General features: G+C 73.0%; 104 protein-coding genes, 5 tRNA genes and 1 pseudogene. 78 read left to right on the forward strand and 32 right to left on the reverse strand.

The genetic code is table 11. The features are described from left to right. The 4 genes from AB0398_RS22975 to AB0398_RS22990 all read left to right on the forward strand — a co-directional run. A partial coding sequence (locus AB0398_RS22975; RefSeq protein ID WP_366377640.1) for a vitamin B12 dependent-methionine synthase activation domain-containing protein occupies positions 1–123 on the forward strand: 123 nt, incomplete at its 5' end. A 147-nt stretch (positions 124–270) separates the two neighbouring features. After that, positions 271–969: an HAD family phosphatase gene (locus AB0398_RS22980; protein WP_366377495.1), complete on the forward strand. Its 699-nt coding sequence runs from the start codon at positions 271–273 to the stop codon at positions 967–969. Positions 970–1411: 442 nt separating this feature from the next. After that, entirely contained in the window at positions 1412–3001 is a 1590-nt protein-coding gene (locus AB0398_RS22985) for an ABC transporter substrate-binding protein (protein WP_366377496.1), read from the forward strand. Between the two features lie 65 nt (positions 3002–3066). After that, positions 3067–4650: an ABC transporter substrate-binding protein gene (locus AB0398_RS22990; protein WP_366377497.1), complete on the forward strand. Its 1584-nt coding sequence runs from the start codon at positions 3067–3069 to the stop codon at positions 4648–4650. A 77-nt stretch (positions 4651–4727) separates the two neighbouring features. Here AB0398_RS22990 and AB0398_RS22995 read toward each other — a convergent pair whose 3' ends face one another. Both AB0398_RS22995 and AB0398_RS23000 read right to left on the reverse strand, forming a co-directional pair. Beyond that, positions 4728–5402 (reverse strand): response regulator transcription factor, encoded by a 675-nt coding sequence (locus AB0398_RS22995; RefSeq protein WP_366377498.1) that lies wholly within the window; start codon positions 5400–5402, stop codon positions 4728–4730. Positions 5403–5486: 84 nt separating this feature from the next. Continuing rightward, on the reverse strand, positions 5487–6389 hold the full coding sequence (locus tag AB0398_RS23000) for a PD-(D/E)XK nuclease family protein (RefSeq protein WP_366377499.1): 903 nt from the start codon (positions 6387–6389) through the stop codon (positions 5487–5489). 181 nt (positions 6390–6570) lie between these two features. On the opposite strand from AB0398_RS23000, the gene AB0398_RS23005 reads away from it, so the two are divergent. From AB0398_RS23005 to AB0398_RS23015, 3 genes are all read left to right on the forward strand, one after another. Continuing rightward, complete coding sequence (locus AB0398_RS23005; RefSeq protein WP_366377641.1) at positions 6571–7704, forward strand: site-2 protease family protein; 1134 nt, start codon at positions 6571–6573, stop codon at positions 7702–7704. 48 nt (positions 7705–7752) lie between these two features. Then, entirely contained in the window at positions 7753–8640 is an 888-nt protein-coding gene (locus AB0398_RS23010) for a tRNA (adenine-N1)-methyltransferase (RefSeq protein ID WP_015032448.1), read from the forward strand. 264 nt (positions 8641–8904) lie between these two features. Then, positions 8905–9477 (forward strand): hypothetical protein, encoded by a 573-nt coding sequence (locus AB0398_RS23015; protein ID WP_366377500.1) that lies wholly within the window; start codon positions 8905–8907, stop codon positions 9475–9477. Positions 9478–9481: 4 nt separating this feature from the next. Here the strand turns inward: AB0398_RS23015 and AB0398_RS23020 are convergent, their stop codons facing one another. Next, on the reverse strand, positions 9482–9793 hold the full coding sequence (locus AB0398_RS23020) for a ferredoxin (protein WP_053640233.1): 312 nt from the start codon (positions 9791–9793) through the stop codon (positions 9482–9484). Positions 9794–10033: 240 nt separating this feature from the next. Here AB0398_RS23020 and arc point away from each other — a divergent pair, with 240 nt between their 5' ends. From arc to prcA, 5 genes are all read left to right on the forward strand, one after another. Then, positions 10034–11800: a proteasome ATPase gene (gene arc / locus AB0398_RS23025; protein WP_053640269.1), complete on the forward strand. Its 1767-nt coding sequence runs from the start codon at positions 10034–10036 to the stop codon at positions 11798–11800. 183 nt (positions 11801–11983) lie between these two features. After that, the gene (dop, locus tag AB0398_RS23030; protein ID WP_366377501.1) at positions 11984–13495 is read left to right on the forward strand and encodes a depupylase/deamidase Dop; all 1512 of its coding nucleotides are present in this window, start codon (positions 11984–11986) and stop codon (positions 13493–13495) included. A 160-nt stretch (positions 13496–13655) separates the two neighbouring features. Continuing rightward, positions 13656–13868, forward strand: coding sequence for a ubiquitin-like protein Pup (locus AB0398_RS23035; RefSeq protein WP_030213091.1), 213 nt, complete (start codon positions 13656–13658; stop codon positions 13866–13868). Between the two features lie 160 nt (positions 13869–14028). Next, the gene (gene prcB, locus AB0398_RS23040; RefSeq protein WP_366377502.1) at positions 14029–14868 is read left to right on the forward strand and encodes a proteasome subunit beta; all 840 of its coding nucleotides are present in this window, start codon (positions 14029–14031) and stop codon (positions 14866–14868) included. A 53-nt stretch (positions 14869–14921) separates the two neighbouring features. Next, complete coding sequence (prcA, locus tag AB0398_RS23045; RefSeq protein ID WP_125659034.1) at positions 14922–15674, forward strand: proteasome subunit alpha; 753 nt, start codon at positions 14922–14924, stop codon at positions 15672–15674. Positions 15675–15758: 84 nt separating this feature from the next. Here the strand turns inward: prcA and AB0398_RS23050 are convergent, their stop codons facing one another. Further along, entirely contained in the window at positions 15759–16778 is a 1020-nt protein-coding gene (locus AB0398_RS23050) for a LacI family DNA-binding transcriptional regulator (protein WP_366377642.1), read from the reverse strand. A gap of 124 nt (positions 16779–16902) precedes the next feature. On the opposite strand from AB0398_RS23050, the gene AB0398_RS23055 reads away from it, so the two are divergent. From AB0398_RS23055 to AB0398_RS23110, 12 genes are all read left to right on the forward strand, one after another. Then, positions 16903–18144, forward strand: coding sequence for an MFS transporter (locus tag AB0398_RS23055; protein ID WP_366377503.1), 1242 nt, complete (start codon positions 16903–16905; stop codon positions 18142–18144). Between the two features lie 69 nt (positions 18145–18213). After that, positions 18214–19575: a Pup--protein ligase gene (gene pafA, locus AB0398_RS23060; protein ID WP_366377504.1), complete on the forward strand. Its 1362-nt coding sequence runs from the start codon at positions 18214–18216 to the stop codon at positions 19573–19575. Positions 19576–19770: 195 nt separating this feature from the next. Continuing rightward, a complete protein-coding gene (locus tag AB0398_RS23065; protein ID WP_366377505.1) occupies positions 19771–20754 on the forward strand; it encodes an FKBP-type peptidyl-prolyl cis-trans isomerase in 984 nt (327 codons plus the stop codon). Between the two features lie 68 nt (positions 20755–20822). Further along, positions 20823–21203, forward strand: a complete 381-nt coding sequence (locus tag AB0398_RS23070; protein ID WP_366377506.1) for an FKBP-type peptidyl-prolyl cis-trans isomerase — start codon at positions 20823–20825, stop codon at positions 21201–21203. A gap of 152 nt (positions 21204–21355) precedes the next feature. Beyond that, a complete protein-coding gene (locus AB0398_RS23075; protein ID WP_053640242.1) occupies positions 21356–22312 on the forward strand; it encodes a WYL domain-containing protein in 957 nt (318 codons plus the stop codon). A gap of 15 nt (positions 22313–22327) precedes the next feature. Then, complete coding sequence (locus AB0398_RS23080; protein WP_366377507.1) at positions 22328–23281, forward strand: WYL domain-containing protein; 954 nt, start codon at positions 22328–22330, stop codon at positions 23279–23281. A 202-nt stretch (positions 23282–23483) separates the two neighbouring features. After that, positions 23484–23747, forward strand: coding sequence for a hypothetical protein (locus tag AB0398_RS23085; RefSeq protein ID WP_366377508.1), 264 nt, complete (start codon positions 23484–23486; stop codon positions 23745–23747). A gap of 31 nt (positions 23748–23778) precedes the next feature. Beyond that, the gene (locus tag AB0398_RS23090; RefSeq protein WP_366377509.1) at positions 23779–23976 is read left to right on the forward strand and encodes a hypothetical protein; all 198 of its coding nucleotides are present in this window, start codon (positions 23779–23781) and stop codon (positions 23974–23976) included. Positions 23977–24160: 184 nt separating this feature from the next. Further along, positions 24161–24454, forward strand: coding sequence for a Sec-independent protein translocase subunit TatA (gene tatA / locus AB0398_RS23095; RefSeq protein WP_366377510.1), 294 nt, complete (start codon positions 24161–24163; stop codon positions 24452–24454). A gap of 105 nt (positions 24455–24559) precedes the next feature. Next, positions 24560–25459: a twin-arginine translocase subunit TatC gene (gene tatC, locus AB0398_RS23100; protein ID WP_366377643.1), complete on the forward strand. Its 900-nt coding sequence runs from the start codon at positions 24560–24562 to the stop codon at positions 25457–25459. 161 nt (positions 25460–25620) lie between these two features. Continuing rightward, on the forward strand, positions 25621–28449 hold the full coding sequence (locus tag AB0398_RS23105) for a DEAD/DEAH box helicase (RefSeq protein WP_366377511.1): 2829 nt from the start codon (positions 25621–25623) through the stop codon (positions 28447–28449). 184 nt (positions 28450–28633) lie between these two features. Next, on the forward strand, positions 28634–30082 hold the full coding sequence (locus AB0398_RS23110; RefSeq protein ID WP_366377512.1) for a cytochrome P450: 1449 nt from the start codon (positions 28634–28636) through the stop codon (positions 30080–30082). A 45-nt stretch (positions 30083–30127) separates the two neighbouring features. Here AB0398_RS23110 and AB0398_RS23115 read toward each other — a convergent pair whose 3' ends face one another. After that, entirely contained in the window at positions 30128–31057 is a 930-nt protein-coding gene (locus tag AB0398_RS23115) for an ADP-ribosylglycohydrolase family protein (RefSeq protein ID WP_366377513.1), read from the reverse strand. Continuing rightward, positions 31054–32028 (reverse strand): hypothetical protein, encoded by a 975-nt coding sequence (locus tag AB0398_RS23120; protein WP_366377644.1) that lies wholly within the window; start codon positions 32026–32028, stop codon positions 31054–31056. Before AB0398_RS23120 ends, AB0398_RS23115 begins: the two co-directional genes overlap by 4 nt. A 206-nt stretch (positions 32029–32234) precedes the next feature. Here AB0398_RS23120 and AB0398_RS23125 point away from each other — a divergent pair, with 206 nt between their 5' ends. Next, complete coding sequence (locus AB0398_RS23125; RefSeq protein WP_366377514.1) at positions 32235–32873, forward strand: MerR family transcriptional regulator; 639 nt, start codon at positions 32235–32237, stop codon at positions 32871–32873. A gap of 195 nt (positions 32874–33068) precedes the next feature. Here the strand turns inward: AB0398_RS23125 and AB0398_RS23130 are convergent, their stop codons facing one another. Next, positions 33069–33905 carry a siderophore-interacting protein gene (locus AB0398_RS23130; protein ID WP_366377515.1) on the reverse strand — a complete coding sequence of 279 codons (837 nt, stop codon included), beginning with the start codon at positions 33903–33905 and terminating at the stop codon, positions 33069–33071. 85 nt (positions 33906–33990) lie between these two features. After that, positions 33991–34896 carry a 5'-3' exonuclease gene (locus tag AB0398_RS23135; RefSeq protein ID WP_366377645.1) on the reverse strand — a complete coding sequence of 302 codons (906 nt, stop codon included), beginning with the start codon at positions 34894–34896 and terminating at the stop codon, positions 33991–33993. 274 nt (positions 34897–35170) lie between these two features. On the opposite strand from AB0398_RS23135, the pseudogene AB0398_RS23140 reads away from it, so the two are divergent. The 4 genes and pseudogenes from AB0398_RS23140 to AB0398_RS23155 all read left to right on the forward strand — a co-directional run. Beyond that, positions 35171–36187 (forward strand): annotated as a pseudogene (locus AB0398_RS23140) (glycine betaine/L-proline ABC transporter ATP-binding protein); the annotation flags it as partial. A gap of 274 nt (positions 36188–36461) precedes the next feature. Further along, on the forward strand, positions 36462–38249 hold the full coding sequence (locus tag AB0398_RS23145; RefSeq protein WP_366377516.1) for an ABC transporter permease/substrate binding protein: 1788 nt from the start codon (positions 36462–36464) through the stop codon (positions 38247–38249). A 166-nt stretch (positions 38250–38415) separates the two neighbouring features. Next, the gene (locus tag AB0398_RS23150; protein ID WP_366377517.1) at positions 38416–38967 is read left to right on the forward strand and encodes an XRE family transcriptional regulator; all 552 of its coding nucleotides are present in this window, start codon (positions 38416–38418) and stop codon (positions 38965–38967) included. After that, complete coding sequence (locus AB0398_RS23155) at positions 38964–39716, forward strand: helical backbone metal receptor (RefSeq protein WP_366377518.1); 753 nt, start codon at positions 38964–38966, stop codon at positions 39714–39716. Before AB0398_RS23150 ends, AB0398_RS23155 begins: the two co-directional genes overlap by 4 nt. Here the strand turns inward: AB0398_RS23155 and AB0398_RS23160 are convergent. Continuing rightward, complete coding sequence (locus AB0398_RS23160) at positions 39643–40824, reverse strand: TDT family transporter (protein WP_366377519.1); 1182 nt, start codon at positions 40822–40824, stop codon at positions 39643–39645. The genes AB0398_RS23155 and AB0398_RS23160 overlap by 74 nt on opposite strands. A 319-nt stretch (positions 40825–41143) precedes the next feature. Here AB0398_RS23160 and AB0398_RS23165 point away from each other — a divergent pair, with 319 nt between their 5' ends. Then, on the forward strand, positions 41144–42007 hold the full coding sequence (locus AB0398_RS23165; RefSeq protein WP_366377646.1) for a LysR family transcriptional regulator: 864 nt from the start codon (positions 41144–41146) through the stop codon (positions 42005–42007). Between the two features lie 13 nt (positions 42008–42020). Here the strand turns inward: AB0398_RS23165 and AB0398_RS23170 are convergent, their stop codons facing one another. Both AB0398_RS23170 and AB0398_RS23175 read right to left on the reverse strand, forming a co-directional pair. After that, positions 42021–43649 (reverse strand): amidohydrolase, encoded by a 1629-nt coding sequence (locus AB0398_RS23170; RefSeq protein WP_366377520.1) that lies wholly within the window; start codon positions 43647–43649, stop codon positions 42021–42023. Between the two features lie 259 nt (positions 43650–43908). Further along, entirely contained in the window at positions 43909–44559 is a 651-nt protein-coding gene (locus AB0398_RS23175; RefSeq protein WP_366377521.1) for a TetR family transcriptional regulator, read from the reverse strand. Positions 44560–44628: 69 nt separating this feature from the next. Here AB0398_RS23175 and AB0398_RS23180 point away from each other — a divergent pair, with 69 nt between their 5' ends. Continuing rightward, complete coding sequence (locus AB0398_RS23180) at positions 44629–46083, forward strand: cytosine permease (protein ID WP_366377522.1); 1455 nt, start codon at positions 44629–44631, stop codon at positions 46081–46083. 83 nt (positions 46084–46166) lie between these two features. Here AB0398_RS23180 and AB0398_RS23185 read toward each other — a convergent pair whose 3' ends face one another. The 3 genes from AB0398_RS23185 to AB0398_RS23195 form a co-directional block, all read right to left on the reverse strand. Further along, positions 46167–46862: a gamma-glutamyl-gamma-aminobutyrate hydrolase family protein gene (locus AB0398_RS23185; protein WP_366377523.1), complete on the reverse strand. Its 696-nt coding sequence runs from the start codon at positions 46860–46862 to the stop codon at positions 46167–46169. A gap of 30 nt (positions 46863–46892) precedes the next feature. Beyond that, positions 46893–48356, reverse strand: coding sequence for an ethanolamine permease (gene eat, locus AB0398_RS23190; RefSeq protein ID WP_366377524.1), 1464 nt, complete (start codon positions 48354–48356; stop codon positions 46893–46895). 149 nt (positions 48357–48505) lie between these two features. Continuing rightward, entirely contained in the window at positions 48506–49234 is a 729-nt protein-coding gene (locus tag AB0398_RS23195) for an FCD domain-containing protein (protein WP_366377525.1), read from the reverse strand. 89 nt (positions 49235–49323) lie between these two features. Here AB0398_RS23195 and AB0398_RS23200 point away from each other — a divergent pair, with 89 nt between their 5' ends. Genes AB0398_RS23200 through AB0398_RS23210 form a run of 3 tightly spaced genes read left to right on the forward strand, consistent with a single transcriptional unit; the run spans position 49324 to position 52843 of the window. Beyond that, entirely contained in the window at positions 49324–50688 is a 1365-nt protein-coding gene (locus tag AB0398_RS23200; RefSeq protein ID WP_366377527.1) for a glutamine synthetase family protein, read from the forward strand. Between the two features lie 8 nt (positions 50689–50696). Beyond that, a complete protein-coding gene (locus AB0398_RS23205) occupies positions 50697–52061 on the forward strand; it encodes an aldehyde dehydrogenase family protein (RefSeq protein WP_366377528.1) in 1365 nt (454 codons plus the stop codon). After that, on the forward strand, positions 52058–52843 hold the full coding sequence (locus tag AB0398_RS23210) for a 3-oxoacyl-ACP reductase (RefSeq protein ID WP_366377529.1): 786 nt from the start codon (positions 52058–52060) through the stop codon (positions 52841–52843). Before AB0398_RS23205 ends, AB0398_RS23210 begins: the two co-directional genes overlap by 4 nt. A gap of 85 nt (positions 52844–52928) precedes the next feature. Here the strand turns inward: AB0398_RS23210 and AB0398_RS23215 are convergent, their stop codons facing one another. Next, positions 52929–54131, reverse strand: a complete 1203-nt coding sequence (locus AB0398_RS23215; RefSeq protein ID WP_366377530.1) for an amino acid deaminase/aldolase — start codon at positions 54129–54131, stop codon at positions 52929–52931. A gap of 1062 nt (positions 54132–55193) precedes the next feature. Between AB0398_RS23215 and AB0398_RS23220 the strand changes: the two genes are divergently transcribed. The 3 genes from AB0398_RS23220 to AB0398_RS23230 are packed head-to-tail and all read left to right on the forward strand — an operon-like array spanning position 55194 to position 58102. After that, positions 55194–56132 carry a hypothetical protein gene (locus AB0398_RS23220; RefSeq protein WP_366377531.1) on the forward strand — a complete coding sequence of 313 codons (939 nt, stop codon included), beginning with the start codon at positions 55194–55196 and terminating at the stop codon, positions 56130–56132. After that, a complete protein-coding gene (gene mycP / locus AB0398_RS23225) occupies positions 56129–57310 on the forward strand; it encodes a type VII secretion-associated serine protease mycosin (RefSeq protein ID WP_366377532.1) in 1182 nt (393 codons plus the stop codon). Before AB0398_RS23220 ends, mycP begins: the two co-directional genes overlap by 4 nt. Positions 57311–57355: 45 nt before the next feature. Further along, the gene (locus AB0398_RS23230) at positions 57356–58102 is read left to right on the forward strand and encodes an SseB family protein (RefSeq protein ID WP_366377533.1); all 747 of its coding nucleotides are present in this window, start codon (positions 57356–57358) and stop codon (positions 58100–58102) included. 62 nt (positions 58103–58164) lie between these two features. Here AB0398_RS23230 and AB0398_RS23235 read toward each other — a convergent pair whose 3' ends face one another. Beyond that, positions 58165–58542 (reverse strand): DUF1844 domain-containing protein, encoded by a 378-nt coding sequence (locus tag AB0398_RS23235; RefSeq protein WP_030214668.1) that lies wholly within the window; start codon positions 58540–58542, stop codon positions 58165–58167. 330 nt (positions 58543–58872) lie between these two features. On the opposite strand from AB0398_RS23235, the gene infC reads away from it, so the two are divergent. The 10 genes from infC to AB0398_RS23285 all read left to right on the forward strand — a co-directional run bounded on the left by infC (position 58873) and on the right by AB0398_RS23285 (position 70206). Next, the gene (gene infC, locus AB0398_RS23240; RefSeq protein WP_366377534.1) at positions 58873–59550 is read left to right on the forward strand and encodes a translation initiation factor IF-3; all 678 of its coding nucleotides are present in this window, start codon (positions 58873–58875) and stop codon (positions 59548–59550) included. Between the two features lie 123 nt (positions 59551–59673). Continuing rightward, entirely contained in the window at positions 59674–59868 is a 195-nt protein-coding gene (gene rpmI / locus AB0398_RS23245; protein ID WP_015032399.1) for a 50S ribosomal protein L35, read from the forward strand. 106 nt (positions 59869–59974) lie between these two features. Then, positions 59975–60361, forward strand: a complete 387-nt coding sequence (rplT, locus tag AB0398_RS23250) for a 50S ribosomal protein L20 (protein WP_019884941.1) — start codon at positions 59975–59977, stop codon at positions 60359–60361. Positions 60362–60539: 178 nt separating this feature from the next. After that, on the forward strand, positions 60540–61379 hold the full coding sequence (locus AB0398_RS23255; RefSeq protein WP_366377535.1) for an RNA methyltransferase: 840 nt from the start codon (positions 60540–60542) through the stop codon (positions 61377–61379). 93 nt (positions 61380–61472) lie between these two features. Then, a complete protein-coding gene (locus AB0398_RS23260) occupies positions 61473–62630 on the forward strand; it encodes an ATP-binding protein (protein WP_366377536.1) in 1158 nt (385 codons plus the stop codon). A 157-nt stretch (positions 62631–62787) separates the two neighbouring features. Beyond that, complete coding sequence (gene pheS, locus AB0398_RS23265; protein WP_366377537.1) at positions 62788–63915, forward strand: phenylalanine--tRNA ligase subunit alpha; 1128 nt, start codon at positions 62788–62790, stop codon at positions 63913–63915. After that, on the forward strand, positions 63915–66443 hold the full coding sequence (gene pheT / locus AB0398_RS23270; protein ID WP_366377538.1) for a phenylalanine--tRNA ligase subunit beta: 2529 nt from the start codon (positions 63915–63917) through the stop codon (positions 66441–66443). Before pheS ends, pheT begins: the two co-directional genes overlap by 1 nt. Positions 66444–66774: 331 nt before the next feature. Continuing rightward, a complete protein-coding gene (locus AB0398_RS23275) occupies positions 66775–67842 on the forward strand; it encodes a PP2C family protein-serine/threonine phosphatase (RefSeq protein ID WP_366377539.1) in 1068 nt (355 codons plus the stop codon). 370 nt (positions 67843–68212) lie between these two features. Beyond that, on the forward strand, positions 68213–69553 hold the full coding sequence (locus tag AB0398_RS23280) for a transcriptional regulator (RefSeq protein WP_366377540.1): 1341 nt from the start codon (positions 68213–68215) through the stop codon (positions 69551–69553). A 122-nt stretch (positions 69554–69675) separates the two neighbouring features. Next, complete coding sequence (locus AB0398_RS23285) at positions 69676–70206, forward strand: NUDIX hydrolase (protein ID WP_053649196.1); 531 nt, start codon at positions 69676–69678, stop codon at positions 70204–70206. Positions 70207–70308: 102 nt separating this feature from the next. On the opposite strand, the gene AB0398_RS23290 is transcribed toward AB0398_RS23285, so the two are convergent. Next, a complete protein-coding gene (locus AB0398_RS23290) occupies positions 70309–71169 on the reverse strand; it encodes a 3-hydroxybutyryl-CoA dehydrogenase (protein ID WP_366377541.1) in 861 nt (286 codons plus the stop codon). A gap of 180 nt (positions 71170–71349) precedes the next feature. Between AB0398_RS23290 and AB0398_RS23295 the strand changes: the two genes are divergently transcribed. After that, positions 71350–72630, forward strand: coding sequence for a family 10 glycosylhydrolase (locus AB0398_RS23295; protein ID WP_366377647.1), 1281 nt, complete (start codon positions 71350–71352; stop codon positions 72628–72630). Positions 72631–72637: 7 nt separating this feature from the next. On the opposite strand, the gene AB0398_RS23300 is transcribed toward AB0398_RS23295, so the two are convergent. Together AB0398_RS23300 and AB0398_RS23305 are read right to left on the reverse strand one after the other, a co-directional pair. Then, positions 72638–72841: a DUF1918 domain-containing protein gene (locus AB0398_RS23300; RefSeq protein WP_366377542.1), complete on the reverse strand. Its 204-nt coding sequence runs from the start codon at positions 72839–72841 to the stop codon at positions 72638–72640. A gap of 108 nt (positions 72842–72949) precedes the next feature. Then, positions 72950–74026: a DMT family transporter gene (locus tag AB0398_RS23305; RefSeq protein ID WP_366377543.1), complete on the reverse strand. Its 1077-nt coding sequence runs from the start codon at positions 74024–74026 to the stop codon at positions 72950–72952. Between AB0398_RS23305 and AB0398_RS23310 the strand changes: the two genes are divergently transcribed. From AB0398_RS23310 to AB0398_RS23335, 6 genes are all read left to right on the forward strand, one after another. Then, complete coding sequence (locus AB0398_RS23310; RefSeq protein WP_366377544.1) at positions 74025–75461, forward strand: PLP-dependent aminotransferase family protein; 1437 nt, start codon at positions 74025–74027, stop codon at positions 75459–75461. The two genes, AB0398_RS23305 and AB0398_RS23310, sit on opposite strands and share 2 nt — an antisense overlap. A 102-nt stretch (positions 75462–75563) precedes the next feature. Beyond that, entirely contained in the window at positions 75564–76016 is a 453-nt protein-coding gene (locus tag AB0398_RS23315) for a GNAT family N-acetyltransferase (protein ID WP_366377545.1), read from the forward strand. A gap of 68 nt (positions 76017–76084) precedes the next feature. After that, positions 76085–76660: a histidine phosphatase family protein gene (locus AB0398_RS23320; protein WP_366377546.1), complete on the forward strand. Its 576-nt coding sequence runs from the start codon at positions 76085–76087 to the stop codon at positions 76658–76660. 174 nt (positions 76661–76834) lie between these two features. After that, positions 76835–77995, forward strand: a complete 1161-nt coding sequence (locus AB0398_RS23325) for a methyltransferase (RefSeq protein WP_366377547.1) — start codon at positions 76835–76837, stop codon at positions 77993–77995. A 99-nt stretch (positions 77996–78094) separates the two neighbouring features. After that, positions 78095–79114, forward strand: a complete 1020-nt coding sequence (locus tag AB0398_RS23330) for an NADP-dependent oxidoreductase (protein ID WP_366377548.1) — start codon at positions 78095–78097, stop codon at positions 79112–79114. Between the two features lie 40 nt (positions 79115–79154). Beyond that, entirely contained in the window at positions 79155–79580 is a 426-nt protein-coding gene (locus AB0398_RS23335) for a MerR family transcriptional regulator (protein WP_366377549.1), read from the forward strand. Positions 79581–79776: 196 nt separating this feature from the next. Here AB0398_RS23335 and argG read toward each other — a convergent pair whose 3' ends face one another. Then, positions 79777–81222 carry an argininosuccinate synthase gene (gene argG / locus AB0398_RS23340; RefSeq protein ID WP_366377550.1) on the reverse strand — a complete coding sequence of 482 codons (1446 nt, stop codon included), beginning with the start codon at positions 81220–81222 and terminating at the stop codon, positions 79777–79779. Between the two features lie 188 nt (positions 81223–81410). On the opposite strand from argG, the gene argC reads away from it, so the two are divergent. The 5 genes from argC to AB0398_RS23365 are packed head-to-tail and all read left to right on the forward strand — an operon-like array spanning position 81411 to position 86283. Next, on the forward strand, positions 81411–82439 hold the full coding sequence (gene argC / locus AB0398_RS23345; protein WP_366377551.1) for an N-acetyl-gamma-glutamyl-phosphate reductase: 1029 nt from the start codon (positions 81411–81413) through the stop codon (positions 82437–82439). After that, positions 82436–83602, forward strand: a complete 1167-nt coding sequence (argJ, locus tag AB0398_RS23350) for a bifunctional glutamate N-acetyltransferase/amino-acid acetyltransferase ArgJ (RefSeq protein ID WP_366377552.1) — start codon at positions 82436–82438, stop codon at positions 83600–83602. The genes argC and argJ overlap by 4 nt, the downstream gene beginning before the upstream one ends. Continuing rightward, positions 83599–84510 (forward strand): acetylglutamate kinase, encoded by a 912-nt coding sequence (argB, locus tag AB0398_RS23355; RefSeq protein ID WP_366377553.1) that lies wholly within the window; start codon positions 83599–83601, stop codon positions 84508–84510. The genes argJ and argB overlap by 4 nt, the downstream gene beginning before the upstream one ends. After that, on the forward strand, positions 84510–85745 hold the full coding sequence (locus AB0398_RS23360) for an acetylornithine transaminase (RefSeq protein ID WP_366377554.1): 1236 nt from the start codon (positions 84510–84512) through the stop codon (positions 85743–85745). The genes argB and AB0398_RS23360 overlap by 1 nt, the downstream gene beginning before the upstream one ends. Positions 85746–85752: 7 nt before the next feature. Beyond that, the gene (locus AB0398_RS23365) at positions 85753–86283 is read left to right on the forward strand and encodes an arginine repressor (protein WP_030214728.1); all 531 of its coding nucleotides are present in this window, start codon (positions 85753–85755) and stop codon (positions 86281–86283) included. A 191-nt stretch (positions 86284–86474) separates the two neighbouring features. Here the strand turns inward: AB0398_RS23365 and AB0398_RS23370 are convergent, their stop codons facing one another. Then, positions 86475–87089 carry a pyridoxamine 5'-phosphate oxidase family protein gene (locus tag AB0398_RS23370; RefSeq protein WP_366377555.1) on the reverse strand — a complete coding sequence of 205 codons (615 nt, stop codon included), beginning with the start codon at positions 87087–87089 and terminating at the stop codon, positions 86475–86477. A gap of 86 nt (positions 87090–87175) precedes the next feature. Continuing rightward, entirely contained in the window at positions 87176–88444 is a 1269-nt protein-coding gene (locus tag AB0398_RS23375; RefSeq protein WP_366377556.1) for a hypothetical protein, read from the reverse strand. Between the two features lie 186 nt (positions 88445–88630). Between AB0398_RS23375 and argH the strand changes: the two genes are divergently transcribed. Continuing rightward, on the forward strand, positions 88631–90058 hold the full coding sequence (gene argH / locus AB0398_RS23380; protein WP_366377558.1) for an argininosuccinate lyase: 1428 nt from the start codon (positions 88631–88633) through the stop codon (positions 90056–90058). Positions 90059–90070: 12 nt separating this feature from the next. Here argH and AB0398_RS23385 read toward each other — a convergent pair whose 3' ends face one another. Continuing rightward, the gene (locus tag AB0398_RS23385; protein ID WP_366377559.1) at positions 90071–90580 is read right to left on the reverse strand and encodes an HAD domain-containing protein; all 510 of its coding nucleotides are present in this window, start codon (positions 90578–90580) and stop codon (positions 90071–90073) included. 85 nt (positions 90581–90665) lie between these two features. On the opposite strand from AB0398_RS23385, the gene AB0398_RS23390 reads away from it, so the two are divergent. Continuing rightward, a complete protein-coding gene (locus tag AB0398_RS23390; protein WP_366377561.1) occupies positions 90666–91217 on the forward strand; it encodes a TetR/AcrR family transcriptional regulator in 552 nt (183 codons plus the stop codon). Continuing rightward, positions 91214–92758, forward strand: a complete 1545-nt coding sequence (locus AB0398_RS23395; protein WP_366377562.1) for an MFS transporter — start codon at positions 91214–91216, stop codon at positions 92756–92758. Before AB0398_RS23390 ends, AB0398_RS23395 begins: the two co-directional genes overlap by 4 nt. Positions 92759–92865: 107 nt before the next feature. Here the strand turns inward: AB0398_RS23395 and AB0398_RS23400 are convergent, their stop codons facing one another. Then, positions 92866–93537: a lysophospholipid acyltransferase family protein gene (locus tag AB0398_RS23400; RefSeq protein ID WP_053649160.1), complete on the reverse strand. Its 672-nt coding sequence runs from the start codon at positions 93535–93537 to the stop codon at positions 92866–92868. Between the two features lie 241 nt (positions 93538–93778). Between AB0398_RS23400 and AB0398_RS23405 the strand changes: the two genes are divergently transcribed. The 3 genes from AB0398_RS23405 to AB0398_RS23415 all read left to right on the forward strand — a co-directional run bounded on the left by AB0398_RS23405 (position 93779) and on the right by AB0398_RS23415 (position 96268). Then, on the forward strand, positions 93779–94975 hold the full coding sequence (locus AB0398_RS23405) for a glycerophosphodiester phosphodiesterase (protein WP_366377563.1): 1197 nt from the start codon (positions 93779–93781) through the stop codon (positions 94973–94975). A gap of 135 nt (positions 94976–95110) precedes the next feature. Then, complete coding sequence (locus AB0398_RS23410) at positions 95111–95743, forward strand: sigma-70 family RNA polymerase sigma factor (RefSeq protein ID WP_366377564.1); 633 nt, start codon at positions 95111–95113, stop codon at positions 95741–95743. Between the two features lie 36 nt (positions 95744–95779). Then, positions 95780–96268, forward strand: a complete 489-nt coding sequence (locus AB0398_RS23415; RefSeq protein WP_366377565.1) for a GNAT family N-acetyltransferase — start codon at positions 95780–95782, stop codon at positions 96266–96268. Between the two features lie 33 nt (positions 96269–96301). Here AB0398_RS23415 and AB0398_RS23420 read toward each other — a convergent pair whose 3' ends face one another. After that, the gene (locus tag AB0398_RS23420) at positions 96302–96712 is read right to left on the reverse strand and encodes a hypothetical protein (RefSeq protein WP_366377566.1); all 411 of its coding nucleotides are present in this window, start codon (positions 96710–96712) and stop codon (positions 96302–96304) included. A 2-nt stretch (positions 96713–96714) separates the two neighbouring features. Then, the gene (locus AB0398_RS23425; protein ID WP_366377567.1) at positions 96715–97077 is read right to left on the reverse strand and encodes a hypothetical protein; all 363 of its coding nucleotides are present in this window, start codon (positions 97075–97077) and stop codon (positions 96715–96717) included. 569 nt (positions 97078–97646) lie between these two features. On the opposite strand from AB0398_RS23425, the gene AB0398_RS23430 reads away from it, so the two are divergent. The 8 genes from AB0398_RS23430 to AB0398_RS23465 all read left to right on the forward strand — a co-directional run bounded on the left by AB0398_RS23430 (position 97647) and on the right by AB0398_RS23465 (position 108519). Next, positions 97647–98729, forward strand: coding sequence for an ATP-binding cassette domain-containing protein (locus tag AB0398_RS23430; protein WP_366377568.1), 1083 nt, complete (start codon positions 97647–97649; stop codon positions 98727–98729). Then, entirely contained in the window at positions 98726–99394 is a 669-nt protein-coding gene (locus tag AB0398_RS23435) for a methionine ABC transporter permease (protein WP_366377569.1), read from the forward strand. Before AB0398_RS23430 ends, AB0398_RS23435 begins: the two co-directional genes overlap by 4 nt. Positions 99395–99487: 93 nt before the next feature. Further along, a complete protein-coding gene (locus AB0398_RS23440; protein WP_366377570.1) occupies positions 99488–100345 on the forward strand; it encodes a MetQ/NlpA family ABC transporter substrate-binding protein in 858 nt (285 codons plus the stop codon). 181 nt (positions 100346–100526) lie between these two features. Beyond that, positions 100527–101162 (forward strand): GNAT family N-acetyltransferase, encoded by a 636-nt coding sequence (locus AB0398_RS23445; RefSeq protein ID WP_366377571.1) that lies wholly within the window; start codon positions 100527–100529, stop codon positions 101160–101162. 60 nt (positions 101163–101222) lie between these two features. Beyond that, positions 101223–102467 (forward strand): precorrin-6y C5,15-methyltransferase (decarboxylating) subunit CbiE, encoded by a 1245-nt coding sequence (gene cbiE, locus AB0398_RS23450; protein ID WP_366377572.1) that lies wholly within the window; start codon positions 101223–101225, stop codon positions 102465–102467. Between the two features lie 304 nt (positions 102468–102771). Further along, a complete protein-coding gene (cobT, locus tag AB0398_RS23455; RefSeq protein ID WP_366377573.1) occupies positions 102772–106068 on the forward strand; it encodes a nicotinate-nucleotide--dimethylbenzimidazole phosphoribosyltransferase in 3297 nt (1098 codons plus the stop codon). 305 nt (positions 106069–106373) lie between these two features. Then, positions 106374–107615, forward strand: coding sequence for a uroporphyrinogen-III C-methyltransferase (gene cobA, locus AB0398_RS23460; protein ID WP_366377574.1), 1242 nt, complete (start codon positions 106374–106376; stop codon positions 107613–107615). 85 nt (positions 107616–107700) lie between these two features. After that, entirely contained in the window at positions 107701–108519 is an 819-nt protein-coding gene (locus AB0398_RS23465; RefSeq protein ID WP_366377575.1) for an RNA methyltransferase, read from the forward strand. 18 nt (positions 108520–108537) lie between these two features. On the opposite strand, the gene AB0398_RS23470 is transcribed toward AB0398_RS23465, so the two are convergent. After that, the gene (locus AB0398_RS23470) at positions 108538–109782 is read right to left on the reverse strand and encodes a serine/threonine-protein kinase (protein ID WP_366377576.1); all 1245 of its coding nucleotides are present in this window, start codon (positions 109780–109782) and stop codon (positions 108538–108540) included. Positions 109783–110289: 507 nt separating this feature from the next. On the opposite strand from AB0398_RS23470, the gene AB0398_RS23475 reads away from it, so the two are divergent. From AB0398_RS23475 to AB0398_RS23485, 3 genes are all read left to right on the forward strand, one after another. Continuing rightward, positions 110290–110457, forward strand: coding sequence for a hypothetical protein (locus tag AB0398_RS23475; RefSeq protein WP_365539931.1), 168 nt, complete (start codon positions 110290–110292; stop codon positions 110455–110457). 292 nt (positions 110458–110749) lie between these two features. Beyond that, positions 110750–111760: an aminoglycoside phosphotransferase family protein gene (locus AB0398_RS23480; RefSeq protein WP_366377577.1), complete on the forward strand. Its 1011-nt coding sequence runs from the start codon at positions 110750–110752 to the stop codon at positions 111758–111760. A gap of 67 nt (positions 111761–111827) precedes the next feature. Continuing rightward, positions 111828–112121, forward strand: a complete 294-nt coding sequence (locus tag AB0398_RS23485) for a zf-TFIIB domain-containing protein (RefSeq protein WP_053644148.1) — start codon at positions 111828–111830, stop codon at positions 112119–112121. 102 nt (positions 112122–112223) lie between these two features. On the opposite strand, the gene AB0398_RS23490 is transcribed toward AB0398_RS23485, so the two are convergent. The 5 genes from AB0398_RS23490 to AB0398_RS23510 all read right to left on the reverse strand — a co-directional run bounded on the left by AB0398_RS23490 (position 112224) and on the right by AB0398_RS23510 (position 112701). After that, a tRNA-Val gene (locus AB0398_RS23490) sits at positions 112224–112298 on the reverse strand. Between the two features lie 38 nt (positions 112299–112336). Continuing rightward, positions 112337–112408, reverse strand: a tRNA-Val gene (locus AB0398_RS23495). A 34-nt stretch (positions 112409–112442) separates the two neighbouring features. Next, positions 112443–112514 (reverse strand) — tRNA-Val (locus tag AB0398_RS23500). A 1-nt stretch (position 112515) separates the two neighbouring features. Next, positions 112516–112589 (reverse strand) — tRNA-Cys (locus AB0398_RS23505). A gap of 39 nt (positions 112590–112628) precedes the next feature. Next, positions 112629–112701: transfer RNA gene (locus tag AB0398_RS23510), tRNA-Gly, on the reverse strand. A 244-nt stretch (positions 112702–112945) separates the two neighbouring features. Here AB0398_RS23510 and AB0398_RS23515 point away from each other — a divergent pair. Both AB0398_RS23515 and AB0398_RS23520 read left to right on the forward strand, forming a co-directional pair. Continuing rightward, positions 112946–114013: a chorismate-binding protein gene (locus AB0398_RS23515; protein WP_366377578.1), complete on the forward strand. Its 1068-nt coding sequence runs from the start codon at positions 112946–112948 to the stop codon at positions 114011–114013. Next, positions 114010–114837, forward strand: a complete 828-nt coding sequence (locus AB0398_RS23520; protein ID WP_366377579.1) for an aminodeoxychorismate lyase — start codon at positions 114010–114012, stop codon at positions 114835–114837. Before AB0398_RS23515 ends, AB0398_RS23520 begins: the two co-directional genes overlap by 4 nt. The last annotated feature ends 48 nt before the right edge of the window (positions 114838–114885 follow it).

Raw genomic sequence — 114885 nt, forward strand, 5'->3', positions numbered from 1 at the left:
GACCTCCTCGAGCCCGAACGCATCGGCGTCCACCTCTCCGAGGAATTCCAGCTCCACCCCGAACAGTCCACCGACGCCATCGTCCTCCACCACCCGGAGGCGAAGTACTTCAACGCGCGGTGACCGTGAGCTGACCCAGCGTCGTCGACCGGCGCGTAAAGGGGCGCGTTTCCGGTGATCGGGACGTACACTTGTCCGTCCAGCAGGCCGGTCATCCTCCCGTACGGCGAGGAAGACCGGCCTTCTCGTCCCTTCATGGAGGTGTGCCGGATGACCAGTACGGTTCCCGCGTCCCTGTTCCGTACGAACGGCAGCTCCGCCCTGCAGGCGGTCTTCCTCGACATGGACGGGACCCTCGTCGACACGGAGGGCTTCTGGTGGGACGCGGAGGTCGAGGTCTTCGCCGACCTCGGACACCGGCTCGACGAGGCCTGGCGGGACGTGGTGGTCGGCGGGCCGATGACCCGCAGCGCCGGCTACCTCATCGAGTCCACCGGCGCCGACATCACCCTCCCGGAGCTGACCGTCCTCCTCAACGAGAAGTTCGAGCGGCGCATCGAGCGGGGCGTCCCGCTCATGCCCGGCGCCGAGCGGCTCCTCTCCGAGCTGGCCCGGCACTCCATCCCCACGGCCCTGGTCTCCGCCTCGCACCGCCGGATCATCGACCGGGTCCTCGCCTCGCTCGGCCACGACCGCTTCTCCCTCACCGTCGCGGGCGACGAGGTCGTACGGACCAAGCCGCATCCCGAGCCGTACCTGACGGCCGCCCAGGGGGTCGGGGCCGATCCCACGCTCTGCGCCGTCATCGAGGACACGGCGACCGGTGTCGCGGCGGCGGAGGCGGCGGGCTGCCGGGTCGTCGCCGTGCCCTCCGTGGCCCCGATCGCCCCTTCCCCGGGCCGGGTCGTCGTGCGCTCGCTCGAAGAGGTCGACGTGCCCTTTCTCCGCACATTGATCACGGGAATCTGAGCTTTCACTGAGCTTTCCCGCAGGAAAACGATCAGGCCATTTGCCGAAAAGGCCTCCGCGTGACCTTGGTCACCCAGAGTGCCGAACGGCAGGTGGCCTGTCTTCGTCCCTCGTCCGGAATGCGCGCTTTCGGCGTCCCCATGTGCCCCGATTCGCTCGTGACCGTCCGCATCGTCCGGCGCATGACTATCGAGCCGCACGCATTCATGATCACTGTGCGATTACCCCCACCCCCTGCGGTGGTCGGGCAATAGGGGTACGGCCCACTAATCTTTCGCGAGTACTTCGCCGCATAACCGCGTGCACCGGCGCACACCCAAGTCGCCGTGAACACAGGACCGATCGCAACACCCGGCCCGATCGCTCCCGCCCCGACCGGGCGGCAGGCGGCGGAGTGTCACTGAACGCTGCAACCCAGTGCCGGATGAGGAGATCGTCCCTGATGAACCGCAAGACCCTGGTGCTCCCGGCCGTGGCCGGCCTGCTCGCTCCCCTTCTCGCCGCGTGCGGAGGATCCGAGGGCGACCGGGCCATCGTGGTCGGCACCACGGACCAGTTCATCGCCACCGAGGACGCCCCCGCCCCGCTCGACCCGGCCTACGCCTACGACACCGGCGCCTGGAACGTCCTGCGGCAGACCGTCCAGACCCTGCTGCACGTGCCCCGCGAGGGCGGCGAGCCCGTCCCCGAGGCGGCCGAGAGCTGCGGCTTCTCCGACAAGGCCAGCGAGAGCTACCGCTGCACGCTCCGCTCCGGCCTCACCTTCGCCGACGGCACCCCGATCACCGCCGAGGACGTCAAGTACTCCATCGAGCGCGTCCTGAAGATCAAGTCGGACAACGGAACGGCCGCCCTCCTCTCGAACATCGACACCGTCGAGACCCAGGGCGCCGACGGGATCGTCTTCCACCTCAAGACCCCCGACGCCACCTTCCCGTACAAGCTCTCCACCCCGGTCGCCGGCATCCTCAGCAAGGACAAGTACGCCGCCGACGGGCTCCGCGACGGCTTCGACGTCGACGGCTCGGGCCCGTACACCATGAAGGTCGAGCGCGAGGGCGAGAAGGCCGGCCGCTTCGTCTTCACCAAGAACCCGAAGTACAAGGGCGACATCACCCTGCGCAACGACCGGGTCGAACTGCGCCCCTTCGCCGACTCGACCGAGATGGGCAGGGCCCTGGAGAGCAAGGACATCGACATGATGGCCCGCTCCCTGTCGCAGAAGCAGATCAAGGACCTCGCCGAGACGCCCAAGGAGGGCATCAAGATGGTCGAGGTCCCCGGTCTGGAGATCCGCTACCTCGGCTTCAACACCAAGGCCCCCTCCGTCGAGCAGAAGGCCGTGCGCCAGGCGATGGCCGCCGTCGTCGACCGGGGCGCCCTGGTCAACCTCGTCTACGGCCCCACCGCCCAGCCACTCTACTCGCTGATCCCCTCCAGCATCACCGGCCACGCCACCCCCTTCTTCGACGCGTACGGCGAGCCCGACGCCGATCGGGCCGCCCAGATCCTCAAGAAGGCGGGCATCAAGACCCCGGTCAAGGTGACCCTGAACTACACCACCGACCACTACGGTGCCGAGACCGCCCAGGAGTTCGAGGCGCTCGGCAAGCAGCTCACCGCCAGCGAGCTCTTCGACGTCACCCTCAAGGGCGCCGAGTGGTCCACCTTCCGCACCGCCCAGAAGCGCGGCGACTACGCCGTCTACGGCCTCGGCTGGTTCCCCGACTACCCGGACCCGGACAACTACATCGCGCCCTTCCTGGACAGCGACAACTTCCTCAACACCCCGTACGTGAACAAGGTCGTCCGCGACCAGCTCATCCCGAGCTCGCGCCGCCAGGCCGACCGCAACGCCGCGTCCCCCGTCTACGCGCAGATCCAGAAGATCGTTGCCGAGGACGTCCCCGTCCTGCCCCTGTGGCAGGGCAAGCAGTATGTTGCCGCCCGCAACGACCTCAGCGGAGTCGAGTACGCGCTCAACACCTCCTCCGACCTGCTGCTCTGGGAACTGGGTCGCGGCACCGCCTGACCCCTTCGTTGTCCCGGCCGCGCGCCCGCGCGGCCGGTCATGGCAAGAGATCAAGAGGCACGACTGTGAAGGCACACAACAAGTGGCTGACGGCACCGCTCGCCGCCGGCCTGTCCGCCGCCCTCCTCAGCGGCTGCGGCACCGAACAGGGCGGCGGCTCCGGCGGCTCCGGTGACGGCATACGCGTCGGCATGTCCGACGAGATCCTCGCCACCGACCCGGCGGCCGGCTACGACCCCGGCTCCTGGCTGCTCTTCAACAACGTCTTCCAGTCGCTCCTCGCCTTCCCCAAGGGCGGCCTCGAACCCGAGCCCGAGGCCGCCGACGAGTGCGCCTTCTCCGCCGGCAGCAAGGTCTACACCTGCACCCTGCGGGACGGCCTGACCTTCTCCAACGGCAACAAGCTCACCTCGGAGGACGTCAAGTACTCTTTCGAGCGGGCCATCAAGATCGCCGATCCGAACGGCCCGGCGCCCCTGCTCTCCACCATCGCCGCCATCGAGACCCCCGACGAGAAGACCGTCGTCTTCCGCCTCAAGGTCCCCGACGCCACCTTCCCGAGCAAGATCGCCTCCGGTGCCGGCTCCATCGTCGACCACCGCGAGTACCCCGCCGACGCGCTGCGCACCGACGGCAGGGCGACCGGCTCCGGCCCCTACAAGCTGGACTCCCTCAGCGACACCGAGGCCACCTTCTCCGCCAACTCCGGCTACCACGGCAACGCCAAGCCCAAGAGCGACGCGGTCACTCTCAAGCTCTACCGCGGCGACCGCTCCGCCCTTGCCAAGGCCTTCGCCGACGGCCAGATCGACGTGGCCTACCGAGGCCTCTCCGCCGACGACATCGCCACCCTGGAGACCTCCGACACCACCGGAGACCGGGGCATCGAGGTCGTCCAGGGCAGCAGCGCCGAGGTCCAGCACCTCGTCTTCAACATGAAGGACCCGGTCGTCGGAAAGCTCGGCGTCCGGCAGGCCATCGCCCACCTCGTCGACCGCGAGGCGCTCGTCGAGGACGTCTACAAGTCGACCGCCACCCCGCTCTACTCGATCGTCCCGGCCGGCATCAACGGCCACAACACCGCCTTCTACGACACCTACGGCTCCCCCGACGTGGCCAAGGCGAAGAAGGCCCTGCGCGGGGCGGGCGTCACCGACAAGGTGAAGCTCACCCTCTGGTCCACCCCCAGCCGCTACGGCCCGGCCACCGACCAGGAGCTCAAGGCCATCGCCGGCCAGCTCAACGCCAGCGGCCTCTTCGACGCCGACGTCAAGTCCGTCGCCTTCGAGGAGTACGAGAAGGACATCGCGGCCGGCAAGTACGGCGTCTACGTCAAGGGCTGGGTCCCCGACTACCCCGACGCCGACAACTTCACCGCCCCCTTCTTCGGCGAGGGCAACGTCCTCGGCAACCACTACGAGAACAAGACCGTCACCGGCGACCTCCTCCCGAAGACGGCCGCCGCGGCCGACCGCGCCGGCACCGCCGACGAGTACGTGAAGATCCAGAACATCGTCGCCGAGGAGCTGCCCATGCTCCCGCTCTGGCAGGGCAAGCAGTACGCCGTCGCCCGCACCGGCGTCACCGGTCTCGAATGGACCCTCGACGCCTCGACCGTCTTCCGCTTCTGGGAGCTCCGCAAGAGCTGACGCGGCGACGTGTTCCTCCCCCACGACGAGAGGGGCCCGGCGCACCCGCGCCGGGCCCCTCTGTCGCTCTCCGGCCGCTACTGGTTGCCGCCGGGCCGCACCAGACCGCTCTCGTACGCGTACACCGCCGCCTGCACCCGGTCCCGCAGCCGCAGCTTCGTCAGCACGTGCCCCACGTGGGTCTTCACCGTCGTCTCGCTGACGAACAGGTCCGCCGCGATCTCCGCGTTCGACAGGCCGCGCGCCACCAGCTTCAACACCTCCACCTCGCGGTCGGTCAGGGTGCCGAGCGTGTCCGGAACCTGCTCCTCGCCCGTCGGCAGGTGCGCCGAGTACTTGTCGAGCAGCCGGCGCGTGACCGACGGCGCCAGCATCGCCTCGCCCGCGGCCACCACCCGGATCGCCTGCACCAGCTCGTTCGCCGGGGCGTCCTTCAGGAGGAAGCCGCTCGCACCGGCCCGCAGCGCCTCCACCACGTACTCGTCCAGGTCGAAGGTGGTCAGGACGAGGACCTTCGCCGGACCGTCCCGGCCCGGACCCGTGATCTGCCGGGTCGCCTCCACCCCGTCCATCCGCGGCATCCGGATGTCCATCAGCACCACGTCCGGCTGGAGGGCGCGCACCTGCTCCTGCGCCTGGAGGCCGTCCCCGGCCTCACCCACCACCGCGATGTCCTGCTCCGCCTCCAGAATCATCCGGAAGCCGGTGCGCAGCAGCGGCTGATCGTCGACCAGGAGGACGCGGATCGTCACAGGGGCTCCTTCACGGGGCTGGGCTCACGATGTTCACGGGCCGGACCCGCGGAGCGGGCCGACCTCCCAGGTACGGGCGGACCCCTACGGTGCAGACGGGGCCGGGTCCATTCTGCCCTGCCCGGATTCGCCCGACTCCGGCGGCCGCACCGAGACGATCTCCAGCGGATAGACCGGGGGAGTGCCGCCGAACTCCGGACAGACCGCCTGGTGGTCGCACCAGCCGCACAGCTTCGTCGGTCGCGGCCGCCAGTCGCCCGTCTCCGTCGCCAGCCGGATCGCCTCCCACAGCGCGAGCAGCTTCCGCTCCACCCGCAGCAGGTCCGCCTCCACCGGGTCGTACGTCAGCACCTCCCCGCTGCCCAGGTACACCAACTGGAGCCGCCTCGGGACCACGCCCTTCAGCCGCCGGACCACGAGCGCGTAGAAGGTCATCTGGAACAGCGCGCCGTCCCGGTACTCCGGCCGGGGCGCCTTGCCCGTCTTGTAGTCGACGATCCGCACGTCGCCCGAGGGCGCCACGTCGATCCGGTCGATCACCCCGCGCAGCCGCAGCCCCGAGTCCAGCTCCGTCTCCACGAACAGCTCGCGCTCGGCCGGCTCCAGGCGCGTCGGATCCTCCAGCGTGAACCACCGCTCGACCAGCCGCTCCGCCTCGCCCAGCCAGCCCGCAAGGCGCTCCCCGTCCGGATCCTCCGCGAACAGCTCGCCCAGCTCAGGCTTCGACGCCAGGAGCCGCTCCCACTGCCCCGGCACCATCGCCTTCGCCCGCGGCGCCGTCCGCTCCGCCGCCGGATCGTCGAAGAGCCGCTCCAGGACGGCGTGCACCAGCGTGCCCCGGGTCGCCGCCGGACTCGGCTTCTCCGGCAGCCGGTCGATCACCCGGAACCGGTACAGCAGCGGACACTGCATGAAATCGCTCGCCCGCGAGGGCGACAACGACATGGGCGGCCTCGGCTCCACCGGCACCCGCTCGCTCGTACTCATGACCCCGACCCTACGACCCGCGACCGACAACCGGCCGAATACCATCGACCCGGGACCCCGTCGCACTGCATGATCGAACCGTGACGCACCGACGCGGGTCACACCGGCGCGACGAAAGGAACCCGTGAACCAGGACGAGCCCAAGCCGCAGCGGACCGAGGAGCCCGGCGGAGGCATCCTCATGGGCCGCCCCTTCGGCGTGCCCGTCTACGTCGCCCCCAGCTGGTTCCTGGTCGCCGCCCTCATCACCTGGGTCTTCGGCGACCAGATCGAACGCGTCCTGCCCGAGCTCGGCGCCGCCCGCTACCTCGTCTCGCTCTTCTTCGCGGTGGCCTTCTACGCCTCCGTGCTCGTCCACGAGCTGGCCCACACGATCGCCGCGCTCCGCTTCAAGCTGCCCGTGCGCCGCATCCAGCTCCAGTTCTTCGGCGGCGTCTCCGAGATCGAGAAGGAGAGCGAGACCCCCGGCCGCGAGTTCGTCCTCGCCTTCGTCGGCCCCCTCCTCTCCCTCGTCCTCGCCGGCCTGTTCTACCTCTCCCTGTACGCCGTCGAACCCGGCACCGTCCCCGGCGTCCTCCTCGCCGGCCTGATGATCTCCAACCTGATCGTCGCCGTCTTCAACCTGCTCCCCGGCCTCCCGCTCGACGGCGGCCGGATGCTCCGCGCCGTCATCTGGAAGATCACCGGCAAGCCCATGAGCGGCACCGTCGCCGCCGCCTGGGTCGGCCGCGCCCTCGCCGTCCTCGTCCTCGTCGGCCTGCCCCTGCTGACCCGCACCGGACTCCTCGGCAACTCCACCGAGGACATCAGCGGCTTCGACACCGTCACCGACGCCCTGCTCGCCGCGATCCTCGCCGCGATCATCTGGACCGGCGCCGGCAACAGCCTCCGCATGGCCCGGCTGCGCGAGCACCTGCCCGGGCTCGGCGCCCGCGCCCTCACCCGGCGCGCCATCCCCGTGGAGCCCGTCACCCCGCTCTCCGAGGCCCTCCGCCGGGCCAACGAGTCGGGCGCCCGCGCCCTGGTCGTCGTCGACGCCACCGGCGAGCCCACCGGCATCGTCCGCGAGGCCGCCATCGCCGCCGTGCCCCAGCACCGGCGCCCCTGGGTCGCGGTCAGCACCCTCGCCCAGGACCTCGCCGACGGCATGCGGGTCCCGGCCGAGCTCACCGGACAGCCCCTCCTCGACCACCTCCGCGCCAGCCCGGCCACCGAGTACCTGGTCGTCGAGGAGACCGGCGAGATCTACGGCGTCCTCTCCACCGCGGACGTCGAACGGGCCTTCGTGAAGGCCATGGCCCGCCCCGGTTCCTGACCCCGGTACGCGGCTCTCCGGCCCGGAAGCCCTTGATAAGGTGCTCGTATGTCCGAACCGACCGGTGCCGCCCGCCGACGCGGGCCCTTCAAGGTCGGGGACCAGGTTCAGCTGACCGACCCCAAGGGCCGTCACTACACGTTCACGCTCGAAGAGGGAAAGAACTTCCACACCCACAAGGGTTCTTTCCCGCACGACGAACTGATCGGCGCCCCCGAGGGCAGCGTTGTCCGCACCACCGGAAACGTCGCCTACCTCGCGCTGCGCCCCCTGCTCCCCGACTACGTCCTGTCCATGCCCCGCGGCGCCGCCGTGGTCTACCCCAAGGACGCGGGGCAGATCCTGGCCTTCGCCGACATCTTCCCCGGCGCACGCGTCGTGGAGGCCGGGGTGGGCTCGGGATCGCTGAGCAGCTTCCTCCTGCGCGCCATCGGAGACAGCGGCATGCTGCACTCCTACGAGCGCCGCGAGGACTTCGCCGAGATCGCGAAGGGCAACGTCGAGCGCTACTTCGGCGGCCCCCACCCCGCGTGGCAGCTCACCGTCGGCGACCTCCAGGACAACCTGTCCGACACCGACGTCGACCGCGTCATCCTGGACATGCTCGCCCCCTGGGAGTGCCTGGAGGCCGTCTCCAAGGCCCTCGTCCCCGGCGGCATCCTCTGCTGCTACGTGGCGACGACCACCCAGCTCGCGCGCACCGTGGAGTCCATCCGCGAGTTCGGCTGCTACGCCGAGCCGCAGCCCTGGGAGTCCATGATCCGCAACTGGCACGTCGAAGGCCTCGCCGTCCGCCCGGACCACCGCATGATCGGCCACACCGGCTTCCTCGTCACCGCCCGCCGCCTCGCGGACGGGGTCGAGCCCCCGATGCGCCGCCGCCGCCCTGCCAAGGGCGCCTACGGCGAGGACTACGAGGGCCCCAACAAGGGCTGACGTCCCGACATCCGCGGCACGCCGCCGCCGAGTTCCCGCCCGCGGGAGGAACTCGGCGGCGGCGTCCTCGCGTTCGAGGCGTTCGACTTCTACGGCAAGGCGTTCGGGTTTTCCGGGGGAGGGGTTCGACACTCCGGGGAGACGGCCCGGGGCGCCGGAGAGACGGCCGTCCGCCGCTCACCCCCACGTGTTCCGTCCCCCTGTGACGTGTGGCACGATGCCGGAAACCCCCGCCGCCGCACCACCCCACAGGAGACGTCTCGCGTGCAGCTCCCCGCCGCCCCGGACCTCACCCTCGCGCACACCCACGCCGGGCCGATGCACTGGCTGGCCACCGCCACCGCGACCGCCGCGGTCGTCGCCCTCGCGGGACTCCTCCAGCCCGCTCCCGCCGGAACCACCGCCACCGCCGCCGCCCCGCGCCCGGCGGCCGCCCCCGAGGCCGTGTCGGCCGCCTACCCCCTGGAATGCGCGGGAGGCCCCCACACGGTCGCCAGACGCGTCTCCGGGGACCTCGACGGCGACGGGAACCCCGAGACCGTTGCGGTCGTGCACTGCGAAGCCGGCTCCGGCACCCCGCCGAGCGGCGTCTACGTCCTCACCCGCGGCAAGGGGACGGACGCACCCGCGCGCGTGGTCGCCACGCTCGTCGCACCGGAGCAGCACAAGAACGTCACCGAGCTCGCCGTACGCGACGGGGCGGTGCTCGCCACCCTCCTCGGCTACTCGTCCTTCGACGTGCCCCGCTGCTGCCCGGACGAGAAGGAGCAGGTCAGCTGGCGCTGGCGGGGCGGAGCCTTCGTCCGCGCCGGCCAGGAGGCGGCGCGGAGCGCCTGACCCGTCACTCCGCGTCGGGGCCGTACACCTCGACCTTGTCCGCGACCCGGCGCACGTGGATGCAGTCGCCCGGGCACTCCTTCGCGGAGTCCACCACGTCCTGGAGCAGCGGCAGCGGCACCGGGGTGGTGGCGCCCGTGTCCTGGAGGAGCTCGTCGTCGGCGCTCTTCACATAAGCGAGCCCGTCGATGTCCAGCTCGAAGACCTCGGGAGCGTACTGCGCGCAGATCCCGTCCCCGGTGCACAGGTCCTGGTCGATCCAGACCTCCAGGGCCTCACCGGCGCCCGTCGCCGGGGCCTCGTCCTGCACGGTCATATCTCCTGCCGTTTCTGCTTCGCGCGTTAAGTCGGGCCACCCATGGCGGGTGTTGGCCAATGACGACGATACAACCGCCCGCTTTCAGACGGTGAAGGGTGGGTATTCACCTGGCGAGAGGGGAAGCGCAAGGGTGAAGATCGGACACACCCCGGAGTCTTTTTGATCTAGGGGTTTCAATCACCACCCACGCAGGTAGGGTCAGGAAGCGTCCAGCTCCCCTTGGAGGAGGTGAGGACCGTGGCAGCCCACGACGACGACATCAACCGCGGCATCCGGCCGGGACGAGGGTCTGAAGACCCCGCCGGTCAGGTTGCCTATCTCGAGCAGGAAATCGCCGTCCTGCGCCGCAAGCTCGCCGACTCTCCGCGCCACACGAGGATTCTCGAAGAGCGGATCGTCGAGCTGCAGACCAACCTGGCCGGCGTGTCCGCGCAGAACGAACGTCTGGCGAACACGCTCCGTGAGGCCCGCGACCAGATCGTGGCCCTCAAGGAGGAGGTCGACCGGCTCGCACAGCCGCCGGCCGGCTTCGGTGTCTTCCTGCAGGCCAACGAGGACGGCACGTGCGACATCTTCACAGGCGGCCGCAAGCTCCGGGTGAACGTCAGCCCGAGCATCGAGCTCGAAGAGCTCAGGCGCGGCCAGGAGGTCATGCTCAACGAAGCGCTCAACGTGGTCGAGGCCATGGAGTTCGAGCGCGCCGGCGACATCGTCACCCTCAAGGAGATCCTCGAGGACGGCGAGCGCGCCCTGGTGGTCGGGCACACGGACGAGGAGAGGGTGGTGAGGCTCGCCGAGCCCCTGCTGGACGTCACCATCCGCTCCGGCGACGCCCTGCTGCTCGACCCCAGGTCCGGCTACGTCTACGAGGTGGTCCCCAAGAGCGAGGTCGAAGAGCTCGTCCTCGAAGAGGTCCCGGACGTCGACTACGAGAAGATCGGCGGCCTGGGCAACCAGATCGAGCTGATCCGCGACGCGGTCGAGCTCCCGTACCTCCACCCGGACCTCTTCAAGGAGCACGAGCTGCGGCCGCCGAAGGGCATCCTGCTCTACGGCCCGCCCGGCTGCGGCAAGACGCTGATCGCGAAGGCCGTGGCCAACTCCCTGGCCAAGAAGGTCGCCGAGGTGACCGGTCAGCCCGCGGGGAAGTCCTACTTCCTCAACATCAAGGGCCCCGAGCTCCTCAACAAGTACGTCGGCGAGACCGAGCGGCACATCCGCCTCGTCTTCCAGCGTGCGCGGGAGAAGGCGAGCGAGGGCACCCCCGTCATCGTCTTCTTCGACGAGATGGAATCCCTCTTCCGCACCCGCGGATCCGGTGTCAGCTCGGACGTGGAGAACACCATCGTCCCGCAGCTGCTCGCCGAGATCGACGGCGTGGAGGGCCTGGAGAACGTCATCGTCATCGGCGCCTCCAACCGCGAGGACATGATCGACCCCGCGATCCTGCGGCCCGGCCGGCTCGACGTCAAGATCAAGATCGAGCGTCCGGACGCGGAGGCGGCGAAGGACATCTTCGCCAAGTACCTCACGGGCAACCTGCCGCTGCACGAGGACGACGTCTCCGAGCACGCCGGCTCGAAGGCCGCCGCCGCCCACGGAATGATCCAGTCCGTCGTCGAGCAGATGTACGCGGAATCCGAGGAGAACCGCTTCCTCGAAGTCACGTACGCCAACGGCGACAAGGAAGTCCTCTACTTCAAGGACTTCAACTCCGGCGCGATGATCCAGAACATCGTCGACCGGGCCAAGAAGATGGCCATCAAGGCCTTCCTCGACCACAACCAGAAGGGCATCCGGGTCTCCCACCTCCTCCAGGCCTGCGTGGACGAGTTCAAGGAGAACGAGGACCTGCCCAACACCACCAACCCCGACGACTGGGCCCGTATCTCCGGAAAGAAGGGCGAGCGGATCGTGTTCATCCGCACGCTCGTCACCGGAAAGCAGGGCGCGGACACCGGACGCTCCATCGACACGGTGGCCAATACCGGTCAGTACCTGTAGAACGCCCACCGGCTGCGGATGTCCGGAAACCGGGCATCCGCAGCCGACGCATTCCACCCGGCATTTCCCCCCGGCACCACGGGGAAATACCGCATCTTGTCTCCCCAGCAGCGTGGAGCCGATCTAGGCTCTTCGGTACCGCCGAGTCGCGCACAGTGAGCGCCGCCGGGCAAGGAGGGCCGCATGACCGTACGGCGAGTAATGGGCATCGAGACGGAGTACGGGATCTCCGTCCCGGGACACCCGAACGCCAATGCCATGCTCACCTCGTCCCAGATCGTCAACGCCTACGCGGCGGCGATGCACCGGGCGCGCCGCGCCCGCTGGGACTTCGAGGAGGAGAACCCGCTGCGGGACGCCCGCGGCTTCGACCTCGCCCGCGAGGTGGCCGACTCCAGCCAGCTCACCGACGAGGACATCGGCCTCGCCAACGTGATCCTCACCAACGGGGCCCGTCTCTACGTGGACCACGCCCACCCGGAGTACAGCTCCCCGGAGGTCACCAATCCCCACGACGCCGTCCTCTGGGACAAGGCCGGCGAGCGGATCATGGCGGAGGCCGCCGAGCGCGCCGCCCAGCTCCCCGGGGCCCAGCCGATCCACCTGTACAAGAACAACACCGACAACAAGGGCGCGTCCTACGGCACGCACGAGAACTACCTGATGAAGCGGGAGACCCCCTTCTCGGACATCGTGCGCCACCTCACCCCCTTCTTCGTCTCCCGCCAGGTCGTGACCGGCGCGGGACGGGTCGGCATCGGCCAGGACGGGCGTGAGCACGGCTTCCAGATCAGCCAGCGCGCCGACTACTTCGAGGTCGAGGTGGGCCTGGAGACCACCCTCAAACGGCCCATCATCAACACCCGGGACGAGCCGCACGCCGACGCCGAGCGCTACCGCCGGCTGCACGTCATCATCGGCGACGCGAACCTCTCGGAGATCTCGACCTACCTCAAGCTGGGCACCACCGCGCTGGTCCTGTCGATGATCGAGGACGGCTTCATCACCGTCGACCTCGCCGTCGACCAGCCGGTGCGCACCCTCCACCACGTCTCGCACGACCCCTCCCTCCAGTACCTGGTCACGCTCCGCAGCGGCCGGACGCTCACCGCGGTGCAGCTCCAGATGGAGTACTTCGAACTGGCCAGGAAGTACGTCGACGAGCGGTACGGCACGGACGCGGACGAGCAGACCAAGGACGTCCTGACGCGCTGGGAGGACACCCTCAACCGGCTGGAGAACGACCCCATGAGCCTGGCCGGCGAGCTCGACTGGATCGCCAAGCGGGAGCTCATGGAGGGCTACCGGCGCCGCGACGGCCTGGACTGGGACGCCGCCCGGCTGCACCTGGTGGACCTCCAGTACGCGGACGTGCGCCCCGACAAGGGCCTCTACAACCGTCTGGCGGCCCGCGGGCGCATGAAGCGGCTCCTGGACGAGACCGAGGTGGAGCGGGCCGAGACGGCGCCTCCGGAGGACACCCGGGCCTACTTCCGGGGCCGCTGTCTGGAGCAGTACGCCGACGACGTGGCCGCGGCCTCCTGGGACTCGGTGATCTTCGACCTGCCGGGCCGGGACTCGCTCCAGCGCGTCCCGACCCTGGAGCCCCTCAGGGGCACCAAGGCGCACGTGAAATCGCTCCTGGACCGCTGTCGGACGGCGGAGGAGCTGGTCCGCGTGCTCTCCGGCGACTGAACCGGGAGCCCGGCACAAGCCTGAAATGCCCCGGCGCTGGGAATCATGGAACCAGTGCCCGGGCGTTGTGGAAACCACGAGGCCGAAGTCGGACCCGACCTATAGGGTCTGATCTTGCAAGGACTCAACCGAGCGGGCCGATTCGAGCGGGGTGAGGGATATGGCGACCAAGGACACCGGCGGCGGACAGCAGAAGGCGACGCGCTCCACGGAGGAGGTCGAGGAGACCACCACGGAGGCGAGCTCCGACCTCCAGGAGCGCCAGGAGAAGCTGAGCGAGGACGTGGACTCCGTCCTGGACGAGATCGACGACGTCCTGGAGGAGAACGCCGAGGACTTCGTTCGATCGTTCGTGCAAAAGGGTGGCGAGTAGCCGCTCGCGCACCTGTCGTCCTCCGTCCCCGGAGCCCCGGAGAAAGCCGCGGGTCCGGGGACGGGTGACAGGCCGTGGCACGGGTAAGGTCCGTGCACAGCAAGCAAGATCGGCCCGCGCTCCGCACGGCGGGCCGACTCTCCCACCCGGAAGGAATCGCGTGGAAGCCAACCCTCGTAGCACCGGGCGTCTGCCGGCGGCCTTCCTGACGCCGGGCTCGTCCTCTTTCCTGGACTTCCTGTCCGCGCACTCGCCGGATCTGCTCCCCGGCCACCGGAAGCTTCCGGAGGGCGTCGTCGAGGCCCCCCACGGCACGACCATCGTGGCCGCCACGTTCCCCGGCGGAGTCGTCCTCGCCGGTGACCGCCGCGCCACCATGGGCAACATGATCGCGCAGCGGGACATCGAGAAGGTGTTCCCGGCCGACGAGTACTCCGCGGTCGGCATCGCCGGCACCGCCGGCCTGGCGGTGGAGATGGTCAAGCTGTTCCAGCTGGAGCTGGAGCACTTCGAGAAGGTGGAGGGCGCGACGCTCTCCCTGGAGGGCAAGGCGAACCGCCTGTCCACCATGATCCGCGGCAACCTCGGCATGGCCATGCAGGGCCTCGCCGTCGTGCCGCTCTTCGCGGGATGGGACGAGGGCAAGGAGAAGGGCCGGATCTTCTCCTACGACGTGACCGGCGGTCGCTCCGAGGAGCACGGCTTCGCCGCCACCGGATCGGGTTCGATCTTCGCGCGCGGCTCGATGAAGAAGCTCTACCGCGACGACCTGACCGAGCAGCAGGCCACCACCCTGGTCGTGCAGGCGCTGTACGACGCGGCGGACGACGACTCCGCGACCGGCGGCCCGGACCTGGCCCGCCGGATCTTCCCGATCGTCACCGTCATCACCGAAGAGGGCTTCCGCAGGCTCACCGAGGCCGAGTCCTCCGAGCTCGCCCGGTCGATCACCGAGCGACGGCTCGAGCAGCCCGACGGGCCGCGCGCCGCCCTGCTCTGACCGCTCGGACCACTCGCCGCTCCAGAAGCCCAGAAGAAAGGGACGGACCGCCGGTGTCCACTCCGTTCTACGTCTCACCCCAGCAGGCCATGGCCGACCGGGCCGAGTACGCCCGCAAGGGCATCGCCCGGGGCCGCAGCCTCGTCGTCCTCCAGTACACCGACGGCATCGTCTTCGTCGGCGAGAACCCGTCCCGCGCCCTCCACAAGTTCAGCGAGATCTACGACCGGATCGGCTTCGCGGCCGCCGGCAAGTACAACGAGTACGAGAACCTGCGCATCGGCGGCGTGCGCTACGCCGACCTGCGGGGTTACACCTACGACCGGGACGACGTCACCGCGCGCGGCCTGGCCAACGTCTACGCGCAGACGCTCGGCACCATCTTCTCCAGCGCGGGGGAGAAGCCGTACGAGGTGGAGCTGGTCGTCGCCGAGGTCGGCACCGAGCCGGAGGGCGACCAGATCTACCGGCTGCCCCACGACGGCTCGATCGTCGACGAGCACGGCTCGGTCGCGGTCGGCGGGAACGCGGAGCAGATCAGCTCCTTCCTCGACCAGCGGCACCGGGACGGCATGTCCCTGGCCGAGGCCCTGAAGCTGGCCGTGCAGGCGCTCTCGCGGGACACCAACGGCAGCGAGCGGGACATCCCCGCCGAGCGCCTGGAGGTGGCGGTCCTGGACCGCACGCGCCCGCAGCAGCGCAAGTTCAAGCGGATCGTCGGCCGCCAGCTCTCGCGCCTCCTGGAGGCGGACAACGCGGCGGTGACCAAGACGGACGAGCCCTCCGACGAGGCTCCCGAGGAGTAGGACGGACCGGTCCTAGGAGCCCCGGCGCGCGCGAGCGGCCGGGGCCCCTCGGCGCGTCTTCCTCCAGGGGAGCCCGGAGGGCCTTCAGGAGGCCGGTGCGGGCCCCGAGGAGCCCCGGGGGACCAGGGCGACGGGAAGGGTCTCCGGGCGGGGCGGTTCGCCCGCCAGGACGGCGAGGAGGGCCTCCATGCCCCGCCGGCCGAACTCCTCGGCGGGTAGCCGGACGGTGGTGAGCTCGGGCTCGACCACCGTGGCCAGGGACATGTCGTCGAAGCCGGTGACCGACAGGTCCTCGGGGACGCGCAGCCCGAGCCGGCGCGCGGCCTTGTAGACGCCGGCCGCGAGGATGTCGTCGTCGCAGACCACCGCCGTGGGGCGGGGCCCGGGGGAGGCGAGGGCCCGGTGCGCGGTCTCCCGCGCGTCCGCGACGTTCAGCGGCGACCGCACGGTGCTGACCTCCGTCCCGCGCAGGGCCCGGGCGAGCGCGTCGGCCCGGACGTCGAAGGTCCAGGACGGCGCCCCGGACGCCAGGTGCAGGAAGCGGCGGTGGCCGAGGCCGAGCAGGTGCTCGGTCACCCGGCGCATCCCGTCCGCGACGTCGAGGTTCACATGGGCGGCGGCGCCGGTGCCGGCCGGGTCGCTGTCGAGCATGACGAGCGGGAGGTCCGTGCCCCGGAAGGCCTCCAGGGCGTCGGTCGCCATGGAGGAGGCGATCACGCCGTCGAGGGCGGCCTGCGCCGAGGCGAAGGGGTCCCGGGCCGGCCCCAGGCCGTCGGGGGAGGGGTAGAGGACCACGCCGAAGCCGTGCCGGGCCGCCGCGGCGGCGGCGCCCGTGTAGACGTGGGCGAAGAACTCGTTGGTGAGGGCCGGGACGACGAGCAGGGCCGTCCTGGTGCGGCCGAGCCGGAGGTTGCGGGCGGCCAGGTTGGGCCGGTAGCCGAGGTCCCGGGCGGCCTCCCGCACGGCGCCCGCGGTGCGCTCGGAGACCCGGCCGCGCCACTTGTCGCCGAGCACCAGGGAGACGGTGGCCTGCGAGACGCCCGCGACCCGGGCGACGTCCCGGCTGGTCGGGCGGGTGCCGCCGAGCGGCTCCGGGGTCTGCACACAAGCCTCCGCGTCGGACGGTCCCAGGGAGCGCGGGGTGGACCCGCGCACAGCCGACATGGTACGTATGACGTCGGACGTTATACGTAAAACCCCGGAGGGATCCGGGCGAGGGGAGACCGACATGGCCACCGAGGCACCGGCACGCGGGGGCTATCTCGACATACTCCGGGCGCCGCACGCGGCCCGACTGCTCGCCGGGACCCTCGTGGGGCGCCTGCCCAACGCCGTCGGCCCCGTCGCCCTCACCCTCTTCGTCCGCGACCAGGGCGGCAGCTACACCCTCGCCGGCGGCCTCATCGCCGCGTACGGCGTCGCCACCGCCCTCGGCCAGCCCCTCCTCGGCCGGGCCGTCGACCTCAAGGGACAGCCCCGGGTGCAGCTGCCCGCCGCGGTCCTCTCCGCCCTCGGCGCGGCCCTGCTCGCCCTCACCGGCATCGGCCACCTCGGCCTCGCCTACGCGGCCGTCGTCCTCGCGGGCCTCTTCACCCCGCCCCTGGAGGGCGGACTGCGGGCCCTGTGGCCGAGCGTCCTCGGCCGCGAGGACCGGGTCCACCGCGCGTACGCCCTCGACGCGGTCGCCCAGGAGGTCATGTTCACCGTCGGGCCCCTGCTCCTGACCCTCCTGATCGCCCTGTGGTCGCCCGCCGCCGCGCTCGTCGCCGTCAACGCCCTCGGCGTCCTCGGCGCCCTCGCCGTCGTCCTCTCCGAGCCCTCCCGCACCTGGCGCTCCGCACCCCGCGAGGCCCACTGGCTGGGCGCCCTCCGCTCGCCCGGCCTCCTCGCCCTCCTCGGCTCCTTCTTCTTCGTCGGCCTCGCCCTCGGCTCCATCACCGTCGCCGCCGTCGCCTACGCGGACGACCGGGGCGCGCCCGCCGTCTACGGCTGGCTGATGGCCGCCCTCGGCCTCGGCGCGCTCCTCGGCGGCGTCGCCTACGGCGCCCGGCAGTGGGCCGGAGCCCCCGAACGGCGCCTGCGCGTCCTCGTGCTGCTCCTCGCGGTCTGCTACCTGCCGCTGGTCCTCGTGCCGGGCCCCGCGGCCATGACGGGCCTCTCGGTCCTCTCGGGCGTCTTCCTGGCCCCCGCCCTCGCCTGCGCCTTCCTCGTCGTCGACCGGCACGCGCCGCGCGGCACCGTCACCGAGGCCTTCTCCTGGCTCGTCACCACCTTCGGCGTCGGCTCGGCCCTCGGTTCCGCCGCCGCCGGCCCCGCCGTCGAACTCGCCGGGACGGCGTCCGGCTTCGCCGTCGCCGGAGCGGGCGGCCTCGTCGCCTTCGTCGTCCTCCTCGCCACCACCCGTGTCCTGGCCGCCCCGAAGGCCCCCGACGCCCCCGCCGCCGCGCACGCCGAAAAGAACACGCCCTGATCGGAAAATGATCCGAACGTGAGTGTCCAACCCGGTTTCAGCACAGGCCCTCAGGCGTAATGTTCAGTCATGGACCGCCGCATTTTCGGGCTGGAGAACGAGTACGGCGTCACGTGCACGTTCAGGGGACAGCGCCGACTGTCTCCTGACGAAGTGGCGCGCTACCTCTTCCGCCGTGTCGTGTCATGGGGCCGCAGCAGCAACGTCTTCCTGCGGAACGGCGCCCGCCTGTACCTCGACGTGGGTTCGCATCCGGAATACGCAACACCGGAATGCGACAACGTGACCGAACTGGTCACCCACGACAAGGCCGGCGAGCGCATTCTCGAAGGCCTGCTCGTCGACGCCGAACGCCGCCTGCACGAGGAGGGAATCGCGGGCGACGTCTACCTCTTCAAGAACAACACCGACTCGGCCGGAAACTCCTACGGCTGCCACGAGAACTATCTCGTCGCCCGCCACGGGGAGTTCTCCCGGCTCGCGGACATCCTCATTCCGTTCCTCGTCACCCGCCAGCTCATCTGCGGCGCGGGGAAGGTCCTCCAGACCCCGCGCGGCGCGGTCTACTGCGTCTCCCAGCGCGCCGAGCACATCTGGGAGGGCGTCAGCTCCGCCACCACCCGCTCGCGGCCCATCATCAACACCAGGGACGAGCCGCACGCCGACGCCGAGCGCTACCGCAGGCTCCACGTCATCGTCGGCGACTCGAACATGTCCGAGACGACCATGCTGCTCAAGGTCGGCGCCACCGACCTCGTGCTCCGCATGATCGAGGCCGGCACCGTGATGCGCGACCTGACCCTGGAGAACCCGATCCGGGCCATCCGCGAGGTCAGCCACGACATCACCGGCCAGCGCAAGGTCCGCCTCGCCAGCGGCCGCGAGGCCTCCGCCCTGGAGGTCCAGCGCGAGTACTACGAGAAGGCCGTGGACTTCGTCGACCGCCGCGGCATCCGCAACGGCACCGTCGCCCAGGTCCTGGAGCTGTGGGGCCGCACGCTCGACGCGATCGAGGCCGAGCGGCTGGACCGCATCGAGACCGAGATCGACTGGGTCATGAAGTACAAGCTCATCGAGCGGTACCGGGCCAAGCACAACATGACCATGTCGAACCCGAGGGTCGCGCAGATAGACCTCGCCTACCACGACATCCACCGTCGCCGCGGGCTGTACTACCTGCTGCAGAAGAACGGTCAGGCGGCCCGGATCTGCAACGACCTGAAGATCTTCGAGGGCAAGTCCGTGCCCCCGCAGACCACCCGGGCCCGCCTCCGCGGCGACTTCATCCGCCGCGCCCAGGAGCAGCGGCGGGACTTCACCGTCGACTGGGTCCACCTCAAGCTCAACGACCAGGCGCAGCGCACGGTCCTGTGCAAGGACCCGTTCCGCTCCGTCGACGACCGGGTGGAGAAGCTGATCGCCGGAATGTGACGGGACCACCGCACGGGTGAACGCGGCGTACGCGGGCTGACCTGTACCCCGGCTCCCACCCCGTACGCCGAAGGCCGCGCCCCTTCCGGGGGCGCGGCCCCGGTTCTGCCGGCCGAGTACGGCGGAACCCCTGCGGGACATGGGCCGCACCGTAGAGTGTGGACGTTCCCATGGCCCCGACTCCCAGTTGGACTGATGAACTACAACACGAAGCGACGTATCGCCGCGCTCCTCGCCGTGCCCGTCCTGCTGATCACCGCCGCGTGCGGTTCGGACTCGGAGAAGAGCGGCTCCTCGGACGGCGCGGTGGCCGAGGTCAAGGGGGAGTTCGGCGCCCAGCCCGACGTCGTCGTCCCCAAGGACGCCAAGGCCGCCGACAAGACGGTGGTCGAGACCGTCACGGAGGGCAGCGGGGCGACGGTCAAGAAGGGCGACTTCGTCAGGCTGGACTGGGCCGTCGAGAAGTGGCAGGAGGACAAGCCGCTCGGCGGCACGTGGGCCCAGCAGCAGACGCCCGCCGCCAAGGGAGCGCACCCGCAGTCCGTCGAGCGGCTCGGTCAGCCGAGCCAGCAGCTTCCGGAGAAGGTCCTCAACGCGGTCGAGGGCAAGAAGGCCGGCTCCCGCATCCTCGTCCAGGGGACCGCGGGCGACCTGGTCGGCGAGAACCTGAACCCGCAGTCGGGTCTGAAGGCCACCGACACCCTGGTCTGGGTCGTCGACGTCGCGGGCGCCGCTGCGGTCGATCCCAAGGCCGAGGTCAAGGGCGCCCAGGCGGCGCCCGCGGCCGGAATGCCGGAGGTGAAGGCCCCCTCCCAGGCCGCCGCGACGATCACCATTCCCAAGGGCGAGAAGGCTCCTACGGAGCTCAAGGAGCAGGTGCTCATCAAGGGCAAGGGCGCCAAGGTCGAGGCGGGCCAGGGACTCATCGCCCAGTACACCGGCGTGAAGTGGGAGGACGGCAAGAAGTTCGACTCCTCCTGGGACCACGGCGGCGCCACCGCCTTCCAGATCGGCACCGGATCGGTGGTCCAGGGCTGGGACAAGGGCCTGGTCGGCAAGAACGTCGGCGACCGCGTGCTCCTGGTGATCCCGCCGGCCCTGGGCTACGGAGCCAACCCGAGCAGCGAGCTGGCGAAGAACACGCTGGTCTTCTCCGTCGACATCCTGGGCGTCGCCTGATCCCCGTCCCGATCACCGATCTGTGAGACTGTTCCGGATCGACGCACCACACGAAGGAGCACACAGCAGTGAGCATCGAGAAGCCCGAGGTCGACTTCCCGGGTGGCGAGCCGCCGAAGGACCTGGAGATCAAGGACATCTGGGAAGGTGACGGCGAGGTCGCCGCGGCCGGCGACGCCGTGCAGGTCCACTACGTGGGCGTGGCCTTCTCCACCGGCGAGGAGTTCGACGCCTCCTGGAACCGCGGCACCCCGCTCGGCTTCCAGCTCGGCATCGGCCAGGTCATCGCGGGCTGGGACCAGGGCGTCCAGGGCATGAAGGTCGGCGGCCGCCGCCAGCTGGTCATCCCCGCGCACCTCGCCTACGGCGACCGCGGCGCCGGCAGCGCCATCGCCCCGGGCGAGTCGCTGATCTTCGTCTGCGACCTCGTGGCCGTCGGCAAGCGCTGACCCACCCGTCCGGACGGGCACGGTCCCGACCGGTGAGGCCTTGAGGGCCCCCGCCGTCCACGGCGGGGGCCCTCGGCTTTTGTCCCCGGACCCCGGGACGGTACGGTCGGACGTCCGGGAAGCGGAACAGGCGGAAGAGGTGCAGGGCGTCGATGGCGATTGCCAAGTCCGAGCGGCTGATGAATCTCGCGCTGTGCCTGCTCGGGACGCGCCGCCCGCTCAGCAAGCGCGAACTCCGCGGCTCCATCGAGGCGTACCTCGAAGCGAGCGGCGAGGACGCCTTCAACCGCATGTTCGAGCGCGACAAGGACGACCTCCGCGAGCTCGGCCTCGTCATCGAGACCGTCGAGAACCTGGAGGGCGAGACCGGCTATCTGGCCCGCCGCGACTCCAACCGGCTGCCGCCCATCACCCTGGATGCCGAGGAGGCCGCCGCGCTCGGCCTCGCCGCCAAGGTCTGGCAGCAGGCCCGCCTCGCCGGGGCCGCCAGCGGCGCCCTCCAGAAGCTCCGCGCCGCCGGCATGCCGGAGGCGGAGGACTCGTACGACGTCCAGCCCAGCGCCCTCGAACCGCGCATCCCGGTCCGCGAGGCCGCCTTCGAGCCCCTCATGCTGGCCTGCCGCGACCGGCGGCCCGTCGTCTTCGACTACCGCAAGGCCAACGCCGCCCGGCCCGGGACCCGCCACGTCGAGCCCTGGACCCTGGAGTGCTGGCGCGGCCACTGGTACCTCGCGGGCTGGGACCGCGACCGCGGCGCCGAGCGCGTCTTCCGCCTCTCCCGGATCACCGGCAAGGTCCGCTCCCGGGCCGGCGCCTTCACCGCGCCCGTGCCCGACGTCGTCACCGTCCGGGAGACCGTCGAGAGCTGGGCCGGCGAGACCGCCACCCGCTCCGCCCGCATCCGGCTCCGGGCCGGCGCCGGCTACCCGCTGCGGGCCCGCGCCCAGTCCGTACGGGAGGGCGCCGACGGCTGGGACGAGCTGGAGATCCCGTACGGGCACGGCCTCGACGCCTGGCTCGTCGAGTTCGGCCCCGACGTCGTCGTACTGGAACCGGCCGATCTGCGGGCCGACGTGGTGGACCGGCTGCGCGCCGTGGCCAAGGGCTGAGGGGAAGACGGACGCATGGCTGCCAACGCGATCGACCAGACGAGGCGGATGCTCTCCCTCGTCACCTACCTCCGCGAGCGCCCCGGCGCCCACGTCGCCGACGTGGCGCGCGCCTTCGGCATCACCGAGGACGAGCTGATCTCCGACCTGGACGTGCTGCCCATGTGCGGCACCAGCTTCCGGGGCGGGGACCTCCTCGACATCGACACCGACGGCGACCGGATCTGGTGGCACAACCCCGACGACGTCGCCGCCCCGCTGCGGCTCGCCGCCGACGAGGCGACCGCCCTGCTCGTCGCCGCCCGCGCCGTCGCCACCCTGCCGGGGCTCCGCGAGAGCGACCGGGAGGCCCTGCTCCGCGCCACCGCCAAGCTGGAGGCTGCGGCCGGCGAGGCCGCCGGGGCCAGCTCCCGGCTCTCGGTGACCTTCGAGGCCGAGGGCGGGGTGTTCGCCGAGGTCGACCGGGCGATCTCCGAGCGCCGCCGGCTCTGGGTGCGCTACTACTCACCCGCGCGCGACGAGCTCACCGAGCGCGAGGTCGACCCGATCCGGCTCTTCGCCGTCGGCCACACCTACATGGAGGCGTGGTGCCGCCTCTCCGAGGCGCGCCGCACCTTCCGGCTCGACCGGGTCGCGGAGATCCGCCTCCTCGACGAGCCCGCCGCGCCGCCGGAGCTGGAGCTGCGGGACCTCTCCGAGAACCTGGTCCAGCCCTCCGCCGACGACCCCGAGGTCGTGGTCGAGGTCGGCCCCGGCGGCCGCTGGGTCGCCGAGTACTACCCGCACGACAGGGCCGACGAGCTGCCCGACGGCGGCCTGCGGATCACCCTGCGGACGCCGGACCCCGCCTCGCTGCGCAGGCTCGCGCTCCGGCTGGGCAGCGACGGGCGCATCGTCGCGCCGGCCGAGCTCGCCGACAGCGCCAGGACGGCCGCCGCCGCCGCGCTCGCCGCGTACGAGAGCGAGTGAGACGCGGCGGCGGACGCCGCGCACGGTCCTCCCCGTCGCGGGGCGGCGACGGGACGCCGGGGACGGTGGACCGGGAGTGTGGGGGACGGAGCGCAGGGGACAGGGGACCAGGAGCGCGGGGGACGGGACGCCGGGAACGGGCGACCCGGGACAGCGACGAGTCGCCGGGGGCCGGAGAGACGAACGGTCGGGGTCGAGGGAGATGAGGAAAATGTCCGTGATGCACGGTTTTGCGGCGACGGTGGCCCCGGTGCTCTTCAAGGCTGCCTGCCCCGACTGCCGTTCCCGCTTCGAACTCTCGGCGAACGCCCTGCGCCTCGCCATCGGGGCCAGCCGCCGCACCACCTTCTACTCCTTCACCTGCCCCGAGTGCGGAAGCTCCGTCCGCAAGCCCGCCGGCGAGCGCATCGTCGAACTCCTCACCGGGGGCGGCGTCCGGACGCTGCGCCTCCACACCACCGTCTGACCCCCCGCCGCCCAACGTCTAGGCTCGTCCCATGTTCTGGCCCATGCTCGCCATCGCCCTCGGCTTCCTCGGCATCGCCGTCCTCGGCGTCCTCGCCGTCAAGGTCTTCCTGGAGGTCCAGCGCCTCGGCCGCCAGGTGGCCCGCACCACGGAGCGGATCACCCGGGCCGCCGAAGAGCTCGAGGACGCCGCCACCGACCTCGCCCGAACCGGCGAGACGCTCCGCTGAACCCGTGCCGTACGCTGCGGTGAGCGGCCCCGGCCGGGGCGCGCGGGACGCAATCGGGAGTACGCACGGGCATTGCCCCCCGTTTACTCCTGCGGGTTACGATCGCAGACAGCGCGGTGGCCGGACACCTGTCCGACCCGCCGGTACGCACACCATGTCGCCTCGGTGAAGAAGGTAAACAGCTATGGGTAGGCTCGGCCCCACCGAGATCATCCTCATCCTCGTCGTCATCATCCTGCTGTTCGGCGCCAAGAAGCTCCCGGACATGGCCCGCTCGCTCGGCAAGTCGGCCCGCATCCTCAAGAGCGAGGCCAAGGCGATGAAGTCCGACGACCAGCAGAGCGCGCCCGCCGACCCGCCGCACGCCGGCACCGTCGCGCCCGACCAGCCCGCCGCTCCGCGCACCATCCAGGCCGCTCCCGGCGACGTGACCAGCGCGCGCCCCGTGACCGAGCCCACGGACACCACCAAGCGCTGACCCGGTCCGCCGCGGCCGCCGCACCGGGCGGCGGCCTGCCGCACGAGATGAGGACGTGGGTTGCCCAAGTCTGCCCGCAAACAGGAGAAGGATCCCGAGGGCCGGATGCCCCTCGTGGAGCACCTCCGCGAACTCCGCAACCGACTGGCGAAGGGTCTCCTCGCCGTCGCCGCGGTGACGATCGTCGCCCTCGTGTACAGCGAGGAGCTGATGCAGTTCCTGACGAAGTCCGTGCCCACCTGCGCGCCGGACGTCACCAGCAACGGCGGAAACTGCGCGATCGTCTCCTTCAACACGCTGATGGCCCCGTTCAGCACGACGATCCAGCTGTCGCTGACGACGGGCCTCGTCGTCGCCAGCCCGATCTGGCTGTACCAGCTGTGGGCCTTCGTCGCGCCCGGACTGCACAGGAACGAGAAGAAGTACACGTACGCCTTCGTCGGCGCGGCCGTGCCGCTCTTCGCCGCCGGCGCCTACCTCGCGTACCTCATCCTCCCCATCAGCGTGAAGGTCCTCATCAGCCTCACGCCCGAGGGCTCCGCGAACATCCTCTCGCTCGGTGACGTCCTCGACTTCACCCTGCGCATGGTGCTCGTCTTCGGCCTCGCCTTCGAGCTCCCGCTCGTCCTGGTGATGCTCAACCTCACCGGCGTCCTCACCGGCCGCCGCATGGCCGGCTGGTGGCGCGGCGTGATCATGGGCGTCTTCGTCTTCGGCGCCGTCATCACCCCCACCACCGACCCCATCGGCATGATCGCCCTCGCCGGGCCCATCACCGTCCTGTACTTCGGGGCCGTCGGCTTCTCCCTCCTCAACGACCGGCGGCGCAGGCGCGGCAACCCCGACGCCGAGCTCGACGACGACGAGGCCTCCGTGCTCGACCTCACCCCCGAGACGGTCGGCGCCGTCGAGTCCGTGGGAGCCCCCCGCGCCCTGCCCGAGCAGGCCACCGGGGAGCCCGGCACCGGAGTGCGGCGCCTCAACGGTTACGACGACATCACCTGATCTCGCGGGTTCCCCGGGCACCGCCCGGGGGACCCCCGGAGACCGGCGGCATCGCCTCCTTCGCCGGCCCCGCCGCCCTCGGAGCACCCGCGCCGGCCGAGCCACATCGCGCCATAAAGATCGCGTCACTGTCAGACGTGGCGGGTAGGCTCGACAACAAGATGACAGAGGACCTCACACCAGCCGAGGCGTACGCGGCCGCCCGCGCCCGCAACGCCGAGCGGGCCACCGCGCTGTACCCCTTCCGCGAGATGTACGACTTCGACCTGGACCCCTTCCAGATCGAGGCGTGCAAGGCCCTCGAAGCGGGCAAGGGGGTACTCGTCGCCGCGCCCACGGGCTCCGGCAAGACCATCGTCGGCGAGTTCGCCGTCCACCTCGCCCTCACCCAGGGCCGCAAGTGCTTCTACACGACCCCTATCAAGGCGCTGTCGAACCAGAAGTACGCCGACCTCGTCAAGCGGTACGGAGCCGACAAGGTCGGCCTGCTCACCGGGGACAACAGCGTCAACGGCGACGCCCCGATCGTCGTCATGACCACCGAAGTCCTCCGCAACATGCTCTACGCGGGCTCCCAGGCCCTCTCCGGCCTCGGATACGTCGTCATGGACGAGGTGCACTACCTCTCGGACCGCTTCCGCGGCGCCGTCTGGGAGGAAGTGATCATCCACCTCCCCGAGTCCGTCACCCTCGTCTCACTCTCCGCGACCGTCTCCAACGCCGAGGAGTTCGGCGACTGGCTCGACACCGTCCGCGGCGACACCGAGGTCATCGTCTCCGAGAGCCGCCCCGTGCCGCTCTGGCAGCACGTCCTCGCCGGACGCCGGATGTACGACCTCTTCGAGGAGGAGACCGACCACGGCGGCCGCGGCGCCTCCCGCCGCGAGGTCAACCCCGACCTCCTCCGCCTCGCCCGCACCGAGAACACGCGCACGTACAACCCGCGCGACCGGCGGCGCGGCAAGATGGTCCGCGAGGCCGACCGCGAGCGCGAGCGCCGCCAGCGCTCCCGCATCTGGACCCCCGGCCGGCCCGAGGTCATCGACCGCCTCGACGCCGAGGGGCTCCTGCCCGCCATCACCTTCATCTTCAGCCGCGCGGGCTGCGAGGCCGCCGTCCAGCAGTGCCTCTACGCGGGACTCCGCCTCAACGACGACGAGGGCCGGCAGCGGGTCCGCGAGATCGTCGAGGCACGCACCGCCTCCATCCCCACCGAGGACCTCCACGTCCTCGGCTACTACGAGTGGCTCGAAGCCCTGGAGCGCGGCATCGCCGCCCACCACGCCGGCATGCTCCCCACCTTCAAGGAGGTCGTCGAGGAGCTGTTCGTCCGCGGCCTCGTCAAGGCGGTCTTCGCCACCGAGACCCTCGCCCTCGGCATCAACATGCCCGCCCGGTCCGTCGTGCTCGAAAAGCTGGTCAAGTGGAACGGCGAGCAGCACGCCGACATCACCCCCGGCGAGTACACGCAGCTCACCGGCCGCGCCGGACGCCGCGGCATCGACGTCGAGGGACACGCCGTCGTCCTCTGGCAGCGCGGCCTCGACCCCGGCCACCTCGCCGGACTCGCCGGCACCCGCACGTACCCGCTGCGCTCCAGCTTCAAGCCCTCGTACAACATGGCGGTCAACCTCGTCGACCAGTTCGGCCGGCACCGGTCCCGCGAACTCCTCGAAACCTCGTTCGCGCAGTTCCAGGCCGACCGCTCCGTCGTCGGGATCTCCCGGCAGGTCCAGAAGAACGAAGAGGGCCTGGAGGGCTACCGCGAGGGCATGACCTGCCACCTCGGGGACTTCGAGGAGTACGCGCTGCTCCGCCGCGACCTCAAGGACCGCGAGACGGAGCTGGCCCGGCAGGGCGCCGCCCAGCGCCGCGCCCAGGCGGCGAACTCCCTGGAGAAGCTGAAGCCCGGCGACATCATCCACGTCCCCACCGGCAAGTTCGCCGGCCTCGCCCTCGTCCTCGACCCCGGCATCCCGGCGGGCCGCACCAACGGACACCGCGGCTTCGAGCACCACGACGGGCCCCGCCCGCTCGTCCTCACCGCCGAGCGGCAGGTCAAGAGGCTCGCCTCCATCGACTTCCCCGTCCCGGTCGAGGCGCTGGAGCGCATGAGGATCCCCAAGTCCTTCAACCCGCGCTCCCCGCAGTCCCGCCGCGACCTCGCCTCCGCACTGCGCAGCAAGGCCGGCCACATCAACCCCGAGCGGCACCGCAAGGACCGCGCCGCCGCCGCCGACGACCGCGAGATCGCCCGGCTGCGCACCGCGATCCGCGCACACCCCTGCCACGGCTGCGACGAGCGCGAGGACCACGCCCGCTGGGCCGAGCGTTATCACCGCCTCCAGCGCGACACCCGGCAGCTGGAGCGGCGCATCGAGGGCCGCACCAACACCATCGCCCGCACTTTCGACCGGATCGTCGCGCTCCTCACCGAGCTCGACTACCTGCGCGGCGACGAGGTCACGGACAACGGCAAGCGGCTCGCCCGGCTCTACGGCGAACTCGACCTGCTGGCCAGCGAATGCCTCCGCGACCGGGTCTGGGAGGGTCTCACCCCGCCCGAACTCGCCGCCTGCGTCTCCGCGCTCGTGTACGAGTCCCGCCAGGCCGACGACGCCGTCGCGCCCAAGCTGCCCACCGGCAACGCCAAGGCGGCGCTCGGCGAGATGGTCCGGATCTGGGGACGCCTCGACGCCCTCGAAGAGGAGTTCAAGATCAACCAGGCGGAGGGGGTGGGCCAGCGCGAGCCCGACCTCGGATTCGCCTGGGCCGCCTACCAGTGGGCCTCCGACAAGAGCCTCGACCAGGTGCTCCGCGAGGCGGAGATGCCCGCCGGCGACTTCGTCCGCTGGTGCAAGCAGGTGATCGACGTCCTCGGACAGATCGCCGCCGCCGCGCCCAAGGAGGACAGCACCGTCTCCAAGAACGCCCGCAAGGCCGTCGACTCGCTGCTGCGGGGCGTCGTCGCCTACAGCTCGGTGGGCTGACCTTCCTCACCTCATCGGGTGAGTTCCGGCCGGGGCCCATGGCGATCACGCCATGGGCCCCGGCCTTTGTCGTGTTCTCAACGCCGTTGTCCACAGGCTGTCGTCCACAGGGGTGGCGCGGAGCCCGGACCTTCCGCTTGCATGGACTCACATGCAGGGAAGGGCAGTTGGGGAGGGGAAACGGATGACCACGCACACCGGTCCGGATGCCGGGACGCGCGACGGGGAACGACCGACGGGAACGCCTGCCCGGGGGCCGGCGGCCTTCGTGGAAGGACCACGGGGCGTGCCCCTCCTCGGCAACCTGCCCGCCTTCGGCAAGGACCCCCTCGCCTTCTTCGAACAGCTCCGGGACCGGGGAGACTTCGTCCGCTGGCGCTTCGGCCGCAGCCGCGCCCTCTTCATCGCCCACCCCGACAACATCGGCGAACTCCTCACCGAGGTCGAGCGCACCTTCGACCAGCCCGACCTCGGCATCGCCTTCCGCACCCTCCTCGGCAACGGCGTCGTCGTCGCCAAGGGCGCCGACTGGCGGCGCAAGCGCTCCCTCGTCCAGCCCTCCGTCCGCCCCAAGCAGGTCCGCTCCTACGCGGCGACCATGGCCGAATGCGCCGTCGGGCTCGCCGACCGGTGGACCGACGGACAGCGGATCGACATCAAGAAGGAGATGGCCGCCCTCACCCAGCTCATCGCCGTCCGCACCATCTTCGGCGTCGACACGGCCGCCGACGCCGAGTCCATCGGCCGGGCGATGGACGTCGCGCAGAAGGAGATCGGAGCCGAGTTCAGCGGCATCGGAGCCCTGCTGCCCGACTGGATCCCCACCCCCGGACGCGCCCGCATCAAGCGAGCCACGGCCGTCATCGACGCCGAGGTCTCCCGGATCGTCTCCCGCCACCGCGACGGCGACACCGAACGCCCCGACCTGCTCAGCCGGCTCCTCGCCGCCCGGGACGAGACCGGCGCCCGCCTCTCCGACCGGGAGATACGCGACGAGACGGTCACCCTCTACATCGGCGGCCACGAGACCACCAGCTCCACCCTCGTCTGGGCCTGGCACCTGCTCTCCCGCAACCCCCGGGTCCGGGACGCCCTCACCGAAGAATTCGACCGGGTCCTCGCCGACCACGAACCGGGATACGACGACTACGCCTCCCTCACCTACACCCAGGCCGTCGTCAAGGAGACCCTCCGGCTCTACCCCACCATCTGGCTCATCACCGGCCTCGCGAAGGAGGGCGCCACCATCGGAGGCACACCCGTCCCCGCCGGCACCCGCGTCTGGTCCAGCCAGTGGGCCACCCACCGCGACCCCCGCTGGTACGGCGACCCGGAGGCCTTCCGCCCCGAGCGCTGGCTGACCGGAGAGCAGGAGGGGAGGAAGGGCGACGAACCGGCAGAGGGGGCAGCCGGGGAGATACCCGAGTACGCCTGGTTCCCGTTCGGCGGCGGTCCCCGCGTGTGCCTCGGCACCCGCTTCGCCCTCGTCGAGGCGGTCCTCGTCCTCGCGGTCCTCGCCCGCCGCTTCCACCTGGACGTCACCGCCGACGGGATACGCCCGGTCCCCAGCCTCACCCTCCAGCCGGACCGGGACGTCCTGGCGACGGTCCGCGCCAGGGACTCCAGGGACTGAGGCAGGGCCAGAGACCGGGGCCGAGAACTGGATCGCCGGGTGTCTTCAGTCGGCCGAGGCCAGGGCCCTCGCCAGGTCCCGCAGGTCGTCGGCGCGCAGGACGCGGCCGCCGAAGCCGGGAAGGGGGACGTGGAGGACCGGCAGCCAGCGGGCGGGGACGGCGGCGGAGCCGTACACCGCGCCCGCGAGCGTGCCGGTCACCGCCGCCACCGTGTCGGTGTCGCCGCCCAGGTCGACCGCCGTGGCGAGGGCCTCCTCGAAGGAGCGGGTGGTGCGCAGCGCCCACACCGCCGAGCCGAGGCAGGGCCAGACCGCGCCGTTGAACTCGGTCGCGTGGTCGGGGTGCCAGTCCGGGGCGAGCACCTTCGCCCACCGGTCCCGGTGGGCGGGGTCCACTTCGGCGAGGGCGGCGGGCAGGGCGGCGAGCGGATCCTCGCCGAGGAGGGCGACCCGGACCAGCTCGTGGAGGACCGCCGTGCCCTCCCAGGCCGCGCCGTCGCCGTGCGTCAGGGCGGCGATGCGGCGGGCGGCGTCCATGGTCGCCGCCCGCCCCCGCGCCGCGAAGTACACGGCCGAGGTGGCGGCACGCATCAGCGAACCGTTTCCGGCGGCGTGCGTGTTGACCTGGAAATGGAGGGCGGAGGCGAGGTTCCACGGGTCGCCGCCGAGGAGCACCTGCTCGGTCTGGAGGCCGATGTCCTTGGGGTCGGCCGCCGCCCAGCGGCGGAAGCGGTCGAAGACATCCGGCAGATCGAGGCCGCCCCGTTCGAGGAGGGACTCCCCGAGCAGGACGGCCATCTGCGTGTCGTCCGTGGCCTCACCGGGGTCCCAGCCGCCGCCTCCGCACAGCTCGCCGACGCCGTCCGGGAAGCGCTCCCGGAAGACGCCGGGGAGGCCGAACTCGAAGGGTGCGCCCAGGGCGTCGCCGGCGGCGGAGCCCAGAACGGCGCCGACGGCGCGGTCGGTGATCGTCATCCGGTCAGCTTAGGAAGGGAGTGGGAGGTTGTCGGGAGCGGGGAGTCGGGCGTGGAGGGTGAGGGTGAGGGGGAGGGTTCCCCGGGAGAGGAGGTGCGGAGGGAGAGGACGGTGGCGGCCGCGCCCAGTGCCACGATCGCCCCCGCGCCCGCCAGCGTCACGCCGTCCGGGGCGAACAGGGCCTGGCCCCGCAGCGCCTGCCAGGTCAGCAGGACGAAGACCGCCGCGTAGGCCGTCGAGGCGGTGAGGGCGAGGCGCAGCCGGACCCGTTCGTCGGCGAGGCGGGCGAGGGGGGCGAGACGGGGCGAACGGGAGGAGCGGGCGGCGAGGGCGGCCAGGATGAGCAGGACCAGGGGGAGCAGTTGGAGCGCGTGCATGCCGAAGAAGTGCGCCACGCGCAGGTCGCCGCCGGTGGTGGCCCAGCCGGTCACCGGAAGGGCCGGGCCGCCGTCCGGAACGCCGACGCTGTGCGCGCCGACGACCGTCGGGTTGTCGGTCGCGAGCTGTTCCGGCGTCGGACGCACCATCAGGAAGCCGACGGCGGCGCCCGCCAGGGCGATCAGGGAGGAGAGCCGGACGGCCCAGGCCATGGCGCGGTCGAGGATCCGGGCGCGCAGCAGGAGCAGGGCGATGACCAGGGCACCGAGCCACAGCACGACGACGGTGCCGCCCATGATCTGGAAGACGGTGTTGTCGAACGGGGTCGCCTGGTTGAAGTGGCTCCGGGTGCCCCGTACCACCTGGAGGGTGATGAGGGCCATCTCCACCGCGCTCGCGGCGGCGACCACCGTTCCGGCCCACCAGCCGGCCCGGCGGCCCCGGTGGAGCAACGAGAGCATCCAGGCGAGCGAGAGGGCGTAGGCGACGAACGAGACCGAGAACTTGAACGGCTTGGCCCAGATCGGTGCGCCGACCAGGACCCGGTCGTCGACCACCAGACCGACGGCGGAGACGAGCGCGAGGACGCCCATTGAGACGGCGAACCAGACCAGGGGCCGGTGTAACCGGACGAGCGGGGCGAGCGGGTGGGGCGAGGTGTGTGGGCTCGACGAAGACATACGAATCCCCCCGTGGGAAAGTATAGACAGTGGCACTTGCCGCTATCTGATAGCGCCACTATCTATGATGTGGGCGTCGGTCGGCAAGGCCGAAGAGGGACCGGAAAGGTGAACAGGCAGTGCGCATCGGAGAGTTGAGTCGCAGGACCGGGGTGTCCGTGCCGACGATCAAGTTCTACGTACGGGAGGGACTGCTTCCGGCCGGAGAACTGACGAGCCCGAACCAGGCCTCGTACGGAGAGACGCATGTGCGGCGGCTCCGCCTGATCCGGGCGCTCCTCGATGTGGGCGGCCTGTCGGTGGCGGGGATCCGTGAGGTGATCGTGGCGATCGACGATTCGGAGCGGCCGCTGCACATGGTGCTCGGCGAGGCGGCGAACCGCATGGTGCCGCGGTATGAGCGCGGGGACGAGGACGGGGCCGGGATCGCCGAGGCGAGGAAGAGGGTCGCCGAGCTGATCGAGGCGCGCGGATGGCACACCTACGAGGGGAACCCGGCGGCGGAGGCCCTGGCGACGGCGATCGCCGCGCTCGACGACCTCGGCCACGGCCGGTTCGTCGAGGTCCTGGACGCGTACGCGGACGCGGCGGAACGGGTGGCCCGGGCCGACCTGGAGTACGTGGCGCACCAAGTGGCGCGGGAGGAAGTGGTGGAGAGCGTGGTGGTCGGCACGGTCGTCGGCGACGCCGTCTTCGCCGCCATGCGCCGGATCGCCCATGTGGAGGAGTCGGGACGGGTCTTCGGGGAGACGGCGTGATGGGCTGACGCACTGACGCACTGACGCACTGACGCACTGACGCACTGACGCACTGACGCACTGGCGGGCCGACCGGCGGGCTGGCGGTGTCACGGCCCGGCGGTGTGGTGGCCGGCGGTGCGGTGGTCGGCTGTGCTCACGCGAACGGGGGTGGCCGGGGCGAAACGCCCCGGCCACCCCCGTCGGAGGACCCGCTCAGCTCTCCTGTTCGCGTTCCACCTGGTCGTTCCACTCGCGCTTGATCGCGCGCCACGCCTCGTCCGACTTGCCCAGGCGCCAGTAGCCCGAGATCGACAGGCGCTCGCGCGGCACCTCCCGGTCCAGGCGCAGATGGCGGCGGAGCTCCTTCACGAAGCCCGCCTCGCCGTGGACGAAGGCGTGGACGTCACCCGCCGGGAAGTCCAGCGCCCGGACCGCCTCGACCAGTGCCTCGCCCACCGGGCGGTCGCCCCGGTGGAGCCACGTGATGTCGACGCCCGCCGCAGTCTCCGGCTTCTGCTCCTCCGCCGCGTCCGCGATCTCCACGAAGGCGTGCGCCCGCGCACCGGCGGGCAGCCGCTCCAGGGCCGCCGCGATCGCCGGAAGCGCGCTCTCGTCGCCCGCGAGCAGGTGCCAGTCCGCCGCCTCGTCCGGCGCGTAGCCGCCGCCGGGGCCGAGGAAGCGCACGGTGTCGCCCGCCTCGGCGCGCGCCGCCCACGGGCCCGCCAGGCCCTCGTCGCCGTGGACCACGAAGTCGATGGTCAGCTCGCGCCGCTCCGGGTCCCAGGCCCGTACCGTGTACGTCCGCGTCGTCGGCCACTGCTCCCGGGGGAACTCCTCCCGGATCCGCTCCATGTCGAACGGCTCCGGGTAGGTCACGCCCTCGGGGGCGAAGAGCAGCTTGACGTAGTGGTCGGTGTACTCGCCGACGTCGAAGCCGTCGAGTCCCGAGCCTCCGAGGACGAGCCGCACCATGTGCGGAGTGATCCGCTCCGTGTGCACCACGCGCGCTTCGGTGGCCTTCGGTGACCTGCGGGCCGGCTGCTCTGCCACGACGTGCTCCCCTGACTTCCGCGTACTTAGGTATGCCTAAGCTAGCACTTCGCCGCGCGGACGGTCCTGTTCCGGCCGGGCCGGGTCAGCGTTCCAGGACCGGCAGCAGCCGTCCCACGGCCCCGGTGAGGCCCCACCGCTCCACCAGCGCGTCCAGGGCCGCCGGGTCGCGGGGGCCCGGGGGCAGGGCCGGGTCGAACTCCGGCAGCGGTACGTCGGCGGCGACCCGTACCACCGTCGGCGCCACGTCCAGGTACGCGGCCGCCTCCACGATCCCGCGCCGCTTGGCCGGGGTCAGCTTCGACGCCGGGTCCTCCGCCGCCGCCCGGACGCCCGCCAGGTCCCCGTACTCCGTGATCAGCTGCGCGGCCGTCTTCTCGCCGATGCCCTTCACGCCCGGCAGTCCATCGCTGGCGTCCCCGCGCAGCGCGGCGAAGTCCGCGTACTGGTCGGGGCGCACCCCGTACTTCGTGAGGATCAGCTCGCCGTTCACCAGGTCGCAGTCGCCGACGCCCTTGCGCGGGTACAGCACCCGCACCTCCCGGGCGTCGTCCACCAGCTGGAACAGGTCCCGGTCGCCCGTGACGATGTCCACCGGTCCGGCGGCCCGGCCCGCCAGCGTCCCGATCACGTCGTCCGCCTCGTACCCGGCCGCCCCGACCCGGGCGATGCCGAGCGCCGCCAGGACCTCCTCGATCACCGGCACCTGCGGGGACAGGGTGTCCGGGACCTCCTCCTGGTCCGGGCCCGTCTCCGTCTCCACGGCCACCCGGTGCGCCTTGTACGACGGGATCAGGTCCACCCGCCACTGCGGGCGCCAGTCCTCGTCCCAGCAGGCCACCAGGTCGTCCGGGCGGTGGTCCTGGACGAGCCGGCCGATGAAGTCGAGCAGTCCGCGCACGGCGTTCACCGGAGTGCCGTCGGGGGCCCGCACGGAGTCCGGCACGCCGAAGTACGCGCGGAAGTAGAGGCTGGCGGTGTCGAGGAGCATCAAACGTCGCGTCACCCGGCCGATCCTATGGCGCGGCGCGGTGCGCCGGGGGAGCACCGTAAACGGGTCTTCCGGACCGTTCCCCCGTGACCCGTGTCACCTTTGCGTTTGCGACCTTCGGCCCCGGGCATGCGCGAGCCCGGAGTCAACCCCGGTACGGAAATCCGACGAAAGGATCCCGTGCGCGACGGGGCGCGGGCCGATCCCGCGGGCTCCGCGGTCCGGCCTCGCGGGGGTGGCGGGGCCGTTCTTCGTTGCTACCCGTGAGGTGTATGTGTCCAGGCTCCAGGCCGACCACCTGTACAAGGTGTTCGGCAGACGACCCGACGAAGCCGTCCGCAGGCTGGTGGACGGTGCCGACCGCGACGAGCTGCGCGCCGAGGGGACGACGGCGGCCGTCGTGGACGCCGGATTCGTCGTCGAGCCCGGCCAGATCTTCGTCGTGATGGGCCTGTCCGGTTCCGGGAAGTCGACCCTCCTGCGCATGCTCAACGGACTGCTCGAACCCACCGCGGGCCGGGTCCTCTTCGACGGCGACGACCTCACCGCGCTCTCCCCCCGCGACCTGCGCGCGGTCCGCTCCCGCCGAATCAGCATGGTCTTCCAGCACTTCGCGCTCTTCCCGCACCGGAACGTCCTGGAGAACGCCGCCTACGGCCTGGAGGTCCAGGGCGTGCCCCGCGCCGAGCGCGAGACCCGCGCCGCCGAGGCCCTCGAACTGTGCGGCCTCGCCGGCTGGGAGAAGTCCTGGCCCGACGAGCTCTCCGGCGGCATGCAGCAGCGCGTCGGCCTGGCCCGGGCGCTCGCCACCGACGCGGACCTGCTCCTCATGGACGAGTCGTTCAGCGCGCTCGACCCGCTGATCCGCCGCGACATGCAGGACCAGCTCCTCGTCCTCCAGAAGCAGTTGAAGAAGACCATCGTCTTCATCACCCACGACCTCAACGAGGCCATGCGCCTCGGCGACCGGATCGCCGTCATGCGCGACGGCAGGATCGTCCAGCTCGGCACCGCCGAGGACATCCTCGTCCGCCCCGCCGACGACTACGTGGCCTCCTTCATCCAGGACGTCGACCGCTCCCGGGTGCTCACCGCCTCCGCCGTCATGGCGCCGGGCGCCCCCGCGGCCGACTGCCCCGCCGACTGCGCCTGCCGGCCCGTCGGGCCCGACACCCTCGTCGCGGACCTGTGCGCCGTCGCCGCCGGAGCCCCGCACCCCGTCACCGTGGAGGACGCCGACGGCACCGTCCTCGGCGTCGTGTCCCCGGAGCGCCTCCTCGGTGTGATGGGCGGCCTCGGCACGCACGACGCCGCCGTGAACGACGTCACCACGAAGGGCGTCGAGGACAGGCGCGCGGCCACCAAGGGCCTCGGAGCGAAGAACGCGGACGCGAAGAACACCGACGTGAGGAACGCGGACGCGAAGAACACCGACGTGAAGAGCACCGACGTGAAGAACGCCGACACGGCCGTCATGAAGGACTCCGACCCGGAGAACCCCGGTACGAAGGGCGGCGACGGCGCCGAGAACGTCTCCGCGAAGAGCGGGCGGGAGGTGACCGCCGGTGCCTAGGCTCCCCCTCGGGCAGTGGGTCGACAGCTCCGTCGACTGGCTCCAGTCCCAGTTCTCCTGGCTCTTCGACGCCGTCACCACCGGCGTCACCGGCCTCTACGACGGCATCGACGCCGTCCTGTCCGCACCCCAGCCGCTCCTGTTCGCCGGCCTCCTCGCCGTCGTCGCCTGGTGGCTGCGCGGCTTCGCCGCCGGCCTCCTCGCCTTCGCGGGCTTCGCGCTCGTCGACTCCGTCCAGCTGTGGGACGAGGCCATGGCGACGCTCTCGCTCGTCCTCGTCGCCACCCTGGTCACCCTGGTGATCGCCGTGCCGCTCGGCATCTGGGCGGCCCGTTCGAAGACCGTCAGCGCCGTCATGCGCCCGGTCCTCGACTTCATGCAGACCATGCCGGCGATGGTCTACCTGATCCCCGGCATCATCTTCTTCGGCGTCGGCGTGGTCCCCGGCATCATCGCCACCATCGTCTTCGCGCTGCCCCCGGGCGTCCGGATGACCGAGCTCGGCATCCGCCAGGTCGACGGCGAACTCGTCGAGGCCGCCGAGGCCTTCGGCACCACCCCGCGCAACACCCTGCTGCGCGTGCAGCTCCCGCTCGCCCTGCCCACGATCATGGCGGGCGTCAACCAGGTCATCATGCTGGGTCTGTCCATGGTCGTCATCGCCGGCATGGTCGGCGGCGGCGGGCTCGGCGGCGCCGTCTACCGCGCCATCGGCAACGTCGACATCGGCCTCGGCTTCGAGGCCGGCGTCTCCATCGTCGTCCTCGCCATGTACCTCGACCGGATGACCGGCGCCCTCGGCCGCCAGGTCTCCCCGCTGGGCCGCCGCGCGGCCGCCAAGGCGCGCGCCGCGAGCGCCAAGGGCCCCGGCGCCAAGCTCTGGGCCCACCGGCCGCAGCCCGTCACCGCCCTCGTCGGCGTCGTCGTCCTCGCCCTCGTGGCGGGAGGCACCGGCTTCCTCGGCACCGGCTCCGGGGGCGCGGGCGGCAACGGCAAGAAGGTCAGCATCGGCTACATCCCCTGGGACGAGGGCATCGCCTCCACGTACCTGTGGAAGGAGCTCCTGGAGCGGCGCGGCTACGAGGTCGACGCCAAGCAGCTGGAGGCCGGCGCGCTCTACACCGGCCTGGCCGGCGGCCAGCTCGACTTCCAGACCGACTCCTGGCTCCCCGTCACCCACGCCCAGTACTGGGAGAAGTACAAGAACAAGCTGGAGGACCTCGGCTCCTGGTACGGCCCCACCTCCCTGGAGCTCTCCGTCCCCTCGTACGTGAAGGGCGTCGACTCCCTCGCCGACCTCAAGGGCAAGGCCGGGCAGTTCAAGGGCCGGATCGTCGGCATCGAGCCCAGCGCCGGAATGATGGGCATCCTCAAGGACAAGGTCCTCAAGGAGTACGGCCTGGAGGGCGAGTACGAGGTCGTCGACGGCTCCACCCCCGGCATGCTCGCCGAGCTGAAGCGGGCGTACGAGCGGAAGGAGCCCATCGCCGTGACCCTCTGGTCCCCGCACTGGGCCTACTCCGCCCACGACCTGAAGAAGCTCAAGGACCCCAAGGGGAGCTGGGGCAAGGGTGACGGAGTCCACACCCTCGCCCGCAAGGGCTTCACCGAGGAGAACCCCGAGGTCGGCGCCTGGCTGAAGGACTTCGAGCTGTCCGAGAAGCAGCTCACGGACCTCGAAGCCGTCATCCAGGAGACCGGCAAGGGCAAGGAGCAGGAGGCCGTCCGCACCTGGCTCGACCGGAATCCGGGCCTCGCGGAGAAGCTCACCCCGCAGTAGCCGCCCGACGGGACCGGAACGGTTCCTGTCCGAAAAGGGGTGGTCGCCGAACGTGTTCGGCGACCACCCCTTTTCCGCACGACGCGAAACGCCGCCCCAAAGCTGCGTAAGGTTCAGGTAACCGACCGGTACGAGGATCGCGACGGGCACGAGGGAGGGAGCCGACATGGACGAGAAGGAATCACCCCGCGTGGGCGCGGCCGTCAAGAGGCGCCGCAGAGCGCTCCAGCTCACCCTGGCCGTCGTCGCCTCCCGCAGCGGCCTCTCCGTGCCCTTCCTCAGCCAGGTCGAGAACGACCGGGCCCGCCCCAGCCGCCGTTCCCTCGAACTCGTCGCCGGGGCCCTGGAGACCACGGCCGGCGAACTCCTCGCCGTCGCCGAGGCCTCCCGGACCGTCGACGTCGTACGGTCCGGGGAGACCTCCCCCGACCTGCCCGAGGGCGTCCGCTCCCTGGTCCGGGGCCGCCACCAGCTCCACGCCCTGGAGTTCACCGGCGAGCAGGACGCGGGCCGCGAGTTCCAGCACCGCAACGACGAGCTGCTCTACGTGGCCGACGGCGCCGCCGAGGTCGAGGCCGAGGGCCGCGCCTACCGGCTCGACCGGGGGGACACCCTCTACCTCTCCGGCGGGGTACGGCACCGCTGGCGCGCCACCGAGCCCGGCACCCGGCTCCTGATCGTGGCGGTCGGGGAGCACGTGGAGGCGGAGGAGGAGTGAGGGACGGGGCCGTCCGCACGGGGCCGAGGGTCGTCTCCCTCGTGCCCTCCCTCACCGAGGCCGTCGCCGTCACCCTGCCCGGCGCCCTCGTCGGCGCGACCGACTGGTGCGTGCGCCCCGAGGGTCTCGACGTCCTCCGGATCGGCGGCACCAAGAACCCCGACGTCCCCGCGATCACCGCCCTCCGCCCCGACCTCGTCCTCGCCAACGAGGAGGAGAACCGCGCCCCGGACCTCGACGCCCTGCGCGCCGCCGGGCTCGACGTCCTCGTCACCGAGGTCCGCACTCTCGACCAGGGGCTGCGGGAGCTGGAACGGGTCCTCGCCGCCTGCGGCGCGCCCCGCCGCCCCCGCTGGCTGGCGGAGGCCGGGGAGGCCTGGGCGGCGGTCGAGCCCCTGCGCCCGGAGGCGCCGCTCACCGCCGTCGTGCCGATCTGGCGCCGTCCCTGGATGGTCCTGGGCCGCGACACCTTCGCCGGCGACCTGCTCGCCCGCCTCGGCGTCCGCAACGCGTACGCCGGCCATCCTGAGCGCTATCCCCGCCTTCCGCTCGACGAGCTGCGCGCCACCGCCCCCGACCTGGTCGTCCTGCCCGACGAGCCCTACCGCTTCACGCGCGACGACGGCCCCGAGGCCTTCCCCGGGACCGCCGCCGCCCTCGTCGACGGGCGCATGCTCACCTGGTACGGACCGTCGCTGGCCGAGGCTCCGGAGCGGCTGTCCCGGGCCCTGCGAGCAGCGCGCCGCTGACGAGCCCGCGCGCGGTGTGGAGGGCGGCCACCAGCCAGGCCGCCACGAGGAGCGCGTACAGGCCGACCGCCAGCCACCGGAAGGCGGCCAGACCGGTGTGCTGCGCGAGCCCCTCGGCGCCGGTCACGCAGGTGCCGACGGGGAAGGTGAACGCCCAGAAGGTCATCGCGAAGCCCATGCCCTGGCGCCGTGCCCGCAGCACCATCGCGCCGGCGAGCGCCAGCCACAGCAGCGCGAAGCCCATGACGGGCACCCCGTAGAGGACGGCGAAGGCGGCGAAGCCGTGCGCGTACGGTTCGGGCAGCACGCCCGGGGCCGTGTCGGCGAACTTGTTCGCGGCGGTCGTCGACTGGCCGAGGGGGCCGAGGACCAGGAAGAGGGTGGGGGTGAGCGCGAGCGGCAGCGGACCGCCGGTGACGAGCCGCCCGAAGACCAGGGGCAGCACGACCAGGGTGGCGAGCAGGCTGAGGCCGAACAGGGCGTAGCAGGCGATCAGGAGCGTCTGCCGGGCCTGCCCCGGGGGCAGGTGGGGGACGAGCAGCGGGCCGAGGGCGGCGGAGACCATGGGGGCGACCAGCGGCAGCAGCCACACCGGGGACGCGCCCTCGATCCGGTGGTGCACCACCATCAGGTACGGGACGGCCACGGCCGCCACCAGGCCGATCAGCGTGCCGGCGCCGAACAGGACGGTGTCGAGCGCGACGGCCGCCGGGAGCCCGATCCAGTCCCGGCCCACGACGAGGGCTCCGCCGCCGACCGCGAGCAGCGCCATCGACAGACAGCCGTAGAACGGGGCCACGGCCGGGTCCATGAGGTGGGCGCGGGCCTGGTCGCGGTGGTGGACCCAGTGCAGCGCGCGGGCCGGGAGCAGCACGAGCAGCATCGCGAGCGACAGCGCCCAGACCGCCGCGCAGGCGGTACGGAGACCGGGGACGTGCACCGGGAGGGCGGCGCCCGCGGTGGCGACGATCGCCGTGCCCATCACGGAGGCGTACCAGTTGGGTCCGAGGTGACGGACGGAACGGCCCCGGAGGCCCGGCCGGGCGCCCGGGGTGGTGGCGCGGGGGACCGGAAGGGGGGCCGGGCGGAGGGGTGCGACGCTTGCCATGGCTCCACCGTCGTCCCGTTTCCGGGCCCGGACCAGGGATCATGGGGCTATGACGCCATAAGCTGGGTTTATGGGTAAGGGAACGCGGGACGGTGGTGCCCACGCGGACGACGGTGCGCACGGGGGCGGAGTGCGGGGCGGTACGTCTCGGGGCGGGTCGGCTTCGGGCGGCGGGCCCGCGCCCCGTGGAGGCCCGGTGTCCCGCAGCGGCTCGGCGCCCGGCAGCCGCCCCGCGCCCGTCGGCGGTCCGGCGACGGCCGGTGCCCCCGCCCCCCGCCCCCACCTCTCCCACCGCGTCCCCGATCTCGGCGCGCTCGAACTGCTCCTCGCCGTCGCCCGGCACGGCAGCCTCGGGGCCGCCGCCCGCGAGGTCGGGATCACCCAGCCCGCCGCGAGCAGCCGGATCCGCTCCATGGAACGGCAGCTCGGGATGGCGCTGGTCGACCGTTCGCCGCGCGGCTCCCGGCTCACCGACGCGGGCGCCCTCGTCACGGACTGGGCGCGGCGGATCGTGGAGGCGGCGGAGGCCTTCGACGCCGGGGCGCAGGCCCTGCGCGGACGCCGTGACTCCCGGCTGCGGGTGGCCGCGTCCATGACGATCGCCGAGTACCTGCTGCCGGGCTGGCTGATCGCCCTGCGCGCCGAACGCCCCGACACCGCCGTGTCGCTCCAGGCCGGGAACTCGGCGGCCGTCGCGGAACGCCTCTTCGCGGGCGACGCGGACGTCGGCTTCGTGGAGGGCCTCGCCGTGCCGGACGGCCTCGACGGCGTGGTCGTCGCGCACGACCGCCTCGCGATCGTCGCCGCCCCCTCGCACCCGTGGGCCTGCCGCCGCGCCCCGCTGGACCCGGCGGAGCTGGCCGCGACCCCGCTGGTGTTGCGGGAGCGCGGCTCGGGCACCCGGCAGGTCCTCGACGCGGCGCTCTCCGCCCACGGCGGCCTCGCGCGACCGCTCCTCGAACTCGCCTCCACGACGGCGGTGAAGGCCGCCGCCGTCAGCGGTGCGGGCCCGGCGGTCCTCAGCGAGCTCGCGATCACCGAGGAGCTGGCCTCCCGCCGGCTGGTCGCCGTCCCCGTCGAAGGGGTGGTGCTCCGCCGGGACCTGCGGGCCGTCTGGCCCGCCGGCCACCGCCCCACGGGCCCGGCCCGCGACCTGCTCTCCCTGACCCGCGACCGGCCGTAGGTCCGGGCGGTTCCTAGACGCCCGCCGCGCGGTGGGTGATCCGCCCGTCCAGGACCGTCAGCAGGACCGGCAGGTCCGGCAGCTCCGTCGCGGCCGTGGTCAGCGGGTCGCCGCCGAAGACGGCCAGGTCGGCGCGGTGGCCGAGGGCGATCCGGCCCGCCTCGTGCTCCTCGCCCGCCGCGTACGCCGGAGCCGTCGTCAGGCCCCGCAGCGCCTCCAGCGGCGTCAGCGCCTGCTCGGGCCCGTGCGGCGCCCGGTCGAGGTCGCGGCTCGGGCGCCGGTGCCGGGCCCCGGCCATCACGCCGAGCGGCGGGAACGGCGCGATCGGCCAGTCCGAGCCGAGGACCACGGTGGCCCCGGACTCCAGCAGGTCCCGGCAGCGCCACGCGCGCGAGGCGCGCTCCTCGCCGAGCCGGCGCGACCAGTTGTCGGTGTGGTCGGCGCGGGTGAAGTCGCAGCAGTGGGTGGGCTGCATGGAGGCGAGGACGCCCAGCTCGGCGAAGCGGCGCAGGGTGTCGTCGGGGACGGTCTCGATGTGCTCGACCCGGTGCCGCACCTCGCCGCCGCCCGAGGCGCGCGCCTTCTCGACGGAGTCGAGGACGTGCCGGACGGCCGCGTCCCCGATGGCGTGCGTCGCGGTGGGCACGCCCGCCCGGTGCAGTTCGCCGACGATCCGGGTGTACGCCTCGGGGTCCGGCCAGAACGCGTGCGTGGACTCGCCGTGGCAGTCGGGCCGCTCCAGCCACGCGGTGCCGTTGTCGATGGTCCCGTCCATGAACAGCTTCACGCCGGCGACCCGCCACAGCGCCCCGCCGGTGCCCTGCCGCCCGATCAGGTCCCGCACGCCGTCGGCGTCGGTGCCGGGCTGGCACCAGGGCGCGACCCGCAGCCGCAGCGGCAGCTCACCGGCCGCGTCGAGCTCCCCGTACAGGGCGAGGCTGTCGCCGTTGGCGTCCATGGCGTGGCCGCCGGTCAGGCCCGTGGCGGCCATGGCGCGCAGCGCGGCCGCGAGCCGCTCCCGGCTCTCCTCGCGCGTCGGCCTCGGGGCGACCCGCTCGACCAGTTCGCAGGCGGCGTCCTCCTGGAGGAGGCCGGTGGGGCGCCCGTCGGCGTCGCAGACGACCTCGGCGGAGGCCTGGTCGAAGGTGCGGGGGCCGTCGACCCCGGCGAGTTCGAGGGCCCGGCGGCTGGCGAGGGCCGAGTGGGCGTCGAAGAGCAGGAGGAAGGCGGGCACCCCGTCGAGGACGGAGTCGAAGGGGGCGGTGCCGACGGGCCGGTCGCCGAAGACGTTCGGGTCGAGGCCCCAGCCGAACAGCCATGCCCCGCGTTCCAGGGTCCGCACCTCGCGGGCGAGCGCCTCGCGGAGGTCGTCGAGGTCGGCGCAGTACGACAGGTCGAGGCCGTGCGTCAGCTCGGCGCCGGTGACGGGGTGCACGTGCCCGTCGACGAGCCCGGGGGTGACCACGGCCCCCTTGAGGTCGACCACGGTGGTCGCCGGACCGGCGAGCGCCCGGATCTCGCGGTCGTCGCCCAGGGCCGCGATCCGGCCGTCGTCGGAGACGGCGAGCGCGGTCTCCGGCAGGAACGCCCCCGTGCCGGGGTCGAGCAGACGGGCGGAGAGCAGGACGAGACGGGTGCGCACGGTGGCTCCAGGGGGTGCGGGACGGTTCTTCGGCGGTACGAATGCGGATACGGGGGAGAGGTGTGGGCGGCGAGTGGCGGGTGTCGGGTCACGTGCGCGGGCGAGGGACCGTCCGAGTCGGCCCGCAAGCATCAGTCCCTACGGGTCGGCCCACACGGAGCCCGTACGGGTCGGCCCGCAAGAAGCAGCCTGTACCGGCCGGGCCCGCCCGAAGGGGCGACCTGCCGCATAGGCCACCCGCACGGCCCGCCCGCACGGATCAGCTCGGCGCCGCCGGCAGCGGCGTCCCCGTCAGCGCCCCGGCCGCCAGGCCGAGTTCGCGTTCCGCCGTGGTGAGGGCCATGCGGGTCACCGCCTCCGGCCGGTTCCCCCGGTCGGTGTTGGCGTGGGCGCCGAGGCCGTCGAGGACGACCAGGATCTGGATGGCTGTCGTGCGCGGGTCGTCCGTGCGGAACTCGCCCCGCTCGACGCCCTCGCGGATGAGCCCTTCGAGGCGGTCGTCGGAGGCGCGCTCCTGCTCGGCGACCCGGTCGCGCAGGACGGGCCGGTAGCGGCTGAGGTGCCGGGCGTTGATCCACAGGCGGCTGATGTCGTCGTACGCCTCTCCGGCCGAGAGGGCGAAGTAGCGCGCGAGGTACTGCACGGGGGTGCCGTGCGGCCGTTCGGCGGGCAGCAGGGAGTCGAGCTCGCCGGTGGAGGCCACGGCGAACGCCTCGGCCACCAGCTCCTCCGCCGAGGGGAAGTAGTGGCTGATCAGCCCCGGTCGTACGGCCAGTTCCTCGGCGATCCGCCGCAGCGTGACGCACTCCAGGCCCTCGGTCAGGGCGACCCGGGCCGCGGTCTCCACGATCTCCGCACGCCGGGCTTCCGGAGTTTTCCGAACGCGCTTGCGCTCAACGCTTGACGACATACCGGGGATGCTATTGAGTGTGCGACCAATAAGCAACCAGGTGGGCACCACACGCTTCCGGAGGGCCGCATGGCTTCCACGATCCCCGACCAGAACCCGGCCTCCGGGGCCGCTCAGGTCACCCCTCCGGCCGCCGACCGGCCCGGCCGCATCGAGGCCCACGGCATCGACCGCATCCCCGACGAGGAGCGCCACGGGCACCCCCGCGAGCTGTTCTCCGTGTGGGCCGCGGCGAACGTCAACTACCTGAGCCTGGTCATCGGCGGCGCCCTGATCCTGATGGGCCTGACCCTCTGGCAGGCCCTCGGCGTGATCGTCGTCGGCAACCTCTTCTGGGTGCTCACCGGACTGCTCGCCACCTCGGGCCCGGCCGCCGGCGCGCCCAGTGAGGTGATCACCCGGGCCGTGTACGGCGTCCTCGGCAACCGCGTGAACAACGCGGTCGGCGGCTGGCTGGTCTCCGTCTGCTACTTCGCCCTCAACCTGGCCGCCGCGGCCACCGCCGCCTTCGCGTTCGTGGAGAGGACCGGCCTCGCCGTCACCGTCCCCGTCGAGGTGGCCGTCATCGTGGCGATCGCCGCCCTCACGCTGGTCATCAGCGTCTACGGGCACGGCCTGATCGTCCGGCTGTACCTGCCGATCACGCTCGCCCTCGCCGCGGCCTTCGCCGTCGTCGCGTTCGCCGTCCTGCTCCACGCCGACCTCGGGTACGCCCCCGCCGCGCGCCTCTCCGGCGTCGAGCTGTGGTCCCTGCTCCTCGCGGGCACCACGATGATCGCCTCGGGCCCGCTCTCGTACACCACGAGCGCCGACTTCTCCCGCTACCTGCCCCGCACCGCCCCGAAGCGGGCGATCGTCGGCTGGACCGCGCTGGGCGCCTTCCTGCCCAGCGTCGTCGTCTCCTCGCTCGGCGCCCTCGCGGCCACCGCCGTCGACATGACCGACCCGCAGACCGCGCTCCAGGAGATCCTGCCCGGCTGGTTCGTGCCGGTCTTCCTGCTCGCCCTGGTCCTCGGCACCGTCGCCATCAACGCCCTGACCGCCTACAGCGCCGGACTCGCCCTCCAGGCCGTCGGCCTGCGCGTCCGCCGCTCCGTCAGCGTCCTCCTCGACGGCGCGGTGGCCGTCGCCCTGACCCTGTACGGCGTGCTCGTCTCCGACTTCCTGGACACCGTCAGCAACGCCCTCCAGGTGATCACGGTCCTGGTCGGCCCCCTGATGGCCCTCTACGCCACCGACGTCCTGCTGCGCCGCTGCCGCTACGACGGCGTCGCGCTCTCCGACGAGACCCCCGGCAGCCCCTTCTGGTACACCGCCGGCGTCAACCTGGCCGGAGCGCTCGCCCTCGTCGCCGGTGTCACCGCCGCGTCCCTCTGCGTCGACACCCTCTACACCGGGCCGGTGGCCTCGGCCCTCGGCGGCGTCGACCTCTCCCTGCCCGTCGGCATGGGCGTCTCCGCCGCCCTCTACGCCCTCCTGATGCGGGGCGACCGCACGCTGCTCGCCGCCCGCGCGGCCGGCTGAACCGGCCCTTCCGCCGGACCCGGGCCGCCGCCTGACCGAGCCCTTCTCCGAGCCCCGGACCGCTGCCTTGCCGGGCCCTTCCCTCAGACCCGGACCGCGGCCGCTGCCGCCGCCTCGATCAGTCCCCGCATCACGCGCCGGTCCTCGCCCATCTCCGGGTGCCACTGCACCCCGAGGGCCCAGACCGGATCGGCCAGCTCCACCGCCTCCACCGTGCCGTCCTCCGCGCGGGCCGAGACCGCGAGTCCCGCGCCCAGCCGGTCCACGGCCTGGTGGTGGTAGGCCGGGACCTCGGCCGTCTCCGGCACCAGGGAGGCGTAGCGGGTGCCCGGCACCGGCTCGACCTTGTGCCGGCCGATCACCCCGACCGCCTCCACGTGCCCGTCCAGGTGCTGGACCAGCGTCCCCCCGAGGGCCACGTTCAGGAGCTGCATCCCCCGGCAGATGCCCAGGAGCGGGGTGCCGGAGGTGAGGGCCGCGTCGATCAGGGCCAGCTCCCAGGAGTCCCGCTCCCTGGCCGGGGGACCGGTGCGGGGGTCGGGCTCGGCCCCGTACCGCACGGGCTCGACGTCCGCCCCGCCCGCGACGACGAGCCCGTCGAGCCGGGCCACGACCGCCGCCGCGACGGCCGGCCGGTCCGGCGGGAGCATCACCGCGATGCCCCCGCTCTCCCGCACCAGCCGGGGGTACGGGGCGGGCAGCAGCGCCGCCTCCATGTCCCACACCCCCCAGCGGGCCCGGTCCAGATAGGTGGTCACGCCGATGAGCGGCTCGGACACGAGGATTCCTCCAGAGAGATCGGGACGGCGTCAGCCGCGTTCGAGTTCGGCCTCGGCCGCGGCGAGCGCCGCGAACTCCTCCTCGGGCGCCTTGGCGACCAGGTGGTGCCGACTGTAGAACGCGAAGTAGGCGAGGGCGATCACGTACACCCCGAGCGCCATGAACGCCGCCGTCCGGTCGACCAGGAAGGTCGCCACCAGGGCCGACAGGGCCAGGACGAAGGCCGTCGACGAGGTCGCGATCCCGCCGGGCGTGCGGTACGGCCGGTGCAGGTGCGGCTCGCGGCGGCGCAGCACGATGTGCGAGAGCGCCATCAGGGCGTACGAGATGGTGGCGCCGAAGACCGCGATGTTCAGCATCCGCGCCCCGTTCCCGGTCCCGGCCGCGAGGGCGAAGCCGATCGCGCCCGGGATGAGGAGCCCCAGGTAGGGCGACTTGCGGCGGCTGGTCAGGGAGAGGAAGCGGGGCAGGTAGCCCGCCCGGGAGAGGGCGAAGAGCTGGCGCGAGCCGGCGTAGATGAGGGAGAAGAAGGAGGCGACCAGACCCGCCAGGCCCGCGTAGTTCACGAACCGGCTGAGCGCCGTCGGCTCCCCGTCGCCCTGGAGCGCCACGACCAGCGGGTTCCCCGCCTCCTGGACGGCGGCCGCGCCGCGCGCCCCGGTGGCGGCGAAGAAGGTCATGACGGCGAGCAGCACCAGGACGCCGAGCGAGATCGCCAGCGCCTTCGGCATCGAGCGGACCGGGTCCTTCGCCTCCTCGGCGGCCAGCGGCACCCCCTCGACCCCGAGGAAGAACCACATGCCGAAGGGGAACGCGGCCCAGATCCCGAGCAGTCCGAACGGCAGCCAGGAGTTCGAGCCGAAGGCCTCGCCGTCCACCGGGATGTCGTTCAGGCCGTCCACGTGGAAGTCGGTGAACGCGCCGGCCGCGAAGACGACCAGGGCCGCGACCGCGATCGCCGTCACGACCAGGCTGAACCGCAGCGCCTCGCCCACGCCCCACAGGTGGATCCCGATGAAGAGCGCGAAGCAGACCAGGTAGACCGGCCAGCCGGACTCCAGGCCGAAGAGCCCCAGGGACTCGACGTAGTCGCCGATGAAGATGGAGATCGCGGCGGGGGCGAGGATGTACTCGATGAGGATCGCGGTGCCGGTGAGGAAGCCGCCCCAGGTGCCGAGCGCCCGGCGGGCGAAGCCGTAGCCGCCGCCCGCCGTGGGCAGGATGGCGGAGAGCTCGGCGAGCGCGAAGACCAGACAGGCGTACATCGCGCCCATCAGGACGGTGGCGACGGCGAGCCCGCCGAAGCCGCCCTTCGACAGGCCGATGTTCCAGCCGGAGAAGTCCCCGGAGACGACGTAGGCGACGCCGAGGCCGGTGAGCAGCAGCCAGCCGGCGCTGCCGCGGCGCAGCGCGCGCCGCTTCAGGTAGTCGTCCTCCGGCGGGGCTCCGGGCGTCTTCCCGGACGTGCTCCCGGTCGTGTCTTCGAGCGTCATGGCAGCGTCAGCTCCCCGCAACGGGCCCAATGGATTGAGGCCATACCTTTGCGCCGCCCCGACGGGAACGCAACCCCCGTGCGTTACTTTCGGGTTACGGGGCCGGGTTGCCGGGCCGGGTCACGGGTCCCCGGCCCTCGCGGGCCCGTTCACGTCAGGAAGCCCCGCAGCAGCGCCGCCGTGCCCGCGCAGTGCTCCCGCATCACCTCGCGCGCCGCGTCCGCGTCCCCGTCGAGGACCGCCTCCACGAGCGCGGTGTGCTGGTGCTGGGAGTGCTCCAGGTTCCGCACGAGCAGCGGGATGCAGTCGAGCAGGTCGTTCACCGTCGCCCGGACCGCCGCGTACCGAGCCGTCAGACTCGGCGACCCGGACAGCTCCGCAAGGGTGAGGTGGAGCAGGGTGTCCTGGCGCCGGTAGTCGCCGAGCGGGGCGTCGTGGGTCGCCGCGAGGGCGGACCGCAGCCGCCCGGCGCCCGCCGCGTCCAGGCCGTGGGCCGCGCACAGGCCCGCGGCCCCCACCTCCAGGACCTCCCGGAAGCGCAGGGTGTCCTCCACGTCGACCGAGGCGATCCGGCGGCGCAGCTCGTCCTCGTCGCCCGTCCGGACCCGGGGCAGCACGAACGTCCCGCCGTACCGGCCGCGCCGGCTCTCCACGAGCCCCTGCTCCTGGAGGACCTTCAGGACCTCGCGCAGGGTCACCCGGCTGATTCCCATCCGGTCGGCCAGCTCCCGCTCGGCGGGCAGCCGCTCCCCGTCCGGCACCAGGCCGAGCCGCACCACCTGGAGAATCTGCTCCAGGGCCTCCTCGAACCCATTGCCCGCCCGCACCGGCCGCAGCACGGGCGTCAGCCGGTCCGCCGATTCACTCGTACTGGCCACGTTCTCGTTTCCTTTCCGCCGGCACTTCCCAAGCAATGGTTTTCCGCAATACCTTATGGCTCCCGGCAGGCCGAAGGAGGAGCAATCCCGTGGCAGACCGCACACCCCCGCTCCGCGTCGAGGAGCTGCGCGCCCTCGTCGCGAGCGGAGAGATCGACACCGTAGTCCTCGCCTTCCCCGACATGCAGGGGAGGCTCCAGGGCAAGCGGTTCGCCGCGCGGTTCTTCCTGGACGACGTCCTCGGACACGGCACCGAGGGCTGCAACTACCTGCTGGCCGTCGACACCGAGATGAACACCGTCGACGGCTACGAGATGTCCTCCTGGGACCGCGGCTACGGCGACTTCGCCATGCACCCCGACCTCACCACCCTGCGGCGCCTCCCCTGGAACGAGGCCACCGCCATGGTGACGGCCGACCTCGCCTGGGCCGACGGCAGCCCCGTCACCGCCGCGCCCCGCCAGATCCTCCGCCGCCAGCTCGAACGCCTCGCGGAACACGGGCTCACCGCCCACGTCGGCACCGAGCTGGAGTTCATCGTCTTCAAGGACAGCTACGAGCAGGCCTGGGACGCGAACTACCGCGGCCTCACCCCCGTCAACCAGTACAACGTCGACTACTCCGTCCTCGGCACCGGACGCGTCGAACCCCTCCTGCGCCGCATCCGCAACGAGATGACCGCCGCCGGACTCACCGTCGAGTCCGCCAAGGGCGAGTGCAACCCCGGCCAGCACGAGATCGCCTTCAAGTACGACGAGGCCCTCGTCACCTGCGACCGGCACGCCGTCTACAAGACGGGCGCCAAGGAGATCGCCGCGCAGGAGGGCTACTCGCTCACCTTCATGGCGAAGTACAACGAACGCGAGGGCAACTCCTGCCACATCCACCTCTCCCTCCAGAACGCCGCCGGGGAGAACGTGATGGCCGGGGGCGACGAGCACGGCATGTCGGAGACCATGCGGCACTTCCTCGCCGGACAGCTCGCCGCCCTCCGCGGCTTCTCCCTCCTCTACGCCCCCAACATCAACTCCTACAAGCGGTTCCAGCCCGGCTCCTTCGCGCCCACCGCCGTCGCCTGGGGCCACGACAACCGCACCTGCTCCCTCCGGGTCGTCGGCCACGGACGCTCCACCCGCTTCGAGAACCGCCTCCCCGGCGGCGACGTCAACCCCTACCTCGCCGTCGCCGGCCTGGTCGCCGCGGGGCTCCACGGCATCGAGCAGCGCCTCGAACTGCCCGAGCCCTGTACGGGGAACGCCTACGCCGCCGACTACGCCCACGTCCCCACCACCCTGCGCGAGGCCGCCGAACTCTGGGAGACCAGCGAGATCGCCAAGGCCGCCTTCGGCCCCGAGGTCGTCTCCCACTACCGCAACATGGCCCGCGTCGAACTCGACGCCTTCGACGCCGCGGTGACCGACTGGGAACTGCGCCGCTCCTTCGAACGCTTGTGAGGAAAGAGTTGCTCCAGGTACTGAACCCGGCGACCGGGGAAGAGGTCGCCACCGTCCCGGCCGCCACCCCCGCCGACGTCGACGCCGCCGTCGCCCGGGCCGCCGCCGCCCAGCGCGGCTGGGCCGCCGCCGCGCCCGCCGACCGCGCCCGGCTGCTGCGCCGCTTCGCCGCCGCCGTCGACGAACACGTCGAGGAACTGGCCCGGTTGGAGGTCACCGAGGCGGGCCACACCATCGGCAACGCCCGCTGGGAGGCCGGCAACGTCCGCGACCTGCTCGAATTCTCCGCCGGGGGAGTGGAACGCCTCAACGGGCGCCAGATCCCGGTGGCCGGCGGCCTCGACGTCACGATCCTCGAACCCCTCGGGGTCGTCGGCGTCATCGCGCCCTGGAACTTCCCCATGCCGATCGCCGCCTGGGCCACCGCGCCCGCCCTCGCCGCCGGCAACGCCGTCGTCCTCAAGCCGGCCGAGACCACCCCGCTCACCGCGCTCCGTCTGGCCGAACTCGCCCTGGAGGCGGGCCTGCCCGAAGGGCTCTTCCAGGTCCTCCCCGGCACCGGCCCGGTCGCCGGGAACGCCCTCGTCGAACACCCCGGCGTCGCCAAGATCGTCTTCACCGGCTCCACCCGGGTCGGCAAGGCCGTCATGGCCAAGTGCGCCGACCGGGTGAAGCGGGTCACCCTCGAACTCGGCGGCAAGAGCCCCAACATCGTCTTCGCCGACGCCGACCTCGAAGCGGCCGCCGCCGCCGCCCCGATGTCCTTCCTCGACAACAGCGGCCAGGACTGCTGCGCCCGCACCCGCATCCTCGTCCAGCGGAGCGCGTACGACCGCTTCCTGGAACTGCTCGCCCCCGCGATCGAGGAGATCGTCGTCGGCGACCCCGCCGACGAGCGCACCCAGATGGGCCCGCTGATCTCCCGCGCCCAGCTCGACCGCGTCCGCTCCTACGTCACCGACGACCTCGAAGGCATCCGGGGCAAGGCGCCCGAGGGCCCCGGCTTCTGGTTCCCGCCGACCGTCCTCACCGGCCTGCCCGAGGACGCCCCCTGCGCCGTCGACGAGGTCTTCGGACCCGTCGCCGTCGTCCTCCCCTTCGAGGACGAGGCCGACGCGGTCCGCCTCGCCAACGCCACCGAGTACGGCCTGTCCGGCTCGATCTGGACCCGGGACGTCGGCCGCGCCCTGCGCGTCTCCCGCGCCGTCCGCGCCGGCAACCTCTCCGTCAACTCCCACTCCAGCGTCCGCTACTGGACCCCGTTCGGCGGCTACCAGCAGTCCGGCCTCGGCCGCGAACTCGGCCCCGACGCCCTGACCGCCTTCACCGAAACCAAGAACGTCTTCATCAGCACGGAGGCCCGAACCGCATGACCACCGAAGAGATCATCTGCCGCAGGCTCGTCGGCCGCACCGCCGTCATCACCGGCGCCGGCAGCGGCATCGGCCTTGCCACCGCCCGCCGCCTCGCCTCCGAGGGCGCGAACGTCGTCTGCGGCGACATCGACGAGACCGCAGGCAAGGCCGCCGCCGAGGAGGTCGGCGGCACCTTCGTACGGGTCGACGTCACCGACCCCGAGCAGGTGGAGGCGCTGTTCAGGACGGCCTTCGACACGTACGGCTCCGTGGACATCGCCTTCAACAACGCCGGCATCTCGCCGCCCGACGACGACTCCATCCTGGAGACCGGCCTGGAGGCCTGGAAGCGCGTCCAGGACGTCAACCTCACCTCCGTCTACCTCTGCTGCAAGGCCGCCCTGCCCTACATGCGCCGCCAGGGCCGGGGCTCCATCATCAACACCGCCTCCTTCGTCGCGATCATGGGCGCCGCCACCAGCCAGATCTCCTACACCGCGTCCAAGGGCGGCGTGCTCGCCATGTCCCGCGAGCTGGGCGTCCAGTTCGCCCGCGAGGGCATCCGCGTCAACGCGCTCTGCCCGGGACCCGTCAACACCCCGCTCCTCCAGGAGCTGTTCGCCAAGGACCCCGAGCGGGCCGCGCGCCGCCTCGTCCACATCCCCGTCGGCCGCTTCGCCGAAGCCGACGAGATCGCCGCCGCCGTCGCCTTCCTCGCCAGCGACGACTCCTCCTTCGTCAACGCCACCGACTTCCTCGTGGACGGCGGCATCGCGGGCGCGTACGTGACCCCGCTGTAGGCCCCGCCCACGCGAACGGCCGGGCGTCCCGTGACGCCCGGCCGTTCCCGCATCGGTCCCGGAGGTTCTGTCGGTCCCGGAGGTCCTAGAGGAAGGTGCGGCCCTCGCCCCGGTACGTCGGCACGGTCGCCGTGATCCGGTCGCCCTCCACCAGGTGCAGGTTCTCGAACCGCTCGCACATCTCGCCGGCCTTCGCGTGCCGGAACCACACCTTGTCGCCGATCCGCAGGTCGTCGGCCGGCGAGCCGAGCAGCGGGGTCTGCACCTCGCCCGCCCCCTCCTGCGGGTCGTACCGCAGCCCCTCCGGCAGGTACGGCACGGGCAGCCGGTCCGGGCCCGCCGCCCCGGAGGCCGGGTAGCCGCCGCCGAGCACGGTCACCACGCCCACGCCCGGCCGCCGGACCACCGGGTGCGCGAAGAGCGCGGCGGGCCGGCCGCTGAAGGACGTGTAGTGGTCGAAGAGGCGCGGCACGAAGAACCCCGAACCGGCGGCGATCTCCGTCACCGCGTCCTCGGCGGCCGTGTGCTGCACGCTGCCGGTGCCGCCGCCGTTCACGAACTCCAGGTCCGGCGCCACCGCCCGCACGGCCCGCACCACGGCCGCCCTGCGCTCCGCCAGCTCCCTGCGGGCGGCGGACTGCATCAGCCGGATCGCCCGCGACCGCAGCGGCCGGCCCGCGACCGCGTCCCCGACCCCCGCGACGTGCCCCTCGTACGCCATGATCCCGACCAGCCGGAACCCCGGCCGCCGCACCACCGAGCGGGCCAGCTCCGCCAGCTCGGCGGGTTCGCGCAGCGGGGAGCGGCGGGCGCCGATCCGGATCCGGCCGCTGAGCAGGCTGAGCGCCGTGTCCAGCTCCAGGCAGACCCGGACCTCCTCCGTCCCGCCCGCGCGGGAGGCGTCGATCAGGTCGAGCTGCGCCACGTCGTCCACCATCACCGTCACGGCGGCGGCCAGCTTCGGGTCCCGCGCCAGCTCTCCGAACCCGGAACGGTCCGCCGACGGGTACGCGAGCAGGACGTCCTCGAACCCGGCACGGGCCAGCCACAGCGACTCTTCGAGCGTGAACGACATGATCCCGGCGAAGCCCTCCCGGGCGAGCGCCCGCTCCAGGAGCGCCCGGCACCGCACGGACTTGCTCGCCACGCGTATGGGCTTCCCCCCGGCCCGGCGCACGAGGTCCGCCGCGTTGGCGTCGAAGGCTTCGAGGTCGACGATCGCCACGGGCGCGTCGAGGTGAGCGGTGGCCCGGTCGTAACGGGCGCGGTCGCCGGCACGGGGAGTCATGGCCCGAGCTTGCCAGACGGGTTTACGGGTGGGTAGCCCCTGAGTTCCCGCGGGGCGGGGAACAGCCCGTAGAGTGACGGGCATTGTCGACACGAGCGGGGGACGGGGATGACCAGCGAGCACCGCCCCACGTCCTCCCGCATCACCGAACTCCTCCTCCCGCCCCACCGGACGCCTCCGAAGACGACCGAGCCCGGCCGCCCGGAGCCTCAGAGCCCGGCCGAGCCTGCCCGCCCGGAGCCCCCGAGCACGGCCGCACCCGGCCGCGCGGAGCCTCTGAACACGGCCGCGTCCGCCCATCCGGCGCCTCCGAATACCGGCGCTTCCGGTCGTCTGGCGCCTCCGAATACCGGCGCTTCCGGTCGTCCGGCGCCTTCGAGCACAGCCGCGTCCACCCGCCCGGCACCTCCGAGCACGGCCGCGCCCGCCCATCCGGCGCCCCCGAACACCGGCGCTTCCGGTCGTCCGGCACCCCCGAACACCGCCGCTTCCGGCCACCCCGTGCCGTCGGCCCCCGCCGCCGCGACCCGTCCGGCGCCGCCGGATCCGGCCGGGACCACCGTGACCCGCCCCGTGACGTACGACACGACCGGGGCCGCTGTGAACCGCCCCGTGACATACGACACGGCCGGAAACCCCGCCGCAGCCCGCTCGGCGACGCCGGACGGACCGGCCGGGGCCCCCGAGGCCCGTCCGGGAACGCCCACAGCCGCTCCCGCCGCCCCCCGCCGACCGGCGCCCGTCGACACCGACCCGCCCGCCGTCGAGACGACGGCCCGCCTCCGTCCGATCCGCCCCACGGACCGCATGCCCCTGCCGGGCCCCCGGGCCGTCCCGCCCCGCCCGTCGTCGGCGCCTTCCGCGTCCGTACGGTCCACCCGCCCGGCGCCCGGGCAGCCCGCCCCGCCCCGGCCCGCCGAGCGGCCCGGCCCGTCGTCCGCGTTCCCGGCCCCGGCACGTCCGGCATCCGCCCCGGCACGTCCGACGTCCGCCCCGGCACGTCCGGCCCCCGGACCGGTCGCGCCCCACCGGCCCGCGACGTCCCGGCCCTCGCCGGGGCCGGTGCTTCCGGGGGCGGGGGCGCCCACCCCGGCCCGCCCGACCGCCCCCACCGCCTTCGCGCCCCCGTCGGCGCCGCCGGCACCGGCACCGTCGCCGTACGGCCGTACCCCCGGTCGCCCCACCGGCTACGCCCTGCCGCCCGAGGCGCCCGTCGAGACCACCACCCGGCTGCGGCCCGTCCGGGAGCGGCGGAGCGCCGGGCGGACGGCCGCGGTCGCCGCCTGTGCCGTGCTCGGCCTCGGGCTCATCGGCGGCGCCCTCGCCGGGGTCTGGCTGGCGGCCTCCGAGCCGGGCAGGCCCGCCGAACCCGTCGAATACGCCGAGGCCGGGGACCTCTGGCACAACGCTCCCGTCGACACCCTCTTCCCCCGCACCCTCGCGGGCCCCGGCGCGGGCCCCGGCGCCGCCGCCCGCACCTGGACCCGGATCGTCGTCGCCCCGGACGCCGCCTGCTCGCCCGCCGTCCTCGCCAAGGGCCTGCTCGCCACTGTCGAGCCGCTCGGCTGCGAACGCGTCCTGCGCGCCACGTACACCGACGCCACCGCCAGCAGCGTGATCACCGTGGGCCTCGTCTTCACCCGCGCCGACGCCACCGCGCAGCGCACCCTCGGCCAGGGCCTCACCGCCCGCCTCGGCCAGGACGTCCCCCCGGCCCTCTCCGGCCCCTCCACCGTCGCCGCCCGCTTCGGCGACCGGCAGCGCGCGAGCTGGTGGACCAGCGCTCCCGCCGACCTCCCCGTCGTCGTCACCGCCGTCTCCGGCTTCGCCGACGGCCGGACCGTCGACGCCCCCCAGCCCGCCGACCGGGCCATGGCCAAGGGCCGTACCGACGCCGTCGCCCAGTCCGGCCTCGGCCACGAGGCCAGGGGCATCACCGAGCGCCTGGAACGCCTGCTGCGCACGACCGCTGTCACGGCGGCCCAGGAGAAGACCCGGTGAACCGATCCGTCCGCCGGCGCGCACGCGGCGGCGCGGCCGTCCTGCTCGCCGCCGCCTTCTCCGTCCTGCCCGCCACCACCGCGCCCGCGCACGCCGACACCATCCGGGCCCGCCAGTGGGGCCTCGAAGCCCTCCACACCGCCGACGCCTGGCGCACCACCAAGGGCGAGGGCGTCACCGTCGCCGTCCTCGACACCGGCGTCGACGCCGACCACCCCGACCTCGAAGGCTCCGTCCTGCCCGGACACGACCTCATCGGCTTCGGCGCCGAACGGGGCGACCGCGCCTGGGCCCGGCACGGCACCGCCATGGCCGGGATCATCGCCGGACACGGCCACGGACCCGACGGCCGGGACGGCGTCCTCGGCATCGCCCCCGAGGCCGGGATCCTGCCCGTACGGGTCATCCTGGAGTCCTCCGACAAGGCCCGCGACAAGGCCCGCAAGAGCCGCGGCACCGCCCTCGCCCAGGGCATCCGCTGGGCCGCCGACCACGGCGCCGACGTCATCAACCTCTCCCTCGGCGACGACTCCGAGTCCGCCCACCCCGACGCGGGCGAGGACGCCGCCGTCCAGTACGCCCTGTCCAAGGGGGTCGCCGTCGTCGCCTCCGCCGGGAACGGCGGCGAGAAGGGCGACCACGTCTCGTACCCCGCCGCCTACCCCGGCGTCATCGCCGTCACGGCCGTCGACCGCTACGGGACCCGCGCCTCCTTCTCCACCCGCCGCTGGTACGCCACCGTCAGCGCCCCCGGCGTCGACATCGTCATCGCCGACCCCGACCGGCGCTACTACGAGGGCTGGGGCACCAGCGCCGCCGCCGCGTTCGTCTCGGGAGCCGTCGCCCTCGTCCGGGCCGCCCACCCCGACCTCACCCCGGCCCAGATCAAGACCCTCCTCATCGACACCGCGCGCAGCCGGCCGAAGGAGGGCCGCAGCGATGCCAAGGGGTACGGGACGGTCGACCCGGCCGCGGCGATCGAGGCGGGCGCCCGTCTGAAGGGCGGCGACCCGAAGAACACCGCCGCCGGCTACCGGGGCAGCCACTTCGGCCCCGGCCCCACCGCCCCCGCCGAGGAGCCCCGCCCCTTCGGCCTGCTCGCCCCGCTCCTCGGCGGCCTCGGCGCCCTGCTGCTCCTCACCGCCGTGGTGCTGCGGCGCGCCCACCGCTCCGGCTGACACCCGGCGGGCCGGACCCGCGGGCCCGGGGACTAGGCTCGGGGCGTGGCGCTCAAGAACATCCCGGACCCCGGTTTCTCCGACGACGACGGCACCGCCGACCCGCGGCTCACCGCGGCCCTCGCGGCCTGGGCGGAGGACAGAGCCGCCCACGGCCCCGTCCTCGAAGCGCTGCGGGAGGCCCGGCTGCTCGTCCCCGTGGTCGCCGTCCTCGGCGAGGTCGAGACCGACGAGAACGGCCTGCGCCGCGAGAAGACCAGCGACATGGCGGTCCCGACCCTCACGGCCGGTGACCGGCGGGCCCTGCCCGCCTTCACCTCGACCGCCTCGCTCGCCCTCTGGGACCCCGAGGCCCGGCCCGTGGCCGTCCCGCTGCACCAGGCGCTCCAGGCCGTCGCGCACGAGAAGGCGGACACGCTCCTCCTCGACCTCGCGGGCCCCGTGCCGTACCAGGTCACCGGGCCGGCCCTGCTCGCCCTCGCCGAGGGCCGCGCCAGTGCCGACCCGCTCGACGACCCCGCCGTGCGGGAGGCGGTCCGGGCCGCCGTCGCCGCCGAGCCCGCCGTGCTCCGGGCCCACCTGGGCCCCGGCGCCGCCGACGGGACCCTCGCCCTGGTCCTCGCCGGGGACGCCTCCCCGGCGGAGGCCGCCCGGAGCGTGGCGCGCGCCCTGGCCGCCGACGAGACACTGAGGGCCCGCCTGGTGCGGGGCCTCGACCTGGCACTCCTGCCTGCCTCGGCCACGCCTCCGGGCGAGCCCTTCTACGTGAAGAACGTCCAGAAGAACGTCTAGCCGTACACCGGCCCCGTGGCTGTTCTCTTCCGGGGACGACCCCCGTACCCCCGTGGCGGGTCCTAGCCGTACACCGGCCCCGTGTACTTCTCGCCCGGACCTTGGCCCGGCTCGTCCGGGATCAGGGAGGCCTCGCGGAAGGCGAGCTGGAGGGACTTCAGGCCGTCCCGCAGGGGCGCGGCGTGGAAGGAGGAGACCTCCGTCGCGCCGGCGTCGAGCAGGCCCGCGAGCGCGTGCACCAGCTTGCGGGCCTCGTCGAGGTCCTTGTGCTTGTCGCCCTCCTCGGTGAGGCCGAGCTTCACCGCGGCGGCGCTCATCAGGTTGACGGCGACGGTCACGATAACCTCGACCGCCGGGACCTCGGCGATGTCGCGGGTCATGGCCTCGAAGTCGGGGGTGTCGGAGGAGTCGGGGGACTCGTTCTGGGGCGTCTCGCTCATGCCCCACACGATATGCCGGTCTCCGGTTAGCGGAGACCGGCGGGTCCTGCTAACCTTGTGTAACGACCGGCTGGACACGTGTGTGCCCAGCCCACAAGTGGAGGCTCCGTACTCCCACCTGACCGCCCTCACGGGTGGCAGGTCACCGGTCAGGTGGCCCCCATCGTTCCGTACGGACGATGGAGCCGCCCGATGTGCGCCCCGCGGTTGACCGCGGCGGTGCTCCGGTATTTCCATGGAGCCCCGCCTGTGTCCCGTCCGGGGCATTTTTGATGTACCGGCTCGGTTGGTCTCATAAACAGACGTTGCGCGTCCGTCCGCCAGGCGGTCGTGTGGTGCTACCGAGGAGGATCCATCAGCGCCGAGCCCCGCATCAACGACAGGATTCGCGTTCCCGAGGTGCGACTTGTCGGACCCAGCGGCGAGCAGGTCGGGATTGTTCCGCTTGCCAAGGCCCTGGAGCTCGCACAGGAGTACGACCTCGACCTGGTCGAGGTCGCGGCGAACGCCCGTCCGCCCGTGTGCAAGCTCATGGACTACGGGAAGTTCAAGTACGAGTCGGCCATGAAGGCCCGTGAGGCGCGCAAGAACCAGGCGCACACGGTCATCAAGGAGATGAAGCTCCGGCCGAAGATCGACCCGCACGACTACGACACCAAGAAGGGTCACGTCGTTCGGTTCCTCAAGCAGGGCGACAAGGTCAAGATCACGATCATGTTCCGTGGTCGTGAGCAGTCCCGCCCCGAGCTCGGCTTCCGGCTGCTGCAGCGGCTGGCGTCGGACGTCGAGGAGCTTGGCTTCATCGAGTCCAACCCCAAGCAGGACGGCCGGAACATGATCATGGTTCTCGGTCCGCACAAGAAGAAGACCGAGGCCATGGCCGAGGCGCGTGAGGCCCAGGCCGCACGCAAGGCCGAGCGCCAGGGCGTCACCGCCGAGGAGACGTCCGAGGCTCCGGCACCCGAGGCCCCGGTCGCCGAGGCTCCGGCCGAGACCCCCGAGGCGTGACCCGAGGGGCTGCCACCCAGGCGGCCCCGGGCCCCGCCCGGACCCACCGAACAAAGAATTGACGCTCCCGGACGTCCGGTGTCCGCACCGGGGGGAGCGCCACTGACGAGGAGATACGGCGCGATGCCGAAGAACAAGACGCACTCCGGTGCCAAGAAGCGCTTCAAGGTCACCGGCTCCGGCAAGATCCTGCGCGAGCGCGCCGGCAAGCGCCACCTGCTCGAGCACAAGTCGTCCAAGCTGACCCGTCGCCTCACCGGCAACGCGGAGATGGCCCCGGGCGACGCGGCCAAGATCAAGAAGATGCTGGGCATCTGATCTGATCATCCGCCCTCGGCGACGAGGGCCACCGGCCAGGTCCGGGACCCATTCGTTTTTCGGGTCGTGTGAGTCCAACCACGACCCCGCTACAAGGAGTTAACAAGTGGCACGCGTCAAGCGGGCAGTCAACGCCCACAAGAAGCGCCGGGCGATCCTCGAGCAGGCCTCCGGCTACCGCGGTCAGCGTTCGCGCCTGTACCGCAAGGCCAAGGAGCAGGTCACCCACTCGCTGGTCTACAACTACAACGACCGCAAGAAGCGCAAGGGCGACTTCCGTCAGCTGTGGATCCAGCGCATCAACGCCGCTGCCCGCCTGAACGGCATGACGTACAACCGCCTCATCCAGGGTCTGAAGGCCGCCAACATCGAGGTGGACCGCAAGATCCTCGCCGAGCTGGCCGTCAACGACGCCAACGCGTTCGCCGCGCTGGTCGAGGTCGCGCAGAAGGCCCTCCCGGCCGACGTCAACGCCCCGAAGGCCGCCGCCTGATCTTCCAGGCCGCAGTACCTCCGCCCGGACCCGCAGACGCTCACGCGCCTGCGGGTCCGGGTGCGTCGGCCCCCTGAACCACCCGGCCCGCGCCGCACCCGCACCCCGTGCCGCACCGGAGCGCGACCGCACCCGGCCCCCGCAGCCCCCGGCCCCGAAGAGAGAACCGCCGCACGCCATGGTCACCCCCGAGCTGATCTCCCCGCGTTCCCCGCGCGTCGTCGCCGCCCGGCGGCTCGCCAAGCGCAACTTCCGGGGCAAGGACCGCCTCTTCATCGCCGAGGGCCCCCAGGCCGTCCGCGAGGCCGTCGAGCACCGGGGACCCGACGGGGAGCCCACCCTCGTCGAGCTCTTCACCACCGTCGAGGCCGCCGAGCGCTACGCCGCCATCGTCGACGCGGCCCGCGCCGCCGGGGCCCGCGTCCACCACGCCCCCGACGCCGTCCTCGCCGAGGTCTCCCAGACCGTCACCCCGCAGGGGCTCGTCGGCGTCTGCCGGTTCCTCGACTCGCCGTTCGAGGAGATCGTCGCGGCCCGCCCCAAGCTGGTCGCCGTCCTCGCCCACGTGCGCGACCCCGGGAACGCCGGCACCGTGCTGCGCTGCGCCGACGCGGCCGGCGCCGACGCCGTCGTCCTCACCGACGCCTCCGTCGACCTCTACAACCCCAAGTCCGTGCGCGCCTCCGTCGGTTCGCTCTTCCACCTGCCGGTGGCCGTCGGCGTCCCCGTCGAGCAGGCCGTCGCCGGACTCAAGGCCGCGGGCGTGCGGATCCTCGCCGCCGACGGGGCCGGGCGGGACGACCTCGACGACGAGCTGGACTCCGGCACCATGGGCGGGCCCACCGCCTGGATCTTCGGCAACGAGGCCTGGGGGCTGCCCGAGGAGACCCGGGCCCTCGCCGACGCCGTCGTCCGCGTCCCGATCCACGGCAAGGCCGAGAGCCTCAACCTCGCCACCGCCGCCGCGGTCTGCCTGTACGCCTCCGCGCGCGCCCAGCGCCCCCGGCCCTCCGCCTGAGAGAACCCGGAAGGGGCCGTTCCGCCCCGCCCGCCCAGTAGAGTGGCGCACTCGGGTGGCCCACTGCGCTACACGGAGGGGTGGGGTACGGGGATGACGGCCGGCACGGACAGTCCCGCACAGGCACGGAGCGACGGCCCGCGCGCCCCGGAACGGGCCGAGCCCGCGGGCACCGCGGCCCGTACCGACGCCGGCTTCGCCGGCCTGCTGCCCGACGACCTGCCCGACGGGCTCGTCGTCGCCGACGGGACCGGCCGCGTCGTCTGCTTCAACGCCGCCGCCGCCCGCATCACCGCCGTCCCCGCCGACCGGGCCCTCGGCCTCCCCCTCGACCTGGCGCTGCCCCTGGAGGACCTCAAGGGCCGCCGCTGGTGGCCGCTGACCGACCCGTACGGCGGACTCGCCACCCGCAGCGGGCAGCCCGAGCGCAACCTGCTGCTCCCCGGCGGCCGGGAGGTCCTCGTCTCCGCCCGCTACGTCCGCGAGCACCCCATGGGCCCCGTCAGCCGGGTCGTCGTCTCCCTGCGCGGCACCGAGGCCCGCCGCCGCACCGAGCGCAGCCACGCCGAGCTCATCGCCACCGTCGCCCACGAGCTCCGCTCCCCGCTCACCTCCGTCAAGGGCTTCACCGCCACCCTCCTCCACAAGTGGGAGCGGTTCACCGACGAGCAGAAGCGGCTGATGCTGGAGACCGTCGACGCCGACGCCGGCCGCATCAAGCGGCTCATCGCCGAACTCCTCGACATCTCCCGGATCGACTCCGGCCGCCTGGAGGTCCGCCGCCAGCCCGTCGACATCGCGGCGGCCGTCGGCCGGCACGTCCACGCCCACACCACCGGCGGCCAGTCCCCGGACCGCTTCTTCGTACGGATCAGGCCGCAGCTGCCCCCGCTCTGGGCCGATCCCGACAAGATCGACCAGATCCTCGGCAACCTCCTCGAAAACGCGGTGCGCCACGGCGAGGGAACCGTCACCATCGAGGTGGCACCCACCACGGGGGGCGACGACGGAGAAGAGGGGACGGAGGTCACCGTGAGCGACGAGGGACCCGGCATCCCCGAGGAGTCCATGAACCGCGTCTTCACCCGCTTCTGGCGGGGCAGCAAGCGCGGCGGCACCGGACTCGGCCTCTACATCGTCAAGGGCGTCGTCGAGGCCCACGGCGGAACCATCACCGTCGGACGCGGCCCCCGCGGCGGGGCCGAGTTCCGATTTATCCTGCCCGTCGGCACCCCGGCCCACCTCCTCTGACGTCTCGCCCCGCGAGACCGGAGACGATCAGGAGCCGTCCGGCCCGCCCACGGGCTCATTCGCGTCCCCCCACCCCGTTAGACTCGACCTTTGGCACGTTTGCGCCCTTGACGTCGAGCGGGGCCGCCCAGCCAAGCCAACGGAAGCACGGGAAGAGATGTCCGCACCCAATAAGTCGTACGACCCGGTTGAGGTCGAGGCACTGAAACCGGAAGAGATCGAGCGCATGCGGGACGAGGCGCTCGCCGCCTTCGCCGCCGCGGGCGACCTCGACGCGCTCGCGCACGCGAAGACCGCCCACACCGGTGGCACCTCGCCGCTGGCGCTCGCCAACCGGGAGATCGGCGCCCTGCCCCCGCAGGCCAAGGCCGCCGCGGGCAAGCTCGTGGGCCAGGCCCGCGGCGTCGTCTCCAAGGCCCTCGCCGCCCGCCAGGGCGAGCTGGAGGCCGAGCGCGACGCCCGCGTCCTCGTCGAGGAGGCCGTCGACGTCACCCTGCCGTACGACCGCGTCCCGGCCGGCGCCCGCCACCCGCTGACCACCCTCATGGAGCGCGTCTCCGACGTCTTCGTCTCCATGGGGTACGAGATCGCGGAGGGTCCCGAGGTCGAGGCGGAGTGGTTCAACTTCGACGCCCTCAACTTCGTCCCGGACCATCCGGCGCGCCAGATGCAGGACACCTTCTTCGTCGAGGGGCCGGAAGGCACCACCGGCGACGAGTCCGGCGTCGTCCTGCGCACCCACACCTCCCCGGTGCAGGCCCGCACGCTCATCGACCGGGAGCCCCCGGTCTACGTCGTGTGCCCCGGCCGCGTCTACCGCACCGACGAGCTCGACGCCACGCACACCCCGGTCTTCCACCAGATCGAGCTGCTCGCCGTCGACGAGGGCCTCACCATGGCCGACCTCAAGGGCACCCTCGACCACATGGTCCAGGCGCTCTTCGGCCCGGACATGAAGACCCGGCTGCGCCCGAACTTCTTCCCGTTCACTGAGCCGTCCGCCGAGATGGACATGCTCTGCTACGTCTGCCGCGGCGAGTCCGTCGGCAACCCGGACCGCCCCTGCCGCACCTGCGGCAGCGAGGGCTGGATCGAGCTCGGCGGCTGCGGCATGGTCAACCCGAAGGTGCTCGTCGCCTGCGGCGTGGACCCCGAGAAGTACAGCGGATTCGCCTTCGGGTTCGGCATCGAGCGGATGCTGATGTTCCGCCACAACGTCGAAGACATGCGAGACATGGTCGAGGGTGACGTCCGGTTCACCCGGCCGTTCGGGATGGAGATCTGATGCGGGTCCCGCTTTCTTGGCTGCGGGAGTACGTCGACCTGCCGGCGACGGAGACCGGCCGAGACGTCCAGGCCAAACTCGTTTCGGCAGGCCTGGAGGTCGAGACCGTCGAGCGGCTCGGCGTCGGCCTGACCGGCCCGCTGGTGGTCGGCAGGGTCCTCACCATCGAGGAGCTGACGGAGTTCAAGAAGCCCATCCGCTTCTGCACCGTCGACGTCGGCCGGGCCAACGGCACCGGCGAGCCCCAGGAGATCATCTGCGGCGCCCGGAACTTCGCCGAGGGCGACAAGGTCGTCGTGGCCCTGCCCGGCGCCGTCCTCCCCGGCGACTTCCGGATCGCCGAGCGCAAGACGTACGGCCGCGTCTCCCGGGGCATGATCTGCTCCGGCGACGAGCTCGGCATGGGCGACGACGGCTCGCACGGCATCATCGTGCTGCCGCCGGAGCACGAGATCGGCACCGACGCCACGGTCCTCCTGGAGCTGTTCGACGAGGTCCTCGACATCGCCGTCACCCCGGACCGCGGCTACTGCCTCTCGATGCGCGGCGTCGCCCGTGAGACGGCCACCGCCTACGGCCTGCCGCTGCGCGACCCGGCGCTGCTCGACGTGCCCGCGCCGAACTCGTACGGCCACCCGGTCCAGATCACCGACCCGATCGGCTGCGACCGCTTCACCGCGCGCACCGTCGTCGGCCTGGCCCCCGAGGCCCGCTCCCCGATCTGGCTCCAGCGCCGCCTCCAGAAGGCCGGCATGCGCCCGATCTCGCTGGCCGTCGACGTCACCAACTACGTGATGCTGGAGCTCGGCCAGCCGCTCCACGCCTACGACCGCACCCGGCTCGACGGACCCATCGGGGTCCGCCGCGCCGAGGCCGGCGAGAAGATCACCACCCTCGACGGCACCGTGCGCGTCCTGGACGCCGCGGACCTGGTCATCACCGACAACCGCGGCCCGATCGGCATCGCGGGCGTCATGGGCGGCGCCAACACGGAGATCGCCGACCCGGTCACCGACCCGGAGACCGGCGTCGTCACCGGCACCTCCGAGGTCGTCATCGAGGCCGCGCACTTCGACGCGATCTCGATCGCCCGCACGGCCCGCCGCCACAAGCTGTCCTCCGAGGCGTCCAAGCGCTTCGAGCGCGGCGTCGACCCGCAGGCCGCCGCCGCCGCCGCGCAGCGCACCGTCGACCTGCTCGTGCTGCTCGCGGGCGGCACGGCCGAGGCCGGCGTCACCGAGGTCGTCGCCCCGTCCGCGCCCCGGACGATCGTCGTCCCGGCGGACCACCCGGACAAGGTCGCGGGCGTCGCCTACGGCCGCGAGACCGTCGTCCGCCGCCTCCAGGAGGTCGGCTGCGACGTCTACGGCCAGGACGAGCTGATCGTCACCGTCCCCTCGTGGCGGCCCGACCTCAACGAGCCGAACGACCTGGCCGAAGAGGTCATCCGCCTGGAGGGCTACGAGAACCTGCCCTCCACGCTGCCCAGGCCCCCGGCCGGCCGCGGGCTCACCGAGCGCCAGCGCGTCCACCGCCGCGTGGGCCGCGCCCTGGCCGGCGCCGGCTACGTCGAGGCGCTGAACTACCCGTTCCTCGGCGAGCAGGTCTTCGACCAGCTCGGCCTGGACGCGGACGACGTCTCCCGCCGCGTCGTGAAGCTGGTCAACCCGCTCTCCGACGAGGAGCCCGCGCTCCGTACGACGCTGCTCCCGGGCCTGCTCGGTGCGCTGCGCCGCAACGACAGCCGCGGCAGCCACGACCTGGCGCTCTTCGAGACCGGCCTGGTCTTCCTGGCCGGCGAGCGTCCGGGCGTCGCCGTCCGCCTCGGCGTCGACCGGCGCCCCACGGACGAGGAGATCGCCGAGGTCAACGCGGCCCTGCCCGCGCAGCCCCGGCACGCCGCCGTCGTCCTCGCCGGCGCGCGCGAGCAGGCCGGCTGGTGGGGCAAGGCCCGTCCGTCCGACTGGGCGGACGCGGTCGAGGCCGCCCGCGCGGTCGCCCGCGAGGCCGGTGCCGAACTGATCGTGCGCCAGGGCCAGTACGGCCCGTGGCACCCGGGCCGCTGCGCCGAGCTGCTCGTCGTCGTCGACGGCGAGGAGCGCACGGCGGGCTACGCGGGCGAGCTGCACCCGCGCGTCGTGAAGGCCTTCGGCCTGCCGGCCCGGACCAGCGCGATGGAGCTCGACCTCGACCTGGTCGAGGCGGCGTCCGAGGGCCCCCTCAGGGCCCCCCGGATCTCCTCCTTCCCGGTCGCCACCCAGGACGTCGCCCTGGTCGTCGCCGACGGCGTCCCGGCCGCCGCGGTCGAGGCCGCCCTGCGCGAGGGCGCGGGCGAACTCCTGGAGTCCATCCGGCTGTTCGACGTCTACACCGGCGACCAGCTCGGCGAGGGCACCAAGTCCCTGGCGTACGCCCTGAAGTTCCGCGCCCAGGACCGCACCCTGACGGTCGACGAGGCCTCCGCGGCCCGCGACGCGGCCGTCGCCCTGGCCACCGAGCGCACCGGCGCCGTCCTGCGCGGCGCCTGACCGCACGGCGGCACCCGGCGGTACCAGGAGGGCCGCCCCGGAGACCTTCTCCGGGGCGGCCCTCCGCCGTTTTCCGGAGCCGTGGACATCCGCTTTGTAAGAGCAGCGCTCTGTTCCCGAAGTGCGCACACCTTCACGAGCCTCGCGCGTCCGTGCCGATGGCGCGCCCCTGGCGCAGCGCGGCGCGCCGGGGGTGCTCACTCCTTCGGGTGAGATCGTCGGGGGGTGTTCCGCCGGGGCCGGTGCGGTCGGGAGAATCGACGCGGCCGCAGGGGCGGACCTGCGTGCCGCGGCGCCTTCGGGTGCCGTCGGGGCTCGGGAAGGGCCGTGCATGATCCGTACGAGGTCGTTGGACTCCGATGGCTCCCGGCTCCGCCGGCTGGCCCCGCTCGCTCTTCCCGCCGCCTGGGGCGCGGTGGCCGTGGCGTGGCGGTTCGCCTGTCCGCCGGCCAGGGAGCCGGGGCTGCCGCTACGGATCGTCACCAGCGCCGTCTTCCTCTCCGTCGGCATCGGTCTCGTCCTCGGCGTCCGGCGCGGGCTCATACGGGAGCTGGCCCGGGCGCGGGCCGTCGCGGCCGCCACCCAGCGGGTGCTGCTGCGACCGCCGCCGTGCCGTCTCGAAGGGCTGACCCTGGCCGCCGGGCAGCTCTCCGCCTCCCGGGGCGCGTCCGTCGGCGGTGACCTGTACGAGGCGGTGGCCACCCCCCACGGGGTGCGGATCGTCGTCGGGGACGTCCGGGGCCACGGGCTCGCCGCGCTCGGCGCGGTGGTCGCGGTGCTCGGCAGCTTCCGCGAGGCTGCCCACGACGAGCCCGAACTCGCCGGAGTGCTGAGGCGGTTGGAGCGGGCGCTCGAACGGCATCTGCGGGAGCGGGCCCGGGACGAGCACCCGGCGCGGGCCGGGACCGACCCCGAACACCCCGCGGCGGAGGAGTTCGTGACCCTGCTGCTCCTGGAGATCGGGCCCGACGGGCGGCTCTCCGCGTTCAACTGCGGCCACCCCGGCCCGTACCGCCTCGGCCGGAAGGCGCGGCGCCTTCCCGTGGGGGACCCGCTGCCCCCGCTCGGGGTGCTGCCGCTGCCCGCCGGCCTCGCGCCGTACACGGCGGCCCGGCTGCTGCCCGGCGAGACCCTCGTCCTGCACACCGACGGTGCGGAGGAGGCCCGGGACCACCGGGGCCGGTTCTTCGCGCTCGACGCCGCCCTCACCGGGCCGCCCGGCGAGGCGCCCGCGGCGCTCGTCCGCCGGGTCCACGCGGAGCTGCTGCACCACACGGGCGGCCGGCTCGCCGACGACGTCGCGCTCCTCGTCGTGCGGAACGACCGTGCCAGGGTGCCGGCGCAGCCCGCCGAACCCGGGCTGCGCCGCCCCCGGCCCGCCCCCTCCTCCCACTGTTGAGAGGAGGGGCCGGTGCCGGCGCCGCCCGCCCCGCCACGGAGTGTCGGGCAGATCAGCGGGGCGGGCGACGCGGACCGGGCGGCCGCACTGTACGAGGGGGAGCCGGCGGCCCGGTCGTCGCCTTGCGGCGAGAAGCACAGTCAACCGGGGCCGGGACGGGCGCGGCAGAGCACGCGGGCCGCGAGAACGGGTGCTTCGTTCACACCCCGTGCGAAATCCTCGCGGGAGACCTCCGCCGGAGACCTCCACGCTCCTCCGCGCGTACACCTCGTGCACGCGATTCCCCTCGTACGGGGCCACTCCGCGCCACTTCGCCCCATACGAAATCGGCCACCGCTACGCTGAGTTCACCGAGCGGACCGGAGCGGCCATGCAGCCCAACACCTTGCTCGACGCCCTGCTCGACGAAGCGGGCGTCTCGCACGCCGGCCTCGCCACCCGGGTGAACCGGGCCGGCCGGGCCAGGGGACTCACCCTGCGCTACGAACACACCGCCGTGGCCCGCTGGTTGAAGGGCCAGCGGCCGCGCGGTCAGGTGCCCGACCTGATCTGCGAGGTGCTCGCCGCCCGGCTGCACCGGCAGGTGACCCTGGACGACATCGGCCTCGGAGTGCCGGGCGGCCCGCCCCCGGCGTCCGGTTCGCCGCTCTCCGGCTTCGTCGAGCGGGCCGCCGCCCTCTGGCGCTCCGACGAGCAGCAGCGGGCGCACGTCGTCACCGCCCCCGCCCTGACCGGCACCCCCGCGGTGATCCCCGTGTGGGAGTGGGAGAACCCGCCGGAGGACACGGACGTCTCCCGCACCGGCCAGACCGCGGTCTCGGCCGCCGACATCGCCGTCCTGGTCGCCGCCCGGTCCCACTACGAGCAGATGTACCGCAAGGCCGGGGGCATCGCGACCCGGGCCCGGATCGTCGGCTTCCTCACCGCCGGGACGGCGCCGCTGCTCCGGGGCACGTACGGCGACGCCCTCGGGCGGCGGCTGCACCGCGCCGCCGGCGGCCTGGTGGCGGTGGCCGGGATCTGCGCCTACGACGCCGACGCGCACGGCCTGGCCCAGCGCTACTTCCACCAGGCGCTGCGGCTCGCGAAGGCGAGCGGGGACCGGGGGCTCGGCGCGTACGTGATCGCGCTCCTGGTCAACCAGTCGCTGTTCACGGGGGAGCACCGGCAGGCGGTGGCGTTCGCGGAGGCGGCGCTGCGGGCGGCCGGACCCCACATCACCCCGGCGCTCGCCGCCGACCTGACGGCGATGCAGGCGAAGGCGTACGCGCACCTGGGCGACCGCGCGACCGCGCTCGCCTGCATCCGGCGGGCCGAGGCGGCGGCGGAGCGGATCAGTCCGGGCGCGGAGCCGGCCGAGACGGGCTACGTGCAGCCGGGGCTCGTCAACGTGCAGATCGCGGAGGCCCTGCTCGGTCTGGGCGACCTCCCGGCGGCCCACGAGCACGCCTCGGCGGCGGTCGGGGCGCCCTCGCACGACCGGGGGCGGGTGCACCGGCTCGCCATGCTGTGCCAGGTCCAGCTCCGGCGGGGGGAGGCCGACGGGGCGGCGCACACGGCCGTGGAGATGACGGAGCTGGCGCGCGGGATGGACTCGCGACGGCTGCGGGACCGGCTGCGGGAGGTGCGGGAGCGCCTGCTCGCGAGCGGCGCGGAGGACGCGCGGGAGGCGGCGGACCTCATCGACGGGGCGCTGCGCGTTCCCCTCTGACCTGTTCTGGTCTTTCCTGATCCCCTTCGGTCCTGTCCGATCTTCTCTGATCCCCTTCGGCCTGCATAGTGCTGCGATATTGCCACCGAACAAGCACCGATCAGTCGGAAGGTGGCAAGAACGTGCAGTGGACGAAACTGAGCGAACGCTCTGTCTATGAGAACCGTTGGTTCCGAGTGAACCTCGCGGACGTCGAACTCCCGGACGGCCGCCACCTGGACCACTATCTGATCCGGCTCCGTCCGGTCGCCGTCGCGACCGCCGTCAACGAGGCCGACGAAGTCCTGATGCTCTGGCGCCACCGCTTCATCACCGACAGCTGGGGCTGGGAACTGGCCGCCGGCGTGGTCGAGGACGGCGAGGACGTCGAGTCCGCCGCCGCCCGCGAGATGGAGGAGGAGACCGGCTGGCGGCCGGGGCCGCTGCGCCACCTCCTCACCGTCGAGCCGTCCAACGGCCTCACCGACGCCCGCCACCACCTCTACTGGGCGGAGCGGGCCACCTACACCGGGCCGCCCGAGGACGCCTTCGAGTCCTCACGGCGGGCCTGGATCCCGCTGAAGCAGATCCCCGACATGATCGCCCGGGGCGAGGTCCCGGCCGCCAACATGGCCGCCGGGCTGCTGATGCTCCACCACCTGCGCCTCGGCTGAGCCGGGGGCGGCCGGGAGGCCGGGGAAAGGCCGGACGGCCCGTACCTGTGCGGGAGTACGGGCCGTCCGGGTGGTGCGGAGAGTGGTCTGTGAGGGCGGGTGTCAGGGGTACGGGTAGAAGCCCGAGCCCGTCTTCCGGCCGAGCCGGCCCGCGTCCACCATGCGCTGGAGCAGCGGGGGAGCGGCGTACAGCGGCTCCTTGAACTCCGCGTACATCGAGTCGGCGATCGAGGCGATCGTGTCCAGGCCGATCAGGTCGGACAGCTTCAGCGGGCCCATCGGGTGGGCGCAGCCGAACTCCATGCCGTTGTCGATGTCCTCGCGGCTCGCGATGCCCGACTCGAACATCCGGATCGCGGAGAGCAGGTACGGCACGAGCAGCGCGTTCACCACGAAGCCGGAGCGGTCCTGGGCGCGGATCGCGTGCTTGCCGAGCGTCTTCTCGGCGAAGGCCTGGGCCCGGCTGATCGTGCCCTCGGAGGTGGTGAGGGCCGGGATCAGCTCGACGAGCTTCTGCACCGGGGCCGGGTTGAAGAAGTGGATGCCGATGACCTGGTCGGGGCGGGAGGTCGCCACGGCCAGCTTCACCAGCGGGATGGAGGAGGTGTTCGAGGCCAGGATGGCGTCCGGCCGGGTCATCACCTGGTCGAGGATCTGGAAGATCTCGGTCTTGACCTGCTCGTTCTCCACCACGGCCTCGATGACGAGGTCGCGGTCGGCGAACTCGCCGAGGTCGGTGGTGAAGCTGAGGCGCGCGAGCGTCGAGTCCCGCTCCTCCTCGCTGATCTTGCCGCGCTCGGCGGCCTTCGCCAGCGAGTTGTAGAGCCGGGTGCGGCCGATCTCCAGCGCCTCGCCGGTGGTCTCGGCGACCCTCACGTCGAGGCCGCTCCGGGCACACACCTCCGCGATGCCCGCGCCCATCTGGCCGCAGCCCACCACTCCGACGCGCTCAATGTCGGCCATGGAGTCCGTCACCTCGTGCCTTTCGCTCTTCTGCCGGCGGCGGGCCCGTGCGTTTCCGGTGCGTCCGCCTCGATCCCACGACGTTACCGCTCATTAACCGATGATCGATCGCCCGGGGCGTGGGCATGCTCTCCCGGTGAGTGTGACGTATCCGACAGAGGAGGGGTACAAGTGCGGCCTATCGGGAGAAGAGGGTTCGTCGCCGGAGCCACCGGAGCGGTGCTCGCCGTGACGGGAACGACAGGGGCGACGGCGGACGAGGCGGCTCGCGGGGGTACGGAGGCGGGTGCGGCGCCCGAGGTCAGGAGCCAGGCACGGGGGAGGCCGTACCGCCGCAGGGAGTTCCGCGGCATGTGGATGGCGACGGTGAGCAACATCGACTGGCCCTCCGCACCCGGCCTGACCGCCGAGCAGCAGCGCTCCGAGCTCCTCGTCCACCTCGACACGGCGGCCGAGCGGCGCCTCAACGCCGTGGTCCTCCAGGTCCGGCCGACCGCCGACGCCCTGTGGCCCTCGCCGTACGAGCCGTGGGCCGAGTGCCTCACCGGCACCCAGGGCCGCGACCCCGGCTGGGACCCGCTGGGCACGGCCGTCGCCGAGGCCCACGCGCGGGACCTCCAGCTGCACGCCTGGTTCAACCCGTACCGGGTGGCGAACCACACCGATCCGGCCCGGCTCGCCGCCTCCCACCCGGCGCGGCGGCACCCGGAGTGGGTGCTGCCCTACGGCGGGAAGCTGTACTACGACCCCGGCCTTCCCGAGGTCCGGCGCTTCGTCCAGGACGCCATGCTGGACGCGGTGCGCCGCTATGACGTCGACGCCGTGCACTGGGACGACTACTTCTACCCGTACCCCGTCGCCGGGCAGGACTTCGCCGACGACGGGACGTACGCGCGCCACGGCGGCGGCTTCCCCGACAAGGCGTCCTGGCGGCGGCACAACACCGACCTGCTGGTCTCCGAGATGTCCGCCCGGATCAAGGAGGCCAAGCCGGACGTGGCCTTCGGCGTGAGCCCCTTCGGGGTCTGGCGGAACGCCGCCACCGACCCGGAGGGCTCGAACACCACCGCGGGCGTCCAGACCTACGACGACCTGTACGCCGACACCCGGAAGTGGGTGCGGGAGGGCTGGCTCGACCACGTCGTGCCGCAGCTCTACTGGCACATCGGCCTGGCCGCGGCGGACTACGCCGAGCTGCTGCCCTGGTGGGACGAGACGGTACGGGGCACCGGCGTCGGCCTCTACGTCGGCGAGGCGCTCCACAAGGCGGGCGACCCCGCCCAGCCGGCCGCCTGGCAGGACCCGGGGGAACTCTCGCGCCATCTGGAACTGGCCAAGGGGTACGCCGGGGTCGGCGGCCACTGCTTCTTCTCGGCGAAGGAGGTCGCGCGGGACCGGATCGGGGCGATGGCCGCCGTGGTGGCCGACCACTACCCGACCAGGGTCCGCCCGCCGGGGTGACGGCCCCTCAGCCGGTCCCCGCCTCCGGATGGTGACGCACGACGGTGTCGGGGCCGGGCGACATCAGGGCCTCGTGTCCGTCGTCGTCGAACTTCACGCGGTACGGGGGAGTGCCGTTCTCCCCCAGTACCTGAAGGACCTCGGCCGTGCGGTCGTGATGGCCGACGGTCCGTCCGTGCACCAGCAGTGTGTCGCCCACGCTCGCCTGCATCGGGGTGACCTCCTCGCGATCCGGCCCGTGCCGGTTCTTCGCTCTTCGGAGCCTCTGCTTGTCATTGTGACCCTTTTCGCGCGCTTCCGTCGTGCCGGAGCTTCCCGGTCACGACTTCGACCGCTGGGTGACCGCGATGCAGACCAGCACCGCGACCGCCGCGGCGGGGGCGGCCGGCGACAGGGTCTCGCCGAGCAGGGTGACCGACCAGACGAGGGTGAGGAGCGGCTGGGCGAGCTGGAGCTGGCTGGCCTTCGGGATGCCGATCGCGGCCATGCCCCGGTACCAGACGTACAGGCCGAAGAAGGTCGAGCCGAGGGCGACCCACAGCAGGCCGACGACGCCGTGGGCGGTGAGGCGGACCGGCTCCAGGGACAGGGCGACGGCCGAGGCGGCCAGCATCAGCGGCAGGCAGAGGATCAGGGCCCAGCCGATCACCTGCCAGCCCGGCATCAGCCCGGCGAGCCGGCCGCCCTCGGTGTAGCCGGCCGCGCACACGAGCAGCGCCCCGAAGAGGTACAGGTCGCCGGTGGAGAGCGACCCGCCGCTCTCCCCGAGCGTGAAGCCGAGCACCACCACGGCGCCGGAGACGGCCGCGATCCAGAAGGTGCGGGAGGGGCGCCGGCCCGTCCGCAGGGCCGCGAAGGCCGCCGTGGTGAGCGGCAGGAGGCCCACCACCACGGCGGCGTGGGAGGTGGTGGAGGTCTGCAGGGCCAGGCTGGTCAGGAGCGGGAAGCCGACGACGACCCCGCCGCCGACCACCGCGAGCCCCGCCCAGTGGCGCCGCTCCGGCAGCGGCACCCGGCCGACGAGCAGGAAGACCCCGGCGACGAGCGCGGCGAGGGTGGACCGCACGGCCACGAGCGACCAGGGGCCGAAGCTCTCCAGGCCCCAGACCGTCGACGGGAAGGTGAGCGAGAACGCGACGACGCCGAGCCCGGCGAGCAGGGTGCCGCGGGCCCGGGGATCGGAGACGGGGGTCCGGGCCGGGGTGGCGGTCCCGGCCGGGGAACCGGACGCGGAGGCGTCGCGAGTGGTCGTACGCCCGGCGCCGGCGTCGGATTCTGCGCCGGAGGGGGCGGCCGTACGCCCGGTGCCGACGCCGACGGTACGGGCGCCCGGGGTGGTCTCCGGGGCGGTGACCGCTATCGCGGTGGGGGTAGTAGCGCTATCCTGTGTCCTCATGTACGAGCGTAGCAGTGTCACGGAGTTGGCGAACATCCTGCGAGTGGAGCTCGACCGCTACTCTCCCGGTGGAAAGCTGCCGTCGAGCCGAGCGCTCGTAGAGCGCCACCGCGTCTCCCCGGTCACCGTCACCCGCGCCCTCGCCCGGCTCGCCGCCGAGGGGCTCGTCGTCACCCGCCCCGGCGCCGGAGCCTTCCGCGCGGAGCCCCGCACCGCCGACCCGGTCACCGGGGACACCTCCTGGCAGGAGGTCGCCCTCAGCGCCGACACCGCCACCGAACTCGTGCCCCGGGCCGTCGACGCCTCCGGCGTCCTCGTCACCCTCTCCGCCCCGCCGCCCGGCGTGATCGAGTTCAACGGCGGCTACCTCCACCCCTCCCTCCAGCCCGAACGGGCCCTCGCCGCCGCCCTCGCCCGGGCCGGCCGCCGCCCCGGCGCCTGGGGCCGGCCGCCCGTCGACGGCCTGCCCGAACTGCGCGAGTGGTTCGCCCGGGAGATCGGCGGCGGCGTCACCGCGGCCGAGGTCCTCGTCACCGCCGGCGGCCAGTCCGCGATCACCACCGCCCTGCGCGCCCTCGCCCCGCCCGGCACACCCGTCCTCGTCGAGTCGCCCACCTACCCGGGCATGCTCGCGGTCGCCCGCGCCGCCGGACTGCGCCCCGTGCCCGTCCCCGCCGACGCCGGGGGAGTCCGCCCCGAACTCCTCGAAGCCGCCTTCCGCGCCACCGGCGCCCGCGTCCTCGTCTGCCAGCCGCTCTTCCAGAACCCGACGGGGGCCGTCCTCGGACCGGACCGGCGCCGGGAGGTCGTCCGGATCGCCCGCGCCGCGGGGGCCTTCGTCGTCGAGGACGACTTCGCCCGCCTCCTCGTCCACGAGGACGCCCCGCCGCTCCCCGAACCCCTCGCCGCCCAGGACCCGGACGGCGTCGTCGTCCACGTCCGCTCCCTCACCAAGCCCACCTCGCCCAGCCTCCGGGTCGGCGCCCTCGCCGCCCACGGCCCCGTCCTGGAACGGCTGCGCGCCATCCAGGTCGTCGACAGCTTCTTCGTCCCCCGGCCCCTCCAGGAGGCCGCGCTCGAACTCGTCGGCTCCCCGGCCTGGCCCCGCCACCTCCGCGCCGTCTCCCAGGAGCTCAGGAGCCGCCGGGACGCCATGACCGGCGCCCTCGCCCGCCACCTCCCCGAACTCGCCCTGCCCCACGTGCCCCACGGCGGCTACCACCTCTGGCTGCGCCTCCCCGACGCACTGCCCGAGGCCTCCCTCCACGCCACCGCCCTGCGCACCGGGGTCGCCGCGGCCCCCGGCCGCCCCTACTTCTGCGCCGAACCGCCCGCCGGCCACATCCGGCTGAGTTTCGCGGGTGTCGCGGGCCCCACGGAGATCGCGGAGGGCGTGCGCCGGCTGCGGACGGCGGTGGACGAGCTCACCGGCTGACCCCGGGACCGGGCCGCCCGGGCGCTCCGCCCGGTCCCGGCCCCGCAAGGGCTCCCGGCAAATCCGCCTGACAAGAACCCGTACTCCTGGAAGCCTGCGCCCATGACCGACAGCAGCCTCCCGAAGGAACCCGTCATGCACGGGGCGTACGAGATCTCGTCCGACCCCGCACGGATCGACGCCGCCCGCGTCCACCACTGGATCTCCACCGACTCCTACTGGGCCCGGGGCCGACCTCGGGAGAAGCAGGACCGGGCCATCGCAGGCTCGCTCAACCTCGGCGCCTACCACCGCGAGACCGGCGAGATGGGCGCCTACGCGCGCGTCGTCACCGACTACGCCACCTTCGCCTGGCTCTGCGACGTCTACGTCGACCGCCCGGCCCGGGGCACCGGCCTCGGCACCGCGCTCGTCACCGCCGTCCGGGACCTCCTGGAGCCGCACGGGCTGAGCCGCATCATGCTCGCCACCGCCGACGCGCACGGCGTGTACGAGAAGGTGGGTTTCGCGCCACTGCAAAATCCGGACAAGTGGATGGCTCTCGGGCGGCAGTGAGGCGGACCCCCTCCGCCCCTCGAAACGACCCCTTGACCAGCGGCGCCACCGGCCTCACGATCGCGGCCATGAGTCTTCGTGTGACGCTCGTCACGGCGGGACGCAGCTCCTCCCTCCTCGCCGAACGATTCGACGACGACCGGCCGCTCGACGAGGCCGGCTGGTACGAGGTGCAGCAGGCCGCGCCCGCGCTCATCCCGCTCGGCGCGGCCGAACTGCGCTACTGCTCCCCGACCCCGCGCAGCCGCGCCACCGGCACCGCCCTCGGCTACGCGCCCCTCGCCCAGCCCGCGCTGCGCGACTGCGACATGGGCCGCTGGCGCGGTCTGACCCTCGCCGAGGTCGCCGCCCTCGACCCGGTCGCCGTCGACGCCTGGCTCACCGACGCCCGCACCGCCCCGCACGGCGGCGAACCGCTCCTCGCCTTCATCACCCGGATAGGGAACTGGCTCGACACCCGCCCCGCCGAGGACGGCGCCATCGTCGCCGTCGCCGAGCCCTCGGTCGTACGGGCCGCCCTCGTGTACGCCCTGAAGGCGCCGCCCGCCACGTACTGGAACGTCGACGTCCGCCCCCTCTCCACCGTCACCCTCACCGGCCGCCCCGGCCTCTGGCACCTCCGGCTCGGCGCGGCCCTGCGCTGACGGGGCCGCGCGCGCCACCGGAACGGGGCGGCGCGGTCCCGTGACCGGGGCGGGGGCGGCCCTGCGACCGGCACGGGGGATGGCCCGGCCCCGCGACCGTGACGGAGGGTGGTCCGGTCCCGGGACCGCGACCGTGACGGCCCGGCCCCCGCGACCGGCTAGCCTGAACCCACGATGAACCGTTTGAGCACGTCATGGGGCGCCTTCGAGCTGACCCGCCACCCCGAGGACCCGCGCGACCCGCTGCGCGCCTGGGACGCGTCCGACGAGTACCTCCTGGGGCACCTGGCCGAGACCGGCACCGACCTCTCCGGCACCGTCGCCGTCCTCGGCGACCGCTGGGGAGCCCTCGTCACCGCCCTCCAGGCCGCGAGCCCCGGCGCACTCGTCCAGATCACCGACTCGTACCTCGGCGGGCGGGCGACCCGGACCAACCTCGCGCGCGCCGGCGCCGCCCCGGACGCCGTCCGGCTGCTCACCACCCAGGACCCGCCGCCCGAGCGGATCGACGTGCTCCTCGTCCGCGTCCCCAAGAGCCTCGCGCTCCTGGAGGACCAGCTGCACCGCCTCGCGCCCGCCGTCCACGAGGGCACCGTGATCGTCGGCACCGGCATGGTCAAGGAGATCCACACCTCCACGCTGAAGCTCTTCGAGCGGATCCTCGGCCCCACCCGCACCTCCCTCGCGGTGAAGAAGGCCCGGCTGATCCACACCACCCCCGACCCCGCCGCCGCACCGGGCCCGAACCCCTGGCCGCACCGGTACGCCCTCCCCGCCGACGCCCCCGCGCCCGGCCTCCCCGGCCGGACCGTCACCAACCACGCCGGCGTCTTCTGCGCCGACCGCCTCGACATCGGCACCCGCTTCCTCCTCGCCCACCTGCCCCGCGGCCTCGGCCGGGCCCGCGTCGCGGACCTCGGCTGCGGCAACGGCGTGGTGGGCCTCGCGGTCGCCCTCGCCGAACCCGAGGCGGAGCTGGTCTTCACCGACGAGTCGTACCAGGCCGTCGCCTCGGCCGAGGAGAACTTCCGCGCCCACGCGGGCGACGGGCGCACGGCCGGGTTCCTCGTCGGCGACGGACTCGCGGACCTGGCCCCCGGCTCGGTGGACCTGGTGCTCAACAACCCGCCGTTCCACAGCCACCAGGCCACCACCGACCGCACCGCCCGCCGCATGTTCGCCGACGCCCGGCGCGCCCTACGCCCCGGCGGCGAACTCCGGGTCGTCGGCAACCGGCACCTCGGCTACCACGTCACCCTCCGCCGGATCTTCGGCAACAGCGAACTGGTCGCGAGCGACCCGAAGTTCGTGGTCCTGCGCGCGGTCCGCTCCTAGGGCCTCCCGAGGAGGTGCACGGCGGGCGGACTTGCCCCTGACGCGCGGGTCAGGGTTTACGGTCCCGCCGACCCGCCCGCCCTCCTCCTGGAGCACGCCATGGCCACCCACCGCGAGATCCGGCTGCGCACCCGCCCCGCCCACGGCCTCCCGACCCCCGACCACCTCGAACTCGTCACGACCGCGCTCCCCGTGCCCGCGCCCGGCGAACTCCTCGTCAGGAACCGCTGGTTCGCGGTCCAGGCCGCGCTGCGGACCCTCATCTCCGGCCGGATCGAGGGCGCGCCCCTCCCGTCCGTCGAGCCCGGCGACACGCTGTTCGGCGCGACCGTCGGCGAGGTCGTCTCCGCCCCGCCCGGCGGCGGCCCGCGCCCCGGCGAGCTCGTCCTCCACTGGCAGGGCTGGCGCGAGTACGCCGCCGTCCCCGCCACCGCCTGCACGCCCCTCGGAGACGCGCTGCCCGATCCGGTCGCCCACCTCTCCCAGGGCAGGACCGCGTACGCCGCCCTCACCCGGGGCGCGGAGGTGCGCCCCGGTGACACGGTCCTGGTGACCGGCGGGGCGGGCGCCGTCGGCACGATGGCCGGGCAGATCGCCCGGCTCCTCGGCGCGGGCCGGGTCGTCGGCACCACCGGCTCACCGGCCAAGGCCGAGCGGCTCGTCGCCGAACTCGGCTACGACGCCGCCGTCGTACGGGACGCCGCCACGCCCTTCGCCGCGCAGCTCGCCGAGGCGGCGCCCGACGGCGTCGACGTGGTCTTCGACAACGTCGGCGGCGAGCAGCTGCGCGCGGCCGTCGACGCGGCCCGCCCCGGCGCACGCGCCGTCCTCGTCGGCGCCCTCTCCGGCCAGCTCGACCCCGCCGGAACCGGCGCCACCGCGCGCGTGGAGCTCGATTCGTACGCGCTCGTCCTCAAGCGGATCTCGTTGCGCGGCTTCAGCCCGCTCGACCACCCGGAGACGGACGCGGAATGGCGGGAGCGCTTCGGCGGCTGGCTCCGCGCCGGGGAGATCACCTTCCCGCACGTCAGGCCGGTGGGCATGGAACGGGCCGCCGAGGCATTGCACGAGGTGTTGACGGGGCGGCATCTCGGCGCGGTCGTGGTCGAGTTGCCCTGACGGAGGTGGCCGACCGGGGCCACGGCGGAGGACGGTCGACATGCGGATCGGCGACGCGGCGGCAGCGGCGGGGACCACGCCCAGGGCCCTGCGCCTGTACGAGCAGCGGGGCCTCCTGCCGCCTCCCGTCCGCACCCCGGCCGGCCAGCGGGAGTACGGGCCGGACGATGTCGCACGCGTGCGCGTGGTGCGCGAACTCCTCGCCCTCGGCCTGACGATCGAGGACGTCCGCGCCTGTGTGGACCGCCTCTCCCTCCTCGACGTGGAGGCGATCCGCTCCCGGCGGGTGCCGGAGGGGGTCTGCGCGCGGACCTCCCCGGTCGTGGACCGCCGGATCGCGGCCCTCGACGAGGAGATCGCCCGGCTGACCCGGATGCGCGACGAACTGGCCTCCCGCGCGGCCGGGCCGCGGGCCGGCCGGACCCCGGCGGAAACGACAGCCCCGCCCGGCGGAGCGACGGCCTGACCCGCCGTACCGCCCGCGTCGAGCCCCGAAGGCCCGCGAAAGGACCGCCCGCCCCGAGTCCACGAGGAGGCGCGCGAAAAGGCCGCCCCACGCCGCCCCCGGCTCCGGGCCGCTCGCCGAAAAGGCCGGCCCGGCACCCGAGGGTGCCGAACCGGCCTTCTCACCGCTGACGAGCCGTCGCCCGACGGCCCGCGCGTCAGTCCGTGCCGAACTCCATCGCGGCCCGGTCGAGCAGCTCGTCCTCGTCCGAGGACTCGCCGCGCGAGGCGATGGCCTCGGCCCCGCCCTCCGGCATGCTGCCGATCAGCCCGGTCGCGGCGGCCTGCGCGGCGCCGATGGCCGGACCGCCGCTGCCGATCAGACCGAGGCCCGCGTACTGCTCCAGCTTGGCGCGGGAGTCGGCGATGTCGAGGTTCCGCATGGTGAGCTGGCCGATCCGGTCCGCCGGGCCGAAGGCCGAGTCCTCGGTGCGCTCCATGGACAGCTTGTCCGGGTGGTAGCTGAACGCCGGGCCCGTGGTGTCGAGGATCGAGTAGTCCTCGCCACGCCGCAGCCGCAGCGTCACCTCGCCGGTGACGGCCGCGCCGACCCAGCGCTGGAGCGACTCGCGGACCATCAGGGCCTGCGGGTCGAGCCACCGGCCCTCATACATGAGCCGGCCGAGGCGACGGCCCTCGTTGTGGTACTGGGCGAGGGTGTCCTCGTTGTGGATCGCGTTGACCAGGCGCTCGTAGGCGGCGTGCAGCAGGGCCATGCCGGGGGCCTCGTAGATGCCCCGGCTCTTGGCCTCGATGATCCGGTTCTCGATCTGGTCCGACATGCCCATGCCGTGGCGGCCGCCGATGGCGTTGGCCTCCATCACCAGGTCGACGGGGGAGGCGAACTCCTTGCCGTCGATGGTGACCGGGCGGCCCTGGTCGAAGCCGATCGTCACGTCCTCGGCGGCGATCTCGACCGACGGGTCCCAGAACCGGACGCCCATGATCGGCTCCACGGTCTCCACGCCCGTGTCCAGGTGCTCCAGGGTCTTGGCCTCGTGGGTGGCGCCCCAGATGTTGGCGTCGGTGGAGTACGCCTTCTCCGTGCTGTCGCGGTAGGGGAGGTCGTGGGCGAGGAGCCACTCCGACATCTCCTTGCGGCCGCCGAGCTCGGTCACGAAGTCGGTGTCCAGCCACGGCTTGTAGATCCGCAGGTGGGGGTTGGCGAGCAGGCCGTAGCGGTAGAACCGCTCGATGTCGTTGCCCTTGAAGGTCGAGCCGTCGCCCCAGATCTGGACGTCGTCCTCCAGCATCGCCCGGACCAGGAGGGTGCCGGTGACGGCGCGGCCCAGGGGAGTGGTGTTGAAGTAGGCGCGGCCGCCCGAGCGGATGTGGAACGCGCCGCAGGTGAGCGCGGCGAGCCCCTCCTCGACCAGCGCCGCCCGGCAGTCGACCAGGCGCGCGATCTCGGCACCGTAGGTCTTCGCGCGACCGGGCACCGAGGCGATGTCGGGCTCGTCGTACTGGCCGATGTCGGCGGTGTAGGTGCAGGGGATGGCGCCCTTGTCGCGCATCCATGCGACCGCGACGGAGGTGTCGAGGCCGCCGGAGAAGGCGATGCCGACGCGCTCGCCGGCGGGCAGGGAGGTGAGGACCTTGGACATGGGAAGAGTATGCATCATCGCGCATGGTCATGCAAAGAGGGTCGGGAAGGTCCGCGAGAAGGGGCCTTCGGTAGCGAGCCTCCAAGGGGTCCTCGCCGCGATCCATGGCCTGCACCCGCCTCTCCAGCGGCTCGTTGCATAAAACTGCGGTCTTGCGTATAGTCATGCCATCCATGAGGAGGGTTTCGATGACGGTACGAGTAGCAGTGGCGGGTGCGAGCGGATACGCGGGCGGAGAGCTCCTGCGTCTGCTCCTGGCGCACCCCCACGTCGAGATCGGGGCCCTGACCGGCCACTCCAACGCCGGTCAGCGACTCGGGGCCCTCCAGCCCCACCTGCTCCCGCTCGCCGACCGCGTCCTCGTGCCCACCGCCGCCGAGGAGCTCGCCGGGCACGACGTCGTCTTCCTCGCGCTGCCGCACGGCCAGTCCGCCGCCGTCGCCGAGCAGCTCGGACCGGACGTCCTCGTCGTCGACATGGGTGCCGACTTCCGGCTGGAGGACCCGGTTGACTGGGAGACGTACTACGGCTCCCCGCACGCCGGGACCTGGCCCTACGGCCTCCCCGAACTGCCGGGCGCCCGTGCCGCCCTCGAAGGGTCCAGGCGCGTCGCGGTGCCCGGCTGCTACCCCACCGCCGTCTCGCTCGCCCTCTTCCCGGCGTACGCGGACGGCCTTGCCGAGCCCGAGGCCGTGATCGTCGCCGCCTCCGGCACCTCCGGCGCCGGCAAGGCCGCCAAGCCGCACCTGCTCGGCAGCGAGGTCATGGGCAGCATGTCCCCGTACGGGGTCGGCGGCGGCCACCGCCACACCCCCGAGATGATTCAGAACCTCAGCGGACCGGCGGGGGAGCGGGTCATCGTCTCCTTCACTCCCACCCTGGCCCCGATGCCCCGCGGCATCCTCGCCACCTGCACGGCCGCCGCGAAGCCGGGCGTCACCGCCGAGGCCGTACGGGCCGCGTACGAGAAGGCCTTCGCGGACGAGCCGTTCGTCCACCTGCTCCCCGAGGGGCAGTGGCCGGCGACCGCGTCCGTCTACGGCTCCAACGCCGTTCAGGTACAGGTCGCGTACGATCCGGGCGCGAACCGGATCATCGCGATCAGCGCCATCGACAACCTGACCAAGGGCACCGCCGGCGGCGCGGTGCAGAGCATGAACATCGCCCTCGGACTGCCCGAGGACACCGGACTTTCCACGATTGGAGTCGCTCCGTGAGCGTCACCGCAGCGAAGGGATTCACGGCGGCGGGCATCGCCGCCGGGATCAAGCAGAACGGCAACCCGGACCTGGCCCTCGTGGTCAACACCGGGCCCCGCCGCGCCGCCGCGGGAGTCTTCACCTCCAACCGCGTCAAGGCCGCCCCCGTCGTCTGGTCCCAGCAGGTCCTCGCCGACGGCGAACTGACCGCCGTCGTCCTCAACTCCGGCGGTGCCAACGCCTGCACCGGCCCCCAGGGCTTCCAGGACACCCACGCCACCGCCGAGAAGGTCGCGGAGGTCCTCTCCGGAAACGGCCAGGAGGTCGGCGCCGGCGAGGTCGCCGTCGCCTCCACCGGCCTCATCGGCATCCTGCTCCCCATGGACAAGCTGCTCCCCGGCGTCGAGAAGGCCGCGGCCGAACTCTCCGAGCACGGCGGCGAGAAGGCCGCCATCGCCATCAAGACCACCGACACCGTCCACAAGACCGCCGTGGTGACCACGGACGGCTGGACGGTCGGCGGCATGGCCAAGGGCGCCGGCATGCTCGCCCCCGGCCTCGCCACCATGCTCGTCGTCCTCACCACCGACGCCGACGTGGACGCCAAGGGCCTCGACGACGCCCTCCGGGGCGCCACCCGCGTCACCTTCGACCGGGTCGACTCCGACGGCTGCATGTCCACCAACGACACCGTCCTGCTCCTCGCCTCCGGCGCCTCCGGCCTCACCCCGGCCCAGGAGGAGTTCACCGGGGCCGTACGGGCCGTCTGCGACGACCTCGCCCGCCAGCTCATCGGCGACGCCGAGGGCGCCAGCAAGGACATCCGCATCGAGGTGGTCAACGCCGCGACCGAGGACGACGCCGTCGAGGTCGGCCGCTCCATCGCCCGCAACAACCTCCTCAAGTGCGCCATCCACGGCGAGGACCCCAACTGGGGCCGGGTGCTCTCCGCCATCGGCACCACGTCGGCCGCCTTCGAGCCCGACGAGCTCAACGTCGCCATCAACGGCGTCTGGGTCTGCCGGAACGGCTCCGTCGGCGAGGACCGCGACCTCGTCGACATGCGCTACCGGGAGGTCACGATCACCGCCGACCTCGCCGCCGGCACCGAGTCCGTCGTCATCTGGGCGAACGACCTCACCGCCGACTACGTCCACGAGAACAGCGCGTACTCGTCGTGACCGGCGCCACGCGGAAGCACACCGCGCTCCCCAAGGCCCAGATCCTCATCGAGGCGCTGCCCTGGCTCACCCGCCACCACGGCAAGACCGTCGTCATCAAGTTCGGCGGCAACGCCATGGTCGACGAGGACCTCAAGGCGGCCTTCGCCCAGGACGTCGTCTTCCTGCGCCACGCCGGCCTCAAGCCGGTCGTGGTGCACGGCGGCGGCCCCCAGATCAACGCCGCCCTCGACCGGCACGGCCTGGTGAGCGAGTTCAAGGCCGGCCTCCGGGTGACCACCCCCGAGGCGATGGACGTCGTACGGATGGTGCTCGCCGGGCAGGTCCAGCGCGAGCTGGTCGGGCTGCTCAACCAGCACGGCCCGTTCGCCGTCGGCATGACCGGCGAGGACGCCCGCACCATCACCGCCACGCAGCACCGGCCGTTCATCGAGGGCGAGCAGGTCGACATCGGCCGGGTCGGCGAGATCACCGCCATCGAGACCGGCGCCATCGAAGCACTCCTGGACGACGGCCGGATCCCGGTCATCTCCTCCATCGCACGCTCCCAGGACGACGGACATGTCTACAACGTCAATGCTGATACGGCGGCTGCGGCACTCGCTGCGGCGCTGGGTGCCGAGACCCTGATGGTCCTGACCGACGTCGAGGGCCTCTACGAGGACTGGCCGAACAGCGACGAGGTCATCAGCAGGCTCACCGCGAACCAGCTGGAGAAGCTGCTGCCCGAGCTCTCCAGCGGCATGGTCCCCAAGATGGAGGGCTGCCTGCACGCCGTGCGGAACGGGGTCACCACGGCCCGCGTGATCGACGGCCGGGTTCCGCACTCGATCCTCCTGGAGATCTTCACCGACGAAGGCATCGGCACGATGGTCGTACCCGACGACCGGAACGGACTGGGGGACTGATGAGCGCCAACGACAGCACCGACATCGACGACAACGCCGGCACCGGCAACGCGGAGCTGACCCGCCGGTGGCAGGGCTCGCTCATGAACAACTACGGCACGCCCCGGCTGCCCCTCGTCCGCGGCGAGGGCGCCAGGGTCTGGGACGCCGACGGCAAGGAGTACCTGGACTTCGTCGGCGGCATCGCCGTCAACGCCCTCGGCCACGCCCACCCGGCGGTCGTCGAGGCCGTCTCCCGGCAGGTCGGGACCCTCGGCCACGTCTCCAACCTCTTCGTCGCCGAGCCCCCCGTCGCCCTCGCCGAGCGGCTCCTCGGGCTCTTCGGCCGGCCCGGCAGGGTCTTCTTCTGCAACTCGGGCGCCGAGGCCGTCGAGGGCGCCTTCAAGATCGGCCGGCTCACCGGCCGCCCCCACATGGTGGCCACCCACGGCGGTTTCCACGGCCGGACCATGGGCTCCCTGGCCCTCACCGGCCAGCCCGCCAAGCAGACCCCCTTCCTGCCGCTGCCCGGCGACGTCACCCACGTGCCGTACGGCGACGCCGAGGCGCTGCGGGCAGCGGTCACCGAGGACACCGCCCTGGTGATCATCGAGCCGATCCAGGGCGAGAACGGCGTCGTCGTCCCGCCGCCCGGCTATCTGAAGGCCGCCCGGGAGATCACCCGCGCCACCGGCACCCTGCTCGTCCTCGACGAGGTCCAGACCGGCATCGGCCGCTGCGGCCACTGGTTCGCGGCCCAGGCGGAAGGCGTCGAGGCGGACGTCGTCACCCTCGCCAAGGGCCTCGGCGGCGGCCTCCCGATCGGCGCGACCGTCGCCTTCGGCCCGGCCGCCGACCTCTTCGGCCCCGGCCACCACGGCACCACCTTCGGCGGCAACCCGGTCGCCTGCGCCGCCGGACTCGCCGTCCTGGACACCCTCGCCGCCGACGCGGCCCTCGACCACGTGAAGGCGGTCGGCGAGCGCCTGCGGCAGGGAATCGAGGCCCTGGGCCACCCGCTGGTCTCCCACGTCCGTGGCGCGGGCCTCCTGCTGGGTATCGTGCTCACGGAGTCCCTCGCGCCCCAGGTGCAGCAGGCGGCTCAGGACGCCGGCCTCCTGGTGAACGCGCCCGCCCCCGATGTCGTACGGATCATGCCTTCGCTGCTCCTCACCGACGCCGAGGCGGACGCCTTCGTCCGGGCGCTGCCTGGAGTCCTCGACGTGGTGAACGGGCAAGGACGAAGCGGAGAATGAGACGACGATGACCGACGCGCAGGAGAACGAGCACGGAGGGCCGTCCGTTCCGCAGACCCGCACCGCACGCCACCGCAGGATCGTCGACATCCTCAACCGGCAGCCGGTGCGCTCGCAGAGCCAGCTCGCCAAGCTCCTGGCGGACGACGGGCTGAGCGTCACGCAGGCGACGCTCTCCCGCGACCTCGACGAGCTGGGCGCGGTGAAGATCCGCAACACCGGCGGAGAGCTGATCTACGCGGTCCCCAGCGAGGGCGGCTTCCGCACCCCGCAGGCCCCGCTCGGCGAGTCCGCCAAGGAGGAGCGCATGCGGCGCCTCTCCGGCGAACTGCTGATCTCCGCCGAGGCCTCCGCCAACCTGGTGGTCCTGCGGACCCCGCCGGGCGCCGCCCAGTTCCTCGCGTCGGCCATCGACCAGGCCGAACTGCACGCCATCCTCGGCACGATCGCGGGCGACGACACCCTCCTCCTGATCAGCCGCGACCCGGTGGGCGGCCAGGCCCTGGCCGACCACCTGCTGAAGCTGGCCCAGAAGTAGCCCCCGGCCCCAGTAGCCCGTGATCGCCGTCGGACCGCCCCGCGCTCCGACGGCGATGTACGGCTGACGCGCGGGGACCGGCCCGGCCGGGACCACCGGCCCGGAGCCGCAACCGGCCGCCGCCCCGGGCCCGTTCACGCGCGGGCGCGGACCCGGCCCGCATCCACCGCCCGCCGTGAGGTCCCGTACGGTCACCCGGCCGTGCCGGTGGACGCCGGCAGCGGCGGCAGCGGCAGCGGAAGCGCGGGCAGCCCGTCCAGGCTGCTCGCGATGTGCTCCTTGCCCTCGCAGTACGTGGCGAACTCCTCGTCCGTCTTCCGGTTGAAGTACTCGGCGTGCAGCGTCCGGTCCTCCCGGTACTCCATCAGCGGGACGGCGAACCCGCAGGAGTCGCTGATCCGCCGCGCCCGCACCACGACGATCGCCCGGGCGCTGCCCTGCCCCTCCACGGCCCCGGCCGGGAACCGCGCGAACAGCTCGCTCCAGCGCGGGTCGTCACGGAGCACCACCTCGCCGGTCCCGTGCACCCGGACCACCGTCGGCGGCCCCGAGAACGCGGTCCACATCAGGGTGATCCGCCCGTTGCCGGGCTCCCGCAGGTGCGCCAGCGTCTCGGCGGTGCTGCCGCCGAAGTCCACGTAGGCGAGGGTCAGTTCGTCGAGCACCACGAGGGTGCCGTGCCGCCCCTTGGGGGAGAGGTTGACGTGCCCGTCACCGGCCAGGGGAGCGGTCGCGGTGAAGAAGACCGGCTGCCGCTCGATGAAGGTGCGCAGGCGTCCGTCGATACGTTCGTATGTCTTTCCCATGTCCCGCATTCTGATCGGCGCCCCCTCCCGGAGCGATGCCTTGGCGACTCCCTTGCGAAAGAAGGCGCTCATGCCCCCGTCCGGCGTCATGCCCCCGCCCGGCGCGCCCGGGCGCGCAGCCTCGGGTCCGGGTCGTCGGCGAGCACCCGGGCCGCCTCCCGGAACGCGGCGCCACCGGTCTCGGCGAGCAGCCGCAGCGCGCCCTTCCTCACGTGCGGGGCGGGACCGGCGGTCGCGCGCCGGAGGAGCGCGTCGGCCGGAAGCCGGTCGGCCCACGGCAGCAGCGCCGTCACGGTCTCCCGCACGACCCGCGCCGAACCGTCGTCCAGCAGGGGTACGAGGGGCTCGACCCGTACGGCGTCGAGCCGGCGCAGTCCCGCCACGGCGCTCGCCCGTACGCGGGGCCGCCCGTGTCCCGTGAGCGTCCACAGGGCCGGGACGTCCACGGCCCGGTCGCCGCACTCGGCGAGCCCGAGCGGCGCGTCGTCGGGCACCCCGTCCCCGGTGGCGCAGGCCGCCCGGTAGAGCGGCAGCGGCTCCGTGCCCGTCTGCCGCAGCACCCAGCGGGCGCAGGCGCGCACCAACGCCGAGCGGTCGTACAGGAAGGGCTCGGCCTCGGCGGCCCGCCCGGTCCGGCGCAGCCCCGTGACCCCGGCGGCCCGCACCCGGCCCTGCCGGGAGCGCAGGAGCGGATCGAGGAGGGCCCCGTCGGCAGCGTCCCGGACCGTCGCGAGCACGGCGTTCGCGCAGAGGTCCTGGACGACCGGGTCGGGGTCGGCGGCGGCGGTCTCCGCGAGCCGGGCGGGGGAGAGGAGCCCGCGCTCGACGCCGATCCGGTGGGCCAGGCGCCGGACCCGGCGGTCGCCGTGCCCGAGCAGCGCGACGACCCGGCCTTCGGGCCCCTCCCGCAGGGTCCCGGTCAACAGCGTCCGCGCGGCGTCCCCGCGCAGGCGCCCGCCGATCAGCCGGGCGACCGCCAGGAGGTCGCCGAACGCCTCGGCCGGTAGTCCCGGCAGCTCCGCGCGCAGCACGGACCGCGCCCGCTCCCGTACGGGCCCGGCCCAGTCGGCGCACCGGACGACGACCAGGGGGAGGAGCTCGGGGAAGCCGCGCACGGCGAAGAGGGCGGCTCCCCGCGCCCGCCCGTCCGGACCGCACAGGGCGACGGCCGTCTCGACGGCGGTGGGCCGCCGGTCCGGGTCACCGGGGAACCAGGTGTGGACGGGCGGGACGGAGCGGCCCCACCGCAGCTCGGCCCGGACGTTCTCGTCGAAGTCGGTCCACGCGCCCGGGTCGGACCCCGTGAGGGCGCGGGCGAGCTGGTCGGCGAGGTCGTCGAAAGCGCTGGTCGGCATGGGCGGAGCCTAGATCCGCGGGACCGAGGGGCGCCGCCGAATATCGGGCCGGGGGCGCATCCGCCGCCGCGCGTTGACAAAACATACGGAGGATTGCATAGTTATGCCATCGTCTTCTCCTGTCCTGCCACGAGGCCCGGGGCCGGGAAGGCGGCGGTACACCCACCCTCCCGAGGAGCAGCAGCTGTGAGCAGCAACAACGGTGACGTACGGCTCTGGGGCGGACGGTTCGCCGACGGTCCCGCCGAGGCCCTGGCGAAGCTGTCCGCGTCGGTCCACTTCGACTGGCGCCTCGCCCCGTACGACATCGCCGGTTCCCGCGCCCACGCGCGCGTGCTGCACACCGCGGGCCTGCTCACCCAGGACGAGCTGACCCGGATGCTGGCCGGGCTCGACCGCCTCGAGGCGGACGTCGCCGACGGCTCCTTCGTCGGCACGATCGCCGACGAGGACGTCCACACCGCCCTGGAGCGGGGCCTCCTGGAGCGCCTCGGCCCGGACCTCGGCGGCAAGCTGCGCGCCGGCAGGTCCCGGAACGACCAGGTCGCCACCCTCTTCCGGATGTACCTGCGCGACCACGCCCGGCTCATCGGCGGTCTGCTCGCCGAACTCCAGGACGCCCTCGTCGGCCTCGCCGAGGCGCACGCGGACGTCGCCATGCCCGGCCGCACGCACCTCCAGCACGCCCAGCCGGTCCTCTTCGCCCACCACGTCCTGGCCCACGTCCAGTCCCTCTCCCGGGACGCCGAGCGGCTGCGCCAGTGGGACACCCGGACGGCGGTCTCCCCGTACGGCTCCGGCGCCCTCGCCGGCTCCTCCCTCGGCCTCGACCCGGAGGCGGTCGCGAAGGACCTCGGCTTCGAGCGGGGCAGCGCGGGCAACTCGATCGACGGCACGGCCTCCCGCGACTTCGTCGCCGAGTTCGCCTTCATCACCGCGATGATCGGGGTGAACCTCTCCCGGATCGCGGAGGAGGTCATCATCTGGAACACGAAGGAGTTCTCCTTCGTGACCCTCCACGACGCCTTCTCCACCGGCTCGTCGATCATGCCGCAGAAGAAGAACCCCGACATCGCCGAGCTCGCCCGGGGCAAGTCCGGCCGCCTCATCGGCAACCTCTCCGGCCTGATGGCCACCCTCAAGGCGCTTCCGCTCGCCTACAACCGGGACCTCCAGGAGGACAAGGAGCCGGTCTTCGACTCCTGCGACCAGCTGGAGCTCCTGCTGCCCGCCTTCACCGGCATGATGGCCACCCTCACCGTCCACCGGGAGCGGATGGAGGCCCTCGCCCCGGCCGGCTTCTCGCTGGCCACGGACATCGCGGAGTGGCTGGTCAGGCAGGGCGTGCCGTTCCGGGTGGCGCACGAGGTGGCCGGCGAGTGCGTGAAGGTCGCCGAGTCCGAGGACAAGGAGCTGGACGAGCTGACGGACGAGCAGTTCGCCAAGATCTCCGAGCACCTCACCCCCGAGGTCCGCACGGTCCTCGACGTCCCCGGCGCCCTCGCCTCCCGCAACGGCCGCGGCGGCACCGCCCCCTCCGCCGTCGCCGTCCAGCTCGTCGAGGTCAAGGCGGACCTGGTGATCCAGCACGCCTGGGCCACCGCGAAGCAGTAGCACGCCAGGGGATCACAGCGCCGCCGCCCACTCCGCGAGCGCGTCGAAGTCCGGCCGGATCAGCCCGATCCGCTCGTCGACGCGCAGGAGCAGGGCGGCGGCGAGGTGGTTCCGCTCCACGTACTCGTGGTCGTAGGCCGTGATGTCGTCGTCGACCCACGCGAACGGCCGCCCCGCCGCGTACTCCAGGATGTACTGCGTCTTCCAGAAGGTCCCGCGAGGGGCCTTTCCGTGCATCTGCGGCCAGTCGACGAACGGCAGCTCGGGCAGCCCCAGCGGAGGCCCTATCCACTCGTTGGCCTCGCCCTTCCAGGTCGTCGCCCACACCAGCTCGTACGCCTCCGCGAGCGCGAGCAGCTCGCCCCCGTGGTCCGGATTGAGCCATACCCGCAGGGGCTTCGCCCCCGTCCAGCCCGTGGGGCTCATCCGATGGGTCCCGTATCCCTCGGGGCGCCGCTCGGGCCGGGCCGCGTACGGGTTCAGCGGCCCGTCCACGTCGATGAGCAGCAGTGGTTTCGTCATGTCCGCAGCATTCCGTTCCCGCCTCCAGTGAGGCGTCGATTTATTGAATGAGACACTGATGTCTCATTCGGTGTATGCTCGTCTCATGTCAGTCGACCGCACCCAGGTGCTCCGCGCCGCCGCCGCCCTGCTCACCCGCAAGGCGACCGCCACCATGGACGAGGTCGCCCGGGCCGCCGGGATCGGCCGGGCGACGCTGCACCGGCACTTCGCCGGGCGCGACGCCCTGGTGCGGGCGCTCGAAGGGCTCGGGCTCCAGGAGCTGGAGGCGGCCCTCGACGCCGCCCGGATCGACGAGGGACCCGAGGACGAGGCCGTACGCCGGCTCGTCGCCGCGGTCGAACCCGTCGGTCCCCTGCTCTCGTTCCTCGTCACCGAGAACCAGCTCTTCGAGGGCGACCAGCAGAACGAGGGCTGGGCCCGCATCGACGCCCGGGTCTCCGCGCTCTTCCGGCGCGGACAGGAGAACGGCGTCTTCCGGATCGACCTGACCCCCGCCTGGCTCACCGAGGCCTTCTACGGGCTCGTCGGTTCCGGCGCCTGGGCCGTGCAGGACGGCCGGGTCGCCGCCAAGGACTTCCAGTACATGATCGTCGAGCTGCTGCTCGGCGGAGCGCGCAGGAGCGTGGAGAAGTGACCACCAGCACCTTCAGGACCACGAACCCCACCGAGGGCGTGCGCCGCCCCGGCCGCTGGCTCGCCCTCTCCGTCCTCGTCCTGGCCGTCCTGCTCGTGGCGGTCGACGCCACGGTGCTCGGCCTCGCCACCCCCTTCCTCTCCGAGGACCTCGAACCCACCGGCACCCAGCTGCTCTGGATCGGCGACGTCTACTCCTTCGTCATCGCCGGACTCCTGGTCTCCATGGGCAGCCTCGGCGACCGCATCGGCCGCAAGAAGCTGCTGCTGATCGGCGCCACCGCCTTCGGCGCCGTCTCCGTGCTCAACGCCTACGCGACCAGCCCCGAGACGATGATCATCGCCCGCGCGCTCCTCGGCGTCGCCGGCGCGACCCTGATGCCGTCCACCCTGGCCCTCATCCGCAACCTCTTCCACGACCCGCGCGAGCGCAGCCTCGCCATCGGCATCTGGGGCGCCATGGCCTCGGCCGGCGCGGCCGTCGGACCGGTCGTCGGCGGCTTCCTCCTGGAGCACTTCTGGTGGGGCTCGGTCTTCCTCATCAACCTGCCCGTCATGGCCGTCCTCGTCCTCGTCGGCATCAAGCTGATCCCCGAGTCGAAGAACCCGAACCCGGGCCCCTGGGACCTGCCCAGCGTCGCCCTCTCCCTGGTCGGCATGATCGGCGTCGTCTACGCGATCAAGGAACTGGCCTCGCACGGCCCCTCCCTCGACGCGGGCCTCGCCGCCCTCGCCGGCGCCGGCGCGCTCACCTGGTTCGTCCGCAGGCAGCTCACCCTGCCCGCGCCCCTCCTCGACATGCGCCTCTTCCGCCACCGCGGCTTCTCCGGCGCCGTCCTCGCGGACCTGCTGACCATCCTCGGCCTCTCCGGCCTGGTGTTCTTCCTGTCCCAGTTCTTCCAGCTGGTCCAGGGCCGCCAGCCCCTGGAGGCCGGGCTCGCCGAACTGCCCGCCGCGATCGGCGCGGTCACCGCCGGCCTGATCGCGGGCGTCGCGGCCCGCCGCTTCTCCGTGCGGTCCGTGGTGACCGCCGGCCTCGCGGCGGTCGGACTCTCCCTCGCCGTCCTGACCACCCTCGACCAGCACACCGGCTACCCGCTGCTCGGCGCCGCCCTGCTCGTCGTCGGCGTCGGCGCGGGCTTCGCCTTCACCGTCACCGCCGACGTCATCCTCTCCAGCGTCCCCAAGGAGCAGGCCGGCTCCGCGTCCGCCGTCTCCGAGACCGCGTACGAACTGGGCGCCGCGCTCGGCATCGCCGTCCTCGGCTCCATCGTGACCGGGGTCTACCGGGGCTTCACCGTCCCGGCCGGCGTCCCCGCGGACGTCGCGTCGGCCGCCCACGAGTCCCTCGGCGGCGCCGTCGAGGCCTCCGCGTCCCTCGCCCCGCAGACGGCGACGGCCCTGGTGTCGGCCGGCCAGGAGGCCTTCGTCGACGGCCTGCGGATCGCGGCCGGCGTCGGCGCGGCGGTCCTCCTCGCGACGGCGGTCGCGGCCTGGTTCCTGCTCAAGGGCCAGAAGCTGGCCGACGGCATCGAGCACTGACGCGCGGCTCCGCAGCCTGGCGCGTCCCCGGACCCGCCCCGCACACGGAAGCGCCCCCGTACGGAAAGGACCGTACGGGGGCGCCCCCATGAGCTCAAGAAGAAGACCTACGCGGCCTTCGCCTTGGTGGCGTACATGTCCACGTACTCCTGCCCGGAGAGCCGCATCACCTCGGCCATCACCGAGTCCGTCACCGCCCGCAGGACGTAGCGGTCGCGGTCCATCCCCTCGTACCGCGAGAACTCCATCGCCTCGCCGAAGCGGACCGTCACCCGGCCCGGGCGCGGGAAGCCCGCCCCGCCCGGCTGGATCTTGTCGGTGCCGATCATCGCGAACGGCACCACCGGCGCGCCCGTCATCAGGGTCAGCCGCGCGATGCCCGTACGGCCCCGGTACAGCCGGCCGTCGGGGGAGCGGGTGCCCTCCGGGTAGATCGAGAAGACCTTGCCCTCCTCCAGGATCCGGCGGCCCGTCATCAGCGCCGCCACACCGCCCCGGCCGCCGTCCCGGTCCACCGGGATCATGCCGACGCTGGTGAAGAACCAGGCCATCGCCCGGCCCTTGAGGCCCTTCCCCGTCACGTACTCGTCCTTGCCGATGAAGTAGACCGGACGGTCCAGGCAGATCGGCATGATCATCGAGTCGATGAAGGTCAGGTGGTTCCCCGCGAGGATCACGGGACCCGTCCCCGGAATGTTCTCGGCGCCCTCCACGCGGGGGCGGAACATCAGGCGCATGACCGGCCCGAGCACTGCCTTGATGATCGCGAGACGGGACAACGGTTCCTCCGGTGGGAAGCGGGTCGGGCGAAGGCGGCCGCACCGACGGTGCACCCGGCGACGATACTCGCGGGTCACCACCGCGCGCACATCGGGTTCACCGAGTGGATACGCAGTGTTGACGTGTGTTTCCGCCATGTTCTGCGCAGGTCTGCCGCCCGTAGGGGCTTCGTGCCTAGCGTCGGGGTCACCGCCGCCAGGTGCGGGACATCACACCACGGTCCACTCAGGAGGATCCCTCATGACCCAGGGCGAACGCCGGACCCCGGCACGGAGAACGGTTCTCGGCGCGGCGGGCGCCACCGTCCTCGGCGCCTCCGCGGCCCTCACCGCCGGCACCGCGCAGGCCGCCGACGCGGCCCCGCGGACCACGTCGGCCGCCGGGGCGGGCGGCGCGCACGGCCGGGGCCGCGGCTACCGCTCCCTGCCCGTCCCCACCGTCATCGGCCACCGCGGCGCGAGCGGCTACCGCCCCGAACACACCCTCGGTTCCTACCGGCTGGCTCTCGACCTCGGCGCCCACGTGATCGAGCAGGACCTCGTCCCCACCCGGGACGGACACCTGGTCTGCCGCCACGAGAACGACATCACCGGCACCACCGACGTCGCCGACCACCCCGAGTTCGCGTCCCGGAGGACCACCAAGACCGTCGACGGCACCGCGCTCACCGGCTGGTTCACCGAGGACTTCACGCTCGCCGAGCTCAAGACCCTGCGCGCCAAGGAGCGCATCCCGGCCAACCGCCAGGAGAACACCCTCTACGACGGCCGCTGGACGGTCCCCACCTTCGAGGAGGTGCTGCGCTGGGCCGACGAGGAGGGCCGCCGCCGGGGCCGCGAGGTCTGGCTGTACGTCGAGACCAAGCACCCCAGCTACTTCCGCTCCCTCGGCCTCGGCCTGGAGGAGCGGCTCGCGAAGCTGCTGCGCCGGTACGGACGCCACCGCGCGCACTCCCCGGTCATCCTCCAGTCCTTCGAGCCGAGCAGCATCCAGCGCCTGGCGAAGCTGGTCGACGCCCCCGGCGTGGTCCTCCTCTCCGGCGCGGGCAGCCGCCCCTGGGACTTCACCGAGGCCGGGGACCCGCGCACGGTCGCGGACCTGATCACCCCCCAGGGCCTGCGGTGGATCGCCTCGTACGCCGAGGGCATCGGCCCCACGCTCGACCTGGTCGTCCCCCGGGACGCGGGCGGGCGACTCGGCACCCCGACCACCCTGGTCCGCGACGCGCACGCGGCCGGGCTCGTCGTCCACCCGTACACACACCGCAACGAGAACGCCTTCCTGCCCGCGGAGTTCCGCCGTGGCACCGACCCGAACGCCTACGGCGACTCCTTCGGCGCCCTGAGGAAGTACCTGGAGACGGGCATCGACGGCATCTTCTCCGACAACCCGGACACCGCCCTGCTCGCCGCCGCGGACCTCACCGCCCACCGCTGACACCCCCGCGGGCCCGGACCCCCCCCGGGCCCGCGCACACCCCTGCCCGGCCTCCCGGGCCCGGTACGACCCCCTCCCGGGTGGTTTACGCCCCGTACCGCAACCACGGGCGCATGCCCCGACATCGTGCGGGGCATGACCACCCCCGACACCCTCGCCCCACCGGCACCCGTATCCGCGCCCGCGCCCGCACCCGCACCCGTAGCCGTATCCGCACCTCCCGCCCCCTTCACCGACGCGTCGGCCCGCCTCCTCGGTGAGCTCGCCCCGCTCCTCGCCGCCGAGTCGGACGCCGAGGCCCCGGCCGCCGGCGTCGACCCCGGCGACCTGGAACAGGCCGTCTGGCTCCGCCTCCTGGAACGCCTCCGGGAGACCGGCGCCCCCGAGCGGCCCGCCGAATGGCTGCGCCGGGCCGTACGGGCCGAGGCCCGCCGCGCCCGCAGGACCGGCGACCGGGAGCGCCCCTACCGGGACGAGCCCGTCCACGAGCCGGGCGGCGCCGAGCCCCACGGCTCCCCGGAGCACTCCCTGATGGCCGCCGAGGGCCGCCGCGCCCTGCGCGCCGCCGTCACCCGCACCCCCGGCCGCTGCCCCGGCGTCCTCACCGCGATGCTCGACCCGGATGACCTCACCTACCGCGAAATCGCAGGAGAGTTGGGTATCTCACAGGGGAGTCTGGGGCCGATGCGTTCCCGTTGCCTGGGATGCCTGCGCAGAATGCTGGCTGCGGAGGTTCCCGTCCCCGGCCGTCGGGGAAGGGTGTGTTGAACCGATGATCGACAGATGAGCGGGAGGCGTGCACACATGGGCCTGAGTGTGACCATCTCAGCGGCGGACGCGCGGGACGCGGAGCACATCCTGAAGCTGCAGTACCTCTGCTACCAGAGCGAGGCGGAGATCTACGGGGACTGGTCCATCGAACCGCTCACCCAGTCGCTCGACGCCCTGCGCGCCGAACTGGAGGAGGGGCACGGGCTCGTGGCCCGCCTCGGCGACGAGGTCGTCGCCTCCGTACGGGCCCGCGTCGACGAGGACGGCACCGTACGGATCGCCAAGCTCATCGTCCATCCCCGGATGCGGCGGCACGGCCTCGGCGGCCGGCTCCTCGACGCCATAGAGCGCCACTTCGCCGCCGCGCCCGAGGCCGCTCCGCCCGTCAAGCGCTTCCAGCTCTTCACCGGCCACCGCAGCGAGGTCAACCTGCGCCTCTACCGCAGCAAGGGGTACGCGCAGGTCTCCACCCGGGAACTCGGCCCCCGGCTCACCCTGGTGACCCTGGAGAAGGCCGCGTAGGGCCCGCCCGGCGCCGATCGAGACCCCAGGCGGCTAGGCGGCGGCCTTGGCCCTCCGCAGCCACCAGATCCCGGTCAGCGGCAGCAGCACCGGGATGAAGACGTAGCCGTAGCCGAAGTCCGACCAGACCGTCGCGTCCGGGAAGGCGGACGGCTCGACCAGCGTCCAGGCCCCCACGACCAGCACGCCCGTGAGCTCGGCGGCGCAGCACACCAGCGCCGCCCTGCGGGCCTTCTCCCCGCCCCGCACCAGCGTGTACGTGATGAAGACGTAGACGACGGCCGCCACCGCCGACAGGGAGTACGCGAGCGGCGCCCGGTCGAACTCGGTGGCGATCTGGTAGATCGAGCGGGAGACCGCGCCGACCGACATCACGCCGTACAGCCAGACGAGGAGCATGCCCGGCCCCTTGACCAGACGGGTCGTTCCCTCGGTCGCGGTCATGGTCAGCCCACCGTCCAGATGTCGTAGAGACGCACTTCGAGCACCGCCAGGACGACCGCGCCGGCCGCCACCGTCGCCGAACCCCACCGGCTGCGCTCCGCGAGCGACATGAATCCGGCGATCGGCACCGCGCACAGCGCGCCGAGCAGATAGGCGACGAAGATCGTCGCGCCCTCCTCGGCCTTCTCGCCGCGCGTCAGCTGCACGATGCCGACGATCAGCTGGGCCAGGACCAGGAAGGTCACCACGGCCATGCCGATGAAGTGCCAGTCCTTGGTCGGCTGGTCGCGGAAGGCGGCGAAGCCGCACCAGGCGGCGAGGGCGAGCGCGGCCGCGGAGACCGCGACCGTCAGGGCGTCGAGCATGCGCCCGAGGGTATTACGGTCCGAATGACCCGATGCGCTCGGCCCTCCCCATCACCTCCCGCTGGCCCCGCCCCCCATCGCCCCGGCGTGGCCTTGGCCACAGAAGGCCACCCGGCCGCTCCTGCCCGCCCCCACCCACCGCCCCATCCCTCCAGGCCGCACAAGGGAAGAGAAGCGGAACCGGCGCCTCCAGGCTGTCCGAATACCGTCTCAAAGGTGTCCGCTATTCGGACACGCCCCTTTCGTTCGCGACCGTGCGTGCTTTACTTGCAGACATGACCACGACGAGCAGCCGCACCCTTGCGACCGAGGCGATCACGACGCCCGGTGCTCGTTGTATGTGTCGAATGTGCGCCATCTGAGGGCTCCCGCCGATTTTCGCGCCCCGAAGCGAGACCGACGGCCGCACCGGTTCTCCCCGCCCGACGGCGGCGGACCGTGCCTGCCCCGCGCACCCGCCGACGCCCGGCCATCCGCCGGACCGGCCCCCGTGCGCCTGACTGTCCGATGACGAATGCCCCGTGCGTGACGGACCCCGCGTCGCGCACTCGACAGTGACGGAAACCCCTGTGATCACCACTTCGGGCCTGACCAAGGTCTACGAGTCGCGCGGCCGGCAGGTCACCGCTCTGGACGGCGTCGACCTCCACGTCCGCGAGGGCGAGGTGTTCGGCGTGATCGGCCAGAGCGGCGCCGGCAAGTCCTCCCTCATCCGCTGCGTCAACCTCCTGGAGCGCCCCACCTCCGGCACGGTGACCGTCGACGGCGTCGACCTCACCGCCCTCGCCGGCAGGAGCCGCCGCGCGGGCAAGGACCTGCGCCGGGCGCGCAGCAGCATCGGCATGGTCTTCCAGCACTTCAACCTGCTGTCCTCCCGCACGGTCAAGGACAACATCGAGCTCCCCCTGGAGATCCTTGGCATATCCGGCGCCGAGCGCTCCCGCCGCGCCCTGGAACTCCTCGACCTCGTCGGCCTCGCCGACAAGGCCAAGGCCTACCCCGCCCAGCTCTCCGGCGGCCAGAAGCAGCGCGTCGGCATCGCCCGCGCCCTCGCCGGCAAGCCCAAGGTCCTCCTCTCCGACGAGGCCACCAGCGCCCTCGACCCGGAGACCACCCGCTCCATCCTCCAGCTCCTGCGCGACCTCAACCAGCAGCTCGGCCTCACCGTCCTGCTGATCACGCACGAGATGGACGTCGTCAAGACCATCTGCGACTCCGCCGCCCTCATGCAGCACGGGCGCGTCGTCGAGTCCGGCACCGTCGGCGAACTGCTCGCCACCCCCGGCTCCCAGCTCGCGGCCGAGCTCTTCCCCGTCGGCGGCGCCCCCACCGGCCCCGACCGCACGGTCGTCGACGTCACCTTCCACGGCGAGGCCGCGACCCGGCCGGTCATCTCCCAGCTCTCCCGCACGTACAACATCGACATCTCGATCCTCGGGGCGGCGATGGACACCGTCGGCGGCAGGCAGATCGGCCGGATGCGGATCGAACTGCCCGGACGGTACGAGGAGAACGTCGTCCCGGTCGGCTTCCTGCGCGAGCAGGGCCTCCAGGTCGAGGTCGTGGAAGAAGTCGAGACCACCGAAGAAACGGTTGTCCAGGAATCGGTGTCCGACGCGGCGACCGTACTGGTGAAGGAAGGTGCCAAGTGACCTGGTCCGAGATGCAGCCCCTGCTGGAGCAGGGCACCGTCGACACCCTCTACATGGTCCTGTGGGCCACCGTCGTCACCGTCCTCGGCGGCCTGCCGCTCGGCATCCTCCTCGTCCTCACGGACAAGGGCGGACTGCTCCAGAACCGGCCGGTGAACAAGGTCGTCGGCGCGATCGTGAACGTGGGCCGCTCGCTGCCCTTCATCATCCTGCTGATCGCCCTGATCCCCTTCACCACCTTCGTCGTCGGCACCTTCATCGGCCCGACCGCGATGATCGTGCCGCTCGCCATCGGCGCCATCCCCTTCTTCGCCCGCCTCGTCGAGACCGCGATCCGCGAGGTCGACCACGGCCTCGTCGAAGCCGTCCAGGCCATGGGCGGCGGCATCCCCACCATCGTCCGCAAGGTCCTGCTCCCGCAGGCCCTGCCCTCCCTGGTCTCGGGCGTCACCACCACCGTGATCGTGCTCATCGGCTACTCCGCGATGGCCGGCGCGGTCGGCGGCGAAGGCCTCGGCTCCAAGGCCGTCACCTACGGCTACCAGCGCTTCGACACCACCTTCATGCTCGTCACGGTGGTCGTCCTGGTCGCCGTCGTGACCGTCGTCCAGCTCATCGGCGACGGAGTCGTCCGACTCCTCGCCCGCCGGGGCCGCACGGCCTGAGCCGTCCCGTCCCGCCCCCGACTTCGTCCTGCGAAGAACAGTCCGGACTTGTTGTCCAGACGACTACCACTCCACCCGAAAGAGGCACTCTTCGTGCGCAAGAACATCAAGCTCACCGCCGGCGTCGCCGCCACCGCAGCCCTCGCCCTCGGCCTGAGCGCCTGCGGCACCTCCTCCGACCCGTCCTCCTCCAAGGACTCGGCTGGCGCCGCCGACAAGCCCCTCGTCGTCGCCGCGTCCCCGACGCCGCACGCCGACATCCTCAACTACGTCAAGGACAACCTGGCCGAGAAGGCCGGCCTGAAGCTGGAGGTGAAGGAGTTCACGGACTACGTCCTGCCGAACACCGCCACCCAGTCCGGCCAGGTCGACGCCAACTTCTTCCAGCACAAGCCGTACCTCGACGACTTCAACCAGAAGAACAAGACCACCGTCGTCCCCGTGGTCAACGTCCACCTGGAGCCGCTCGGCCTCTACTCCAAGAAGCTCAAGTCGCTGAAGGACATCAAGCCCGGCCAGACCGTCGCCGTCCCCAACGACACCACCAACGGCGGCCGCGCGCTCCAGCTCCTCGCCGAGAACGGCCTGATCGCCCTCAAGGACGGCGTCGGCACCAACGCCAAGCTCTCCGACATCACCGACAAGAAGGGCCTGGAGTTCAAGGAGCTGGAGGCCGCCACCGTGCCCCGCGCCCTGAACGACGTCGACGCCGCCGTCATCAACGGCAACTACGCCCTGGAGGCGAAGCTGGAGCCGGCGAAGGACGCCATCGCCCTGGAGAAGGCCGAGGGCAACCCGTACGCCAACTTCCTCGCCGTGAAGGCGGGCAACGAGAAGGACGCCCGCGTGCAGAAGCTCGCCGAGCTCCTCAACTCGCCCGAGGTGAAGAAGTACATCGAGGACACCTACAAGGGCTCGGTCATCCCGGCCTTCGGCGCCCCCAAGGAATAACCGCTGTCCGAGGGGCCGTCAGAACGGTTCCCCCGTACAGTCCTTGAGCGGAAGGCCCCCGCACCCCGTCCGGTGCGCGGGGCCTTCCGTCGTACCCGACCCGGCCATGCGCACCGGCGGCGGCATGCTGCATGCTGTGCGTTCACGGTCGATTCGGACGGTCCACGGCATGGAGCTGCGCATGACTACCACCTTTCCGGACATCTCCATCAACACGGACCGGTTGGTGCTGCGCGCGTTCGAGGAGGCGGACGCCCCCGCGCTCGCCGAGATGATGAACGACGAACTCGTCGGCGCCTGGACCGCCGTGCCCCAGCCCTACACCGAGGCCGCCGCCCACCGCTGGATCACCGAGCACGCCCCCGCCGAACGCGCCGCCGGCCGCGGACTCGACCTCGCCGTCACCGAGTTCCTCACCCAGCGCCTCGTCGGCGTCGTCCAGCTGAGCGACACGGACTGGCGCGTCCGCTCCACCGAACTCTCGTACATCGTCGCCCCCTGGGCCCGCGGCGAGGGCTACGCCTCCGAGGCCGCGCTCGCCACCGCCCGGTGGCTCTTCAACGACCGGAAGTTCGAACGCCTGGAACTGCGCACCCCGGCCGACAACACCGCCTCCCAGCAGGTCGCCCAGAAGATCGGCTGCATCAGCGAGGGCGTCCTGCGCAACGCCTGCATAGCCCGCACCCGCACCGAGGACGGCGGCTGGACGGACCTGCGCACCGACTTCATCGTCTGGGGCCTCCTCCCCGAGGACCTCGACGACGTCGCCGACCAGATGGCCGAGGCCGGATACTCCTCGTACACCGACTGGAGCTGACGACCGGGTACGCTCGGCACGCCCCCGACCTGCGACAACACCACAGGGAGACAGACGACGATGGCCGACCGCGTCACGGTGATCGGCTGGGACGGATCGCCCCTTTCCCCGGCGGCCCTGTCCGCGCTCTCCGCCGCCACCCTGGTGGCCGGAGCCGGCCACCACCTGGACCGGCCCGAGGTGCCGGCCGCCGCCGAACGCATCCGCCTCGGCAGTGTCGACCTCGCCGCCCGCCGCATCGCCGGCCACCGCGGCACCGCCGTCGTGCTCGCCGACGGCGACCCCGGCTTCTTCGGCGTCGTCCGCACCCTGCGCGCCCCCGAGCACGGCCTGGAGGTCGAGGTCGTCCCCGCCGTCTCCTCCGTCGCCGCCGCCTTCGCCCGGGCCGGCATGCCCTGGGAGGACGCCCGGATCGTCGTCGCCCAGCAGCGCACCCTGCGCCGCGCCGTCAACGTCTGCCGCGCCCACCCCAAGGTCGCCGTCCTCACCTCGCCGGGCGCGGGCCCCGCGGAACTCGCCCTCCTCCTCGACGGGGTCCACCGCACCTTCGTCGTCTGCGAGGAGCTGGGCACCGACCGCGAACGGGTCTCCGTCCTCACCTCCGACAAGGCCGCCGACCACGTCTGGCGCGACCCGAACGTCGTCCTCGTCATCGGCGGGGGAGGCGGCACCCCGGCCGCCCCCTGGCTGGCGGGCCAGGACCCGTCCGTCCGCCCCGTCCGCGGCTGGGGCCTCCCCACCGAGGAGTACGACTCCGAGGGGCACGGCACCGCAACCGATCAGGTCCGCCCGAAAGCGGGCGAGGACCCCGCCCTCCGAGCCGCCCAACTCGCCCGTCTCGGGCCCCGCACCGGCGACCTCGTCTGGGACATCGGCTGCGGGGGCGGCGCCTTCTCCGTCGAGGCGGCCCGCTTCGGCGCCGCCGTCATCGCCGTCGACCTCGACCCGGCCGCCCGCGCCCGCACCGAGGCCGCCGCCCGCCGCCACGGCGTCCCCCTCCAGACCGTCCAGGGCCGCGCCCCGCACGTCCTGGAGAGCCTGCCCGAACCCGACGTCGTGCGGATCGCGGCCGGCGGCGTCACCGTCGTCACCGCCTGCGCCGACCGGCGCCCGGAGCGCATCGTCGCCCACGCCTCCACCCGCGACGAGGCCGAGGCGATCGCCGCCGCCCTCACCGCCGCCGGCGGCTACGCCGTCGAGAGCCTCCTCCTCCAGACCGTCGGACTCGACCCGGACACCTGGTCGGAACGCGATCGTTCGGCCGTCTTCCTGCTCTCCGGACGCAGGATCGAACGCTCCCCCTGATCCGCCCGCCCCGCCGGTCGGGGTAGGCTGGCCGATTGTTGTACCGCATCCGGACGTTCGTCACTTCATGTGCCGATGTCCTGAAATGGTCGCCCCTCGGGGCAGGCCGGTGTGGTACGCGACCAGGGGGGACCGCGCGACGTGGCGCAGTCCACAGCGCACCGTGGCGAATCTTCCTGCCACGGCGGCCGAGGACCGGGACAATGTGCAGGTGTCCGCGCGCTTCGTGCCGCGCGGCGCGCGCGCTCGTTGTTGTCGACGGGCGCAGGTCCGAAGGAGCACAAGCGATGGGCGAGGGGTACGCATGACGGACACCGGCCAGGTCCCGGGCGAGGGGCTGCCGGAGAACGCAGGCATGGTGGAGCAGCCGGGCATCCCCGCACCGGCCGCGTACACCTTCCTGGACCCCTCCGAGCACACCGCCGAGGACGACGACCTGCTTCTGATGCCGGGCGCCCAGGGCGCCTGGAGCGAGCACCCGCCGGGCGTCGTGCCCGCGCCGCCGGTCGCCGTGCCCCCGCCGGTCCCCGTGCTCCCGCACCAGGAGGCCCCGGCCCCGCTGGGCGACCCGCTGACGGACCCCCTGCCCGACCCGCTCACGGACCCGCTCCCCGAGCACGCCGCCCTCGGCGACGTCCTGACCGCCCCGCAGGACCGGACCCCGCCGCAGGGCGTACCGCTCGACCCGTACACCGGCACCCCGGCGCACGGCGTCCCCGCCGCCGGCACTCCCGCGCACGGCGTCCCGGCCGCCCCGCACGAGCCGGTCCTCACGGACCACGGCTACGAGCCCGGCATCCTCGACACCGGCGCGCACGAGGCCGTCGGCCACGACTCGGGCTCCGTCGACCTCGGCGGCGTCCCCCTGCCCCCGCCGGCCGTGGCGCAGACCCCGCCGCCCGCCCGCCGCCCGCTGCACATGGGCCCGCCCGTGCCCGAGGGCACCGGCGGAGTCGTGCGCTCGCTGGCCGACCGGGGCCCGGCCACCGCGCCCGCCCCGGCCCCGCAGCCCGCTCCGGAGCCCCTCGTGGCCACCGGCCCCGTCCCCGTGCCGGTCCGCACCCCGGGCCCGCCGGCCACGGGCCCCGAGTACTTCGACATCGCGCAGGAGCAGCAGCTCGCGCCGCAGGGCGCCGAGCCGTGGACCGCGCAGGAGCCGGTGGTGCGGCCCCCCGCAGAAACGGTCGTCCCGCACCCGGACCACTCCGGTCAGTTCGTCCAGGTCGAGGGCACCGTCCCGACCGCCCCGCACCTGGCCCCGACGCCGACCCCGGAGCAGCCCCCGGCCCCGGAGCAGCCCCCGGCCGCGGAACCGGCCCCCGAGCCCGAGGCGCCCGCTGCCGCGGCGGAGCCCGCGCCCGAGGCCGCCCCGGAGATCTGGGAGGAGCCGGCCGGCCCCGAGGCGGTCGTCGTGCCCGCGCCGCGCGAGCCCGAGCCGGAGCCCGTCGTGGCCGCCGCCCCCGCCCCCGTACCGGACGAGCCCGAGGAGCCCGCCGCCGAGCCCGAGGCCCCGGTGGAGCAGGCACCCGGGGAGCCGGTGGCGGAGACCGCCCCCGAGCAGCCGCAGGAGCAGGAGACCCCGGAACCCGTACTCCAGGAGCAGCCGGAGCCCGCGCCGGCGGCGGAAACCGTCCCCACGGCGGAGCCGATCCAGATCCAGGTCCAGGAGCCGACCCCGACCGAGGAGCCGACCCCGGCCCAGGAGCAGGCATCCACTCCGGAACCGGCACCTGCTCCGGAACCGGCACCTGCTCCGGAACCGACACTTGCTCCGGAGCCGACCCCCGCCCCGGAGCCCGCTCCCACCGAAGGTGAAGAGCTCGCTCCCACCCCGGAACCGGTCCAGGAGGTCACTCCGGCCTTGGCTCCGGCTCCGGCCCCCGGCTACGACGACGCCGAGCGCGAGGCCGTCCTCCGCGTCATGCGCGAGCGCCGCGACATCCGCAACGGCTTCCGCTCCGACCCGATCCCGCACGAGGTGCTGCTCCGCGTCCTGGAGGCCGCCCACACGGCCCCCAGCGTCGGCCACTCCCAGCCCTGGGACTTTGTCGTCATCCGCTCCGCCGAGACCCGGCAGACGATGCACGAGCTGGCCCAGCGGCAGCGCGAGGCGTACGCCAGGTCGCTGCCGAAGGCCCGTGCGAAGCAGTTCAAGGAACTGAAGATCGAGGCCATCCTCGACACCCCGGTCAACATCGTGGTGACCGCCGACCCCACCCGGGGCGGCCGCCACACCCTCGGCCGCTACACGCAGCCGCAGATGGCCCCGTACTCCTCCGCGCTCGCGGTCGAGAACCTCTGGCTCGCGGCCCGCGCCGAGGGCCTCGGCGTCGGCTGGGTCAGCTTCTTCGACGAGCGCGAGATGGTCCGCACCCTCGGCCTCCCCGAGCACCTCGAAGTGGTCGCGTACCTCTGCGTGGGCTACGTGGACGAGTTCCCCGAGGAGCCCGAGCTGATGCAGGCGGGCTGGTCCAAGCGCCGCCCGCTGGCCTGGGTCGTCCACGAGGAGACGTACGGCCGCCGCGCCCTGCCCGGCGAGGAGCCGCACGACCTCCTCCAGGAGACCGTCGCGAACATCCGCCCGCTGGACGCCAAGGCGCTCGGCGAGGCCTGGGAGCGCCAGAAGCGCATGACCAAGCCCGCCGGGGCCCTGGGCATGCTGGAGATCATCTCCGCCCAGCTCGCCGGCCTCTCCCGGATGTGCCCGCCGCCGATCCCGGAGCCCGCGGCCGTCGCGATCTTCGCGGGCGACCACGGCGTCCACGCCCAGGGCGTCACGCCCTGGCCGCAGGAGGTCACCGGCCAGATGGTGGCCAACTTCCTCGGCGGGGGAGCGGTCTGCAACGCGTTCGCCAACCAGGTCGGCGCCGAGGTCTGCGTCATCGACGTCGGCGTGGCCTCCGAGCTCCCGGCCACCCCGGGCCTCCTGCCCCGCAAGGTCCGCCCCGGCACCGCCGACTTCACCACGGGCCCCGCGATGACCCGCGAAGAGGTCCTGGCGGCGATCGAGGTGGGCATCGAAACGGCCCGCGACCTCGTGGCGGCCGGCAACAAGGCCCTGCTCACGGGCGAGATGGGCATCGCCAACACCACGGCCTCCGCCGCCCTGATCTCGGTCTTCACCGACGTGGACCCGGCCGAGGTCACGGGCCGGGGCACCGGCATCAACGACGAGACCCACGCCCGCAAGGTGGACGTGGTCCGCCGCGCCCTCGCCCTGCACACCCCGGACCCGGAGGACCCGATCGGCGCCCTCGCGGCGGTCGGCGGCCTGGAGCACGCGGCCCTCGTGGGCCTGATCCTGGGCGCGGCCTCGCTGCGCACCCCGGTGATCCTCGACGGCGTCTCCACCGGAGCGGCGGCCCTGGTGGCCCGGGCGATCGCGCCCGAGTCGCTCGCGGCCTGCATCGCGGGTCACCGCAGCGCCGAGCCGGGCCACGTGGCGGCCCTGAACAAGCTGGGCCTGCGCCCCCTGGTCGACCTCGACCTCCGCCTCGGCGAGGGCACGGGCGCCCTGCTCGCCCTCCCGCTGGTGCAGAGCGCGGCCCGCGCGATGCACGAGGTGGCCACGTTCGACTCGGCGGGAGTCACCGAGAAGTAGCACCACCGGCGCGGCCCCCACCCACTCACGCGAGTGGGGGCCGCGCAGGAACAGGGTTCGGGACGTCAAGCGTGATGTGTGGCGCGACCGGTGGGTGAGCCGTTCCAGAACGGCGGGCGCCGTAAATCACGCAGTCCCGAACCCTGTTCCGGAGCGGCCCCCGCGTCACGCTCCACGGCGGGGAGATCCGTCACAGGGTGACACCCCGGGGCCACCGATATCGTGGGACCCGAAACCGCGCCCCACCAGCCGCTCCACCGCCGCAGCGGCCCCGCACATGCAACGCCCCGAGGAGCCGCTCACCCATGGCCGAGAACACCGAGAAGGCGACCCCCGACGCCCACCCCGCCTACCCGGTGGGCCTCCGCCTCGCCGGCCGCCGCGTGGTCGTCCTGGGCGGCGGCCAGGTCGCCCAGCGCCGCCTGCCGGCCCTGATCGCCGCGGGCGCGGACGTCACCCTGATCTCCCCCTCCGCGACCCCGTCCGTGGACGTGATGGCGGAGACGGGCGAGATCACCTGGATCAAGCGCCGGTACGAGGACGGCGACCTCGCCGACGCCTGGTACGTCCTGGTCGCCACGACCGACCCCGCCACGAACGAGGCCGCCTCCGCCGAGGCCGAGCGGACCCGGACCTGGTGCGTGCGCTCGGACGACGCCGAGGCGGCCACCGCCTGGACCCCGGCCACCGGCCGCGGCGACGGAGTCACCGTGGCGGTGCTCACCGGCCACGACCCGCGCCGTTCGGCCGCCGTGCGGGACGCGATCGTGGAGGGCCTGCGGGACGGCTCGATCGCGGCGCCCCAGCACCGCGCCCGCACCCCGTTCGTCGCCCTGGTCGGCGGCGGCCCCGGCGACCCGGACCTGATCACGGTGCGCGGCCGCCGCCTGCTCGCGGAGGCGGACGTGGTGATCGCGGACCGTCTCGGCCCCCGCGACCTCCTGGACGAACTGCCCCCGCACGTCGAGGTGATCGACGCGGCGAAGATCCCGTACGGCCGGTTCATGGCCCAGGAGGCCATCAACAACGCGCTGATCGAGCACGCGAAGGCGGGGAAGTCGGTGGTCCGCCTGAAGGGCGGCGACCCGTTCGTCTTCGGCCGGGGCATGGAGGAGGCGCAGGCGCTGGCCGCCGAGGGCATCGCCTGCACGGTGGTCCCCGGCATCTCCAGCTCGATCTCGGTGCCGGGCGCGGCCGGCATCCCGGTCACGCACCGGGGGGTGGCCCACGAGTTCACGGTGGTCAGCGGACACGTGGCCCCCGACGACCCGCGCTCCCTGGTCGACTGGGCCTCGCTCGCCAAGCTGACGGGCACCCTGGTGATCCTCATGGGCGTCGACAAGATCGGAAAGATCGCGGAGGCCCTGATCGCCCACGGAAAGGCCCCGGAGACCCCCCTGGCCCTGGTCCAGGAGGGCACGACGGCGGCCCAGCGCCGGGTGGACGCGACGCTCGCGACGGTCGCGGAGACGGTCAGGACGCAGGAGGTGCGCCCGCCGGCGGTGATCGTCATAGGCGACGTGGTGACAGAGGGCCCGACGAAGTAAAAACCCACCCCGCCCCACACCCACCCCACCCCACACCCACCCCACCCCACATCCACCCCGCACCCGGACAAGGCAGCATCCCCCAGTGGCCGAACTCATCACGATCGACGCTCCCGACGACCCCCGCCTGCACGACTACACGGGCCTGACCGACGTGGAGCTCCGCCGCAGACGGGAGCCGGCCGAGGGCCTGTTCATCGCGGAGGGCGAGAAGGTCATCCGGAGGGCGGGTCAGGCGGGGTACGCGATGCGGTCGATGCTGCTCTCGGCCAAGTGGGTCGACACCATGCGGGACGTCATCGACGCGTCCGAGGCGCCGGTGTACGTGATCGACCCGGACCTCGCGGAGCGGGTCACCGGCTACCACGTGCACCGGGGCGCCCTCGCGTCGATGCAGCGCAAGCCGCTCCCGGAGGCGGCCGAGCTGCTGGCGGACGCCCGCCGGGTGGTGATCATGGAGTCGGTGAACGACCACACCAACATCGGCGCCATCTTCCGCAGCGCCGCCGCCCTCGGCATGGACGCGGTCCTGCTCTCCCCGGACTGCGCGGACCCGCTCTACCGGCGCTCCGTGAAGGTGTCCATGGGCGCGGTCTTCTCCGTCCCGTACGCCCGCCTGGAGGGCTGGCCGGGGGGCCTGGAGACCGTACGGAAGGCGGGCTTCGAACTGCTCGCGCTCACCCCGGCGGAGCGGGCGGTCTCCATCGACGAGGCAGCCCCGCACAAGCGGGACCGCGTGGCGCTGATGCTGGGCGCGGAGGGCGAGGGGCTGTCGCAGAAGGCGCTGCGGGCCGCCGACGAGTGGGTCCGCATCCCGATGGCCCACGGCGTGGACTCGCTCAACGTGGGAGCGGCGGCGGCCGTCGCGTTCTACGCGGTGGCGACGGGCCGCCCGGAGTCCTGACCCGAGGACCGGGGCGGCTCAGCCCTGGAGGGCCTGCGCGGCGGCGATGCCGAGGGCGACGACCAGGGTGACGACCACGAAGACGAAGAGCCGCTGCCGCAGCAGCCGGGGGTTGGCGGGGCGGCGACCCGTCGAGGTGGAGCGGACGCCGGGCCTGGTGCCGGAACGGGACTGCGGGGACCGCGAGCCCCCGGTGCGCGGCCCGGCGGCGGAGGAACGCGAGGACACGCCCCGCCCCTGACCCCGCTCGCGCTCCCCACCGCGCTCCCGGTGCTCCCGCTGCTCCCGGTGCTCTCGCTCGGAGCCGCGCTCGCCGGTCCGCTCCGGACCACGCCCGCGCGTGTCCCGTTCGGTGTACTCGGTGTACCGCTCCGTCGGCCGGACGGTGTTCCGCTCCTCGGACCGCTCCCGCTGCACGGGCGGCCGGGAGGCGGGCAGCCCCTGCGCCTCGCGCGCCGCGATCTCCTTGAGCCGCATCGAGAGCTGGAGCGTGCTGGGCCGGTCCTCGGGGTCCTTCGCGAGGCAGGCCCGGACGAGGGGAGCCAGCGCGTCGGGCACGCCGTGCAGCTGCGGCTCCTCGTGCACGACCCGGTAGAGCATGACCTCGGAACTGCCGTGCCCGAAGGGGGAGTCGGCCATCGCCGCGTACGCCAGGGTGGCGCCGAGCGAGAAGACGTCGGTGGCGGGGGTGACGGCGGCGCCGCGCACCTGCTCGGGGGCGAGGAAGCCGGGCGAGCCGACGGCGGTGCCCACGTGGGTGAGGGTGCTGGCGCCGGTGGCCCAGGCGATGCCGAAGTCGATGATCCGGGGGCCCTTGGGGGAGAGCAGGATGTTCGACGGCTTGAGGTCCCGGTGCACGACGCCGGCCTCGTGGACGGCGACCAGGCCCTCCGAGAGCGCCGCCCCGATCGCGGCCACGTCGGCGGCGCGCAGCGCGCCCTCCTCGGCGACCCGGTCGTGCAGGGAGGGACCGGGCACGTACTGGGTGGCGAACCAGGGGCGGTCAGCCTCCAGGTCGGCGGCGACGAGCCGGGCCGTGCAGCCGCCGCGGATCCGCCGGGCCGCCGACACCTCGCGGGCGAACCGCGACCGGAACTCCTGGTCCTCGGCGAGGTCGGGCCGGATGACCTTCAGGGCGACCCGCTGGCCGCGCCGGTCGGACCCCAGGTACACGACGCCCATCCCGCCGGCCCCCAGCCTGCGGTGGAGCCGGAACGACCCGACGATCCGCGGATCCTCGCGCCGGAGCCGCATCATCGCCATGTCCGTCCCCTCGTCCGTTCGACGTGGCACAGCTTACGTAGTGGCGCCCGCACGCGCTCATAGGCCGCGCCCTCGCACCGGGATCGATTGTCAGTGCTGTGGAGGACCCCCGGAGGCCGGTGACAAACCTCCCGCCCCCAACCCCCTTCCTCCTGAACCCACTTGACGGCCCCTGTGCGACCCGCACCCACCCCCGCCGGGAAGCCCCACCACCCCACGGAACCGGACGCCCCCGCGACGATCAAGGAAGTGAGCGATGTCACGCCCCTTGCCCCGCACGCCCTCCCCGGCGCAACCCCTGGGGGAAGACCCCGGGTTGTGCGCCCCCGTCTCCACCCAGGGGAGTACGCCGTGCGGGCGGCCGTCATCCTCCGGGAGGCCCGCAAGTCGGTACGCGGGCATGACGTCCCGGCGCCCCCCGCTTCCTAAGGTTGTTGTCACGCGGCGGGTGCAGCACTCGTCCCCCGAGGTTACGCACCCGCCGCGCCACAAGACGGGAGAGGAACCATGGCCTACACGGCACCGAGGACGACCAGCCGGCCTTCGGGCCGCCGTCACCCCTTGGTGGCCACCGCCATGGTCCTTCCTCTCGCGGCCCTGCTCGTGGTCGTCTTCGGCGGCTGGGAAGCGGTGGTCACACAGGCGTCGTCCGTGGGCGTGATGCTGGGGCGCTGAGCGGCGCCCCGGACCCGGGAGAGCGGCCCGGGTCGGGACATCCGACCATCAGCCCCGTGGGGACGGGGGTGCGACGGACGGCAGCGTGGGGCCGGTCGGCTGGGGAGCCGACCGGCCCTCGCGCGTTCCCGCCCGCCTCTGCCGTACGAGCACCCCGCCCCGCCCCGGCACACGAGCGGCCCGGCACCGAATCACCCACCCCGGCACCGAATCCACGCCCCCCCCGCACCGGAACTCCCCGTCCCGGCCCACCCGCGAGCACCCGCAACCCCCCACCCCGTACGCTCCCCGCGTGACCCCCACCCAGCCCCCGTCCATCCAGCCCCCGTCCGCCCCGCCGGCCCCGATCGACGGCCTCGCCGCCCTGGCCCGCGCCGCCGCTCATCCGCCCGGTGCCGAGCGCTGCGGCTGCGCGGACGGCGGGCTCGTCCGGGTGCTCGCGGACCGGGAGGACGGGACCGTCGTACGCCACGGGGCGCTCGTGGTGAAGGCGCACGCCCCCGACACCGACCCCGAGGCGCACCGCGCGCGGATCGCGCTGGCCGCCCGCCCGGACGTGGCCGGCGTCCTCCTGCCGCCCCTCCCGCTGCCGCCGGCCGCTCCGGACGTGCTCGGCGGGCGGCCGGTCACGGTCTGGCCGTACGGTCCGCCCGTCGACCCGGCGGACCCCGACGCCGCTCCGTGGGAGGAGGCGGCGCGGCTCCTCGCCCTGCTCCACCGCACTCCGCTCCCGCCCGGGACCGCGGACGGACTCCCGGCGATGCGGGCCCCGCTCAAGGCGGCCCTCGCCGTGGACCGGATGCGCCGGACGGCGCCGGACCACCCGGCCGCGGCCACCGTCCTCGCCGCCTGGGCGACGATCCCCGCGATCCCCAAGGAACCCACGGCCCCCGCGAACGCCCCCCGCCTGCTTTGCCACGGCGACTTCCACCTGGGCCAACTCGTCCGCCTCGTACAGCCCGCTCCCGCCCCGGAGGGCCCCTCGGCCTGGCGGCTCATCGACGTCGACGACCTCGGCACGGGGGACCCCGCCTGGGACCTGGCCCGTCCGGCCGCCTGGTTCGCCGCCGGCATCCTGCCCCCGGAGGTCTGGTCCCGTTTCCTCGGCGCGTACCAGGAGGCGGGAGGCCCGGCGGTGGGGTCCGATCCATGGGTCCGGCTCGACGTGCCGGCCCGTGCCCTGACGGTGCAGACCGCCGCCCTGGTCCTCGCGAAGTCCTCGGCCGAACGCCGGCCGCTGGACGAGGTGGAGGAGGTGATGATCGACACCTGCGCCCGCATCGCCGGACATCGAACCGGGTAGGCACTTTCGGCGTCCACGTAAGGTGAAGCCACCATTCGAACGGCAATGTCAGGGAGTTGAGCCGAGCATGCAGTGTCCCAAGTGTCATGCGGCCATGCACACGTACAACCGCAACGGCGTCCAGATCGAGCAGTGCAGCGGCTGCCGGGGCATATTCCTGGACTACGGCGAGCTGGAGGCCCTGACCCGCCTGGAGTCCCAGTGGGTCCAGCAGGCCCCGCCGGCGCCGCCTGCCCCGCAGGCCTACCCGGCGCAGCCCGCTCCCGCCGCGCCGGCCTGGGGCGCCCCGCACCACGGCGGCCACCACGGCGGCGGTCACTACCGTCAGCGCGGCTTCGGACGGATGCTCTTCTCCTCCTGAGTCCTCCCGGGAGGTCCCGGGACTTCCCGGACCTCCCGGCCCCGGACCTCCCGGAACGAAGAAGCCCCCGGCCGCTGAGTGCGGCCCGGGGGCTTCTTTCCGTGGTGCGCGATACTGGGATTGAACCAGTGACCTCTTCCGTGTCAGGGAAGCGCTCTCCCGCTGAGCTAATCGCGCGGGCTGTGCACAACCTACCCGAAGGCGGTCGTACTGCGTGCGCGATACTGGGATTGAACCAGTGACCTCTTCCGTGTCAGGGAAGCGCTCTCCCGCTGAGCTAATCGCGCGGGGGATCCGGAGATCCGGGACCCGAAGGTCCAGTGGACGATACTGGGATTGAACCAGTGACCTCTTCCGTGTCAGGGAAGCGCTCTCCCGCTGAGCTAATCGTCCTTGGAGGTGGAGACGGGATTTGAACCCGTGTAGACGGCTTTGCAGGCCGTTGCCTCGCCTCTCGGCCACTCCACCAGGAGTGAATACGGGGGTTCGGGAAGATCCCCCACATCGAGCGGACGACGAGATTCGAACTCGCGACCCTCACCTTGGCAAGGTGATGCTCTACCAACTGAGCCACGTCCGCTTGTCGTTTCCGTTCCGCTTGCGCGTCCCGGCGACGTGTTGAACTCTAGCGGATTCCCGGGCCAGCACAAAAACGCGTTTCCGCAGCGTGCTGACCTGCGGGCCGACCGGGGCGCCGACGACCACCCCCCGGCGGGACCCCCGGAGGGTTCGCGCGGCGTTCACTCGCCGTGTTCCCGGGGTCGCGCGCAGCCCCGGTCGTACGCGGCCCGGTGCCCCCGCTCCGCCCGACCTAGACTCGACGCGTGTACGACCTCGCACCTCTGGCCCGTTTCGGCGGCCTCGTCGCCACCGACCTCCGGGACGTCACCCACGACCCCGAGGCCCTGGACTCCACCGGCTTCTGGGCCGTCTGCGCGGACTTCGAGGGCCGCCTGACCTGCGCCCGCTTCGGGGACGTGCGGCCGGACCCGGTGCCCGCGCCCGTGCCGGGCGCCTGGCACGGCCCCGCCGCCGGTGCCTGGACGTCCTCCCTCGACCGCGCCGCGTACACCGAAGGCGTACGGCGGGTGCGGGAGCACATCGCGCGCGGCGAGGTCTATCAGGCGAACCTCTGCCGGGTGCTGTCCGCGCCGCTGCCGGACCCGGCAGCCGCCGACGTGGACGCCCTCACCGCGCTCCTCGCCCGGGGCAACCCCGCCCCGTACGCAGGAACGATCCGCCTGCCCGCCCACGGCGTGGAGATCGCCACCGCGTCCCCCGAGCTCTACCTGCGCAGGGACGGGGCCCTGGTCTCCTCGGGACCGATCAAGGGCACCGGCCGCACCGCCGCCGACCTCCTGCCCAAGGACCACGCCGAGAACGTGATGATCGTCGACCTGGTCCGCAACGACCTGGGGCGCGTCAGCGAGACCGGCTCCGTCACCGTCCCCGCCCTCTGCGCGGTCGAGGAGCACCCCGGCCTGGTCCACCTCGTCTCCACCGTCGCCGGAGTGCTGCGCGAGGACGCCGGCTGGCCCGGACTGCTCGCCGCCACCTTCCCGCCCGGCTCGGTCACCGGCGCCCCCAAGTCCAGCGCGCTGCGGATCATCGAGGCCCTGGAGACCATGCCCCGGGGCCCCTACTGCGGGGGCGTCGGCTGGGTCGACGCCGACGCGGCCACCGGCGAGCTGGCCGTCGGCATACGCACCTTCTGGATCGACCGCCCCGAGGGCGTGCTGCGCTTCGGCACCGGCGCCGGCATCACCTGGGGCTCCGATCCGGAGCGCGAGTGGGAGGAGACCGAGCTGAAGGCGTCCCGGCTGGTCGCGATAGCGTCGGGCGCCTACGAACCAGGCGCCTCCGAGGCGACAGGAAAGGCCATTTCTCGATGAAACTCTGGGTCAACGGCGGGCTGCACGACGCGGAGACCGCCCGGGTCTCCGTACTGGACCACGGACTGACCGTCGGCGACGGCGTCTTCGAGACGGTCAAGGCGGAGCGCGGGGAGACGTTCGCCCTCACCCTCCACCTGGAGCGCCTCACCCGCTCGGCCCGGGGCCTCGGCCTGCCCGATCCGGACCTCGACGAGGTCCGCCGGGCCTGCGCCGCCGTCCTGGAGGCCAACCCGATGGAGCTCGGCCGGCTCCGCGTCACGTACACCGGCGGCCCCTCCCCGCTCGGCTCGGAGCGCGGCGACGCCGGGACCAGCCTCGTCGTCGCCCTCGGCGAGACCGGTCGCCGCCCCGACACCACCGCCGTGGTCACCGTGCCCTGGACCCGCAACGAGCGCGGCGCCCTCACCGGCCTCAAGACCACCTCGTACGCCGAGAACGTCGTCGCCCTCGCGAAGGCGCGCGAGCAGGGGGCCTCCGAGGCGCTCTTCGCCAACACGGTGGGGCGGCTCTGCGAGGGCACCGGCTCCAACGTCTTCGTCGTGGTCGACGGCCGGATCCTCACCCCGCCCGTCTCCTCCGGCTGCCTCGCGGGCATCACCCGCGCCCTCGCCGTGCGGTGGACCGGCGCGGAGGAGGCCGATCTGCCGCTCGACGTCCTGGAGAGCGCCGACGAGGTCTTCCTGACCTCGACCCTCCGCGACGTGCAGGCCGTGCATTGGGTCGACGGGCGCGAACTGTCGCCCGCGCCCGGACCTGTCACCGCCAAGGCCATGCGGTCCTTCGACGAGCACGCGGCCCGCGACCGGGACCCGCGCCTCTGACAGGGCCGGTCGCGGACCGCGGGGAAACCCGGTGACGGGCGGCCCCGG

The organism is Streptomyces sp. NPDC086147 (assembly GCF_040702165.1).
GTDB lineage: Bacteria > Actinomycetota > Actinomycetes > Streptomycetales > Streptomycetaceae > Streptomyces.

What these genes read in the sequence shown, in the direction of transcription:
- AB0398_RS23470 (WP_366377576.1), bottom strand. Translation starts at nt 109,782, where the DNA reads ATGGCGATGATGCGGCTCCGGCGCGAGGATCCGCGGATCGTCGGGTCG.
- AB0398_RS23110 (WP_366377512.1), top strand. Translation starts at nt 28,634, where the DNA reads ATGACCACGCACACCGGTCCGGATGCCGGGACGCGCGACGGGGAACGA.
- tatC (WP_366377643.1), top strand. Translation starts at nt 24,560, where the DNA reads ATGCCCCTCGTGGAGCACCTCCGCGAACTCCGCAACCGACTGGCGAAG.
- AB0398_RS23370 (WP_366377555.1), bottom strand. Translation starts at nt 87,089, where the DNA reads ATGGGAAAGACATACGAACGTATCGACGGACGCCTGCGCACCTTCATC.
- AB0398_RS23410 (WP_366377564.1), top strand. Translation starts at nt 95,111, where the DNA reads ATGACCACCCCCGACACCCTCGCCCCACCGGCACCCGTATCCGCGCCC.
- AB0398_RS23390 (WP_366377561.1), top strand. Translation starts at nt 90,666, where the DNA reads ATGTCAGTCGACCGCACCCAGGTGCTCCGCGCCGCCGCCGCCCTGCTC.
- pafA (WP_366377504.1), top strand. Translation starts at nt 18,214, where the DNA reads ATGGACCGCCGCATTTTCGGGCTGGAGAACGAGTACGGCGTCACGTGC.
- AB0398_RS23085 (WP_366377508.1), top strand. Translation starts at nt 23,484, where the DNA reads ATGAGGAAAATGTCCGTGATGCACGGTTTTGCGGCGACGGTGGCCCCG.
- AB0398_RS23420 (WP_366377566.1), bottom strand. Translation starts at nt 96,712, where the DNA reads ATGACCGCGACCGAGGGAACGACCCGTCTGGTCAAGGGGCCGGGCATG.
- AB0398_RS23280 (WP_366377540.1), top strand. Translation starts at nt 68,213, where the DNA reads ATGCAGCCCAACACCTTGCTCGACGCCCTGCTCGACGAAGCGGGCGTC.
- AB0398_RS23010 (WP_015032448.1), top strand. Translation starts at nt 7,753, where the DNA reads ATGTCCGAACCGACCGGTGCCGCCCGCCGACGCGGGCCCTTCAAGGTC.
- AB0398_RS23365 (WP_030214728.1), top strand. Translation starts at nt 85,753, where the DNA reads ATGACCGACGCGCAGGAGAACGAGCACGGAGGGCCGTCCGTTCCGCAG.
- AB0398_RS23065 (WP_366377505.1), top strand. Translation starts at nt 19,771, where the DNA reads ATGAACTACAACACGAAGCGACGTATCGCCGCGCTCCTCGCCGTGCCC.
- AB0398_RS23290 (WP_366377541.1), bottom strand. Translation starts at nt 71,169, where the DNA reads ATGGCCGACATTGAGCGCGTCGGAGTGGTGGGCTGCGGCCAGATGGGC.
- AB0398_RS23000 (WP_366377499.1), bottom strand. Translation starts at nt 6,389, where the DNA reads ATGAGTACGAGCGAGCGGGTGCCGGTGGAGCCGAGGCCGCCCATGTCG.
- pheS (WP_366377537.1), top strand. Translation starts at nt 62,788, where the DNA reads ATGTCCGCACCCAATAAGTCGTACGACCCGGTTGAGGTCGAGGCACTG.
- argC (WP_366377551.1), top strand. Translation starts at nt 81,411, where the DNA reads ATGACGGTACGAGTAGCAGTGGCGGGTGCGAGCGGATACGCGGGCGGA.
- AB0398_RS23075 (WP_053640242.1), top strand. Translation starts at nt 21,356, where the DNA reads ATGGCGATTGCCAAGTCCGAGCGGCTGATGAATCTCGCGCTGTGCCTG.
- AB0398_RS23105 (WP_366377511.1), top strand. Translation starts at nt 25,621, where the DNA reads ATGACAGAGGACCTCACACCAGCCGAGGCGTACGCGGCCGCCCGCGCC.
- argG (WP_366377550.1), bottom strand. Translation starts at nt 81,222, where the DNA reads ATGTCCAAGGTCCTCACCTCCCTGCCCGCCGGCGAGCGCGTCGGCATC.
- AB0398_RS22985 (WP_366377496.1), top strand. Translation starts at nt 1,412, where the DNA reads ATGAACCGCAAGACCCTGGTGCTCCCGGCCGTGGCCGGCCTGCTCGCT.
- AB0398_RS23330 (WP_366377548.1), top strand. Translation starts at nt 78,095, where the DNA reads ATGGCCACCCACCGCGAGATCCGGCTGCGCACCCGCCCCGCCCACGGC.
- AB0398_RS23180 (WP_366377522.1), top strand. Translation starts at nt 44,629, where the DNA reads ATGGCTTCCACGATCCCCGACCAGAACCCGGCCTCCGGGGCCGCTCAG.
- eat (WP_366377524.1), bottom strand. Translation starts at nt 48,356, where the DNA reads ATGACGCTCGAAGACACGACCGGGAGCACGTCCGGGAAGACGCCCGGA.
- AB0398_RS23310 (WP_366377544.1), top strand. Translation starts at nt 74,025, where the DNA reads ATGTACGAGCGTAGCAGTGTCACGGAGTTGGCGAACATCCTGCGAGTG.
- AB0398_RS23255 (WP_366377535.1), top strand. Translation starts at nt 60,540, where the DNA reads ATGGTCACCCCCGAGCTGATCTCCCCGCGTTCCCCGCGCGTCGTCGCC.
- AB0398_RS22980 (WP_366377495.1), top strand. Translation starts at nt 271, where the DNA reads ATGACCAGTACGGTTCCCGCGTCCCTGTTCCGTACGAACGGCAGCTCC.
- AB0398_RS23120 (WP_366377644.1), bottom strand. Translation starts at nt 32,028, where the DNA reads ATGGGCGTCCTCGCGCTCGTCTCCGCCGTCGGTCTGGTGGTCGACGAC.
- AB0398_RS23090 (WP_366377509.1), top strand. Translation starts at nt 23,779, where the DNA reads ATGTTCTGGCCCATGCTCGCCATCGCCCTCGGCTTCCTCGGCATCGCC.
- rpmI (WP_015032399.1), top strand. Translation starts at nt 59,674, where the DNA reads ATGCCGAAGAACAAGACGCACTCCGGTGCCAAGAAGCGCTTCAAGGTC.
- AB0398_RS23275 (WP_366377539.1), top strand. Translation starts at nt 66,775, where the DNA reads ATGATCCGTACGAGGTCGTTGGACTCCGATGGCTCCCGGCTCCGCCGG.
- AB0398_RS23150 (WP_366377517.1), top strand. Translation starts at nt 38,416, where the DNA reads ATGGACGAGAAGGAATCACCCCGCGTGGGCGCGGCCGTCAAGAGGCGC.
- AB0398_RS23315 (WP_366377545.1), top strand. Translation starts at nt 75,564, where the DNA reads ATGACCGACAGCAGCCTCCCGAAGGAACCCGTCATGCACGGGGCGTAC.
- AB0398_RS23320 (WP_366377546.1), top strand. Translation starts at nt 76,085, where the DNA reads ATGAGTCTTCGTGTGACGCTCGTCACGGCGGGACGCAGCTCCTCCCTC.
- AB0398_RS23135 (WP_366377645.1), bottom strand. Translation starts at nt 34,896, where the DNA reads ATGCTCCTCGACACCGCCAGCCTCTACTTCCGCGCGTACTTCGGCGTG.
- AB0398_RS23260 (WP_366377536.1), top strand. Translation starts at nt 61,473, where the DNA reads ATGACGGCCGGCACGGACAGTCCCGCACAGGCACGGAGCGACGGCCCG.
- AB0398_RS23080 (WP_366377507.1), top strand. Translation starts at nt 22,328, where the DNA reads ATGGCTGCCAACGCGATCGACCAGACGAGGCGGATGCTCTCCCTCGTC.
- cobT (WP_366377573.1), top strand. Translation starts at nt 102,772, where the DNA reads ATGACGGACACCGGCCAGGTCCCGGGCGAGGGGCTGCCGGAGAACGCA.
- AB0398_RS23235 (WP_030214668.1), bottom strand. Translation starts at nt 58,542, where the DNA reads ATGAGCGAGACGCCCCAGAACGAGTCCCCCGACTCCTCCGACACCCCC.
- AB0398_RS23035 (WP_030213091.1), top strand. Translation starts at nt 13,656, where the DNA reads ATGGCGACCAAGGACACCGGCGGCGGACAGCAGAAGGCGACGCGCTCC.
- AB0398_RS23215 (WP_366377530.1), bottom strand. Translation starts at nt 54,131, where the DNA reads ATGACTCCCCGTGCCGGCGACCGCGCCCGTTACGACCGGGCCACCGCT.
- AB0398_RS23360 (WP_366377554.1), top strand. Translation starts at nt 84,510, where the DNA reads ATGAGCGCCAACGACAGCACCGACATCGACGACAACGCCGGCACCGGC.
- dop (WP_366377501.1), top strand. Translation starts at nt 11,984, where the DNA reads ATGACCGTACGGCGAGTAATGGGCATCGAGACGGAGTACGGGATCTCC.
- AB0398_RS23305 (WP_366377543.1), bottom strand. Translation starts at nt 74,026, where the DNA reads ATGAGGACACAGGATAGCGCTACTACCCCCACCGCGATAGCGGTCACC.
- AB0398_RS23210 (WP_366377529.1), top strand. Translation starts at nt 52,058, where the DNA reads ATGACCACCGAAGAGATCATCTGCCGCAGGCTCGTCGGCCGCACCGCC.
- tatA (WP_366377510.1), top strand. Translation starts at nt 24,161, where the DNA reads ATGGGTAGGCTCGGCCCCACCGAGATCATCCTCATCCTCGTCGTCATC.
- AB0398_RS23160 (WP_366377519.1), bottom strand. Translation starts at nt 40,824, where the DNA reads ATGGCAAGCGTCGCACCCCTCCGCCCGGCCCCCCTTCCGGTCCCCCGC.
- AB0398_RS23385 (WP_366377559.1), bottom strand. Translation starts at nt 90,580, where the DNA reads ATGACGAAACCACTGCTGCTCATCGACGTGGACGGGCCGCTGAACCCG.
- AB0398_RS23405 (WP_366377563.1), top strand. Translation starts at nt 93,779, where the DNA reads ATGACCCAGGGCGAACGCCGGACCCCGGCACGGAGAACGGTTCTCGGC.
- AB0398_RS23325 (WP_366377547.1), top strand. Translation starts at nt 76,835, where the DNA reads ATGAACCGTTTGAGCACGTCATGGGGCGCCTTCGAGCTGACCCGCCAC.
- pheT (WP_366377538.1), top strand. Translation starts at nt 63,915, where the DNA reads ATGCGGGTCCCGCTTTCTTGGCTGCGGGAGTACGTCGACCTGCCGGCG.
- AB0398_RS23115 (WP_366377513.1), bottom strand. Translation starts at nt 31,057, where the DNA reads ATGACGATCACCGACCGCGCCGTCGGCGCCGTTCTGGGCTCCGCCGCC.
- AB0398_RS23520 (WP_366377579.1), top strand. Translation starts at nt 114,010, where the DNA reads ATGAAACTCTGGGTCAACGGCGGGCTGCACGACGCGGAGACCGCCCGG.
- AB0398_RS23020 (WP_053640233.1), bottom strand. Translation starts at nt 9,793, where the DNA reads ATGACCGTGCAGGACGAGGCCCCGGCGACGGGCGCCGGTGAGGCCCTG.
- AB0398_RS23415 (WP_366377565.1), top strand. Translation starts at nt 95,780, where the DNA reads ATGGGCCTGAGTGTGACCATCTCAGCGGCGGACGCGCGGGACGCGGAG.
- AB0398_RS23335 (WP_366377549.1), top strand. Translation starts at nt 79,155, where the DNA reads ATGCGGATCGGCGACGCGGCGGCAGCGGCGGGGACCACGCCCAGGGCC.
- AB0398_RS23375 (WP_366377556.1), bottom strand. Translation starts at nt 88,444, where the DNA reads ATGCCGACCAGCGCTTTCGACGACCTCGCCGACCAGCTCGCCCGCGCC.
- AB0398_RS23425 (WP_366377567.1), bottom strand. Translation starts at nt 97,077, where the DNA reads ATGCTCGACGCCCTGACGGTCGCGGTCTCCGCGGCCGCGCTCGCCCTC.
- AB0398_RS23485 (WP_053644148.1), top strand. Translation starts at nt 111,828, where the DNA reads ATGCAGTGTCCCAAGTGTCATGCGGCCATGCACACGTACAACCGCAAC.
- AB0398_RS23475 (WP_365539931.1), top strand. Translation starts at nt 110,290, where the DNA reads ATGGCCTACACGGCACCGAGGACGACCAGCCGGCCTTCGGGCCGCCGT.
- AB0398_RS23005 (WP_366377641.1), top strand. Translation starts at nt 6,571, where the DNA reads ATGGGCCGCCCCTTCGGCGTGCCCGTCTACGTCGCCCCCAGCTGGTTC.
- AB0398_RS23175 (WP_366377521.1), bottom strand. Translation starts at nt 44,559, where the DNA reads ATGTCGTCAAGCGTTGAGCGCAAGCGCGTTCGGAAAACTCCGGAAGCC.
- cobA (WP_366377574.1), top strand. Translation starts at nt 106,374, where the DNA reads ATGGCCGAGAACACCGAGAAGGCGACCCCCGACGCCCACCCCGCCTAC.
- AB0398_RS23055 (WP_366377503.1), top strand. Translation starts at nt 16,903, where the DNA reads ATGGCCACCGAGGCACCGGCACGCGGGGGCTATCTCGACATACTCCGG.
- AB0398_RS23445 (WP_366377571.1), top strand. Translation starts at nt 100,527, where the DNA reads ATGACTACCACCTTTCCGGACATCTCCATCAACACGGACCGGTTGGTG.
- cbiE (WP_366377572.1), top strand. Translation starts at nt 101,223, where the DNA reads ATGGCCGACCGCGTCACGGTGATCGGCTGGGACGGATCGCCCCTTTCC.
- AB0398_RS23300 (WP_366377542.1), bottom strand. Translation starts at nt 72,841, where the DNA reads ATGCAGGCGAGCGTGGGCGACACACTGCTGGTGCACGGACGGACCGTC.